The sequence below is a fragment of the Ralstonia condita genome (assembly GCF_958405655.1).
Taxonomy (GTDB): Bacteria; Pseudomonadota; Gammaproteobacteria; order Burkholderiales; family Burkholderiaceae; genus Ralstonia; species Ralstonia condita.
On sequence record NZ_CATYWO010000002.1, the window covers coordinates 285,299 to 397,830 of the forward strand.

Annotated in this window: 105 protein-coding genes and 1 pseudogene (2 of these 106 running past the window's edge); 59 read left to right on the forward strand and 47 right to left on the reverse strand. The window is 65.2% G+C overall.

The features are described 5' to 3' along the window. Nucleotides 1-308 carry the end of a Crp/Fnr family transcriptional regulator gene (locus R2N03_RS07860; RefSeq protein ID WP_012430620.1) on the forward strand. Its footprint begins 370 nt before the window's first position, so 308 of the gene's 678 nt are visible here — the last part of the coding sequence; its start codon lies beyond the left edge, outside the window; it ends in the stop codon at nucleotides 306-308. 96 nt (nucleotides 309-404) lie between these two features. Here the strand turns inward: R2N03_RS07860 and R2N03_RS07865 are convergent, their stop codons facing one another. From R2N03_RS07865 to R2N03_RS07885, 5 genes are read right to left on the reverse strand one after another with little or no spacing between them, the layout of a single operon-like run. Then, nucleotides 405-830 (reverse strand): putative zinc-binding protein, encoded by a 426-nt coding sequence (locus tag R2N03_RS07865; protein ID WP_012430621.1) that lies wholly within the window; start codon nucleotides 828-830, stop codon nucleotides 405-407. A gap of 32 nt (nucleotides 831-862) precedes the next feature. Next, the gene (gene ubiT, locus R2N03_RS07870) at nucleotides 863-1,279 is read right to left on the reverse strand and encodes a ubiquinone anaerobic biosynthesis accessory factor UbiT (protein ID WP_012430622.1); all 417 of its coding nucleotides are present in this window, start codon (nucleotides 1,277-1,279) and stop codon (nucleotides 863-865) included. Beyond that, a complete protein-coding gene (locus R2N03_RS07875) occupies nucleotides 1,276-2,160 on the reverse strand; it encodes a U32 family peptidase (protein ID WP_012430623.1) in 885 nt (294 codons plus the stop codon). Before R2N03_RS07875 ends, ubiT begins: the two co-directional genes overlap by 4 nt. A 10-nt stretch (nucleotides 2,161-2,170) precedes the next feature. Beyond that, a complete protein-coding gene (gene ubiU, locus R2N03_RS07880; RefSeq protein ID WP_182557804.1) occupies nucleotides 2,171-3,187 on the reverse strand; it encodes a ubiquinone anaerobic biosynthesis protein UbiU in 1,017 nt (338 codons plus the stop codon). Nucleotides 3,188-3,231: 44 nt separating this feature from the next. Further along, the gene (locus R2N03_RS07885; RefSeq protein ID WP_012430625.1) at nucleotides 3,232-4,515 is read right to left on the reverse strand and encodes a hypothetical protein; all 1,284 of its coding nucleotides are present in this window, start codon (nucleotides 4,513-4,515) and stop codon (nucleotides 3,232-3,234) included. A gap of 235 nt (nucleotides 4,516-4,750) precedes the next feature. On the opposite strand from R2N03_RS07885, the gene R2N03_RS07890 reads away from it, so the two are divergent. After that, on the forward strand, nucleotides 4,751-6,067 hold the full coding sequence (locus tag R2N03_RS07890) for an MFS transporter (protein ID WP_316657104.1): 1,317 nt from the start codon (nucleotides 4,751-4,753) through the stop codon (nucleotides 6,065-6,067). A 49-nt stretch (nucleotides 6,068-6,116) separates the two neighbouring features. Continuing rightward, on the forward strand, nucleotides 6,117-7,502 hold the full coding sequence (locus R2N03_RS07895; protein ID WP_012430627.1) for a NarK family nitrate/nitrite MFS transporter: 1,386 nt from the start codon (nucleotides 6,117-6,119) through the stop codon (nucleotides 7,500-7,502). Between the two features lie 12 nt (nucleotides 7,503-7,514). On the opposite strand, the gene R2N03_RS07900 is transcribed toward R2N03_RS07895, so the two are convergent. Then, the gene (locus R2N03_RS07900) at nucleotides 7,515-8,183 is read right to left on the reverse strand and encodes a YitT family protein (protein ID WP_316657107.1); all 669 of its coding nucleotides are present in this window, start codon (nucleotides 8,181-8,183) and stop codon (nucleotides 7,515-7,517) included. A 284-nt stretch (nucleotides 8,184-8,467) separates the two neighbouring features. Between R2N03_RS07900 and R2N03_RS07905 the strand changes: the two genes are divergently transcribed. From R2N03_RS07905 to R2N03_RS07940, 8 genes are all read left to right on the forward strand, one after another. Next, nucleotides 8,468-12,205: a nitrate reductase subunit alpha gene (locus R2N03_RS07905; RefSeq protein WP_012430629.1), complete on the forward strand. Its 3,738-nt coding sequence runs from the start codon at nucleotides 8,468-8,470 to the stop codon at nucleotides 12,203-12,205. Beyond that, a complete protein-coding gene (gene narH, locus R2N03_RS07910; protein ID WP_012430630.1) occupies nucleotides 12,202-13,746 on the forward strand; it encodes a nitrate reductase subunit beta in 1,545 nt (514 codons plus the stop codon). Before R2N03_RS07905 ends, narH begins: the two co-directional genes overlap by 4 nt. Next, nucleotides 13,746-14,465: a nitrate reductase molybdenum cofactor assembly chaperone gene (gene narJ, locus R2N03_RS07915; RefSeq protein ID WP_428984372.1), complete on the forward strand. Its 720-nt coding sequence runs from the start codon at nucleotides 13,746-13,748 to the stop codon at nucleotides 14,463-14,465. Before narH ends, narJ begins: the two co-directional genes overlap by 1 nt. After that, the gene (narI, locus tag R2N03_RS07920) at nucleotides 14,462-15,145 is read left to right on the forward strand and encodes a respiratory nitrate reductase subunit gamma (protein WP_012430632.1); all 684 of its coding nucleotides are present in this window, start codon (nucleotides 14,462-14,464) and stop codon (nucleotides 15,143-15,145) included. The genes narJ and narI overlap by 4 nt, the downstream gene beginning before the upstream one ends. Before the next feature lies 1 nt (nucleotide 15,146). Beyond that, the gene (gene mobB, locus R2N03_RS07925) at nucleotides 15,147-15,668 is read left to right on the forward strand and encodes a molybdopterin-guanine dinucleotide biosynthesis protein B (RefSeq protein WP_316657113.1); all 522 of its coding nucleotides are present in this window, start codon (nucleotides 15,147-15,149) and stop codon (nucleotides 15,666-15,668) included. Nucleotides 15,669-15,729: 61 nt separating this feature from the next. Continuing rightward, entirely contained in the window at nucleotides 15,730-17,685 is a 1,956-nt protein-coding gene (locus R2N03_RS07930) for a type IV pili methyl-accepting chemotaxis transducer N-terminal domain-containing protein (RefSeq protein WP_316657114.1), read from the forward strand. A gap of 27 nt (nucleotides 17,686-17,712) precedes the next feature. Further along, nucleotides 17,713-18,369, forward strand: a complete 657-nt coding sequence (locus R2N03_RS07935) for a response regulator (RefSeq protein WP_012430635.1) — start codon at nucleotides 17,713-17,715, stop codon at nucleotides 18,367-18,369. Between the two features lie 209 nt (nucleotides 18,370-18,578). Beyond that, entirely contained in the window at nucleotides 18,579-19,721 is a 1,143-nt protein-coding gene (locus R2N03_RS07940; RefSeq protein WP_316657119.1) for a methyltransferase, read from the forward strand. On the opposite strand, the gene R2N03_RS07945 is transcribed toward R2N03_RS07940, so the two are convergent. Continuing rightward, nucleotides 19,708-20,976: a TIGR03862 family flavoprotein gene (locus R2N03_RS07945; protein WP_012430637.1), complete on the reverse strand. Its 1,269-nt coding sequence runs from the start codon at nucleotides 20,974-20,976 to the stop codon at nucleotides 19,708-19,710. The two genes, R2N03_RS07940 and R2N03_RS07945, sit on opposite strands and share 14 nt — an antisense overlap. 219 nt (nucleotides 20,977-21,195) lie before the next feature. On the opposite strand from R2N03_RS07945, the gene R2N03_RS07950 reads away from it, so the two are divergent. After that, nucleotides 21,196-22,032, forward strand: a complete 837-nt coding sequence (locus R2N03_RS07950; protein WP_316657122.1) for a class I SAM-dependent methyltransferase — start codon at nucleotides 21,196-21,198, stop codon at nucleotides 22,030-22,032. Between the two features lie 48 nt (nucleotides 22,033-22,080). On the opposite strand, the gene R2N03_RS07955 is transcribed toward R2N03_RS07950, so the two are convergent. Then, nucleotides 22,081-23,553 carry a sensor domain-containing diguanylate cyclase gene (locus R2N03_RS07955; protein ID WP_316657124.1) on the reverse strand — a complete coding sequence of 491 codons (1,473 nt, stop codon included), beginning with the start codon at nucleotides 23,551-23,553 and terminating at the stop codon, nucleotides 22,081-22,083. Nucleotides 23,554-24,115: 562 nt separating this feature from the next. Between R2N03_RS07955 and R2N03_RS07960 the strand changes: the two genes are divergently transcribed. Beyond that, nucleotides 24,116-26,332: a M1 family metallopeptidase gene (locus tag R2N03_RS07960; protein ID WP_316657126.1), complete on the forward strand. Its 2,217-nt coding sequence runs from the start codon at nucleotides 24,116-24,118 to the stop codon at nucleotides 26,330-26,332. Between the two features lie 116 nt (nucleotides 26,333-26,448). Here R2N03_RS07960 and R2N03_RS07965 read toward each other — a convergent pair whose 3' ends face one another. From R2N03_RS07965 to R2N03_RS07995, 7 genes are all read right to left on the reverse strand, one after another. Then, complete coding sequence (locus tag R2N03_RS07965; RefSeq protein ID WP_182557788.1) at nucleotides 26,449-26,772, reverse strand: P-II family nitrogen regulator; 324 nt, start codon at nucleotides 26,770-26,772, stop codon at nucleotides 26,449-26,451. After that, a complete protein-coding gene (locus R2N03_RS07970) occupies nucleotides 26,769-29,918 on the reverse strand; it encodes an efflux RND transporter permease subunit (protein WP_316657129.1) in 3,150 nt (1,049 codons plus the stop codon). Before R2N03_RS07970 ends, R2N03_RS07965 begins: the two co-directional genes overlap by 4 nt. After that, a complete protein-coding gene (locus tag R2N03_RS07975) occupies nucleotides 29,915-31,135 on the reverse strand; it encodes an efflux RND transporter periplasmic adaptor subunit (RefSeq protein WP_316657131.1) in 1,221 nt (406 codons plus the stop codon). Before R2N03_RS07975 ends, R2N03_RS07970 begins: the two co-directional genes overlap by 4 nt. Further along, the gene (locus tag R2N03_RS07980) at nucleotides 31,132-32,478 is read right to left on the reverse strand and encodes a TolC family protein (protein WP_012430644.1); all 1,347 of its coding nucleotides are present in this window, start codon (nucleotides 32,476-32,478) and stop codon (nucleotides 31,132-31,134) included. Before R2N03_RS07980 ends, R2N03_RS07975 begins: the two co-directional genes overlap by 4 nt. A 113-nt stretch (nucleotides 32,479-32,591) precedes the next feature. Then, the gene (locus tag R2N03_RS07985) at nucleotides 32,592-33,119 is read right to left on the reverse strand and encodes a hypothetical protein (protein WP_012430645.1); all 528 of its coding nucleotides are present in this window, start codon (nucleotides 33,117-33,119) and stop codon (nucleotides 32,592-32,594) included. A 51-nt stretch (nucleotides 33,120-33,170) separates the two neighbouring features. Then, entirely contained in the window at nucleotides 33,171-34,667 is a 1,497-nt protein-coding gene (locus R2N03_RS07990) for an ATP-binding protein (protein ID WP_012430646.1), read from the reverse strand. Then, on the reverse strand, nucleotides 34,664-35,329 hold the full coding sequence (locus tag R2N03_RS07995; RefSeq protein ID WP_012430647.1) for a response regulator: 666 nt from the start codon (nucleotides 35,327-35,329) through the stop codon (nucleotides 34,664-34,666). The genes R2N03_RS07990 and R2N03_RS07995 overlap by 4 nt, the downstream gene beginning before the upstream one ends. Before the next feature lie 503 nt (nucleotides 35,330-35,832). On the opposite strand from R2N03_RS07995, the gene R2N03_RS08000 reads away from it, so the two are divergent. Both R2N03_RS08000 and R2N03_RS08005 read left to right on the forward strand, forming a co-directional pair. Continuing rightward, on the forward strand, nucleotides 35,833-36,933 hold the full coding sequence (locus R2N03_RS08000) for a GGDEF domain-containing protein (RefSeq protein WP_316657136.1): 1,101 nt from the start codon (nucleotides 35,833-35,835) through the stop codon (nucleotides 36,931-36,933). Between the two features lie 53 nt (nucleotides 36,934-36,986). After that, nucleotides 36,987-38,111 (forward strand): mechanosensitive ion channel family protein, encoded by a 1,125-nt coding sequence (locus R2N03_RS08005; protein ID WP_012430649.1) that lies wholly within the window; start codon nucleotides 36,987-36,989, stop codon nucleotides 38,109-38,111. Here R2N03_RS08005 and R2N03_RS08010 read toward each other — a convergent pair. From R2N03_RS08010 to R2N03_RS08045, 8 genes are all read right to left on the reverse strand, one after another. Then, on the reverse strand, nucleotides 38,108-38,992 hold the full coding sequence (locus R2N03_RS08010; RefSeq protein WP_182557782.1) for a hypothetical protein: 885 nt from the start codon (nucleotides 38,990-38,992) through the stop codon (nucleotides 38,108-38,110). The two genes, R2N03_RS08005 and R2N03_RS08010, sit on opposite strands and share 4 nt — an antisense overlap. 2 nt (nucleotides 38,993-38,994) lie before the next feature. Then, nucleotides 38,995-40,713, reverse strand: a complete 1,719-nt coding sequence (locus R2N03_RS08015; RefSeq protein ID WP_012430651.1) for a DUF2334 domain-containing protein — start codon at nucleotides 40,711-40,713, stop codon at nucleotides 38,995-38,997. Between the two features lie 14 nt (nucleotides 40,714-40,727). Then, entirely contained in the window at nucleotides 40,728-40,952 is a 225-nt protein-coding gene (locus R2N03_RS08020) for a hypothetical protein (protein WP_012430652.1), read from the reverse strand. Nucleotides 40,953-41,185: 233 nt separating this feature from the next. Continuing rightward, a complete protein-coding gene (gene wecB, locus R2N03_RS08025; protein ID WP_316657142.1) occupies nucleotides 41,186-42,448 on the reverse strand; it encodes a non-hydrolyzing UDP-N-acetylglucosamine 2-epimerase in 1,263 nt (420 codons plus the stop codon). Nucleotides 42,449-42,695: 247 nt separating this feature from the next. Next, nucleotides 42,696-44,420 carry a bacteriophage N4 adsorption protein A gene (locus R2N03_RS08030; protein ID WP_316657143.1) on the reverse strand — a complete coding sequence of 575 codons (1,725 nt, stop codon included), beginning with the start codon at nucleotides 44,418-44,420 and terminating at the stop codon, nucleotides 42,696-42,698. Next, nucleotides 44,417-46,528, reverse strand: coding sequence for a glycosyl transferase family protein (locus tag R2N03_RS08035; RefSeq protein WP_316657145.1), 2,112 nt, complete (start codon nucleotides 46,526-46,528; stop codon nucleotides 44,417-44,419). Before R2N03_RS08035 ends, R2N03_RS08030 begins: the two co-directional genes overlap by 4 nt. 723 nt (nucleotides 46,529-47,251) lie before the next feature. Then, on the reverse strand, nucleotides 47,252-49,078 hold the full coding sequence (locus R2N03_RS08040) for a methyl-accepting chemotaxis protein (protein WP_012430656.1): 1,827 nt from the start codon (nucleotides 49,076-49,078) through the stop codon (nucleotides 47,252-47,254). Nucleotides 49,079-49,167: 89 nt separating this feature from the next. Further along, complete coding sequence (locus tag R2N03_RS08045) at nucleotides 49,168-49,878, reverse strand: glycine zipper 2TM domain-containing protein (protein WP_012430657.1); 711 nt, start codon at nucleotides 49,876-49,878, stop codon at nucleotides 49,168-49,170. Between the two features lie 255 nt (nucleotides 49,879-50,133). Here R2N03_RS08045 and R2N03_RS08050 point away from each other — a divergent pair, with 255 nt between their 5' ends. Beyond that, entirely contained in the window at nucleotides 50,134-51,066 is a 933-nt protein-coding gene (locus tag R2N03_RS08050; protein ID WP_316657149.1) for a 2-hydroxyacid dehydrogenase, read from the forward strand. Between the two features lie 41 nt (nucleotides 51,067-51,107). Here R2N03_RS08050 and R2N03_RS08055 read toward each other — a convergent pair whose 3' ends face one another. After that, nucleotides 51,108-52,364, reverse strand: coding sequence for a branched-chain amino acid ABC transporter substrate-binding protein (locus tag R2N03_RS08055; RefSeq protein WP_012430659.1), 1,257 nt, complete (start codon nucleotides 52,362-52,364; stop codon nucleotides 51,108-51,110). 252 nt (nucleotides 52,365-52,616) lie between these two features. Here R2N03_RS08055 and R2N03_RS08060 point away from each other — a divergent pair, with 252 nt between their 5' ends. The 3 genes from R2N03_RS08060 (at nucleotide 52,617) to R2N03_RS08070 (ending at nucleotide 55,264) form a co-directional block, all read left to right on the forward strand. Then, nucleotides 52,617-53,270, forward strand: a complete 654-nt coding sequence (locus R2N03_RS08060) for a TetR/AcrR family transcriptional regulator (RefSeq protein WP_316657150.1) — start codon at nucleotides 52,617-52,619, stop codon at nucleotides 53,268-53,270. Nucleotides 53,271-53,311: 41 nt separating this feature from the next. Next, a complete protein-coding gene (locus R2N03_RS08065; RefSeq protein WP_316657152.1) occupies nucleotides 53,312-54,757 on the forward strand; it encodes an MFS transporter in 1,446 nt (481 codons plus the stop codon). Nucleotides 54,758-54,829: 72 nt separating this feature from the next. Next, nucleotides 54,830-55,264 carry an HIT family protein gene (locus R2N03_RS08070; RefSeq protein ID WP_316657154.1) on the forward strand — a complete coding sequence of 145 codons (435 nt, stop codon included), beginning with the start codon at nucleotides 54,830-54,832 and terminating at the stop codon, nucleotides 55,262-55,264. Between the two features lie 173 nt (nucleotides 55,265-55,437). Here the strand turns inward: R2N03_RS08070 and R2N03_RS08075 are convergent, their stop codons facing one another. Together R2N03_RS08075 and R2N03_RS08080 are read right to left on the reverse strand one after the other, a co-directional pair. Next, entirely contained in the window at nucleotides 55,438-55,800 is a 363-nt protein-coding gene (locus R2N03_RS08075; RefSeq protein ID WP_316657156.1) for a DUF2917 domain-containing protein, read from the reverse strand. Nucleotides 55,801-55,974: 174 nt separating this feature from the next. Beyond that, nucleotides 55,975-57,498 (reverse strand): M20 family peptidase, encoded by a 1,524-nt coding sequence (locus tag R2N03_RS08080; protein WP_316657157.1) that lies wholly within the window; start codon nucleotides 57,496-57,498, stop codon nucleotides 55,975-55,977. A gap of 179 nt (nucleotides 57,499-57,677) precedes the next feature. Here R2N03_RS08080 and R2N03_RS08085 point away from each other — a divergent pair. Continuing rightward, nucleotides 57,678-59,096 (forward strand): annotated as a pseudogene (locus R2N03_RS08085) (aminotransferase-like domain-containing protein). An 82-nt stretch (nucleotides 59,097-59,178) separates the two neighbouring features. Continuing rightward, nucleotides 59,179-59,634, forward strand: a complete 456-nt coding sequence (locus R2N03_RS08090) for a DUF3005 domain-containing protein (RefSeq protein ID WP_012430665.1) — start codon at nucleotides 59,179-59,181, stop codon at nucleotides 59,632-59,634. Nucleotides 59,635-59,738: 104 nt separating this feature from the next. Here the strand turns inward: R2N03_RS08090 and R2N03_RS08095 are convergent, their stop codons facing one another. From R2N03_RS08095 to R2N03_RS08105, 3 genes are read right to left on the reverse strand one after another with little or no spacing between them, the layout of a single operon-like run. Further along, entirely contained in the window at nucleotides 59,739-60,518 is a 780-nt protein-coding gene (locus R2N03_RS08095) for an enoyl-CoA hydratase (RefSeq protein ID WP_012430666.1), read from the reverse strand. Beyond that, nucleotides 60,515-60,949, reverse strand: a complete 435-nt coding sequence (locus R2N03_RS08100; RefSeq protein ID WP_012430667.1) for a MarR family winged helix-turn-helix transcriptional regulator — start codon at nucleotides 60,947-60,949, stop codon at nucleotides 60,515-60,517. The genes R2N03_RS08095 and R2N03_RS08100 overlap by 4 nt, the downstream gene beginning before the upstream one ends. Further along, nucleotides 60,946-61,833 carry an alpha/beta hydrolase family protein gene (locus tag R2N03_RS08105; RefSeq protein ID WP_316657161.1) on the reverse strand — a complete coding sequence of 296 codons (888 nt, stop codon included), beginning with the start codon at nucleotides 61,831-61,833 and terminating at the stop codon, nucleotides 60,946-60,948. Before R2N03_RS08105 ends, R2N03_RS08100 begins: the two co-directional genes overlap by 4 nt. Nucleotides 61,834-61,949: 116 nt before the next feature. Here R2N03_RS08105 and R2N03_RS08110 point away from each other — a divergent pair, with 116 nt between their 5' ends. Beyond that, nucleotides 61,950-62,306, forward strand: coding sequence for an ArsR/SmtB family transcription factor (locus R2N03_RS08110; RefSeq protein WP_012430669.1), 357 nt, complete (start codon nucleotides 61,950-61,952; stop codon nucleotides 62,304-62,306). Next, nucleotides 62,290-63,243, forward strand: a complete 954-nt coding sequence (locus R2N03_RS08115) for an SRPBCC family protein (RefSeq protein ID WP_012430670.1) — start codon at nucleotides 62,290-62,292, stop codon at nucleotides 63,241-63,243. Before R2N03_RS08110 ends, R2N03_RS08115 begins: the two co-directional genes overlap by 17 nt. Nucleotides 63,244-63,379: 136 nt before the next feature. On the opposite strand, the gene R2N03_RS08120 is transcribed toward R2N03_RS08115, so the two are convergent. After that, nucleotides 63,380-64,501: a beta-ketoacyl-ACP synthase III gene (locus tag R2N03_RS08120; RefSeq protein ID WP_012430671.1), complete on the reverse strand. Its 1,122-nt coding sequence runs from the start codon at nucleotides 64,499-64,501 to the stop codon at nucleotides 63,380-63,382. Nucleotides 64,502-64,861: 360 nt separating this feature from the next. Here R2N03_RS08120 and R2N03_RS08125 point away from each other — a divergent pair, with 360 nt between their 5' ends. From R2N03_RS08125 to R2N03_RS08140, 4 genes are all read left to right on the forward strand, one after another. Beyond that, the gene (locus R2N03_RS08125; RefSeq protein ID WP_012430672.1) at nucleotides 64,862-65,536 is read left to right on the forward strand and encodes a histidine phosphatase family protein; all 675 of its coding nucleotides are present in this window, start codon (nucleotides 64,862-64,864) and stop codon (nucleotides 65,534-65,536) included. 63 nt (nucleotides 65,537-65,599) lie between these two features. Next, nucleotides 65,600-66,364: an SDR family oxidoreductase gene (locus tag R2N03_RS08130; protein WP_316657166.1), complete on the forward strand. Its 765-nt coding sequence runs from the start codon at nucleotides 65,600-65,602 to the stop codon at nucleotides 66,362-66,364. Nucleotides 66,365-66,436: 72 nt separating this feature from the next. Beyond that, nucleotides 66,437-67,354 carry an MBL fold metallo-hydrolase gene (locus tag R2N03_RS08135; RefSeq protein ID WP_316657168.1) on the forward strand — a complete coding sequence of 306 codons (918 nt, stop codon included), beginning with the start codon at nucleotides 66,437-66,439 and terminating at the stop codon, nucleotides 67,352-67,354. Nucleotides 67,355-67,466: 112 nt separating this feature from the next. Continuing rightward, complete coding sequence (locus tag R2N03_RS08140; RefSeq protein ID WP_012430675.1) at nucleotides 67,467-67,739, forward strand: CppA family protein; 273 nt, start codon at nucleotides 67,467-67,469, stop codon at nucleotides 67,737-67,739. Nucleotides 67,740-67,959: 220 nt separating this feature from the next. Here R2N03_RS08140 and R2N03_RS08145 read toward each other — a convergent pair whose 3' ends face one another. The 5 genes from R2N03_RS08145 to R2N03_RS08165 all read right to left on the reverse strand — a co-directional run bounded on the left by R2N03_RS08145 (nucleotide 67,960) and on the right by R2N03_RS08165 (nucleotide 72,492). Continuing rightward, nucleotides 67,960-69,192 (reverse strand): MFS transporter, encoded by a 1,233-nt coding sequence (locus R2N03_RS08145; protein WP_316657170.1) that lies wholly within the window; start codon nucleotides 69,190-69,192, stop codon nucleotides 67,960-67,962. Nucleotides 69,193-69,912: 720 nt separating this feature from the next. After that, nucleotides 69,913-70,938, reverse strand: coding sequence for an AI-2E family transporter (locus R2N03_RS08150; protein WP_012430678.1), 1,026 nt, complete (start codon nucleotides 70,936-70,938; stop codon nucleotides 69,913-69,915). Further along, a complete protein-coding gene (locus R2N03_RS08155) occupies nucleotides 70,935-71,600 on the reverse strand; it encodes a DUF1345 domain-containing protein (protein ID WP_316657172.1) in 666 nt (221 codons plus the stop codon). Before R2N03_RS08155 ends, R2N03_RS08150 begins: the two co-directional genes overlap by 4 nt. A 77-nt stretch (nucleotides 71,601-71,677) precedes the next feature. Next, complete coding sequence (locus R2N03_RS08160) at nucleotides 71,678-71,983, reverse strand: hypothetical protein (protein WP_012430680.1); 306 nt, start codon at nucleotides 71,981-71,983, stop codon at nucleotides 71,678-71,680. Between the two features lie 125 nt (nucleotides 71,984-72,108). Further along, a complete protein-coding gene (locus R2N03_RS08165) occupies nucleotides 72,109-72,492 on the reverse strand; it encodes a hypothetical protein (RefSeq protein WP_316657175.1) in 384 nt (127 codons plus the stop codon). A 412-nt stretch (nucleotides 72,493-72,904) separates the two neighbouring features. Here R2N03_RS08165 and R2N03_RS08170 point away from each other — a divergent pair, with 412 nt between their 5' ends. Next, nucleotides 72,905-73,072 (forward strand): DUF6726 family protein, encoded by a 168-nt coding sequence (locus R2N03_RS08170; RefSeq protein ID WP_012430682.1) that lies wholly within the window; start codon nucleotides 72,905-72,907, stop codon nucleotides 73,070-73,072. Between the two features lie 10 nt (nucleotides 73,073-73,082). Here the strand turns inward: R2N03_RS08170 and R2N03_RS08175 are convergent, their stop codons facing one another. Further along, nucleotides 73,083-73,631 (reverse strand): GNAT family N-acetyltransferase, encoded by a 549-nt coding sequence (locus tag R2N03_RS08175; protein WP_316657179.1) that lies wholly within the window; start codon nucleotides 73,629-73,631, stop codon nucleotides 73,083-73,085. Between the two features lie 172 nt (nucleotides 73,632-73,803). Here R2N03_RS08175 and R2N03_RS08180 point away from each other — a divergent pair, with 172 nt between their 5' ends. Next, nucleotides 73,804-74,781, forward strand: coding sequence for a DedA family protein/thiosulfate sulfurtransferase GlpE (locus R2N03_RS08180; protein ID WP_316657181.1), 978 nt, complete (start codon nucleotides 73,804-73,806; stop codon nucleotides 74,779-74,781). Nucleotides 74,782-75,123: 342 nt separating this feature from the next. On the opposite strand, the gene R2N03_RS08185 is transcribed toward R2N03_RS08180, so the two are convergent. From R2N03_RS08185 to fliF, 6 genes are all read right to left on the reverse strand, one after another. Then, the gene (locus tag R2N03_RS08185; protein ID WP_012430685.1) at nucleotides 75,124-76,701 is read right to left on the reverse strand and encodes a flagellar hook-length control protein FliK; all 1,578 of its coding nucleotides are present in this window, start codon (nucleotides 76,699-76,701) and stop codon (nucleotides 75,124-75,126) included. Between the two features lie 35 nt (nucleotides 76,702-76,736). Further along, a complete protein-coding gene (gene fliJ / locus R2N03_RS08190) occupies nucleotides 76,737-77,201 on the reverse strand; it encodes a flagellar export protein FliJ (protein WP_012430686.1) in 465 nt (154 codons plus the stop codon). Between the two features lie 108 nt (nucleotides 77,202-77,309). Then, on the reverse strand, nucleotides 77,310-78,749 hold the full coding sequence (gene fliI, locus R2N03_RS08195; protein ID WP_012430687.1) for a flagellar protein export ATPase FliI: 1,440 nt from the start codon (nucleotides 78,747-78,749) through the stop codon (nucleotides 77,310-77,312). Beyond that, nucleotides 78,739-79,476 carry a flagellar assembly protein FliH gene (gene fliH / locus R2N03_RS08200; protein WP_012430688.1) on the reverse strand — a complete coding sequence of 246 codons (738 nt, stop codon included), beginning with the start codon at nucleotides 79,474-79,476 and terminating at the stop codon, nucleotides 78,739-78,741. The genes fliI and fliH overlap by 11 nt, the downstream gene beginning before the upstream one ends. Nucleotides 79,477-79,508: 32 nt before the next feature. Then, nucleotides 79,509-80,501 carry a flagellar motor switch protein FliG gene (fliG, locus tag R2N03_RS08205; protein WP_012430689.1) on the reverse strand — a complete coding sequence of 331 codons (993 nt, stop codon included), beginning with the start codon at nucleotides 80,499-80,501 and terminating at the stop codon, nucleotides 79,509-79,511. After that, entirely contained in the window at nucleotides 80,498-82,333 is a 1,836-nt protein-coding gene (gene fliF / locus R2N03_RS08210) for a flagellar basal-body MS-ring/collar protein FliF (RefSeq protein ID WP_012430690.1), read from the reverse strand. Before fliF ends, fliG begins: the two co-directional genes overlap by 4 nt. Before the next feature lie 243 nt (nucleotides 82,334-82,576). Here fliF and fliE (R2N03_RS08215) point away from each other — a divergent pair, with 243 nt between their 5' ends. The 15 genes from fliE (R2N03_RS08215) (at nucleotide 82,577) to R2N03_RS08285 (ending at nucleotide 94,687) form a co-directional block, all read left to right on the forward strand. After that, nucleotides 82,577-82,912, forward strand: a complete 336-nt coding sequence (gene fliE / locus R2N03_RS08215) for a flagellar hook-basal body complex protein FliE (protein WP_012430691.1) — start codon at nucleotides 82,577-82,579, stop codon at nucleotides 82,910-82,912. Between the two features lie 63 nt (nucleotides 82,913-82,975). Then, the gene (locus R2N03_RS08220; protein ID WP_316657185.1) at nucleotides 82,976-84,076 is read left to right on the forward strand and encodes a glycosyltransferase family 2 protein; all 1,101 of its coding nucleotides are present in this window, start codon (nucleotides 82,976-82,978) and stop codon (nucleotides 84,074-84,076) included. A 10-nt stretch (nucleotides 84,077-84,086) separates the two neighbouring features. Further along, nucleotides 84,087-84,860 carry a glucose-1-phosphate cytidylyltransferase gene (rfbF, locus tag R2N03_RS08225; protein WP_012430693.1) on the forward strand — a complete coding sequence of 258 codons (774 nt, stop codon included), beginning with the start codon at nucleotides 84,087-84,089 and terminating at the stop codon, nucleotides 84,858-84,860. Next, complete coding sequence (gene rfbG / locus R2N03_RS08230) at nucleotides 84,860-85,951, forward strand: CDP-glucose 4,6-dehydratase (protein ID WP_012430694.1); 1,092 nt, start codon at nucleotides 84,860-84,862, stop codon at nucleotides 85,949-85,951. Before rfbF ends, rfbG begins: the two co-directional genes overlap by 1 nt. Next, entirely contained in the window at nucleotides 85,948-86,541 is a 594-nt protein-coding gene (gene rfbC, locus R2N03_RS08235; protein WP_012430695.1) for a dTDP-4-dehydrorhamnose 3,5-epimerase, read from the forward strand. The genes rfbG and rfbC overlap by 4 nt, the downstream gene beginning before the upstream one ends. Next, complete coding sequence (locus R2N03_RS08240; protein ID WP_012430696.1) at nucleotides 86,538-87,689, forward strand: DegT/DnrJ/EryC1/StrS family aminotransferase; 1,152 nt, start codon at nucleotides 86,538-86,540, stop codon at nucleotides 87,687-87,689. The genes rfbC and R2N03_RS08240 overlap by 4 nt, the downstream gene beginning before the upstream one ends. Beyond that, a complete protein-coding gene (locus tag R2N03_RS08245) occupies nucleotides 87,674-88,516 on the forward strand; it encodes a phytanoyl-CoA dioxygenase family protein (RefSeq protein WP_012430697.1) in 843 nt (280 codons plus the stop codon). The genes R2N03_RS08240 and R2N03_RS08245 overlap by 16 nt, the downstream gene beginning before the upstream one ends. Nucleotides 88,517-88,518: 2 nt before the next feature. Next, a complete protein-coding gene (locus R2N03_RS08250) occupies nucleotides 88,519-89,694 on the forward strand; it encodes a methyltransferase domain-containing protein (RefSeq protein ID WP_012430698.1) in 1,176 nt (391 codons plus the stop codon). Next, the gene (locus R2N03_RS08255) at nucleotides 89,691-90,206 is read left to right on the forward strand and encodes a GNAT family N-acetyltransferase (protein ID WP_012430699.1); all 516 of its coding nucleotides are present in this window, start codon (nucleotides 89,691-89,693) and stop codon (nucleotides 90,204-90,206) included. The genes R2N03_RS08250 and R2N03_RS08255 overlap by 4 nt, the downstream gene beginning before the upstream one ends. Then, nucleotides 90,203-90,916: a WbqC family protein gene (locus R2N03_RS08260; protein ID WP_012430700.1), complete on the forward strand. Its 714-nt coding sequence runs from the start codon at nucleotides 90,203-90,205 to the stop codon at nucleotides 90,914-90,916. Before R2N03_RS08255 ends, R2N03_RS08260 begins: the two co-directional genes overlap by 4 nt. After that, complete coding sequence (locus R2N03_RS08265) at nucleotides 90,913-92,187, forward strand: glycosyltransferase family 2 protein (protein ID WP_012430701.1); 1,275 nt, start codon at nucleotides 90,913-90,915, stop codon at nucleotides 92,185-92,187. The genes R2N03_RS08260 and R2N03_RS08265 overlap by 4 nt, the downstream gene beginning before the upstream one ends. A gap of 18 nt (nucleotides 92,188-92,205) precedes the next feature. Continuing rightward, nucleotides 92,206-92,532, forward strand: a complete 327-nt coding sequence (gene fliE, locus R2N03_RS08270) for a flagellar hook-basal body complex protein FliE (protein ID WP_012430702.1) — start codon at nucleotides 92,206-92,208, stop codon at nucleotides 92,530-92,532. A 142-nt stretch (nucleotides 92,533-92,674) separates the two neighbouring features. Then, a complete protein-coding gene (locus tag R2N03_RS08275; protein ID WP_012430703.1) occupies nucleotides 92,675-93,097 on the forward strand; it encodes an organic hydroperoxide resistance protein in 423 nt (140 codons plus the stop codon). Between the two features lie 65 nt (nucleotides 93,098-93,162). Further along, complete coding sequence (locus R2N03_RS08280; RefSeq protein WP_316657193.1) at nucleotides 93,163-93,606, forward strand: MarR family winged helix-turn-helix transcriptional regulator; 444 nt, start codon at nucleotides 93,163-93,165, stop codon at nucleotides 93,604-93,606. Beyond that, entirely contained in the window at nucleotides 93,593-94,687 is a 1,095-nt protein-coding gene (locus tag R2N03_RS08285; RefSeq protein WP_316657195.1) for a glycosyltransferase, read from the forward strand. Before R2N03_RS08280 ends, R2N03_RS08285 begins: the two co-directional genes overlap by 14 nt. Nucleotides 94,688-94,697: 10 nt before the next feature. Here the strand turns inward: R2N03_RS08285 and R2N03_RS08290 are convergent, their stop codons facing one another. From R2N03_RS08290 to R2N03_RS08305, 4 genes are all read right to left on the reverse strand, one after another. After that, nucleotides 94,698-95,054: a flagellar protein FliT gene (locus R2N03_RS08290; protein ID WP_012430706.1), complete on the reverse strand. Its 357-nt coding sequence runs from the start codon at nucleotides 95,052-95,054 to the stop codon at nucleotides 94,698-94,700. Between the two features lie 55 nt (nucleotides 95,055-95,109). Beyond that, a complete protein-coding gene (gene fliS, locus R2N03_RS08295; RefSeq protein WP_316657197.1) occupies nucleotides 95,110-95,532 on the reverse strand; it encodes a flagellar export chaperone FliS in 423 nt (140 codons plus the stop codon). A 50-nt stretch (nucleotides 95,533-95,582) separates the two neighbouring features. Beyond that, entirely contained in the window at nucleotides 95,583-97,625 is a 2,043-nt protein-coding gene (gene fliD, locus R2N03_RS08300; protein ID WP_316657200.1) for a flagellar filament capping protein FliD, read from the reverse strand. Nucleotides 97,626-97,811: 186 nt separating this feature from the next. Then, on the reverse strand, nucleotides 97,812-98,633 hold the full coding sequence (locus R2N03_RS08305; protein ID WP_012430709.1) for a flagellin N-terminal helical domain-containing protein: 822 nt from the start codon (nucleotides 98,631-98,633) through the stop codon (nucleotides 97,812-97,814). A gap of 398 nt (nucleotides 98,634-99,031) precedes the next feature. Here R2N03_RS08305 and R2N03_RS08310 point away from each other — a divergent pair, with 398 nt between their 5' ends. Next, nucleotides 99,032-99,667, forward strand: a complete 636-nt coding sequence (locus R2N03_RS08310) for a LuxR C-terminal-related transcriptional regulator (RefSeq protein WP_012430710.1) — start codon at nucleotides 99,032-99,034, stop codon at nucleotides 99,665-99,667. Here the strand turns inward: R2N03_RS08310 and R2N03_RS08315 are convergent, their stop codons facing one another. Further along, a complete protein-coding gene (locus tag R2N03_RS08315) occupies nucleotides 99,668-101,404 on the reverse strand; it encodes a sensor domain-containing protein (protein ID WP_316657779.1) in 1,737 nt (578 codons plus the stop codon). Nucleotides 101,405-101,901: 497 nt separating this feature from the next. On the opposite strand from R2N03_RS08315, the gene fliL reads away from it, so the two are divergent. The 14 genes from fliL to R2N03_RS08385 form a co-directional block, all read left to right on the forward strand. After that, nucleotides 101,902-102,396, forward strand: coding sequence for a flagellar basal body-associated protein FliL (gene fliL / locus R2N03_RS08320; protein WP_012430712.1), 495 nt, complete (start codon nucleotides 101,902-101,904; stop codon nucleotides 102,394-102,396). 1 nt (nucleotide 102,397) lies between these two features. Continuing rightward, complete coding sequence (fliM, locus tag R2N03_RS08325) at nucleotides 102,398-103,405, forward strand: flagellar motor switch protein FliM (protein WP_012430713.1); 1,008 nt, start codon at nucleotides 102,398-102,400, stop codon at nucleotides 103,403-103,405. Continuing rightward, a complete protein-coding gene (gene fliN / locus R2N03_RS08330) occupies nucleotides 103,395-103,847 on the forward strand; it encodes a flagellar motor switch protein FliN (protein WP_316657204.1) in 453 nt (150 codons plus the stop codon). Before fliM ends, fliN begins: the two co-directional genes overlap by 11 nt. 59 nt (nucleotides 103,848-103,906) lie before the next feature. Next, nucleotides 103,907-104,290, forward strand: a complete 384-nt coding sequence (gene fliO, locus R2N03_RS08335) for a flagellar biosynthetic protein FliO (protein ID WP_012430715.1) — start codon at nucleotides 103,907-103,909, stop codon at nucleotides 104,288-104,290. Then, a complete protein-coding gene (gene fliP, locus R2N03_RS08340; RefSeq protein WP_316657207.1) occupies nucleotides 104,287-105,036 on the forward strand; it encodes a flagellar type III secretion system pore protein FliP in 750 nt (249 codons plus the stop codon). Before fliO ends, fliP begins: the two co-directional genes overlap by 4 nt. A 9-nt stretch (nucleotides 105,037-105,045) precedes the next feature. Next, a complete protein-coding gene (gene fliQ / locus R2N03_RS08345) occupies nucleotides 105,046-105,315 on the forward strand; it encodes a flagellar biosynthesis protein FliQ (RefSeq protein ID WP_012430717.1) in 270 nt (89 codons plus the stop codon). A gap of 33 nt (nucleotides 105,316-105,348) precedes the next feature. Further along, nucleotides 105,349-106,137, forward strand: coding sequence for a flagellar biosynthetic protein FliR (fliR, locus tag R2N03_RS08350; RefSeq protein ID WP_316657210.1), 789 nt, complete (start codon nucleotides 105,349-105,351; stop codon nucleotides 106,135-106,137). Between the two features lie 414 nt (nucleotides 106,138-106,551). Beyond that, nucleotides 106,552-107,256: a beta-ketoacyl synthase chain length factor gene (locus tag R2N03_RS08355; protein WP_041668684.1), complete on the forward strand. Its 705-nt coding sequence runs from the start codon at nucleotides 106,552-106,554 to the stop codon at nucleotides 107,254-107,256. After that, a complete protein-coding gene (locus tag R2N03_RS08360) occupies nucleotides 107,241-108,047 on the forward strand; it encodes a lysophospholipid acyltransferase family protein (protein WP_012430720.1) in 807 nt (268 codons plus the stop codon). The genes R2N03_RS08355 and R2N03_RS08360 overlap by 16 nt, the downstream gene beginning before the upstream one ends. After that, complete coding sequence (locus R2N03_RS08365; RefSeq protein WP_012430721.1) at nucleotides 108,022-108,279, forward strand: phosphopantetheine-binding protein; 258 nt, start codon at nucleotides 108,022-108,024, stop codon at nucleotides 108,277-108,279. Before R2N03_RS08360 ends, R2N03_RS08365 begins: the two co-directional genes overlap by 26 nt. A 45-nt stretch (nucleotides 108,280-108,324) precedes the next feature. After that, a complete protein-coding gene (locus R2N03_RS08370) occupies nucleotides 108,325-108,570 on the forward strand; it encodes an acyl carrier protein (protein ID WP_316657217.1) in 246 nt (81 codons plus the stop codon). A 4-nt stretch (nucleotides 108,571-108,574) separates the two neighbouring features. Beyond that, nucleotides 108,575-109,213: a COG4648 family protein gene (locus tag R2N03_RS08375; protein ID WP_012430723.1), complete on the forward strand. Its 639-nt coding sequence runs from the start codon at nucleotides 108,575-108,577 to the stop codon at nucleotides 109,211-109,213. Next, nucleotides 109,210-110,883, forward strand: a complete 1,674-nt coding sequence (locus R2N03_RS08380) for an ApeI family dehydratase (RefSeq protein ID WP_316657219.1) — start codon at nucleotides 109,210-109,212, stop codon at nucleotides 110,881-110,883. The genes R2N03_RS08375 and R2N03_RS08380 overlap by 4 nt, the downstream gene beginning before the upstream one ends. Then, a protein-coding gene (locus R2N03_RS08385) for a glycosyltransferase family 2 protein (RefSeq protein WP_316657220.1) crosses the window boundary here: on the forward strand, nucleotides 110,880-112,532 show its 5' portion. Its footprint extends 69 nt past the window's final position; the window shows 1,653 of its 1,722 coding nt (coding positions 1-1,653); the start codon lies at nucleotides 110,880-110,882; its stop codon lies beyond the right edge, outside the window. Before R2N03_RS08380 ends, R2N03_RS08385 begins: the two co-directional genes overlap by 4 nt.

Sequence of the window (112,532 nt, forward strand, 5' to 3'; positions counted from 1 at the left end):
ACCTGGCGCGGCAGATGCTTGCGGGTCTGTCTGCCCGGCTGCACACCCTGATGTGCGACATCGAAACGGTCAAGCTGCAAAGCGCAAACGAACGGCTGGTCGGCTATCTGCTCTCGCTGCCGCGCAAGTTCGACCGGACGCGTTTTCCGTGCAGCAAGAGCCTGGTGGCGTCCAAGCTCGGGCTGGCACCCGCCACGCTCTCGCGCGTGCTGCGTCAATTGATTCAGGACGGACTCATCCTGGTCGAGGGGCGGGATGTCGTCATCCCCAACTCCGTGGCGCTTGAGCGCCAACTGCAGGCCGCATAGGCAAGCCGCATCAGGTGTCGCGCAACCGCAGTTGCCCGACGAGGCGATCGCACGACCCCGCACCGGGGCGGCGAATGGCCCGGCAGGCGTCGAAGCTCAGTCTGTGCCGACGGAAACGGCAGCCGGCATGGCGCACCCTGATGCGGCGTCGATCTGCTGCTGGAGCGCAGTGACGGCTTCGTCCACCAATGCGGTCGCGACGGCCAACTCCTCTTCGCCGCAGTCAGCGTGATAGCGCTTCTTGGCGCCAAGCTGGTTGAGCACCAGGTGCACATCGGCGGTGACACCGGCAGTCGCCAGGCAGGCTTTCACGCAGGCCAGCGCGCAACCATCGAGCGCCAGGATGGGGCGCCCGCTGCGTGCGGTCTTGACGAGCGCCCGCACCCCGCCGCCCACGCCGCTGATGCATGACATCTCTGCCCTGCCAGCGCGGTCGAGGTCGACCGCGAGACGGTTGGCCGCCTGCGCCACGCTCGAGCATCCGGAGCAGGCGTAGACGAGCGGCAAATGATTCGACGACATGGCATCACCTCCCTGTGACGTTGCAACCCGCGCTAGCGCGACTGCCAGCGCGCCAGCCACGCCGGCCGTGCGGCAGCATCGAGCCAGTTCTTGACGATCAGGCCCAGCTCCGTGTCACCGGCAATCTTCAGGCGGCGCTGAAAGAACAGCGTGTCAGCGTCGGCGGTGCCGCGGATGAGCGCGACGAACTCGGCGACACCCGCGTGCAGTTCCAGCTCGGGCACCTGGCCCGACAGCAGATGGAACGCGCCGCCGCGACAGCAGAAGCAGGCGCGCAGCCCAAGATCCTCCACCGTAATGGCAAAGCGCCGCCCCTCGAGTTCGGGCGGCGGCGTCAGCCATGACAGGCGGCGCGCAAGGTCGAGCCCCAGCACGAAGGGCAGCGAGGTCAATGGCGTGGGCAACCGGCGCGCCATGCGCACCAGCGTGGCGGGTGGGCGCAGCATCATCGCGGGGTCTCCAGCCAGTCGATGCCGGATCGGCCATGCCAGTAGCCGTTGCAGCGGCCGATGCCTTCGGGCGGCTGCACCGCGGGCGCGGGCTCGCCACGGCGCTGCGCATCCAGCGCGGCCACCGCGTCGAGTGTGCCGCGCGACTGCGGACTCACGCGCAGGACTTTCACGCCGAGCGCCGACAGCGCGGGCGCCTGGTCGAGCATGTCGAGGCATTGCCCCGATTGCGTCTGGATACCGTTGATGGCGAGAAACTCCTGCCCCTCGCGCGTGCGCACGGCAAGACCGTCGGGGTGCTCGATACAGCGGAAGCCGCAATCGTCCTTGTTGAGACGGAAATGCCGCGCCGTAAAGCAGCGCGCCGAGAAGGCCAAAGGCAACCGGCCCCACACCATCGCTTCAATTTCCAGTGCGTCGGGCTTTTCGCGCATCAGCTCAGCCAGCGTGGCCTGGCTCATTTCCAGCGGCATGACCGCGCGTATCGCTCCCAGCCCAGCCAGCCAGGCAAGCGTGGCGCCGTGGTAAGCGTTGCAGTGCGGCCCGGCCACGAACGGGCGGCCGCCAAGCAGCCTGACGGCACCCAGCTCGCCGGCCTCCACCAGCCAGTCGTCCTGCTGACATTGCTTGCGCAACGCCTGCGCCTCGGCACTGGTTTCAATCAGCGTCCGCGTCGATAGCACCACCGACTTGCCGGCCTCGCGCAGCATGGCCGCGATATCGAGCCAGTCGTCCGCCCGCAGCTCGTGGCGGCGGCTGCAGACCGTCTCGCCCACATAGACGATGTCGACAGGGCTGGCCGCGACCTCTGCGTAGAAGTCGAACGTCTGTAACCGCGGCCAGTAGTACAGCAGCGGACCAAGCGAAATCTCGTAGGACATGATGTGCCTTCTATTTCCAGGGCCGATCAAATGCGCCTTGCGTGACGTGCGCGCCTTCTGCGTGGCGCACGAGCGCAGCCTGCCAGTCAGGCCTGACGGAGAAGCGCGCAGGGTCCGCCTGTGCGGCATCCAAGGCAGCGCGCAATGTGGCCACCACCTGGGCCACATACGCCGGGCTGCGCTGGCGCCCCTCGATCTTGATGGCTGACACGCCCATGGCCAGCAGCCGCGGCAGCAGGCTCAGCGCATTGAGGCTGGTGGGCTCTTCCAGCACGTGGTCGACCTCGTCGTCTACCAGGAAGCGCCCCTTGCACAGCGTCGGATACCCCGCAGCCTCGCCCGGTGCGTATTGATCGATCAGGATGTCATTCAGGCGCGCATCGAGATTGCCGTCACGCTCCATCCAGCGCACGGCATGGGCAGGCGAACACACGCCCTTGTTGTTGGGCGAATCGCCCGTGGCGTATGACGACAGCAGGCAGCGTCCTTCGGCCATCACGCACAGGCTGCCAAAGCCGAACACTTCGATCTGCACCGAGGTCTGCCGGATCACGCGCTCGACCTCGGTCAGCGTCAGCACGCGCGGCAGAACGGCACGGTGGATGCCGAACTGCTCGCGCATCAACTCGATGGCGTCGGCGTGCGTGGCCGAGCCCTGCACCGAGAGATGCAGCCGCAGGTCGGGATACCGGTCGCGCGCATAGGCCATCAGACCCGGGTCGGCAAGGATCACGGCGTCCGCCCCCAGCATGTAGGCGGCGTCGATGGCCATGCGCCATTCGATGCCACGGCCAGCCTGCGGAAACGTGTTGATGGCAAACAGCACCTGGCGCCCTTTCTGGTGCGCCAGCTCGACACCCGTGCGGATATCGGCCTCGGTAAAGTTCAGCCCCGCGAAGTTGCGCGCGTTGGTGGCGTTCTTCAGACCGAGGTAGACGGTATCGGCGCCGGCATCCACGGCTGCCTTGAGTGCTGCCAGGCTGCCGGCCGGTGCCACCAGTTCGATGGTGGAAGAGGTTTGTGTCATGGCGGGAGTCTGCGACTTGTCCGCCAGTGTGGTTTTGCGTTCGGTCAACCGCGCGTGAACGCACGGCGCACGCCGCGAAACGTCCAGAGCGCCCGGCACAGCTGCGCGCCCAGCCACAGCTGCGACACGGCAAACAGCAAGCCGGCCGGCATGGCCATCCACCCCGGGCTGACGGGCAACAGCAGCAGTGCAAGCGCCGCCAAGAGCAGCAACCGGGCATGCCAGTGCTGCTGCCGCTCACCAATCAGGGTCTGCATGGCGGGCAGTCGCACATGGCGTGGCACGAGCCTGCGCAAGTGCATCCACACCATGAACGGGATGATCTTGCCGAGCATGGCATTGATGGGCAGCACACCACCGCCCACGAGGGCCAGCACGCCCATCCACCAGGCAACCGGCCAACCGGCCGGCAGCCAACGCGCAGCGATACCGAGAACGGCGACGGCAAACCACGCGCCTGTCGCGCCCAGCCACAGTGGCCAGCCCGGGTCGTGTCTGCGACGGGCCCGGTAGACCGCGCCCAGCCCGGCCGCGGACAACGCGCCCAGCGCAAGCCAGCCCCACGTCTGCCAGAGCGCCGTGCCGCCGCGCCAGCCGATCAAGCTGCCCAGCAGCAGGGGCGCCCACAGCCATCCTGGCATCCACCGATGCCAGCGCTCCGGCAACCGGGGGGACTGCCAGAACATCGGCAGCACGGTCGAGGCGACACCGGCCAGCAGCGTGGCCAGCCAGCCGCCCAGCCCCCAACCGACATGCAGGTTCAGCAGGACAGGTGCCGGAGAAAACATCCCCAGGGCCAGCACCGTGCCAAGCGTCGCGCCGGTGGCCAGCGTCAACAGCAGCGCCCAGCCAATGCGCCGCAAGGTTCGCACGGTGCCGTGCATGTCCGCAGCCTTGACGACATGCAGCCCCCCCAGGATCAGCAGGACCGCCGGAATGGCCAGCAGCGGCGCGCCAAACCACGCTGCCAGCGCAAAGGCGGTTCGCCCGCCGCCCAGGAATCCGGTCGCGAGCGCAATCGCAGTCGCCACGCAAGTCGCAGCCACGCATGGCGATACCCAGCGGGCACCCGGCACAGGCACGCCCGCCACCACGGGAAACAGCTGGAAGAGCGCGCCCAGCATGGCGGGCAGCAACATCCCCACCGCCAACCCGTGCACGAGCGCAAGTGCAAGCGGCGCAAACCGATCAGGCAATCCGCCCGTCGGCCCGAATGCCAGCAGCAAACCCACGGCCGCTCCCGCCCAGGGCACGGGCAAGAGGCAGCCGAACACCACGCCGGGCGGCGGCATGCGTTCGTAGAAGAGCGTAGGGGCGGTGGCTGACATGGGCGATCAAAGCAAGAGCCTACACCCTAGCCCAAGCCCCCCGTTGCGCGTTTTGACGTGCATTAAGGTGCGAACGGCAGGCCGGTGCGCGCGCGCCTCGACAAGCAGGGTCCCTGTCGAACGAACTAGTCCGACCGACCCGCCTCGCGCACGGCCCTCCTCGTCCAGCGACGAATAGACGCACTCCGGTGCCCCACCTACCCTGACCCTGCCAATTCCACCACGGGGTCACGATATGTCCTCCGCTACTGCCACCTCTCCTGCCATTGCGGCGCAAGCCGCCGTCGCGCCTCGCGCCTATGCGGTGCTCGCGTCCAGTACGTTCGCCTTCACCATCTGCTTTGCGGTGTGGACGATGTTCGCCATTCTCGGCATTCCGCTGCAGAAGCAGCTCGGCCTGTCCGAAACCGAGTTCGGCCTGATAGCGTCCATGCCGGTGCTGACGGGCTCGCTCGTGCGCGTGCCCCTGGGCATGTGGACAGACCGCTTTGGCGGTCGCATCGTGTTCTTCCTGCTGATGCTCGCCACCGTAGCGCCCATCTGGTTTGTCGCCGACGCAACGCAGCTTTGGCAGTTCCTGGCGCTCGGGATGCTGGTGGGCCTGGCCGGCGGCTCCTTCTCCGTAGGCACGCCGTATGTGGCGCGCTGGTTCCCCAAGAAGCGCCAGGGCTTTGCCATGGGCATCTTCGGTGCAGGCAATGCTGGCGCGGCGTTGAACAAGTTTGTCGCGCCGCTGCTGGTGCTGTCCGCCGGCACATGGACCGTCGTGCCACGCGTGTATGCGATGGGCATGCTCGTGACCGCACTGCTGTTCTGGTTCGGCTCCGCGACCGATCCGTCGCACGCCACGGGCAAGTCGGTGTCGCTGCGCGCGCAGCTGCGCGAAATGCGCGACCCCCGCGTCTGGCGCTATGCGCAGTATTACTCGGTAGTCTTCGGCGGTTATGTGGGGCTGTCGCTGTGGCTCACGCGCTACTACGTCGCGGAATACGGCTTCTCGATCAAGACCGCGGCCTTCCTGGCAGCCTGTTTCTCCCTGCCGGGCGGCGTGCTGCGCGCGGTGGGCGGCTGGCTGTCCGACCGTTACGGCGCCTATCGCACGACCTGGGCAGTGATGTGGGTGTGCTGGGTCGCGTTCTTCCTGCTCAGCTATCCGCAGACCCGGTTCACCATCACCGGCACCCACGGCCCGCTGGACTTCCACATCGGGCTGTCGCCCGTGGCGTTCACCTCGCTGATGGGCGTGGTGGGTGTGGCAATGGCCATCGGCAAGGCGTCCGTCTTCAAGTTCATCTCGAATGACTTCACCGACAACATCGGTGCGGTATCGGGTGCGGTGGGCCTTGCCGGTGGTCTGGCGGGGTTCGTCCTGCCGATCCTGTTTGGCGTGCTGGTCGATCTCACGGGCATTCATTCCACCTGCTTCATGTTGCTGTACGGCGCGGTGTGCGTCAGCCTGGTGTGGATGCACTTCAGCTTTCGCGCCGAGGGGCGGGCCACATTGATCGGCAGGTCGTCTTCCACCGCATCCCTCGCGCAACGCCTCTCCTGATCCTTGATTGCGCCGCGCCGATCAAGGCGCGGCATTGCTGGAGCTCATCATGACCTCAAACGTCCTCACCCACTGGGAGCCCGAGAACCCCTCGTTCTGGCGCGTCACCGGCCAATCGGTGGCGTATCGCAACCTGTGGATCTCCATTCCCGCCCTGATGATCGCGTTCGCGGTCTGGTCCTTGTGGAGCGTGGTGGTGGTCAACCTCGACAAGGCAGGCTTTGCGCTGACCAAGAACCAGATGTTCTGGCTCACCGCGCTGCCTGCCCTGTCGGGGGCCACCCTGCGCATCTTCTACTCGTTCCTGGTGCCCATCTTCGGCGGCCGCCGCTGGACGGCGCTGTCCACCGCCAGTCTGTTGATTCCTGCGCTCGGCATGGGCTTCGCGCTGCGCGATCCGCAGACGAGCTATCCGATGCTGCTCGTGCTTGCACTACTGTGCGGCCTGGGCGGCGGCAATTTCAGCTCGTCGATGGCGAACATCAGTTTCTTCTTCCCCAAGCAGAAGAAAGGGCTGGCCACGGGGCTGAACGCCGGCATCGGCAACCTGGGGGTGTCGGTCGTGCAGTTCGTCACGCCGCTGGTGATTTCGGTGGGTGTCTTCGGTGCGCTGGGCGGTGACCCGCAAACCTACACGGCAGGTGGCGTTGAGCGCAGCCTGTGGCTGCAGAACGCGGGCTTCATCTGGGTGCCGTTCATCGTGGTGGCCACGCTGGCCTCGTGGTTCGGCATGCACGACATTGCCGACGCCAAGGCTTCGTTTGCTGATCAGGCCGTCATTTTCAAGCGCACCCACAACTGGCTGATGTGCCTGCTGTATGTCGGCACGTTCGGCTCGTTCATCGGCTTCTCGGCTGGCCTGGCGCTGCTGACCAAATCGCAGTTCCCCAACGTGAACCCGACCACGTATGTCTTCCTCGGTCCGCTGGCCGGTGCGCTCACGCGGCCCGTGGGCGGATGGATCTCCGACAAGGTGGGCGGCGCGCGTGTCACGCTCTGGACGTTTGCCGGCATGATCGCCGCCGTGGTCGGCGTGTTGACCTTCCTGCCGGCAGACGGCTATGCGGGCAGCTTCGTCGGCTTCCTGTCCATGTTCATCGTGCTGTTCGCGCTGACGGGCATCGGCAATGGCTCGACCTTCCGCATGATCCCGATCATCTTCCTCACGCAGCACCAGCGCGCGGCGCGCGGCAAGGATGAAGCCGCCCAACGGCAGGCCGTGCAGGATGCCGGCAAGGAATCGGCGGCCGTCCTGGGCTTCACCGGTGCCATCGGCGCGTATGGCGGCTTCTTCATTCCGAAGAGCTTCGGCACCTCGCTGGAACTGACCGGCTCGGTCAACGCCGCGCTGTACTGCTTCATTTCGTTCTACGTGCTGTGCCTGCTGGTGACGTGGGCGGTGTATGCCCGCCGCAATGCGCCGATGCCCTGCTGAACGGCGCCGCACTCACGCCACGGAACGCTTGTGCGGGCCGTGGCGGTCTGCGGGCGCGGCGCCAAGGGCAGCCTGCGCAGCCGGGTAGCGGCCAGGCCGGTGGTTCAGCGCAATGCTCAGGTTCAATGCCACCGCGCCCACCAGCGAGGCCGCCAACGCCATCGGGCTGACCACGAACAGCGAGGTCAGCACGATCCCCACATCCACCGCCATCTGGAACTTGCCTGCGCGAATGCCGTACTTGTCCTGCAGATACAGCGCGACGATGTTGACGCCGCCCAGGCTGGCCTGATGGCGGAACAGCACGATCAGCCCGACGCCCATCAGCGTGCCGCCAATGGCGCCGGCGTAAAGCGGGTTGAGCGTATCCAGATGCACGAAGTGCGCATGCACCTCGCTGAGCCACGACACCAGTGCCACCGCACAGAACGTCTTGCAGGTAAAGCGCCAGCCCATGCGCCGCACCGCCAGATAGTAGAACGGCAGATTGATCGTGAAGAACACGGCGCCGAACGGCAGCGACGTGGCGTAGTGGATCAGGAAGGCCACGCCCGCCGTCCCACCCGAGAGCAGGCCGCCCTGCTTGAACAGCGTGATACCAAGCGACACGAACAGCGTGCCGGTGACGATGGCCAGCACGTCTTCGAGCGTACTGTGCCGGGTGACTTCGAGGGCTTTCATGGGGGCTCCTTTCGGATACCGTGGACACGGCGCCACTATGGATCCGCCCCCCGCGCAGGCTCCTTGATCCAGACCAAGGGAACGCCAATCTGGCCAGCGCGTTGCGCGGGCGCTGCGGCCACTCGGCATAGTTCTTCCGGCGTAGGCGCCCCGCCATTTCCTCCCTCCATTGCCGCGCGCAGGCACGCCAGCCGATGAATGGGCACGCAGGGCACCGATCCATAAGCTGTTCCCATTCCCGCAATCACTGCACGCCGGCCGACCGGCGCGCACGTCACCCCGCCATGAGCCACTTTCTCGATCGCCTGAAGTTCCTCACCCACGTCCGGTCGACCTTTGCCGACGGGCACGGCGCCGTGGTCAATGAAGACCGCCGCTGGGAAGACGGTTACCGCAGCCGCTGGCAGCACGACAAGATCGTGCGCTCGACCCACGGCGTGAACTGCACCGGTTCCTGCTCGTGGAAGGTCTACGTCAAGAACGGCCTCATCACGTGGGAAACGCAGCAGACCGACTACCCGCGCACCCGCCCGGACCTGCCCAACCACGAGCCGCGCGGCTGCCCGCGCGGCGCATCGTATAGCTGGTACGTCTATTCCGCCCAGCGCGTGAAGACGCCGCTGATTCGCGGCCGGTTGATGGCGATGTGGCGCGAAGCACGCAAGACCATGGACCCGGTTGCCGCCTGGGAATCCATCAGCCAGGATCCCGAGAAGGCGCGGCGCTACAAGAGCGTGCGCGGCCAGGGCGGCTTCGTGCGCGCCGACTGGGACACCGCCACCGAGATCATCGCCGCCGCCAATGCGTACACCATCAAGCGCTACGGACCCGACCGCGTCGTCGGCTTCTCGCCCATCCCTGCCATGTCGATGGTGAGCTACGCGGCCGGCGCGCGCTACCTGAGCCTGATCGGCGGCGTGTGCCTGTCGTTCTATGACTGGTATTGCGACCTGCCGCCCGCCAGCCCGCAGGTCTGGGGCGAGCAGACCGACGTGCCGGAATCGGCCGACTGGTACAACTCCACCTACCTGATGGTGTGGGGCTCCAACGTGCCGCAGACGCGCACGCCGGACGCGCACTTCTACACCGAGGTCCGCTACAAGGGCACCAAGACGGTGGCGATCTCGTCCGACTACGGCGAGATGGTCAAGTTTGGCGACATCTGGCTCGCCCCCAAGCAGGGCACCGACGCCGCGCTGGCCATGGCGATGGGCCACGTGGTGCTCAAGGAATTCCACACCACGGGCAAGTCCGCCTACTTCCGCAGCTACGTCAAGCAGTACACCGACATGCCGATGCTGGTGCTGCTGCGGGCAACCGAAGACGGCAGCTACGCGGCCGACCACTTCCTGCGCGCCTCGCACCTGGCGGGCAACCACGGCGAGGCCAACAACCCCGACTGGAAGACGCTGCTGATCGACGCACCCACGGGCCGGCTGGTGGTCCCCAACGGCGCCATCGGCCTGCGCTGGAACGAAGCCCAGCACGACGGTGGCGCCAAGGTCGGCCGCTGGAACCTCGAACTGAAGGATTCCGCTGACGGCTCGGAGATCGACCCGCTGCTCTCGCTGGTCGCCACGCATGACGACGTGGTGGACGTCAGCTTCCCGTACTTTGGCGGCGAGCACGAGGCGATGTTGAAACGCCGCGTGCCCGTCAAGCGCGTCACGCTGGCCGATGGCACCACGGCGTGCGTTGCCACCGTGTACGACCTGCAATTGGCGAACTACGGTGTCGACCAGGGCCTGGGTGGGCCCAACGTGGCCGCCAGCTTCGACGACGACGTGCCCTACACCCCGGCCTGGCAGGAGAAGCACACAGGCGTGCCGCGCAAGCAGGTGATCCAGGTGGCGCGCGAGTTTGCCGACAATGCCGATCGCACACACGGCAAGAGCATGGTCATCGTCGGTGCGGCGCTGAACCACTGGTATCACAACGACATGATCTACCGCGGCATCATCAACCTGCTGATGATGTGCGGCTGCATCGGCCAGAGCGGCGGCGGCTGGGCGCACTACGTGGGCCAGGAGAAGCTGCGCCCGCAGTTCGGCTGGGCACCGCTGGCCTTCGGGCTGGACTGGTCACGCCCGCCGCGCCAGATGAACGGCACCTCGTTCTTCTACAGCCACACCAGCCAGTGGCGCCACGAGAAGCTGTCGTTGGACGAGATCCTCTGTCCCACGGCGGACCGGGCACGCTATGCCGGCCAGTCACTGCTGGACCTGAACACCAAGAGCGAGCGCATGGGCTGGCTGCCCTCCGCGCCGCAGCTCAATGCCAATCCGTTGGATGTAACGGACGCGGCAAAGGCTGCGGGCCAGGACCCTGTCGCCTACACCGTCGATCAACTCAAGCGCGGCAAGCTGCGCTTCGCCTGCGAAGACCCGGACCATCCGGACAACTTCCCGCGCAACATGTTCGTCTGGCGCTCGAACATTCTCGGCAGTTCAGGCAAGGGGCACGAGTACTTCCTCAAATATCTGCTCGGCACGCAGAACGCGCTGTTCAGCGACGAAGCGGCCGCCATCAAGCCGTCGGAAGTGGAGGTGCGCGAGGCCGCCGAAGGCAAGCTCGACCTGCTGACGGTACTCGACTTCCGCATGAGCACGACCTGCCTGTACGGCGACATCGTGCTGCCCACGGCCACCTGGTACGAGAAGGACGACCTGAACACGTCCGACATGCACCCGTTCATCCATCCGCTGTCGGAAGCGGTGCACCCGCTGTGGGAATCCAAGACAGATTGGGAAATCTACAAAACCATCGCCAAGAAGTTCACGGAAATTGCCGGCCCGTTGCTCGGCACGCGCCACGACCTGGTGTGCACGCCGCTGATGCACGACACCCCGGGCGAACTGGGCCAGCCGTTTGCACCGAAGGATTGGAAATACGGCGAGTGCGATCTCATCCCGGGCAAGACCGCACCGGCGATGACCGTGGTCGAGCGCAACTACGCCGACATCTATCGCAAGTTCACGTCGGTCGGCCCGCTGCTCGACAAGCTGGGCAATGGCGGCAAGGGCATCAACTGGAACACCGAACACGAGGTGCACGAGTTGGCCGGCCTGACCCACAAGGTCACGGCGCCGGGCGTGAGCCAGGGCCGCCCTCGCCTGGAAACCGCTACGGACGCGGCAGAGATGATCCTCACCTTTGCGCCGGAAACCAACGGCCACGTGGCCGTCAAGGCGTGGGAGGCACTGTCCAGGATTACCGGGCGCGACCATACGCACCTGGCCGTCGGGCGCGAGCACGACAAGATCCGCTTCCGCGACGTGCAGGCGCAGCCGCGCAAGATCATCTCGGCGCCGACGTGGTCGGGGCTGGAATCGGAAGAGGTCAGCTACAACGCCGGCTACACCAACGTGCACGAGCTGATTCCATGGCGCACCCTCACCGGCCGCCAGCAGTTCTACCAGGATCACCGCTGGATGATCGACTTTGGTGAAGGCGCGTGCCTGTACAAGCCGCCCATCGACACCAAGACCGTGCAGCCGATGCTCGGCAAGCACAGCAACGGCCATCCGGAACTGGTGCTGAACTGGATCACGCCGCACCAGAAGTGGGGCATCCACTCCACGTATTCCGACAACCTGCGCATGCTCACGCTCTCGCGCGGCGGCCCGCACGTGTGGATATCGGAGGCCGAAGCCAAGGCTGCCGGCCTGCGCGACAACGACTGGGTGGAGGTCTTCAACGTCAATGGCACGCTGACAGCGCGGCTGGTGGTGAGCCAGCGTGTGCCGCGCGGCATGTGCCTGATGTACCACGCCCAGGAAAAGATCGTGAACGTGCCGGGCGCCGAAACCAGCGGCATGCGCGGCGGTATCCACAACTCCGTCACGCGCACCGTGACCAAGCCCACGCACATGATCGGCGGCTATGCGCAGCAGGCCTACGGCTTCAACTACTACGGCACGGTCGGCAGCAACCGCGATGAATACGTGATCGTGCGCAAGATGCAGCGCGTCGATTGGATGGAAGAACAACTGGCCGAGAGCCATTCGGGAGTCTCGCAATGAAGATCCGTGCCCAGGTGGCCATGGTCCTGAATCTGGACAAGTGCATTGGCTGCCATACCTGCTCCGTGACGTGCAAGAACGTCTGGACCTCGCGCGACGGCGTGGAATACGCCTGGTTCAACAACGTCGAGACCAAACCCGGCGTCGGCTACCCCAAGCAATGGGAGAACCAGGACAAGTGGCAAGGCGGCTGGCAACGCCACGCCGACGGCAAGCTCACCCCGCGCCAGGGCGGAAAGCTGAAGATCCTCGCCAACCTGTTCGCCAACCCGAACCTGCCGCAGATCGACGACTACTACGAGCCCTTCACCTACGACTACGCGCGCCTGCAGAACGCGCCGCTGTCGCAGACGCCGCCCACCGCGCGCCCGGTCTCGGCCATCACCGGCAAGACCATGGAGAAGATCGAGTGGGGTCCGAACTGGGAGGACGACCTGGGCGGCGAGTTCGAATCGCGCAGCCGTGACCAGCTCTTTGAAGACATCCAGAAGGAGATGTACTCGACCTTCGAGAACACCTTCATGATGTATCTGCCGCGCCTGTGCGAGCACTGCCTGAACCCGACCTGCGTGGCATCGTGCCCGTCGGGCTCGGTCTACAAGCGCGAGGAGGACGGCATCGTGCTGGTCGACCAGGACAAGTGCCGCGGCTGGCGCATGTGCGTGTCGGGCTGCCCGTACAAGAAGATCTACTTCAACTGGCAGAGTGGCAAGGCCGAGAAGTGCACCTTCTGCTTCCCGCGCATCGAAAGCGGCCAACCGACCGTGTGCTCGGAGACTTGCGTGGGCCGCATCCGCTACCTCGGCGTGATGCTGTACGACGCGGATCGCATTGAAGCCGCCGCCAGCGTGGAAGACACGAAGGACCTCTACAACGCGCAGCTCGACGTGTTCCTTGACCCCCACGACCCCGCCATCCAGGCAGAGGCGCTGCGTCAGGGCATCCCGCAAAGCTGGATCGACTCGGCCGTGAAATCGCCGGTCTACAAGATGGCCTGCGACTGGAAGGTGGCCTTCCCGCTGCACCCTGAGTACCGCACGCTGCCGATGGTCTGGTACATCCCGCCGCTGTCGCCGATCCAGTCGGCTGCGGAATCCGGCGTGATGGGCATGGACGGGATGATTCCCGATGTGAAGAGCCTGCGCATTCCGGTGCGCTACCTCGCCAACCTGCTGGCTGCCGGTGACGAGGTGCCTGTTGTGAGCGCGCTGGAACGCATGCTGGCCATGCGCGCCTACAAGCGCGCACAGACCGTGCATGGCGTGCAGGATCTCGACGTGCTCCATCGCGTCGGCCTCACCCCCACGCAGGTGGAGGACATGTACCAGATCATGGCCATCGCCAACTACGAGGACCGCTTCGTCATCCCCGCCTCGCACAAGGAGATGGCGCAGGACAGCTTCGATGAAAAAGGCGCGTGCGGCTTCAGCTTCGGCAACGGCTGCTCGGGCGGCGTATCCGAAGGCACGTTCTTCGGGCGCAAGAAGGCCAGCGTATCGACCATCAGCATGCCGGTCTCGCGCAAGAAGAGCGCAGCCTGATGCCACCGGAGCACAACATGACTACGCCCTCGATGTACCACCTGCTCTCGGTCCTGCTCACCTACCCCGAGCCGGAACTGCTGGATGCCCTGCCCGAACTCGATCAGGCGCTGGGCGCCACGCCCGCCGCCCGCGCGCGGTTGGCCCCGCTGCTGGCCACGCTGCGCGATACCGACCTCATCACGCTGCAGGAACACTACGTTGCCACCTTCGACCGCAACCCCTCGCACGCACTGCATCTGTTCGAGCACGTGCACGGCGAGAGCCGCGACCGCGGCCAGGCCATGGTCGACCTGATCGACGAATACCGCAAATACGGTGTCGAACCGGCCGACAGCGAGCTGCCCGACTACGTGCCGCTGTTCCTGGAAGTGCTGGGGCATCTGGAATCGACCGGACACCGCGCCCAGGCCACGGCCTTGCTGGGCGACGCCATTCACGTGCTGGCGGCCATTGGCGAGCGCCTGACGCGTGACGGCACCCACTACGCCGGCATCTTCGACGTCTTGCTGACGCTCTCCGACGTGCAGCCGCAGCCATTGACCGAGCCGCCCATCCGCGACATGGACGAAGCCATGGAGCACTTCGGCCCCGGCGCGGACGGTGTGGAGCCGCTGCTGCGCCCGGCGCTGTCGGCCGAGCAGCCCGTGCAGTTCCACCCGCGCAAGGCTGTGCATCCGACGCCGCCGCAACCCTCTACCCATGCGAGTCTGACATGACGATGCTCAACACCCTGCTCTTCGGCATCTACCCCTACATCGCTGGCACGATCTTCCTGCTGGGCAGCCTGCTGCGTTTCGAGCGCGAACAATACACGTGGAAGAGCGACAGCTCGCAGTTGCTGCACACGGGCACGCTGCGTGTGGGCAACCTGCTGTTCCACGTGGGCATCCTTGGCCTGTTCTTCGGCCACCTTGCTGGCCTGCTCACGCCCGTGGCGGTGTGGGACGCACTGGGCGTGCCGCACAGCGTCAAGCAACTGGTGGCCATGACGGCCGGTGGCATCCTGGGCAGCCTGTGCCTGGTCGGGCTGCTCCTGCTGATCTATCGGCGCCTGTCGAGCCCACGCATCCGCGCCGTCACGCGCCCTGGCGACAAAGTCCTGCTGGCCTGGCTGCTCGTCACGCTGCTGCTCGGCCTCACGACCATCCTCACCTCCGCCGGCCACCTCGACGGGCACGTGATGGTGCTGCTGATGACCTGGGCCCAGCACATCGTCACGCTGCAAGCCGATGCCTCCAGCTACGTGGCCGCGGTGCCGCTGATCTTCAAGCTGCATCTGTTCATGGGGATGACGCTGTTCCTGATCTTCCCGTTCACGCGGCTGGTGCACGTCTGGAGCGGACTGGCCTCGGTCACCTACGTGGGCCGGGCATGGCAACTGGTGCGGGGGCGCTGACATGCCGACCTGCCAACGCGCCGTCTTCGGCATCACCGGCCGCTCGGGCAGCGGCAAGACCACGCTGATCGAGGCTGTGCTGCCGCTGCTGCGCGCACAGGGGCTGCGCGTGAACGTGATCAAACACAGCCACCATGTGCTCGCGCTGGAGCCCCCGGGCAAGGACAGCGCCCGCGTGCGTGCCGCCGGCGCCAGCGAGGTCATGGTGGCCTCGCCCTACCACTACGCCATCGTCCACACGCTGCACGATACGCCGGAACCCACGCTTGCCGAACTGCTGGCCCGCATGAGCCCGGCCGACATCACGCTGGTCGAGGGCTTCCGGCGCGAATCGATTCCGCGCATCGAGGTGCACCGCCCGGCACTCGGCAAGCCGCCGATGTATCCCGACGACGACAGCATTCTCGCCGTCGCAACCGATGCGCCGCTGGCGTTGGACCGCCCGTGCCTGTTTCTTGATCAGCCGCAAGGCGTGGCGGACTTCATCTGCCAGATACTCGAACACGACCTCCAGCCCGCATAGGGCCACCCCGACACGGCACCAAGCTGGCGGAGGATGGCCGGGCTCCCATCGCGCCCCGATCATGAACGCTCTCGCCACCTCGCACCTAGCCATGCAGCCGCCCGTGCGGCAACGCTTGTCGACGCGCATCGTGGCGGTATCGCTGACTGCGCTCGCCCTGGTGCTGGCGATGATCGGCGGAACGCTATGGCTGTCCTGGCAGCTCGAGGGCGCCGGCGCAGCCATCAACGACACCGGCAGCCTGCGCATGCGCGCCAGCCAGATCGGCGTGGCCGTGCTGGAGGCGCGCAATGGCCACACCGGCATGCTCGCGCCCCAGGTCGATCACCTGGACGCAACGCTCGCTTCCCTGAAAAAGGGCGATGCAAAGCGGCCGCTCTTTCTGCCCGCCGACACCGAGATCCGCCGCCAGTTTGACGCCGTCGGCACCGCCTGGCAGACACGGCTCAAACCCAGCATCGCCGCCGACATCGCCCAGCCGCCGGGCGCGCCTTCCATCTACCTCACCCACCTGCCGCATTTCATCGCCCAGGCAGACCAGCTCGTGCGCATGATCGAGCAGAGCAACGCGCACAAGACGACGCTGCTGAGGCTGTCGCAGTTCGCGTTGGCCGTGATGGCATGCGTGGGCACGCTGGCCATGATCTATCTGCTGTTCCTGTGGATCATCCTGCCCGTGATGCGTCTGCAGGAAGGGCTGCAGCGCATGGCCGCACATGAATTCGCGACGCGCCTGTCGGTGGACACCCGAGACGAGTTCGGCCTGCTGGCGCGCGGCTTCAATCGCATGGCCGAGGAGCTGCAGGGCCTGTACGCCGACCTCGCCTCGCGCGTCGCGCAGAAGACCCAGCAGCTTGCGGCCCAGAACCGCGAGTTGTCTGCGCTGTACGACATCACCGCCTTTCTCAACGTGTCGTCCGACATCGACGCGCTGTGCCAGGGCTTCCTGCAGCGGGTAGCCGATCAGTTCGGTGCTGCAGGGGGCAGCATTCGGGTCATGGACCCGGACGGCGAGCGCCTGCACCTGGTCGCCACCGTGGGGCTGCCCGCCGATCTGGAGGAGGCGGAGCAATGCATGCGGGCCGATACCTGCCTCTGCGGCCAGGCCACGCAGCAGGACGTCGTGGTGGTGCATGACTTCCGCCGCATGCGGCGCGAAGGGCCGACCGCCGCGCCCACGGCGCTGCCCTGCCAGCGCGAGGGCTACACGACCGTGGCCGTGTTCCGCATCATGACGCAGCAGGCCGTGCTCGGCACCTTCTCGCTGCATCTGCGCGACAACCGGCAATTGCCGCCGAACGATCTGCGCCTGCTGGAAACGCTGGGGCAACATCTCGGCATCGCCCTGGAGAACCTGCGCCTGCAGGCCAAGGCCACGCAGCTGGCGGTGGTGGAAGAACGCAACCTCGTCGCGCAGGGGCTGCACGACAGCATTGCGCAGGGGCTCAACTTCCTGAACCTGCAGGTGCAGATGCTGGACGCCGCCATGCGCGATGCCAATCTTGACGAAGCGCGCGAGATCGTTCCGCTCCTGCGCTGCGGTGTGGAAGAGAGCTACCAGGACGTGCGCGAACTGCTGTTGAACTTTCGCTCCAAGCTGGAGAGCGGCGAACTGCGCCCGGCGGTGGAACAGACGCTGGCCCGCTTTGCGCAGCAAAGTGGCATCGTCCCCTCGCTGCACTACCACGAGGCCGGCGGCGCGCCACTGCCTGCCGACCAGCAGTTGCAAGTCCTGTTCATCCTGCAGGAGGCGCTGTCCAACGTGCGCAAGCACGCCATGGCCAGCCGCGTCGATGTCACCATCACCAATGGCCGCGACTTTGAGCTGCGCGTGCAGGACAACGGCCGCGGCTATGACGCCCGCGAAGTGGCCGAACGCACCCAGGCCCACGTCGGCCTGAACATCATGCGCGAGCGCGCCGCCTACCTGCTGGCGCAATTGCAACTGGAGGGCCGCCCCGGCCAGGGCGCCTCCGTCACCTTGCGGCTGCTCGAGCCACAGCGCCAAGCCGCCTGACCCGCTCATGCCTCCGGCCCCAGCATCATGACCATTCGCATCCTGCTCATCGACGACCACACCCTGTTCCGCTCGGGTATCCGGCTCCTGCTGCAGCGCCAGTCCGACTTCGAGGTGGTGGACGAGGCCGCCGACGGCCTGGAAGGCATCAAGCTCGCCAAGCGGCATCAGCCCGACGTGATCCTGCTGGACCTGAACATGCCGGGCCTGTCGGGGCTGGAAACGCTTCAGCTACTGGTGCAGGACCTGCCCCTCGCGGCCGTCGTGGTGCTGACCGTTTCGGAAGAGGCAGACGAACTGAAAGCCGCGTTGCGCGATGGCGCGCGCGGCTACCTGCTCAAGAACATCGAGGCCGAGACGCTGGTGGCCGGCATACGCCGCGCCGCAGCCGGTGAGCCCGTGATCTCCGACCGCATGACGGCCAAGCTCGTCGCGCATTTCCGTGCCCCGGAAAAGGCGCCGCCCGCCGCCACCACGCCGATGCCCGACAGGCTGACACCGCGCGAGCGCGAGATCGTCAAGGGCCTGGCGCGTGGCGAAAGCAACAAGGAGATCGCGCGTACCCTCGACGTTGCCGAGAGCACCGTGAAGATCCACGTGCAGAACGTCCTCAAGAAGCTGAACCTGACGAGCCGGGTGCAAGTGGCTGTCTATGCGGTCGAGCACGGACTCAACGGCGGCTAGTCAACGTCATCGCCTTCCACGCCAGGTGCGCAGAATCCACGCCCCGCAGCGACCACCGGAGCGGGTCGCGTGCGGCAAGCCATGGCGATGTGTGCGGCGCGGCACACCGGGGCCGTTGTGTGTTGATGCGACGGGCGGTATCGTGTCGCGGTTTCCCGTGCGCCTGACATCGGTCAGCACGCCGGCTCTCCGCATTCCCCTATCCGCCCGTGACCCATCTCCCCACTCTCAGTTGGACCGACGCCGGCTCCGAAACCGACGCCGAAACCCACCACACCGCGTTGTGGCGCTCGGAAGCCGGCAACCCGCCGCCCAAACGCGTCGTCATTGCGGATGACCGCACCGCCGCCGATACCGCCTATCGCCTGGCATGCGAAGGCACCGCGCTGCTGTGGCATGGCGACTTCCAGAACGCACGCCAGCTGCTGCAAGCGATGTCGCGCCGCGCCGATCGCAAGCCACGCAAGACAGCCGAATCGGCCATCGACGCCTTCAACCTGCACCGCCAGGCGCAATCGCAGCGCGCGCGCACGCTGGGCATGCTGCTGATACCGCTCGATGCCGACTACACGGTCCCACTGCGTCGCGCCCCCGACGTGCGCGCAGCCTGCCGTGAGGCATATGGACCCAGCGATGCGGCTTCGGTGGTCTCGCTGCGGGAACTCCTCGGTCTGATCGGCGCGCACGAATGGCGCAAGAAAGGCGTTGAAATCCCCGCCCTGGGTGGCGGGCGCATCCACCCGCATTACGGCGTGTTCTCGCCCGTGCGCGGCGAATACATCGACCTGGTGGCGAACGCGCCGTTGCCGTCGACAGCGCTGGCATTTGATATCGGTACCGGCACCGGCGTGCTCGCAGCCGTGCTCGCGAAACGGGGCGTCAAGCATATTGTCGCCACCGACCAGGACCCGCGCGCACTGGCGTGTGCCCGCGACAATCTTGCACACCTCGGGCTCCAGTCGCAGGTGGAGGTGATCGAAGCCGATCTGTTTCCCGAAGGCCGCGCGCCTCTCATTGTCTGCAACCCGCCTTGGCTGCCAGCCCGGCCCAGCTCACCCATCGAACGCGCCGTCTATGATCCGGACAACCGCATGCTGCGCGGCTTTCTCGATGGCCTTGCCGCGCATCTGGAGCCTGCTGGCGAAGGTTGGCTGATCCTGTCGGACTTCGCCGAGCATCTCGGCTTGCGCACACGTGATGCACTGATGGCGATGATCGAGGCTGCAGGTCTGCAGGTCGTTGGCCGCGAAGACATCAAGCCGAAGCACCCGAAGGCGTCGGACCCGAACGATCCGCTCCACCAGGCCCGCGCTGCCGAGGTGACCTCGCTGTGGCGGCTCAAGGCACGCTAATGCCTTGCTGCCCCAGATAATCGAGCACGCCCTGTCCGGCGGCGGCGCCGCTTGCGAAACATGCAGTCAACAGATAGCCACCGGTCGGCGCTTCCCAGTCGAGCATCTCGCCCGCGCAGAACACGCCAGGCAATCGCTCGATCATCAGCCTGGCATCCAGCGCCTCGAACGCGACTCCGCCCGCCGTGCTGATCGCTTCGTCGATGGGCCGGGGGCGCAGCAGCGTCAGCGGTAGCGCCTTGATGGCCCGAGCAAGCTGCGCAAGATCGGCAAACGCCTCTTTTGACAGGCACTCGCGCAGCAGCCCCAGCTTGACGCCGGTGATGTTCAGCTTGCTCTGCAGGTGGCTCGACATGGACCGCGCGCCGCGCGGCCGCATCAATTCGGTGGCCACGCGCTGCGCGCTCCAACCGGGCGCCAGGTCCAGCCAGACCGTGACGGTGCCCGCCGCCGCCAGCGCATCGCGGATGGGCGCAGACAGCGCATAGATGAGGCTGCCCTCAATGCCCGTCTGCGTGACAACGCATTCGCCCTGGCGGAATTGCAGTGGGCCACCCTCGGCAGAAGGCAGGGCGATCGCCACGGACTTGACCGGCTGCCCCGCAAAGCGCTCCTGAAAATGCGCACTCCACGATGCGTCGAACCCGCAGTTGGCCGGCTGAAGTGGCGCCACCTGAACCCCGCGCGCTTCGAGCAATGGCACCCACGCACCGTTGGAGCCCAGGCGCGGCCAACTGGCGCCGCCCATCGCCAGCACCACGGCATCGGCCTGCATGTATCGCTCGCCGTCGGGCGTTTCAAAGCGCAGCGCGCTGGCGTTCTGCGCGTCGCCCCAGCCAATCCATCGATGCCGCATATGCAGCTTCACGCCCGCTTCGCGCAGCCGGTGCAGCCATGCGCGCAACAACGGCGCCGCTTTCATTTCCGTGGGAAACACACGGCCCGAACTGCCGACGAACGTCTCGATGCCGAGCCCATGAATCCATGCGCGCAATGCGTCGGGGCTGAAGTGTTCAATGAGCGGCGCCAGCGCATCGCGTCGCGTGCGATAGCGCCCGAGAAACGCATCGATCGGCTCCGCATGCGTGATGTTCATGCCGCCAATACCGGCCAGCAGGAACTTTCGCCCGGCCGACGGCATGGCATCAAACACTTCGACACGGACCCCGTTGCGGGACAGGACTTCCGCAGCCATCAAGCCGGCGGGGCCAGCGCCGATCACGGCAACCACGGGGGCGTTACGGGGTTCAGACATACAAGAGTGGGAAGACGTCGCGCGGGCCAGACAGGCGGGCCGCTATTGTTACATTGCCGCCTGGTGCGAGCAAACGAGGCGGGCCATGCAGCTGGCAGGCGGGTGACCCCGCCGTCGCCCGATCGGCTTTTCGGTAAACTGACGCGCTCATTCCCGATTTCCCTTGCGCTGCCGCACCTCGCGCTACCGGTGCGACACGCTGCCCAGGCTGTCCTGACGATGTCCAACAAGACCCACGAAATCCGCCCCAACCAGTCGATCGAGCTGCTCAAGGAACTGCACATCCTGACGCGCGACGGCAAGATGAACCAGGACAGCCGCCGCAAGCTCAAGCAGGTCTATCACCTGTTCCAGTTCATCGAGCCGCTGATGGCCGACGTGCAGCAGACCAAGGGGCATGTCACGCTGGTCGACCACGGCGCGGGCAAGTCGTACCTCGGCTTCATCCTGTACGACCTGTTCTGCAAGGAACAGCCCGGCGATGGCACCTCGCACATCTACGGCATTGAAACGCGCGAAGAGCTGGTCGAAAAGTCCACCGAACTCGCGGCGCGGCTGGGCTTCAGGGGGATGTCGTTCCTGAACCTGTCGGTGGCGGAGTCCATCACCTCGGATCGTCTCCCGCCCACCATCGACATCGTGACCGCGCTGCATGCCTGCAACACGGCCACCGACGATGCGATCCGTTTCGCGCTAGAAAAGCACGCGCAGTACATCGTACTGGTGCCTTGCTGTCAGGCGGAGGTGGCGGGCGTCCTGCGCAAGAACAAAAGCAAGTCGCTAGGCAATGCGCTGACGGAGATCTGGCGCCATCCACTACACACACGTGAGTTCGGTAGCCAGGTCACGAACGTGCTGCGCTGCCTGCAGCTCGAGGCCCACGGCTATCAGGTCAGCGTGACCGAGCTGGTCGGGTGGGAACACTCGATGAAGAACGAGCTGATCATCGCCCAGTACAAGGACCTGCCCCGCCGGCGCGCGACGGAGCGGCTGAACGAGGTCATCAATACGCTCGGCCTGGAAGAGCTGCACGAACGCTTCTTTGCGCCGGCCTGAAGGCGAGCCTGCACAGGCGGCAGCATCCGGGCGGATGGGCCAGCGCGCCTATGCCGCGCGCACACCGTCCTGTTGCGTGCGCTTGTCTTCGTACATGGCGACGTCGGCCTCGCGCAATGCCTCTTCAAGACGCTCGCCTTCCTGGCATGTGGCGCAACCCATCGCGAAGCCGAGCGACGGCCCCGAATAGAACTGGTTATTGAGTTCCACCAGCTTGCGCAGGCTTTCCATCAGCGCTTCGCCATCCTGCGCATCGGCGCCCGGCATCAGCACGGCAAATTCGTCACCACCGATGCGGGCGGCATGGGCAGGCTTGTCGATGGCCTTGGCGAGCACTTCACCCGCGCGCCGCAGCAGCGCATCCCCCGCCGCGTGGCCCAGTTGGTCGTTGACGGTTTTCAGATCATTCAGGTCGATCATGATCACCGTGACCGGGAACGGCCCCTTGCGCTCGAGCCGGTTGACTTCGTCCACGTAGAAAGACCGGTTCTTCAGCTTTGTCAGCACGTCATGCTTGCCGAGATATTCCAGGTAGGACTCGGCCTTCTTGCGCGCGGTGATGTCCGTCAATGCCAGCAGCACCATGTCCCAGTCCTGCTCGCGGCCGGGAAAGACGGAAAACTGCAGGTGGATGTTCAGCGGATTACCGTCCAGTGCGTAGTTGACGACCTCCCGCTGCTGGAACAGCCTGCCGTCCCACAGGTCGATCAGCTGCTCGCGGAAGTGTGAACGCATGTCGTCCCGAAAGACTTCGGACAGGCGGCCGAGCAGATCGCTGCGGCTGCGCGCCTTGAACATCTCCAGCGTGAAGCCGTTGACATCGAGCACCTGGATCTCCTGCATGCAGCGCTCGACAAACTCCGGATGCACGTCAGTGAACGTGCGGAAATCGGAGATGCCCTGCATGCGGACCTCGTCCAGCAGCATCTTGATCGTGCTGAAGTTCTCGACCCACAGCGATACCGGCGCGTGCTCAAACACGCCTCGCGCATAGAGCTGGCTGGCGGCGGCACGACGGCGGGCGTCCTCCAGTTCGGTGATGTCGTCGACGGCCACGAGCACGCGGTCCCACGGCTGGTGATGATCGGGCAGCAGTACGCCCTTGAGCAGGATGTCGAGTCGGCGGCCGTCGAGCGTGTAATTCACGCTGCGGCTTTCAAACGAGGGGCTGCCCGACCAGAGCTGTACAAGCTCGCCCACGTGGGCTTCGAGCATGTCGTCGCGCAGCACGTCGGCCAGACGCGCAGTGAGGGTTTCGGCATCCTGGGCGGCATACATGGCCAGCGTGCGACGGTTGACGCGCAGGACCTTGATGCAGGCCGAGCACGCCGCCACACGTGATACGTCCTCTTCCAGAAAGCGCTGCAGGTCGGTCACCCCTGCCGCGCGCCATTGGGCGAACAGTCGGTGCAGGTCGCTGTAATCCTCCAGCCAAAGCGAGGTGGGGGTGACATCGAAGAAGTCGATCAGGTCGACTCCCACGGCAGCAGGGCTGCTGACGCTATCGGACGCGGATTGCATGAATCGCTCAAGAAAAAAACACTTCGTAACCCTGCGAGCGTACCGGCTTTGTGCAACGCCGCGCACCACACAACCCTCATCCGGAAGGATTACCCCTAAGCCAAGGAAGCCGAGGCCGCCATTGCGCCGCAATACGTCGAAAAACACTGCAAAAGTTCCCGGGCTCGATTTTGCGCAAGCACCGCGCATTTAGCTTTGCTTTATACGGCATTGTAATTTCGCCCAACCGATTATTAAGAGATTTTCACTCACCAGATTTTGCATTGCATTTTTTCAATACTCATTGAAGAAAGCGGCAGCTCGCCTGGAAAATGCACGGAAACTGGCCGGCGTAACGTCCAAAAACTCCAAAGACACCTCGAAAATCAGCCGCGCGCGAATTAAAAAACTTCGTCTCGATTCATCGGCCATTTCCTCCAGAATCCGTCCATCCCGTGCGTGGGCTGTGATTTGCACCGCGCAACAAGCGGGGTATTCCTTATCTCGATTCTGCGGCCTGCCCCCTGATGTTTTTATTTTGAACTTCGGGCCGCCGATTCGTTTCCACCTCAGGAGAAATGCAATGCGGGATTCGACAACCCACCGTCGTACGGCCACGACACGCGCCACAAACCTCCGCTCGCGCCGGGGGTTCAAGCTGGCACTCGTCGCGCAGGCTGCCGCCGCAATGATTCTGGCCGCATGCGGCGGCGGCGGCGATGAAGCGCTCACACCGGCTGGCGGCAAGGTCGATGCCAACGGCTCGCAGCAGCAGGGCAATACCAATGCGCAGGCGCCGGCCGTCGATGCATCGGTGCCCCCGGTTGAACTGCCGGACACCATCAAGCCCGTCAACTACAAGCTGTGGTTCCGCCCGAGCGCAGACCTGAACAGCTTCTCGGGCCGCGCCGACGTGGAGATCAAGGTCACCAAGCAGACCGGCGCGGTGACGCTGGCCGTGCGTGACCTGAAGCTCGACGCCTCACGCCTGACGCTCACGCCCACCTCGGGCGGCGGTGCATCGCGCGTGCTGGTGCCGATTCCGCAATCGCAAGGGGCCTTCTACGACCTGCGCGACCCGACTGGAGACATCAAGCCCGGCAACTACGTGCTGCACATGGAATGGACGGGCACGATCAACTTCACCAAGGCCGAAGGCATCTTCAAGCTGGGCCTGCAGGCGGCAACGGGTGAGAGTTCAGACGCCATCGTCACGCAGGGCGAATCGAACTTTGCGCGCGAGTGGTTCCCGAGCTGGGATGAGCCGGCCTTCCGCAACACCTTCGAGGTGACGGCGGAAATTCCGGGCGACTGGAAGGCCGTGGCCAACGGCAGGCAGACGGGCGCCACCAAGCTGCCGGATGGCTATCAACAGGTGTCGTTTGCCAAGACACCGTCGATGCCGGCGTACCTGCTGTTCTTCGGCGGCGGCAAGTTCGACATCCTGGAAGACCAGTTCACCAACCCGCTCGATGGCAGCAGCATGCGCCTGCGCTGGTGGGTGCCGCCTGGCGAGGCGCACTCGGCAGTGGCCGGCATGCAGTTCACGAAGGAAGCGCTGAACCACTACTACAACTACTTCCAGATCCCGCTGCCGTTCGACAAGATGGACACCATCGTCGCCAACGACAGCTACGACAACAAGAACGCCGGCTTTGGCGGCATGGAGAACTGGGGCGCCATCTTCGAGTTTGCCGACCAGGTGCTGGTGCCGCCCGATGGCGCACCGACGACCGTCCACTCGATGGGCAAGGCACGCTCGTTCGTTGTGGTGTCGCATGAACTGGCGCACCAATGGTTTGGCGACCTCGTCACGCTGGACTGGTGGGACGACATCTGGTTGAACGAATCCTTTGCCAACTGGTTCGAGAACGTCACCAAGATCGCACTGCACCCGGAGTTCCAGGGCAACACGTGGGCCGACTATGCGGCCGTCAAGCAGCGCGTCTACACGCTCGACCTGCAGCCGACCTCGGTGCCGGTGCAGCACAACTTGAGTGATGCCGGCTCGATGGACTTCCTCGACCGCTTTGCCTACAACAAGGGCGGCCATGTCCTGCAGATGATCGAGAACTACGTCGGCAAGGACGCCATGCGCAAGGGGCTGCAGAGCTACCTGAACAAGTACAAGTTCGGCAACGGCACACCGCCGCGCCTGTGGGCAGAGTTGGAAGCCGCCAGCGGCAAGCCTGTCGGCAAGGTGGGCGACAGCTTTGTGCGCCAGACGGGCGTGCCGCTCGTCAGCATCGACGCGCAGTGCAACCCGGCCACCAACCAGAACGTACTGACGATCACGCAGAAGGCGTTCCCGAACAAGAACGTCTATTCCGGCTATCAGTGGAATATTCCGCTCACGATCGCCTACGGCGATGGGCTGGCGCAGACGCAGACGGTGGTGCTGGATCAGCAGACCGCACAGGTCACGCTGCCGACCTGCTCGGCCGTGCTGGCGAACCCCACGGGCCTGGACTACTACGTGACCAACTACAGCCCGACGCTGTGGAGCGCGCTGCTGGCGCAGGCCGGTTCCATCACCAACAAGGCGACGACGACCAACATCGCCGGCGATGCAACGCAGCTGTACAACGCGCAGATCATCGACAAGGCGCTGTATGACCAGATCGTTGGCATCCAGAACATGCAGCCGGCCGTCGCAACGCTGCGTGCACAGGCTGTGACGCCGACAGGCTCGCTGCGTCCGCAAGCGGTGCAGCTGCAACAGATGCAGAACATGGATCGCCCGATCCACAAGTTCCGCTACGAAGGTCTCATGAAGCATCTGACCGACATCAAGCGGTAAGCGCCAAAGCAAGCGGGCCGCTTCCCGTGTGTCTTGGGAAGCAGCCCGCTGCAACGTTGGCTCCTGATTTTCGGCGGACATGGTCCGCCGTTTTTCATGTGCGCATCACACGATCTTCAACCCGTGCGATGCAGGAAGGTGGCCTGAATCACATCGGTCATCCAGATGGCGCTGTCGCCGGTCTGGCCGTGCTCCAGCACCTTGACGGCGCTTTCGAACAGCACGCTGGCCAAGGCATCGGAGGCCACGATCTCGATGCGTACGCGCGGCACAAACTCCGTCAGGTCTTCCTTGATGGAATGCGCGCCGGCCTGCGAAGCCGTTGGCGGATAGGCATTCACTTCGGCCACCGTCATACCGGGAAACCCCGGGCAACTGCGCAGCGCTTCATGCATGCGTTCCAGCAGTTGCGGGCGCACTACGATGCGGATTTCCTTCATGCCTTCGACTCCTCATCAAACCATTTGTACAGCGTGGGCAGCATCACCAGCGTGAGCAGCGTGCAGGTCAACAGACCGCCGATCACCACGATGGCCAACGGCCGTTGCACCTCTGAACCCGGCCCCGTGGCAAACAGGAACGGGATCAAGCCCAGCATGGCCACCGTGGCCGTCATCATCACGGGCCGGAAACGCATGCGCGAGCCCAGCCGCACCGATTCCTCCACCGACATGCCCTGCTCGCGCAGACTGCGGATCGTGCTGACCAGCACCACGCCGTTGAGCACCGCGATGCCCCATAGCGCCACAAAACCCACCGATGCCGGCACAGACAGGTACTCACCCGTGACAAACAGGCCGATGATCCCGCCCACCGAAGCGAACGGCAGCACCAGAATGATCAGCGTGGCGTAGCGCACCGAGTTGAAGAGCAGGAACAGCAGGAAGAAGATGGCGGCCACCGTAATCGGCACGATCACCTTCAGGTGGCCCATGGCGCGTTCCATGTTCTGGAACTGGCCGCCCCATTCCAGGTAGTAGCCCTCGGGCAACTTGACCTTCTGCGCAACCGCCGCCTGCAACTCCGCCACGAAGCCGCCCAAGTCGCGGTCGCGCACATTCACGCCCACCACCACGCGGCGCTTGCCCAGTTCGCGGCTGATCTGCGCGGGGCCGTCGGTCACATCGATGCGGGCGATGCTTTCCATCCGCACTTGCGCGCCGTTGGGTGCGGCCACGATCAGGTTGCGGATGGCCTCCACGCTGCCGCGATATGCGTTCGGCAGGCGCACCACCGCGCTGAAGCGACGCTCGCCTTCGAAGATCTCCGTGGCCTCCTTGCCGCCGATGGCGGTTTCGATCACGTTGTGCACGTCGGCCGCGTTCAGACCATGGCGCGCAATGGCCTGGCGGTCGATCGCGATCTGCAGATACTGCTGACCGGTGATCCGCTCCACGCGCATGTCCTGTGCACCCTGGATGCCCTGCGCCACCTTGGCAATCGCTTCGGCCTTCTCGCGCAGCGTGTTCAGGTCATCGCCGAACACCTTGATGGCCACGTCGGAACGTACGCCGGTCACCATCTCGTCCACGCGGTCGGAAATCGGCTGCGCCATGACGATCTGCACGCCGGGCAGCACCTGTAGCGCCTTGCGCATCGCTTCGGCAATGTCGTCCTGGTTCCAGCCCTTGGGCCATTCGTCGCGCGGTTTCAGCGACACGATCGGCGTCGACTCGTTCTGGCCCTGCGGATCGGCTGGAGACTCACCTCGGCCCACGCCAGAGACGGCCGACTTCACACCCGGCACCTGCATCACCAGGCGCATGGCTTCCATCTCCATGCGGATCGACTCTTCCAGCGAGATGTTCGGCGCGCGGTTGATGCCTGGCACCACCGAACCTTCCTTCATCTCGGGAATGAACGCCGTGCCCAGGAACGGCATCAGCGCACCGGTGGCGAGAAACACCGCCACAGCCACGATCACGGTCTTGCGGCCGTTGTTCAGGCTCAGCTCCAGCAAGCGCAGATACGGCTTCTTCATCTTGCGGATCAGCCACGTGTCGTGCGCGTCGTGCTCGGCATGTGGGTCGTCGCTGTGCTCACCCTCAACGTGCTTGTGCGCCTTGGGCTTGAGCAGATACGACGACAACACCGGCGTCAACGTGAGCGACAGCACCAGCGAGAAGAACAGTGCAATCGCAATCGTGAAGGCCAGCGGCGCAAACATCTTGCCCTCCATGCCCTCCAGCGTCATCAGCGGCAGGAACACCAGGATGATGATGCCCACGCCAAAGATCACGGGCGTCGCCACCTCCGTCACGGCATGCAGGATCACACGCGCGCGGCTCTCGTTCGGATCGCGCGGCTTGGCCAGATGCGCAAAGGCGTTCTCCACCACAACCACCGAGCCATCGACCATCAAGCCGATGGCAATGGCCAAGCCTCCCAATGACATCAGATTGGCCGAGATGCCGAGCTTGTTCATCGCCATGAACGTCAGCAACGGCGTGAGGATCAGCGTGCCGACCACGATGAGCGATGAACGGATGTCACCCAGGAACAGCAGCAGCACGATCACCACCAGCACCACGCCTTCGGCCAGCACCTTGATGACGGTCTGCAAGGCCGAATCCACCAGCTCCGAACGCTCGTAATACGGCACGATCTTCAGGCTATCGGGCAGCATGCCGTCGTTGTTGATGGCCTTGACGCGATCCTGGATGCGGGCGACGACTTCCTTGGCATTGCCGCCGCGCATCATCATCACCACACCGCCAACGGATTCCGTCACGCCGTTCTTGACCACCGCCCCCGCGCGCACCGCCGTGCCGATCTTCACCTCAGCCACGTCGCGGATCGTGAGCGGCGTGCCGTTGACCTCCTTGAGCACGATGGCGCCAATGTCGTTGGTGTCGCGCACCAAACCCACGCCGCGAATCAGGTATTGCTCCGCAAAGTGCGGCAGCACACCGCCGCCCGAGTTGGCGTTGTTGGCGGCCAGCGCCTCGAACACCTGCTTGACCGTCACGTTGTGGTGGCGCAGGCGTTCCGGGTTGACGAGCACCTGATACTGCTTCTCGTAACCACCCTGCGAGTTGATCTCGGCCACGCCCGGAATGGAGCGCAGCAGCGGACGCACCACCCAGTCCTGCGCAATGCGGCGCTGCGTAAGTTCCTCCACCGAAAGCTCCTTGTCGCCGTCATCGGGCTTGTCGAGTGTGTACTGATACACCTCGCCCAGGCCCGTCGATACGGGGCCCAGCACCGGCGTCACACCCGCCGGCATGCGGGACTGCACCTCGATCAACCGCTCCATCACAAGCTGGCGCGCGAAGTACACGTCGGTCTCATCAGTAAAGACGAGCGTGATGAGCGACAGGCCCGGCTTGTTGAGCGAGCGCATCTCGGTCAGCGCCGGCAGGCCGGTCATCGCCATTTCCACCGGCACGGTCACAAAGCGCTCGACCTCTTCGGGTGAGCGGCCCGGTGCCTCCGTGGCGATCTGCACCTGCACGTTGGTCACATCCGGAAACGCATCAAGCGAGAGCTTGCGGGCGGCATCAAACCCGAAGAACAGCAGCACGGCGGCGATCACCGCCACCACGAGCCGTTGCTTGAGCGCGCCGCGAATCAATGCGTCGATCATGCGCCCTCCATCTCGGCGCGCTTGCGCTCATTGTTCAGATGGAAGCCGCCTTCAACGACGATCGGCTGCCCGGCCTGCACGCCGGAGACCACCGGGCGCACACCGTTCGATTCATCGCCGAGCTTGACCGGCGTGAGCTGGTAGTTCGTCTCGCTGGCGCGCACGAACACGTAGTCGCGGTTGTCTTCACGCACCACGGCGGAGGTTGGCACCACCACCCGCTCTTCCGGGCGCGACTGGATGAGCAGCGTGGCCAGCATCGACGGCTTGAGCGTGCGCTCTGCGTTGTCCACCTCGGTGCGCACCGTGACCGTCCGCGTTTGCGGGTCGACAATGTCCGACACCCAGATCAGCTTGCCGACAATGCGGTCGCCGGCGCCGGTGTCGATCTCCACGGCTTGGCCAGCGCGCACGCCGGCAGCGGCGTTTTCGGGCACTTCGCCCACCACCCACACGCGCGACAGATCGGCCACGGTGAACAGCTCGTCGGCCGGCTGCACCACCTGGCCGCGCGTTACCTTGCGCTCCACCACCGTGCCGCTGATGCTTGCCACCACGGGTGAGATCGATGACATGCCGCCGGTGCGCATCTTCGCCAGCGTGCCGGGCGATACGCCCATCACGCGCAACTGGTCGATGGCCGCGCGCACTTCGGCATCGGCCATTGCGAGTTCGCTCTGGCGCTTCTGGAGTTCGGCCGAGCCGATCACGTCGGCGGCCAGCAACAGCTTGGCGCGTCCCAGCGCACGCGCCTGCAAATCACGCTGCGCAGCAGCCTTCTGGTAGGCGAGCTGCGCGGCGCCAAGCTCGGTGCTGTGCAGTTGCGCGAGGATGTCGCCCGCCTTGACGCTCTGCCCCGGCGTGGCGACCAGCTCCGTCACACGACCCGTGACGGTGGCACCGATACGCGCCACGCGCTGTTCGTCAAACGCGATCTGCCCCGGCACGCGCAAGCGCTCGGCAATCGGCTGCTTGCCCACCGGCGCCACTTTCAGGCGCTGCACCAGCGTGGGCTGTGCAACCACGAGATTCGGGTCGACGGCCTGTTGCGCGGCCTTGGCATCGTTGGCGGCATCTTTGCCGCAGGCGCCAAGCAACAACATCGCTGCAAGGGCAACGCCGGCCAGCCGGATCGAAGAAGAGAAGGAAGCAGGTGCGTTCATGGTGAGGCTGGATTCATGGGTTCGGGAGGCAACGCGATGGCTCGGGCGTGTCATTGGGCCTCCGGGCGCAGGCGGTCGAGTTCAACGGCGGCGGTGCGCAGGTCTGCGCGTGCGGCAATCAGGTCGTTGCGTGCCTGGCGGAAGACGCGCTGGGCATCGAGGTAGTCGAGAATCCCGCGCTCGCCGTGGCGGTATGCGGCTTCGGCCACGCGCAGCGCCGATTCGGCCTGCTTGATGACGCCGGATTCGAGCGCGCTGACTTGCGACTCTGCGATCTCGTATTGGCGATAGGCGGACTCCACCGCCTGCCGCACACGCAACTCGCGGTCGCGCAACAGGGCGCGGGCGCGTTCGCGGGCAGCCACGGCTTCGCCCACCGGGCCTTCACGTCGGTCGAACAGCGGAATCGACATCACCAGGCCCACGCGGCTGTCCTGCAGATCGGGCTGGCGATCGACCGATCCGCGCAGCGCGAGCGACGGCCAGCGTTGGCTGCGCTCGTGCGCGAGACGCGCTTCGGCCTCGCGCACGGCGGCGCGATCGGCTTCCAATTCGGGATGGGTGGCGACGACCGTACTGACCAGATCGGCCAGGGGCGGCAGATGCGCCACGGATGGCGTCTCGGTGCCGGCATCGACGTCGAACGTGAGCGGTAGATCGGCGCCCACGGCACGGCGCAGTTCAGCCAGCGCCTGTTGCACGCGCAGTGCGGCGGCCTGCTCGTTGCGCTGCGCATTGAGCAGCTCTGCGTCGCCACGGATGAGTTCGTAGCGCGGGGCCTCGCCGGTTTCCACGCGCACGGCCACGCCACGGCGGATCTGCTCGACCAGCGTCACGTCTTCGCGCGCGTTGCGCTGCTCGGCCTCGCGGCGTACCACGTCGTAGAAACGCAGCTTCAAATCGGCCTCTACGTCACGTGCCTGCGACCGGGCAGTCGCCTGCGACGCCTCGTACGCGGCATCGGCGGCTTGCGTGCGGGCCGCGCGCTGCCACGGCAAGTCGAGCTTTTGCGTGATCGACACGCTATTGGTGCGGCCTTCCGCCGCACCCGGCATGCGGGCACGCTGGCGGCCGGCCATGGCTTCCACCTCGGGGTTGGGCCAGGCGCGCGCGGTGGCAGTGCCCGCCTGCGCGGCCTGCACCTGCGCCTGCGAAGCGGCGAGCGCCGGGTGGTTGGCGCGGGCCAACTCCAGCAACTGCGGCAAGGTGTAGCGCGGCTGCGGAAGAGCCTCGTCAGCGCGGGCAGTGGCGGTCTGGGCACCACGCGGTGAAGGCACTGGCGGCGCGGCATTGGTGTGGACGGCCATTGCGGCCAGCACAGCGAAAAGAACAGCACGTCGCGACGCGCGCGCACCGGCTGCGGGGCGCGGAGTGGCCGCATCCTGATTGGACAACATCCGAAATCATCCTGAAAAAGAAGAACAGGCAAGCGCGAGCGCGCAGCCGGTCAACAGACCAGTTGGCGCAGCACTAGCAACTCAAGGGGATGGTTTCCGGCGCATGCCGGAAGTCAGACGCGTGCGGGAGGACGCAGCATGGGGGCCGGCGTGGGGCCAGCCTGGAACGGAGGAAGAGAGACGCGGACGCGCGCGACACGCAAGCCGGGCATCAACGCCATGGGAGGCGGCGGCAGCCAGAGTTCTGGTGCGTCGCTGGGGTGATCGGGGGACGCTGCGCTGGTGGGCGGCGCGTCGGGCGCATCCTGAGCCTGTGCAACCCAATGCTGGATGTTGAAGCACTGGCTCGAAGCCTTGGCCGCCTTGCCGAGCACCGCATTCACGGCACGCTCGAAACGCGGGTTGGACACCGTTACCGGTTGGGCAGCGTCGAACGCATCATCCATGATGGCGTCAACGGCCTCCAATGCTTCGTCTGCGGCCTGGCCATCCGGAAAGTGGGTGGCCGAAAATACCGAAACGGTGAACAACAGGCACCAGACGGAGACGAGCCACCGCACGCTGCGCAGGCGCGAGCGCACGCCACGCGTGTTGGCGCGTGCCAGCGTGGGCGGGGATGACAGAAAGCTCGTCACAGACATTGGGCGCGGATACTAACAGGAAAATGGCAGCCTCTACGTATCCGGCAAGGCTCATTGTGCAGGCGAGTCGGTCATGCCGGGCGGCGCGTCATCGGGCTCGATCGGCTCGGGCGTGCTGTCCAGCGCAGGCAGGCGGATCACGATCGCGCAGCCCCTGCCGTGCGCATGTGCAAGGCCATCCTCGATCGCCACGGAACCATTGCCGAGCTCGACAATCCGCCGCACGATCGCGAGTCCCAGGCCACTGCCCTGCGATTGGCTCTCGCGCGGCCGATAGAAGCGTTCGAACACGCGCTCGCGCTCGTCGGGCGGGATACCAGGGCCGGTATCCTCGACGCGAAGCTCGACCATGGGTGCACCACCCGGCCCACCCCGCTCGATGCGCCTGACGGCTACGCGCACCTCACCGCCCTCGGGCGTTTCACGCACGGCATTGTCAAGGACGTTCTCGACCAGCGTGGCGGCGTCTTCGTGCGACACCGCGACCCAGGCCTGGCTGGCGCCCTCGTAGGACAACGTGATGTTGCGCCGCTCGGCGCGTGAGGCCTGCTGGATGACGCCGCTGCGGGCGCACCCCGCGAGATCGGACAGCGCGCCCTGCGCCAGTTGCGCCTCGACGCGTCGCGCATCGAGCCGCGCGATGGCAAGCAGCTTGGCCAGCGACTGGGTCGCGCGCGAGATGCCGCGATCGAACTCGCGCAGCGCCGTAGACCGGTCGTCTTCGCTATCCGAGTGCGATACCACATACGCCTGCGCCTGGATCGCAGCCAGCGGCGTGCGCAACTCATGCGCGGCATCGGCAAAGAACCGTCGGTCGGCTTCGATGCCGCGGCGCACCCGGGCGAAGAGCCCGTTGAGGGCATCTACCAGCGGTTTCAGTTCGGCATGTTCGACGCTCTGCACGGGGTCGAGATCGGCCGAGTCGCGCGACTCGACTTGCCGTGTCAGGGTACGCAGCGGCTTGAGGCCCTGATGGGCCGCCCACCCCACCATCACCATCAGCGCGCTGGCCAGGATGGCCAGTGCAATCGCCACTTCCTGAAAGAGGTCGCGAATGGCGCGCTCATAGGCGGACAGCGGCTGCGCCACCGTGGCGGTGATCTTGCCGTCGATGCTCTCGACCGTGTAGCTGCGCCACGGTTTGCCTTCCAGCATGACCTCGACCACCGCGCCCTGCACCTTGCCGCACGGCATGGTCGGTGCGCCGGGGAAGGCCGTGACGACGTTACCGGCGCGGTCGCACAGCACGTAGCGGAATTCGCCCGGGAGGATGTTGGGTAGTGACAAGCCCAGCTTGATGTTGGTGAGGCGGCGCAGGAATTCTTCGCGGCGCGGCACGTCGTCCATGTTGAGCGTGGTCAGGTCTGCATAGGCCTGGGCCGACATGCGCAGATCGCTCACCACTTGTCGGCTGTTGGTGCGCGAAATCTCCAGGTGTGCGATCACCAGTTGCACCAGCAGCATCAGCACGAGCGCCAACAGGATCAGCACATAGAGCCGGAACGATAACGACCGGACCCGCAGGATCGCCGGAACGGCAAGCTTCACCGGTTGCCCCCGATCATGTAGCCGACGCCACGGATGGTCTGGATGGTCTCGTTGCCGAGCTTGCGCCGCAGGTGGTGGATCACGACCTCGAGCGCGTTGGCGCTCACGCTGTCACCCTCGCGATAGAGCGCATCCATGAGCGTTTCGCGCGGCACCCAGCGATGGGCGCGGCGCACCAGCTCCAGCAGGAGCTGGTATTCGCGTGGCGTCAGCTCGATGACCTGGCCGTCCTGCGTGACCCGCTTCTGCGAGGGCTCGACGACCAGGTTGCCAACGCTCCACTGGTTGGTGCTTTGCCCCGCATGGCGACGCAGCACGGCGCGCAGGCGGGCGATCAGTTCGTCCACCGGAAATGGCTTGACGAGGAAATCGTCCGCCCCGGCATCCAGGCCCTTCAGGCGTTCTGACAGCGCATCGCGCGCGCTGGCGATGATGACGGGCACGTCGCGGTGCGCGGCACGCAGCTCCTCCAGAAAGACGTGGCCCTCGCCGTCGGGCAGGCCCAGGTCGAGCACGATCGCCTCGAAGGTGTTGGTGGTGATCCATTTCTGCGCGTCAACCAGGCGGCGCACCCAGGTCGCGTTGTAGCCGGCCTGACGCAGCGCCCGGGCCAGAGCAGTGCCCAGCGGCAAGTCGTCTTCGATGAGGAGGATGGCGTTCATGCGCGGAATCTCGGCAGATGGGCGGTAAACGGACAGCCGGCACCGGGGACACCGGCGCCGGCAAAGTCCGGAATCTACCGCAACGGACTGAGCTTTACCTTAAATGTGTGGCGCAATGTGACGATAAACCGTCTCGGCACGGGGCCTGGCTGGGCGCCTGCACGTCACATGCCTGCCCTGGGTAGGGTGACATCGCTTCCGTGGGTCGGCTCTGCGGTTGCCGTGTGCGATGTTGCCGCGGATCCGCATGACGGGCGATCGACACCTGATGCGGGACTTGGCGACAACCGCTTCACTTCGATGGCGGCCTGAACCATTTTTGGTGTCATCGGCAGGGCCAGCGTCTGGCACGTGTTCCAGGTGCCGGGGATCCCAGGACCTCACCCCCCCTAAAAATCCGCGCACGGCGGCGCGTGACCCCATTAAAATGCGCGCTTTGTTGCGCATTCCGGCCCCGCCCGCGCCCGCATCATCCATCGCGCCAGGAGGCCTGCTGCCCTGCCTTGAGCGCGAACCCGCCCACCCTCTCTCATCTGCCCGACGCGCGTGCGCCTTCACGCGACTATCAGGCGCGCCATTTCGTGCCGATGATCCTCGCGCTGAGCAAGTGCGGCGTGCTGGGGTATGCCTTCGCCATCCTGCTCGGCTGGGCGACCGGCATGCTGCAGACGTTGACGCCGCTGGTCGCCGCACTGGGCGTGATGCTGGTGATCGTGCTGACGGCGCAACGTCAGCGGCACACGGGCCTGTGGGCGCCACTGGCATTGGCACATCTGCTGACCGAGGAGGTCGCCATCGTGCTGTTCGGCCACCAGGCCGGGCTCGCGTGGGTGCTGCCCGCGTTCCACCTGATGCCGCTGGCCACCAGCCCCGCATGGCTGACCCGGCGCGATTTCGTCATTGCCATGATGCTATGCGCCGCAGGACCGCTGGCGGCCATCTTCACGACCAGCGCGCCAAAAGCGGACATCCACAAGGCGTGGCTCGGCCTGTTGCTGTACCAGCCCATCTGCATTGCAGCCGCTGCGGTCATTCACCACTACCTGCTGCGCGCGATGGCGCGCCACTTCGCCGCTGAACGCTCGTTGGCCGACCGCGCAAATACGGACCACCTGACCGGCATGCTCGCGCGCCAGCGCTTCTTCGAGCTGGGCGGCTTTGCCGTGGAGCGCGCCCAGCATCATGCCGAGCCGCTGTGCGCGCTCTACCTCGATGTCGATCACTTCAAGACCATCAACGACACGTGGGGCCACGCCGCCGGCGACGAGGCGTTGGTCGCGCTGTCGGAAGCGCTCGCGCGGGTGCTGCGCCCAAAGGACTTGTTCGGCCGTCTGGGCGGGGACGAATTTGCCATGCTGTTGCCGGGCTGCGGACTCGACGACACACTCGCCGTGGTCGACAGAATCAAGGCAGCCGTGGCGGCCAGCGAATCGCCCGTTGGCCCACTGACGATCAGCGTGGGGGCCGCACCCTTGCGCCGCGGTCAAGACCTTGCCCGCCTGCTGGCCGATGCCGACGTTGGTCTGATGGAAGCAAAGCGGCAGGGGCGCAACCGCGTCTGCGTACCAAGCGATCTGCTGCACAGCCCCGAGCTGGCGCAGTGACGCGGGCACGTTTTGTGCGGCGCCGCATCCCGTGACCTTGCACGGAGATGCCCATGGAGTGGCTCAACGCCCACACCTTCCTGCGCGTTCCCGCCCGCGACTGGGCTGCGGCCGCGCTCACCGTCGTGGCGGCTTATGCCCTGCTGTCGAGCATCCTGCGGCTGATCTGCAATCGGCTTGAAGCACACGCCCGCGACACCGGCCACCGCTTCGACGCCCTGACCGCCGCGGTACTGCGCGACACGCATCCGCTGTTCATCGGGCTCGCAGCATTGCTGGCGGGGTCCTACTTCATCGATCTGCCGAACCGGATTGCCAACAAGCTCGATCACGTGTGGTTCGTCATCATTGGCTTCCAGATTGCGCTGTGGCTCAATCGTGGCGTGAAGCTCTGGGCGCGGGAGCGGCTGTCCGCGCAGAGCAACGCCACCCGCAATCCGGTCATCACGTCAATGGTGGCCTGGGTCCTGCGCTTTGCGCTGTGGTCGATGCTGATGCTCGGCATCCTGGCCAATGTGGGCGTGAACATCACGGCCTTTGTCGCCAGCCTGGGCGTGGGCGGTGTCGCCGTTGCGCTCGCGGTGCAGAACGTGCTGAGCGACCTCTTTGCCTCGCTGGCCATCGGGCTCGACAAGCCCTTCGAAATTGGCGACTTCATCGTGGTCGAATCGATTGCCGGCACGGTACAGCACGTCGGTCTCAAGACCACGCGCATTCGCAGCCTGTCGGGCGAGGAAATCGTCACGTCCAACACGGCGCTGCTCAAGAGCACGATCCACAATTACAAGCGAATGTCGGAACGGCGCATCGTCTTCACCTTCGGGGTGACGTACGACGCGCGTGCGGCACAGCTGCAGAAGATTCCAGAGATCGTGCGCCGCGCCGTAGAGGCCGCCGGCAACACGCGCTTCGATCGCGCGCATTTCAAGGAGTTTGGTGAGAATGCGCTGAACTTCGAAGTGGTCTATTTCGTGACCGATCCGGATTTCAATCTTTACATGGACATCCAGCAGCGCATCAACCTGTCCATCCTAGAAGGCCTGGAGAACCTGGGCACTGCGTTCGCGCTGCCCACGCGCACCATCCAGCTCGTGCGCCGGGATGGTGAACCCGTGGAGCCCGAAGACCTGGGCGGCCATGCAGCTTCAGGCGGTGCGCCGCGCATGCGCACGCGTTAGCGCTTGACCGGCATGGCCTGGAACGCCGCATCGATGTTGCGCCACAAAGGCCGCGAGCGCGGCACCATGTCCTGCCGGAAATACCACCAGAAGTAGCCGCCCGCAAAGCGCGGATGCGAGATGGTCAAGCCGTAGTAGTGGGCAATCAATGCAGCCTTGCGCGCCGCATGCCGCGTACCGACCTCGCCGAAGCCAAGCACGGCGTGCGGAAACAGCCTGCCCAGGCGTCCAAACACGACATTCCAGTCGGGCGACGGGACCCTGCAGTCGTCTTCGTAGAAACTGATGAACACGTAATCGACGCCGTTGCGCAGGCTTGCCGGCACGCGGCTTTCGGTCCAGCGGAACATGGCGTGCGAGGGCTCTTCCGCACAGCCTTCGTTGTAATAGAGCGTGAGTGCGGTGCGGCCGCCATGCTGGGTGACGACGTCGTACGCGGCCACGGTCTTGTCGACCACGTCGCGGGGGCGTCCGGTCCACTCGCCGTTGATCTCGTTACCGATTTCCCAAACGTCGACATTGCTGCCCAGCGCCCCGACGTAGGCGTCGGCGCGCTCGCGCATCTGTCGGACGGAGTACTGCCTGAGCGTGGAGGAATCGGCCAGCTCGCCCATCACATAGGCCACGCGTCGAATGGCCGCCACCGGGGCAGCGTAGTCGGCCGCGCGCATCCCCTCGTCGAAGACGAGGCGCACGGTGGGTATGCGCGAGAGATGCGCCAGCGCATCGACCACGGCGGGCACATCGTCGACGGCGTCGACCGTCACGCCATACAGCGGCACAGGGCCGGCCGGCAGCGTACCGACTGGCTCCGCGCCCAACGTGCATGAGGATGCGCCCGACACCAGCAACGCCGCTGTCATCGCGCGCACCCTATGCATGGCTACTGCACCTTGCTGGCGTCGGCCCAGGTGAACCCAAGGCTGGTGATGCCGCTGATGATGGTCTGGAAGTCGGTAAAGCCTGGCGTGCCAAGATCCGGCTCCAGCCAGAACGGGTGGAAGAAGAACGACGCAAATCCATCGCGCACGGCCAGCGCGTAGTTCGCGTTGGTCAGGATGTCCTGCGCCGTGTAGGTCAGGCAGGACGACGGATCGATATTGCAGATGTTGTATTCCACGTTGCCGAGGTTTTCAGGCAGCACGCGCTGGTTGTAGTAGTCCTTCTGAATGATGTAGGGGAAGAACTGGCCCACCGAGAAGTCATGCCCGGCCGTGGTCGAGTTCAGCGTCTGCGGGTTGTCCGACGTGTAGTACACCACGCGCTGATAGGTCGTCTTGAAATACTGCGGCACCGCCTTGATGGACAGCGGGGACGACTGGTAGTGAGGCGCTTCCCAGGCAAACGGGAAGTAGCCGTTGAGCTGGAATTCCAGCAGCCCCGCGGAGAGCCGCCCTGCCGCCCATTGCGTCGAATCCTCATTCACCGGCCGGTTCTCCGTGGCGAGCCAGAACTCGAAGTCATTCGCGCTGACCGCGTTGATGAGGTTCGGGATGTTGCTGTACTGGTGCGTGTAACCGTGCATGAGCACCCGGCCGCCACGATTCTGGGCATAGTTCAGGGCCTGCTTCAAACCCGTTGCATTGACCAGGTGGATGGTCTGCGCCACGCCGCCGTTGTACACACCATTCGGATCGGTATACAGCGGAATGGTCGCAATGGAGAACGGGATCTTCTTGCTGTACAGGTAATCCGTGAGCGTCTTCATGGAAGACACGGTGGTGGTGGCGTTCACGTCTTCCAGCCGGACCATGGCACGGTGCAGGGTCGCCTGGTTCGTGCCGAGAATGTCGTGCAGCAGGTCGCACATGGCCAGGTATCGGTCGCGTGGGCCGATATAGGAGAACGGCATGTCGGCGAAGTACCAGAAGTTGCCGGAGCGCATGACATAAGGTGCGGTCTCCTGGGTGACCGAGTTGGTGATGGTCACCAGGCTCGTCGCCTTGGTGGCGTCCGCCACCGAGGTCACGCCGATATCCGGATCCGCGCTGATGGCACCGGTCGTGGCGTTGTAGGCGTAGTACTTGGTCATCGTCAGGTTCTTGTACGACACCGTGTCGAAGAATCCCGGATTCGGCGCGCTTGCCGAAGGTGCCGCGTTCAGGCCCCGCAGGCCGACAAAGTTGATGCCGTAGCGCGAAGTGAACGGATACGCCGTATTCCAGGCCAGTTCCCACAGGTTGTACTTGAACCAGACCACGGTCTTCTGCGTGGTCGTCACGTCCGACAGGAAAGCCGCCGGGATCGGGTTGTTGTAGTAACTCCCCATGTAGAACGTGGCGGCATACTGCTCGGTCATGCCTGCCGTGTAGTTCTGCACGGGCAGCAGCGTGATCGTCGTGTTGAAGTGCGCGAGCAGGTTGTACAGCATGATGGCGTAGGCCTTGCCCAGATTGGTGTACTGGTCGTTGGGCGGCGCGTCGTACAGCACCAGCATCTTGGCTGGCGTGGTTTGAGCCGATGCCGTTGCACCCACCGTCACGCACACAGGTCCGATACCGATGGTGCATGCAGAAGTCTGCGCCGTTCCGCCCACCGAGACGCCAAGCAGGCTGCCAGCAAACACCAGCACGCAGAGAAACTTACCAAGCAATGTCTTCATGATGACGCTCCGACTCATGGTCGATACACCGAGCCATCCGCTTGGCGGTAGAGCCCGAGGTTGAAGTTGGGGCCACGATCGTGGCCGCGTTCCGTGCCGGCGACTTCTGTCTCCGGCATGCCCGGCCGGACTTCCGTGATGACGGCTGGCCGGGGCGGGGGGACCACCTGACCGTTCTCGTCCATGACACCGTAGCCATAGGCGCGGGGCCCTCCTGTCACAGCCTTGGGTGTAGCCATCGCCAGAACGGCCGGCTGTACGGGCTGGGCGACCTTGACCGTTCCTTGCGAAGCGGATGCCGTCGGTTTTGGATCAGCATCGCTGCCGGGGGATCGCAGTTGGGAGGCGCCGACGACAACCGCCGGCGCCCCCGCATTGCCGGCCCAGGGGGGGCTACGATGAGCCAGCCGGCAACCAGTGCGGAGGCGAGCAACACGCCACCCCCGATTCGTTTCGCTTTCATCAATACCTCCTAGCGACGTGAGCGCTGATGCACGGACGACGGCCCCTGCGCAATGGCACGAGCCGCTTCCAGATGGATGATCTCGGCCTCGCTGGCCGGCTTGCGAACGAGTTGTGGCCCGCGCACTGCGCTCTGCGGTTGTGCGCCCAGGGCAGTCTTCAGCGCAGCCACGATGCGCCGGCACGCCTGCCCGTCGCCATACGGGTTGTGGGCGTGGGCCATCCGCTCGTATTCAGCCGTGTTGCCGAGCAGCAGCTCAGCCTCGTCGACGATGCGCTGTGTGCTGGTACCCACCACGCGTGCGGTGCCAGAGGCCACGGCTTCTGGCCGCTCGGTGGTGTCGCGCGTGACGAGCACCGGCTTGCCGAGCGCGGGCGCTTCTTCCTGGATGCCCCCTGAATCGGTGACGATCAGGTAGGCGCGCGCCATCAGGTACACAAACGGCAGGTAGTCCTGCGGTGCAATGAGGTAGACGTTGTCGTGACCGGAGAGGATGGCGTTGACAGGCTGCTGCACATTCGGGTTCAGGTGCACCGGATACACGATCTGCACGTCCGGATGCCGTGCGGCCAGCACCCGCAGCGCCACGCAGAAGTTCTCGAACGGCTCGCCGAAGTTCTCGCGGCGATGCCCCGTGACGAGAATCATCCGCCGCCGCGGATCGAGAAACGGATAACGCGCCGCCATCTCGGCCGACAGCGCGGTATCGTCGTCCAGCCGTGCCTTGACGGCGAGCAACGCATCGATGACGGTGTTGCCGGTGAGCGTGACCTGGTCGGGATCAACGCCCTCGTCCAGCAGATTCTGGCGTGACTCGGCGGTGGGTGCAAAGTGCCACGTGGTGACGGCATCGGTCACGCGGCGGTTCAATTCTTCAGGCCACGGTGACCAGATGTTTCCGGTGCGCAACCCCGCCTCGACATGCCCCACCGGAATGCGCCGGTAAAACGCGGCGAGGCTTGCTGCCAGCGTGGTGGTCGTATCGCCGTGCACGAGCACGGCGTCGGGCTGGTACACGTCGAGCACGCCGTCGATGCCACCCAGCACGCTGGACGTGATGTCCGACAGCGTCTGGCCCGGCCGCATGAGGTTCAGGTCGAACTCCGGCACGATGCCGAACAGCTCGAGCACCTGATCAAGCATCTGCCGATGCTGAGCGCTCACGCACACTGCCGATGTCAAGCCTGCCTCGGCCTGCAACGCCTTGACCAACGGCGCCATCTTGATGGCCTCCGGGCGTGTGCCGAACACGGTCAAGATCTTCCCTGTCATGATTTCCCCTGTCGTCTGCTCCGCCGCATCGAAAGTGCGACGACGGATGCGTCGCTTCCGACGCCGGCACAGACTCCGCTGTTGAGCGAAGGCCATGCCATGCGTCCCGCTTTGACTCACCATGGCGCCGCGACGCCGCCATGCGGACGCCGCTGCGATCTCTGCTCGTTACCCGTTTTCCCTCGGTGGTCAAAAACGTTTCATCTGCGACACCTCTGACTGGGGTCTGCCAAGAATCACGGTTGCCTTAGAACCAAAGAATGGCGCGTGCCACGATCCCCTTTGCCCGGTCCGCGTGCGTGAGCGGCAGGCGATATTGAACGGTCAGGTCCAGCCAGCTGGCTGGTGCTGCGTAGTGCGACTCGCGAAACCAGTAACGCAGGTTGATGCCTGGGCCAACACCCAGCGCAAGTTGCTCGCCGGCGGCCTTGTTGTCGTGATCGCCCGCCAGCACGACGTGCGGATACACCGTCAGGTGGTCGCTGATGGAGCTCACCCGCCAGGTGTGTCCGTAGCGCGCCTCCGTGCTGACGATCATGCGACCCTGATTGACGAAATACGCGCCCTCGGCATACACCTGCCAGGTCTGCCAGCGCGGCTTGGTCACCTGCAGGTCAATGCCCTGATCGGTCGAGAAGCCAATGCGCAACAGCGTGTCATTGCTGGTGAGGCTGCCGATGCGGATCAGGCGCTCGGCGGTGAACACCAGGTTCATATCCTTGAGCGGCTTGTAGCGTGCCCCGACCGAACCCTGTGCCGTCGGCAGGCCGGTAATGCCATTGCGGTCGTACAGGCTGTCATAGCCGCGCGCGAATAGCTGGAAGATGCTGCCGTCGCGGTAACCGATGCCCGGCGGTTGCCAATACACCTCGGCGCCGCCCTGCGCGACGCTGACGGTATTGGGCAAGCCGAACGCCGACGTCTGATACGCGCCCGACAGCACCATGCCGAACGTGCGCTGCATCTGCTCGACTTCGCGGCGATATCCGAATCGGCGGTCGGCAGGGAGCCTGTCATCGTCATTGCCGCCGCTGTCGCCCTTGGCGTCGGCGTCAGCGTGGTCAAGGCTCTCGCGAAACAACTGGATCGCGGTCGGGTTGTCGCCCAGGCGTTTGGCTGCATAGGCAGCGTCGGCGTAATGGCTCCAGTTGCCCTGGCCGGTGGCAAAGCCGCGCTGGAAGGCTGCCAGGGCTGCGCGGTCATCGCGCGCGCGCAGATGCCCATAGGCTTCGTTCAACGCGCGCTGCCCGACCACGCGCGGATCATCCGGTGACGTGGCTTCGCCGCGCGCCTGCGGCGCACTCGCCTGGGCAAGCAACGCCTGGGCGTAGCGCTGGCGGGCCGGATCGGTCGTGTGTTCCCCTGCCAGCGTGGCGGCACGGGCGGCGCCATCACGATCGCCGAGCTGCAGCCGCGATTGCGCGAGGCGCAGTTGCACGTCGGCATCCGGTTGATCCTGCATGCCACTGAGCGCATCCAGTGCCGCCTGCGGGTGCTTGGCGGAATAGGCGCTGTCGGACCACGCCAGATGCAGATTGTGCTGCTCCTGCGGCGTCCAGTCGGTACCCTGCACCGCGCGCGCAAAGTCTTGTTCCGCGACGGCAGGATCGTTCGCCTTTTGCGCGAGAAAGCCGTGCTGTGCGTACACCCGTGGCTCATCCGGGTACTTCCGCACCAGGGCATCGGCCTGTGCGCGCGCCGCATCCAATTGGCCCTTGCGGGTAAGCACATCCAGCAATAGCAGGTTCAATTGCAGGCTGTCCGGCTGCACGGCCAGCGCTGCGCGCGTCGCTGCCTCGGCATCGTCCAGCTGGTTGGCCTCGATGGCGTGGTAGGCACGGTCCGCCCGAAAGTAGGCATCCGGTTGCAGCGGCTGCGCCACGGATGCCCCGTGACCGAGTGCCCAGACGGCCGCAGCGATCGGCCAGCGCAGACGGCGGAGGGGAAAGCGCTGCTCTCTCTTCGGTTTCATGCCACACCTCCCGCGACTGATGGATTGGGACGTGCGTCCGGTCCGGGTGTCAGATCGGGCGGCACAGGCATCGGGGGGATGGTGGAAGCCTCGGGTGCGGGTGCCGTGCCAGGAACGGTGTCCGGGCCGGCGCTCGTCATGGATTCGACGGCCAGGATGGCCGAATGTGCTGAAGGGCCGAACACGACTGTGGCGCGGCGATGGGGGTCGGCCATCTGCGCCAGCTCGGCCGACATCTCGTGGTCACAGGCCATGAAGCACGCGACCTTGCGGCCTGCCGCGCGGGCAAGTTCTTGCAGTGCTTCGCCATCGGGCAGCTCCGACACGGCGATGTTGAGCGAGCCGTCCTCGCCGATGGAGAACGGCACCACGTGGTGGCGCACCGCCAGATCGCGCGGCAGACAGTCAGCCAGTGCGCCGAGCACCACGTTGGTCAGGCTCACGCGGGGCAGGTCTGCCTGCTCGGCCAGCGCATCGGCGAGCGTATCGGGCGTCACCAGCCCCTGCTGCACCAGTACCTGCCCAAGCCGGCGCCCGGTCTGCTGCTGGATTGCCAGAGCCGCATCGAGCTGTTCCTGCGTGATTACCTCCCACTTGAGAAGCGTCTCGCCCAGCTTGCAGCGCGTGCGGCCCAGCGCGTCGTTCGACAGATAGGTGTGCTGCGTCTTGTCCCAGGCGATCGGCTTGCCGGTGAAGCAGTAGATCAGGAAGATCTTCCACGCCCGGCAGACCGAGAAGAAGTTGATGAAGTTGTTGACCACCAGCCTGGGCAGACACAGCACTGCCTGCAGCGGGCCATTGAGACGCCCGACGAAGTACACGCGCTGCGCCAGCCGATTGATGAGCAGCGTGGCATTGATGGCCAGCAGATCCTGCATCCAGATCGTGCCGACCACGAAGGCGCCTTCCGACGCCGTCACCCAGCCCTTGTCCAGGAGCACGGCCACCAACAGGTAATTGAGCGACAGGGCGTAGGCCAGGATGGAGAACAGCGCCGTCAGCACGCCCTTGCGGTCACGGAAGAACATGTACTTGGTGATGAGGTTGCCTTTCCACCCCATCTGCAACCAACCCTGGAACGCAATGCCGAGGACCCAGCGGGCGCGCTGCCGGTAGGCGGTGCGGAACGTGCTCGGGAAGTACTCGCGCGTGGCCAGCAACTGCGGGCGCGCCTCGCGACGCCGGTTGGTCCACCAGTGCGTGGGCTGCCTGCCGGTGCCATCGGCAACCGGCGCCGTGTTCTCGCAGACCGGGAAGTGCACGAACGCTTCGCGCATGCCCAGCTCGCGCAGGCGGAAGCTGAAATCGTAGTCTTCGGTCAGCGTGCTGGTATTGAAGGGGGCGTCCCCTCGCACCTTCATCACCGCCTCGATCGCACGGCGGCTGTAGCACAGCGCCACGCCAGCGCCCGGCACCGTGCCAGTCAGCGCCTGGCGCGCAACGAGGTCTTTCTGATGCGTTTCAGAAAAATCATCCATGTAGGTGCCGGCCACCCACTCGTACCACTTGCGCTCGAGCGACAGCACCGGCAATTGCACGAGATCCTGGTCGCTGATGAAGTAATTGAAATACTTCAGCTCCAGCGGGTGGATCACGTCTTCGCAGTCATGCATGATCACCCCCGCAAACCGGATACCGTGGCCGGCTTCGTAGCGGATGATGGTCTGGATGATGGTGTTCAGGCAGTCGGCCTTGCAGGTGGGGCCGTCATGTGTGACCGCGGCGCGCACGACGCGTCCAGGGTACCGGCGCACCATGCGCTCGACCTCGGTGGTGGTCTCGGCATCATTTCGATAGGCACCGGCAAAGATGATGAAGCGCGTGTACTCCATCGTCGCCAACGTGTTCTCCACCATCTTGGCGATGACGTCGTATTCCTTCCAGGCGGGCACCATGATCGCGAGCCATTGCTCTTCGCGATCGCGCAGCGCCTGTGCCGAGATCGTGACGGGCGTACGCCCGCGCTGCGGCCAGAGCCAGAGTTCTCTCACCCAGTAGAAGGCGTCGAGGAAGAAATCGTCGGCGGTGCTGATGAGAATGACGAGCGTGGTCGCCACCGTCAGCGTATTGAGCAACGCCACGTAGATGTCCCATGGCAGGTCGCTCATGACCCCTCCCCGGTGCCGGCTCGTTGCCAGTGGCAGGCATACCCGCCGCTGTGCCCCTCGTTACGCACTATGGCGCCCATCGCTTCCCCATGCTTTTTTATGAACCCGACGCAATCCATGTCTGCGTCGTTACTTCGTTCTTGATTGGCTTCGGCGTGAGGTAACGCGAGGACCATACCAACGGCCGCGAGGGCGCGCCGTTATGCGGCCCTGCCCGCTCATCGGGGCTCATGGCAACGGTTGGACCTTCAGGGTTGTTGCATGGGTGAACGCAAAAGGGGGCGCGCCACGGCTCGACGAGCATCGCCATGGCATGCGTTGCGCATGGCCGGCCGGCAACGCTCATCCGTGCCGCGTAGATGACAGCCCTACGAATGACCGATGCGCTGCGGGGTGGGGCGCAGGGTGTTCGGGTGAGGCGCGCGATGCCTGTCCCGGGGGGCGTTTGCAGACCAATCTAGGAGTGAATGTCGCACGACCGCGCGTCTCGAGAACAAAGCCTTGCCGGACAAGGCTGCGCGCAGCACGGCGCAGCCGACGCACGATCCACATTGGTATCGGACTGCGATTCGCAGACAACGCCTTCGGCTTCGCTCGCGACCGTTGGCGCAGGACGACTGCGCCGGCAATCTTGACCGGCCTGCGCGAGCGAATCGGTTGCAACGCTGAAACACAAAGCCGCGCTCTAGGCGCGGCTTTCATGGGCTGGCGTGCGCGTATGCGTCAGAACTGTTCCCAGTCGTCGGCATCGTTGGAGGTGGTTGCCGGGGCGAGCTTGCCTGACCTGGGCACAACGGCAGAAACAGCAACGGCCGGGGCGACAGCCGGCTCCGTTCGCGGTTGCGCCGGCATCTTCAAGGCGGGCGGCGCGGCAACGCGCTTGCGCACAGCGCGTCCCGTCGACGTCGTTGCTGCGGCAGGCTTGCGCTGAAGCGGTTTTGCGGCAGACGCTGATGCAGCCCCGGGTGCGGCAGCCGATGCGACCGGCGCGGCGTGCGTGCCCGCCGGCGGCAGGCGGAACGAAGCCACGGTCTCGCGCAATACACCCGCCTGCTCTTCGAGCGATTGCGCCGCGGCTGCGGCTTCTTCCACCAGCGCCGCATTCTGCTGCGTCACCTCATCCATCTGCGTCACGGCCTGGTTGACCTGCTCGATACCGGCACTCTGCTCGTCCGATGCCGCGCTGATCTCGCCCATGATGTCGGTCACGCGCTTGACGGCCACCACCACTTCGTCGATTACCGCGCCGGCTTCGGTCACGAGCGTCGAGCCATTCTCGACGCGGCCGACCGAATCATTGATGAGCTCCTTGATTTCCTTGGCAGCCGTGGCCGAGCGTTGCGCGAGGCTGCGCACCTCTCCGGCCACCACGGCAAAGCCACGACCCTGCTCGCCCGCGCGCGCGGCTTCCACCGCCGCATTCAACGCGAGGATGTTGGTCTGGAAGGCAATCCCTTCGATCACGCCGATGATGTCGGCAATCTTCTTGCTGCTGTCATTGATACCGGACATCGTCTCGATGACGCGGCCGACCACCTCGCCGCCCTTGACCGCGATGTCGGATGCATTGCCTGCCAGCTGACTCGCCTGGCGCGCGTTGTCGGCGTTCTGCTTCACGATGCTGGTGAGCTCTTCCATGCTGGAGGCTGTCTCTTCGAGCGAAGAGGCCTGCTCTTCCGTCCGCTGCGAGAGGTCCATGTTGCCCGCTGCGATCTGCTTGGTCGCGCTGGCGATGGATTCGCTGCCGCCACGCATGGTCTCGATCGTGCGGATCAGGCCGCGCTGCATATCGATCAGGCCGCGGGTGAGCGCACCCATCTCGTCGTGGCTGGTGACCGTGATGTGCTCCGTCAGGTTGCCCCGCGAGATCTCGCCAAAGTGGCCCAGCATGCGCGACAGCGGCACCGAAATCGCACGATGCAGGCCGAACGCACAACCGAGCGCGGCGGCAATGCCCACCGCAATGGCGCTGACGATCAGCAAAAGGAAGGCGTGCGAGCGCGCCGACGCGCCGTCATAGGCAGCCTTGGCCTGTTCCGCCTGGCTGCGGTCCAGCGCATCCGCCGCGGACGTCAGGGCCACGGACAGCGGCGGGATGGTGTTCATCACGACCTTGTCGGCAGCGGCGGCATCGCGTGCGCGCAGGGCGCTCATCAGCGGCTCGATGCCGTCGCGGAAGAGCGCATTGCGCCTGGCTTCAACCTCTGCTGCAAGACGCGATTCATCGGCAGACATGGGCAGCGCCTTGTACTGCTTCCAGGCGTCGTCGGACTTGGCGCGGTAGCCGTTGGCCTTGTCGATGATGGCCGGTACATCGGCCGCATCCGGATGAAAGACAGCGCGATCGAGCGTCGTTCGGACGATCGCCGCGTTCAGTTGCGCCTTGCCCAGGAGGGACGCCGAGACAAGCTGGTTGGTGTAGATCTCGTTGATGTTCGCATCGGACGCGCGCATGCCGATCACACCGACGATGCCGGTGGTCAACAGCAGCACCGCCAGCAGCGACAGCGCCGCGTTGAGTCGGAAACGGATGGACAGTCGATTGAGCATGGGAGTCGAAGCTGGGTGATTGCTTCGGCTATATCGGCCGGTCCGCTGCGTTTCTGAAGCAGAACCGGCACCCATGCGAACAGATGTGGCTAGTACGGCACCGCCGTGTTGTTTTCAATGCGGGCGCGGTCACCCGGGCGCAGACCATTGGGATTGTTCTGCGTGAGCGTGACGCGGGAGTTATCGTTCAGGCGCAGCGTCACCTGATAGGTCTGCCCAGCCACAGTATTGCCTTCCACCGCATTGCCGGCCATCGCCCCGGCCACGGCGCCGCCGATGGTAGCCACGGTGTTGCCACGCCCGCCGCCAACCTGGTGACCAAGGAGGCCGCCCACGACGCCGCCGAGCACGGCCCCCACGCCAGTGGGCTGGCCACGCACCGGCACGACGTCGATACGCTCGACTACGCCGTAGCGGTTATCCGCCGGTGTCTGGTAGGCAGGCGCGCCATTGGCGGGATACGGTGAATAGTTCGGCTGCGAATACGCGGGCGCCGGCTGCTGCGACGGGTAAGGCTGCTGCGGGTAAGGCTGCGGCGCATTCTGATCGTAACTGCCGTAGCCATTGTTGTAGCGGCTGTCATACCCGTTGGCGTACGGAGTGGTGCTGTACGTCGTGCTGCCATCACTGTTGCCGTATGCACTGCTGCCCGCGGCATAGCCGGCGCCGTAACCGGCGCCATATCCCGGATAGGGCGCGGTCATGCAGCCAGTCAGACCCGCCGTCACGGCGGCCAACGCCGCCACTGCCACCCACCGCCCAGCGCGGCCGGCGCGTGCCGGCCTGTTCGTTGCTTGCATGATGAATCCCGTCTTGTGAGCGAAGCGTCTGGCCCGGGCCGGGTCGGTCCCGGCCTGGGGCTATGCGCCTCTTGCCGCGAAGTCTATGCCCCCGTCTGCCTGGCCCGTGAAACCAAACCCGCTCATTGGTAACGGTGTGTAACCGCACCGCCGCAATGGCTTCCGGGGCAGCCCTTTGGGCCACGCTATCATCGCCGCTCGCTGTGCATCGCACCTCCCAACGACACGTCGCGGCCCCGCCCTCACCTCCTGACCATGCAACCGACGCTGCTGATCCTCATTGCGATGACGCCCGACAACGTGGCGCAGATCGCTCAACATTTCCACGTCATCCACGCGCCCACCCGGGCTGAGCGCGACGCCGCCATCGCCCACGAAGGCCATGCCGTGCGCATCGTCCTCACGAATGGCTCCACGGGTCTGACGGCCGCTGAAATCGCCGCCATGCCCAGGCTCGAACTCGCATGTGCACTGGGCGCCGGCTACGAGAACATCGACGTGGCAGCGGCGCGTGCGCGCGGTGTAGCGGTCGCCAATGGCGCAGGCACCAACAATGCCTGCGTGGCCGACCATGCCATCGGCCTGCTGCTCGCCACGGTGCGCGGCATCCCGAAACTCGACCGCGCCACGCGTCACGGTATCTGGCGCGACGACCTTCCACTGCAGCCAGGGGTGTGGGGCAAACGCCTGGGCATCGTTGGGCTGGGCACCATCGGCCTGCAGATCGCGCGCCGCGCTGCGGGCTTCGACATGCAGATCGGCTACCACAACCGCAAGCCGCGCGAAGGTGTGCCGTACCGCTACTTCGATGCGCTCAAGGACATGGCCGAATGGGCGGATTTCCTGATCGTTGCCACGCCAGGCGGCGCGCAGACCCGGCATCTCGTCAATCAGACGATCCTCGAAGCGCTTGGGCCGGGTGGCTACGTGGTGAACATCGCGCGCGGCAGCGTGGTGGACACGGCGGCGCTGGAAGCGGCCATCCGCGCAGGCAAGCTGGGCGGCGCCGGGCTGGATGTCTATGAAAGCGAACCGGCACCGCCGGCCGGGTTACTCGACCTCGAGCAGGTCGTGCTGACGCCGCACATTGCGGGCTGGTCACCGGAATCGGTGCAGGCTACGGTGGATCGTTTTCTGGAAAACGCCCGCGGGCATCTCGCCGGGACGGGCGTGGTGTCCCCGGTCTGAAACCGGGGACGGTACAACGACAACGACAGCGCGTCAGAGGATCACGACGCCGGGCGCTTCATCTGGCACGACGTCGGCTGCGCGCCCAGATGCGGCTCGAGCGTGACATCGGTACGCCAGCCGTAGCCAGTGTTTTCCTGGTCGTACTTGATCTTCTTGCCATCGGCCTTGACCCAGGTGGTGACGTAGAGCGTCTGCTGGGCCTGATGGTCGGTCTTGCGCATCTCGACCGGACCGTTCAGGCTTTCGACCGTCATGCCCTCCATGGCCTTGGCGACCTTGGCGGGATCGGCGGAACCCGTCGTCTTGACAGCCTTGGCCAGGAAGGCGATACCGGTGTAGACGTCGGCATTGAAGAAGTCGTCGTTGTACTTCTTCTTGAAGCCGTCGAGCACGGCGCTGGTCTTCGGATTGCCATCATTGGGCGCGAAATAGCTGATGACCTTCACGCGGTCCGCGCCCGATGCGCCCATTGCCGTCGGCACGCCCGTGGTGCCGGCGTAGTACGTGTAGAAGTTCGTGTTCAGGCCCGCGTCCTTGGCTGCACGGATCAGCAACGCGAGGTCGCTTCCCCAGTTGCCGGTGATGACCGTATCGGCGCCCGACGCGCGGATCTTCGCAACGTATGGCGAGAAGTCCTTCACCTGCGCCAGCGGGTGCAGATCTTCGCCCACGACCTGGATGTCCGGGCGCTTGCGCTTCAGGTATTCCTTGGCCGCGCGCGCCACCTGGTGGCCGAACGAATAGTTCTGGTTCAGCAGATAGACCTTCTTGATGTTCTGGTCCTTGGCGAGATAGCTCGTCAGGGCCTCCATCTTCATGTCGGAGTTGGCATCCAGGCGGAAGTGCCAGTAGTTGCACTTGCTGTTCGTCATGTCCGGATCGACGGCCGCGTAGTTCAGATAGACGATTTCCTTGCCCGGGTTGCGGTCGTTGTACTTGGCGACGGCGTCCTGCAGCGCCATGCCCACGCTGGAGCCATCCCCCTGCGCGATGTAGCGGATGCCCTGGTCGGTAATCTGCCGGAGGATCGTCAGGCTTTCCTGCGGCGACACCTTGTTGTCGAACCCGACGACTTCAAATTTGGTGCCGTTGCCGCTCCAGTTCTGCTGATTGGCCAGCTCGGCCGCGTATTGCCAGCTGCGCAACTGGTTCTGGCCCAGCGCGCCCATCAGCCCCGACAGCGGATCGATCCAGGCAATCTTGACGGTCTCGGCGTGAACATTGCCCACGCAGAATGCGCCCGCTACCGCGCCTGCCACGGCCGCCGCGCGCAGCGCAACTCGAAATGCCTTCATGCAAATGTCTCCTGATGTCTTATCGTTTGACGCCGTGCAGAGGGCATCGTCGAGCATGGTTCCTGCACAAAGCCGAAAACCGAGGCTTGCGGCAACTCGATCCTTCCATACACAAACGTATGTGCATGGTAGGAGTGCGTTGTTTGCCGTGTCAACCCGCGCAAACCTGGGGGCCCGAGGGCGGCTTGTGCACTGGACAGCGGTGTCAGCGCGGCTAGAATCCGCCTCATCTCCACGCCGCACGAGGTGCGCATGCCCTCTCCGTTGGTCGACGAACACAAGGGTCCAGTCGACGCCGAAACCCTCTCCGCCGCGGCGCCGCGCACGCAGCTCACGCCCAACGACTGGGTACGCGCAGCCACCGACCTGCTCGTCACCAAGAGCATCGATGCCGTGCGCGTGGATGTGCTCGCCAAGCAATTGGACGTCACGCGCGGCAGCTTCTACTGGCACTTCAAGAACCGCGACGATCTGCTCAACCAGGTGTTGCAGGACTGGAGCGAACGCACGCGCGTCGGCCCCAAGCTGGAGCAGCAGAACCCGTCGGTACAAGGCCTGGTGCGCGACCTGCTCGCGCTGCCGTTTCGCGGACGCAGCGCCCGCCGCACCGCCATGATCGAATTCGCCATCCGGGCCTGGGCGCGGCGCGACCCGATGGCGCAAGAGGCGGTCGAAGCCGTCGACGAACACCGCATGGATTACTACATCCAGCACTTCCAGGCGATCGGCTTTGCGCGCAAGGATGCCAAGGTGCGCGCGTTCATGCTCTACGCGTACCAGCTCTCCGAGGCAAGCCTGTGGCATCAGGGCAGCAAGCCCGACAAGGACGCGCGCCGCCGCTTCTTTGAAGACACGCTGCTCGCTGGCGCGCCTGCTGACGGCTCAAAGCGCACCGCGCAGGAATAAATCGTGCTGCACGAGGCGCATCGGATTGCACGTGCGCCGCGATGCCCGAATCCCCTGCCTTTCACACATCGGACCTCCCCAGCCGGCTCGACCGCCTGCCCTGGAGCCGATTCCACACGCGCGTGGTGGTGGCGCTGGGCATTACCTGGCTGCTCGACGGGCTCGAGGTCACGCTGGCAGGGGCTGTGGCCGGCGCGCTCAAGCAAAGCCCCGCCCTGCAACTGACCAACGCGCAGATCGGCATGGCCAGCAGCGCATACCTGGTGGGCGCCGTGCTCGGCGCGCTGGTCTTCGGATGGCTGACGGATCGGCTCGGGCGGCGCAAGCTGTTCTTCATCACGCTGGGTGTGTACATCTGCGCCACGCTGGCCACGGCGTTCTCCTGGAATTTCGCCAGCCTCGTGCTCTTTCGCGTGCTGACGGGCGCGGGCATCGGCGGCGAATACGCGGCCATCAACTCGACCATCCAGGAGCTGACACCGGCGCGCGTGCGCGGCTGGACGGACCTCGCCATCAACGGCACGTTCTGGATCGGTGCGGCACTGGGCGCCGGAGCATCGCTGTGGCTGCTCGACCCCGCACACGTGAGCGCCGATACGGGCTGGCGGCTGTGCTTTTTGATCGGCGCGGCGCTCGGGCTCATCATTCTCGTCATGCGCTTCTGGATTCCGGAAAGCCCGCGCTGGCTGCTCACGCGTGGCCGGCATGAGGAGGCGCGCGCCATCGTCCGCGACATCGAAGAGGAGATCACCGCGTGCGGTCATCGGTTTGATACCGCACCGCTGGCCACGCTGCGCCTGCGTCACCGCGGCCATCCTGGCCTGGCGGACGTGGCGCGCGTACTGTTCGTGCAGCACCGGCGGCGCGCGCTGGTGGGCCTGGCCCTGATGGCGGCACAGGCCTTTTTCTATAACGCGATCTTTTTCACCTACGCGCTGGTACTGACCGATTTCTACGACGTGCCCGCAACACGGGTCGGCACGTATCTGCTGCCATTTGCGCTGGGCAACTTCCTTGGCCCGCTGCTGCTAGGCAGGTTGTTTGACAGACTCGGCCGCCGCACGATGATTGCGGCCACCTACGCGATCAGTGGCGTGCTGCTGCTCGCCAGCGGGGCGCTGTTCAAGGCCGGCGTGCTCGATGGCACCACGCAGACGCTCGCATGGACGGTGGTGTTCTTCTTCGCCTCCGCGGCAGCAAGTTCGGCCTACCTGACGGTGAGCGAGACGTTTCCGCTGGAAGTGCGCGCGCTGGCCATTGCGTTGTTCTACGCAGTGGGCACCGGCCTGGGTGGGGTGGCAGGGCCGGCACTGTTCGGCTGGCTGATCGACACGCATTCGCGTGGCGCCCTTTTTGGCGGCTACGCGTTTGGCGCGGTGCTGATGCTGCTGGCTGCCGCAGTGCAGGCGCGCTGGGGCACCGCAGCGGAGCGCAAGCCGCTCGAACATGTGGCCGCGCCGCTGTCGATGGATGACGGCCGGGCTTGACCAGCGCCAAGTACGCGCCACCTGCGTCGCATATACTGCGCGCTGCCATTTCCTGTTTTGCCGGAGACACTCATGCCTGACGCGACGTACGACAACCAGAACATCTTCGCCAAGATCCTGCGCGGCGAGCTGCCCTGCATCAAGGTGTACGAAGACGAGCACACCATCGCCTTCATGGACATCATGCCGCAGGCCGACGGCCATGTTCTCGTGCTGCCCAAGGAGGGCGCGGCACTGTTGTTCGACCTGTCCGACGAAGCCGCATCGGCCGCCATCCGCACCACGCGCAAGCTGGCCCGCGCGGTGCGCGACGCGTTCGCGCCGCCGGGCGTTGCCGTCTTCCAGCTGAACGGCGCGGCCGCCGGCCAGACCGTGCCGCATGTGCACTTCCACGTGCTGCCCCGCTACAGCGATACTCCGCTGCAACCGCACGCCCGCGTGCAGGCCGATAACGACAAGCTCAAGGCCCACGCCGAGAAGATCATCGCCGCCCTGCAAGCCGAGTAAGCGCGACGGCTACGGCGCAGGGGATGACGTTATCGCATCCACCTGCGCGATCGTTTCTTCTGCGTTCCCCGCATCCGGCACCACGCCGATCCCCCACCTGAACGAGCACCGGCAGCAGCCGCCCGTCGGGTCGGCAACCGAATTCCATCTGATCGTTCCGGCGTGGCCGCCGCTCACGTGCCGATGCGCAGCGCCGACGGAGTGCGCGCCGCATCCTGGCCGTCATCGCGCAGGAGCTGGCGAACGGCAGTCGCCAGCAGCAGGCCGGCGAAGCGCACCAGGCGGCGTGGCGCGTTGATGTCTTCGGTGACCGCAAAACGCGCCGGCATGCCGGCCGCCGGTTCACCGGACAACCAGAACCGCACGCCCGCCGGCACGTCGATCGACTGCCCCGGCCGAAGCCAGACGTCCTGCAGTTGATGTTCCTGCGTGACCCACAGCAGCCCGGCCTGAGCGGCGATGGTTTGGGCCCGTGCCGACCGCCAGCTCACCGGCATGCCCGGCCGATCCAGTTCGAAGATCCTGATTTCGCGCATGATGGAGACTCCTTGTGCCGGGGTTCGTGGTGGATTGTTATGGACAGCAATTCGGCACGACTCCATCTTGCGCGGCGCGTCAGGGCATTGACATGAACACTTACGAACAGTTTGGCTGAACTGTTCAGCATCTTTCACGAACAGTTCAACAGGTAACGCGCTGCCGCGCGGCGATCAGCCCGCCGCCTGCTGCACGAGCCGGTGATAGAAGCGGATCAGCTCCACCAGGTTGGCCTCGGTGATCCGCTCGTTGGTGCCGTGAAAGCGCGGCAGGTCTTCCGGCTTGGCGCGCACGGGCGAAAAGCGGTACACGTGGTCGGCAATGCCAATCATGTGGCGCGAATCGGTGGCACCGATCATCAGGCCGGGGGCCACCACGGTGCCCGGGAACAACTCGCGCACGGTCTTGTTGATGAGTTGGTACGACGCCGATTGCGTGGGCGACACGGGCGACGCCTCGCTCATGCCGGGCAATGTGCTGAGCTCGAACTTGCCTTTCGGTGCGGCCGCCTTGGCGGCGTCCTGCACGTGCGCCGTCACCGAGGCGATGGTGTCGCCGGGCAGCAGCCGGAAGTTGACGGTGGCTTGCGCGCGGCCGGGCAGCACGTTGTCCTTGTTGCCTGCCTGCACGATCGTCAGGGCCGTGGTGGTACGCAGCATGGCATTGGAGCTGCCCGACGCCTCCAGCTGCTTCTGCACCATCGGTCCGAACAGCCACAGGTTGGACAGCGCAACACGGCTGAAACCCTGCATTTCCGGCGCCAGCGTTTCAAACATTTCCTGGGCGACACCACGAATGCCGGCCGGCAGCTGATCGTCGTCCAGGCGCTTGAGCGCCGCGCTCATCATGGCGATCGCACTCTGCCCCGGCGGCGGCGGCATCGACGAATGACCAGGCGTGGCCCCGACCTTCAGCTGCACGGAAAGGAAACCCTTCTCCGCCACGCCAATCAGCGCCGCCGGCTTGGCCAGCCCGGGCAACACGCCTTCCGTGATCAGCAACCCTTCGTCGATGACGAAATCAAGACGTTCACCACGCGACTTGAGCAGCGCAGCGATCTGCTTGGCGCCACGCTCGCCACCGACCTCCTCATCGGCGCCAAAGGCAAGGTGGATCGTGCGGCGCGGCTTGAAACCGCTGGCGGCCAGCAGCTCGATGGCTTCCATCTGCGAGATCAGGTTGCCCTTGTCGTCCCACGCGCCGCGGCCCCAGACAAAGCCGTCCTTCACCACGCCGTCGAAAGGCGGTTCCATCCAGTCGCCTTCCGTGCCGGGGGCGATGGGCACGACGTCCTGGTGTGCCATCAGCATGATCGGCGGCAATGACGGGTCGGAGCCCTTCCACGTGTAGAGCAGCGCAAAGTCACCCACCTGCTCGCGCTGCATGACTGCGTGGGCTTTCGGGTAACGCGCCTCCAGCATGGCGTGCAGCTGGCGGAACTGGTCTGCATTCAACTGCGCATCCGTCGCGCTGGACACCGTGCGGGCACGCACCGCCTCCGCAAGGTGGGCGGCGGCCGCTGGGCCATCCACCGCCACCGGCGTGACGGCCGGCACATCGATCTGGCGCGAGCGATGCCGCCACGTATTGACGGCCACGGCCGCCGCCAGTGCCAGCAGGATGACGACAACCGCCAGCAACAAGCGGCCGACAACGCGGCCGGCCATCCCACTACGTCGCATGAATGAAGCCTTCATTCGTGTCCCCTCTCCTTTGGTATGCGTTGTTGATGAGTCTGGAACGCAAGTATCACTGCAACTCGGTGCATACGCCACCACCGCGGAGGACGGGTTTCCGAGCATTACAATGCACTGAACAGTTGCGAACAGTCCGTGCCGACTGTCCTGCAGCTTTCACCTCCCCCGCCGCCCGCGCCATGAAACTCCAGATCGACCCCGCCACCCGCGTGCCCATCTCCGACCAGATCGTTGCGGGCGTGCAGGCCTGGATTGGCGACAACGACGTCCGGCCGGGCGCCAAGCTGCCGTCCATTCGCCAACTGGCGGCGGAATATGGCATCAGCCGCTTTCCCGTCATCGAGGCATATGACCGGCTCGTTTCGCTTGGGCTGCTGGACTCGCGCCACGGATCGGGCTTCTACGTGGCCGAGAGCGGACTGACCGGACGAGACGGACGGGGCTGGACGGACCCGCGCCGGGCAGAGGCCGAATCCAAGCACATCTTCGAGCAGTTCAGTTACCCCGACGGCATGCTCAAGCTCGGCGGCGGTTTCGTGCCCGCCGACTGGCGCGACATGGATGGCCTCACGCAGGCCATTCGCCAGGTGTCTCGCACGGACACGCACGCCGTGATCGACTACGCGCCGCCGCTGGGCAATCCTGCGCTGCGCTAGCAGATCATGATGCGCGCCCGGCAGCTGGGGGTGCAGGCCGAGCTGCCCAACGTGATGATCACGGCGGGCACCAGCCAGGCCATCGACCTCGTCATTCGCCATCTGCTCAAGCCGGGCGATACGGTGTTCGTCGAAGACCCGGGTTATTACACCGTCTTCGGCCTGCTGCGGCTGCACGGCGTGAAGCTGGTCGGCATTCCGCGCAAGGCCGACGGCCCCGATGTCGATGTGGCCGAGGCCATGTTGCGCGAGCACCGTCCCAAACTGTTCATCATCAATAGCGTGCTGCAGAACCCGACGGGCTCGACCTTGTCGCCGCCGGTCGCGTTCCGCCTGCTGGAGCTGGCACGGCGCCATGGCTTCGTCTTTCTGGAAGACGACATCTTTGCCGACCTGCAGGCCGACCCGACCGCCCGGCTGGCCACGCTGGATCAGATGGAACACGTCATCTACGTTGGCGGCTTTTCCAAGACGGTGTCGGCGTCGTTGCCGGTCGGCTATCTGATTGCCAAGCGCGAGCTCGTGCACGATCTCACCAACGTGAAGATGCTGACCAGCGTGGGCGGCTCGCGCTTTGCCGAGGCCGTGGTGACCACGCTGCTCGAGCGCGGTGCCTATCGGAAGTATGTGGAGCGGCTGCGCCAGCGCATCGGTGATTCGGTCATCGCGTCGCTCGATGTGCTGTCCGATGCCGGGTGGGAGGTCTTCCATCATCCGCCGGGCGGCAACTTCCTGTGGGCCCGCGTGCCGCATGTGGAGGATTCGCGCGACCTGGCCGCCGTCGCGGAAAAGCATGGCGTGACGCTCGCACCGGGGCACTATTTCCGCCCGAACATGGAAGTCTCGCCCTGGGTACGCATCAACAGCGCCTACGTGAATGAGCCGCGTGCGCTGGCATTCCTGAAGGAAGCGGGGCGTCGCCCTGCGCGCAAGCGCGCCTGAAGCGGCCGCATCCTGCGTGCCAGGCACGCACATTGCGGCGGCATGGACGTTCACGCCGCACCCGCGGCCCAGGAGTCCGATCATGCACAACGCTGAACACAATGCCGCCCAGCCACAGCCCGACGAACCCGTGACCCGCCAACCCGAACAGGCCAAGCTGACCGAAGAACCACCGGATACGCCGCACGGCGACCCGGTGGTGCGCGCTGCGCGGCGTATCCGGTCGGTTGACGCGGCCGGCACCGAAGCGTCGGACAACACGATCGACACCGATGGCAAGGGCCTCGAAGCCGCCAAGGATCGGTCGCATTGGCACGACAACGTCATCTATTCCAACGCGTCGCTCGTCAACACCCATCCTGAGCCTGATCCCGAAGCGCCCATTGCGGGCGTGGACAGCCGGCGCAGTCAAGGGCAGCCCACCATCGCCACCGTTGCCGGACACCATGTGGTGCATCGCGGCGTGGTGAACGAGACGGTGCGCAACGGGACACGGGCGGCGCAACGCTTTGCGCTTGAAGATGACGAGTCCGTCTAAGGGGGGAAGGCGCACCGAATGCCGACGCGCACTGGCACCAATCGCGCGATCGGAAATGAAAAAAGGCGGCCGGACCCGGGCCGCCGAAGGAGACACCGCCGCGCTCAGTGCGCCACGGCGTTGAAATCGGGCGGCCGTCGATCCACGAACGCCCGGAACGCTTCGTGCGCCTCAGGCGACTGCAGCCGGCGCGCAAAGCATGCGCTCTCGGCGTCCATCTGCTGCTTGAGCAGCTCTGCATCGCGCATCAGGCGCTTGGTTTCAGTCAATGCACCGAGCGGCTGGCGCGCCAGGCGCTGCGCAATGGCCTGCGCTTCTTCACCGAGCCTGTCGAGTGGCACCACGCGGTTTGCCAATCCCCACATCAGCGCCGATTGCGCGCTCACTGCATCGCCCAGGGCGAACATCTCGAACGCGCGCACATGGCCCAGCCGCGCCGGCATGAGCAGGCTCGATGCCGCCTCCGGCACCAGCGCAAGATTGACGAACGGCGTAGAGAGCTGCGCGTTGTCGGCCAGCAGCACGAAATCGCAATGCAGCAGCATGGTCGTGCCAATACCGACCGCGCGGCCCTGGACTGCCGCCACCAGAGGGCGTGTGGCACGGGCCAGCGCGTGCAGGAAGCGGATGACGTTGCGCTCCCCGCCGCCCTTGCCGCCGGTCATGGCAATCGATGCGAATTCGCCGATGTCGTTGCCGGCCGAGAACATGTCGCCCTCGGCGCGCAGCAGCACCACGCGCACGGCGTTGTCGCGCTCGGCGGCGTCCAGCGCATCGGCCAGTGCGCCGTACATGGCGTCGGTGATGGCGTTCTTCTTGTCGGCGCGCGCGAGGGTCAGGGTCAGCACGCCATTGGCGTGGCGGCTGTGGATGTGGTCACTCATGGTTCGTCTCCGTTGGGGAACTTGGTTTGCAGGCTGGACAGCCAGCGCGCGACGACGTCGATCTCGGCGTCTGTAAAGCCGTCGGTCAGGCGCGTATTCAGTTCGGTGAGGCCGGCACGCGTTTGGACCAGCGCGGCGCGGCCGGCGTCGGTCAGCCAGAGCTGCCAGGCACGGCCATCCCTGGCGTCGGACCGGCGTTCAATCAGGCCGGCGTCTGCGGTGCGGTCAACCAGCCCGCTCATGGCCGAAGGGCCAAGATCGAGCGCGGCACCGGCCTCGCGCATCAGCGCACCGTCGTTCTTTTCCAGAAAGAACAGCAGGCCGGACTGCGCGGCGGTCACGCCTTCGCCGGTACGGGTCTGGATCCAGCGCTGCAGGCGGCGCTGCCCCACGTTGATCAGGTAGACGAGGCGACGCTCGGGCGCGGTCATGCGGCCTCCGCTTCGGCCCGCGTGGCTGCGGTACGCTCGTGCAGCCAACCTGCCAGCCCCGGCCACAGCGTGCTGGCGAACTGCGGCCGGAAGAAGCCCATGTGCCCGACCGGCCCGCCGGCTTGCGCCGGTGCAATCTGCCTGCGCTCAACCCACGTGCTGGTGAAGTGCATCGTCAGTGCGTTGATGGCGGCGGGTGTCGCCCACGGGTCGTCATCAAACCCATAGACGAGCACCGGATGCGTCACGCGGTTGAAGCGCTCGATGGCGCCCAGCGTCGGGTCATCGAAGAAGTAGCGCTGCATGCCGGCCCACGCGCCCCATTCGATGGCAACGCCGCCGGGCAGGTCCTCGCCCAGGCCCATGCGCTTGCCAGGCACGTAGCCGATCAGCCGCGCCATCAAGGGGCCAACGCCGCGCAGGATCAGCTCCACCCGCCAGCGTTCGCCGCGTTGGCGGATGAAGCGCGAATTGCCCGTATGCGACGCCACCTGCACGACACCGGCCACGTCCCAATCCGCGCTGCACAGGCCGATGGCGTGACCGCCCACCGAGTGCCCGACCGCCAGTTGCGGCAGCCCCGGGTAGCGCGCCTTCGCCCATCGCATCACGCCTTCTGCATCGAGCAGCGCCCAATCGCGCATGCGCGCAGCAAACCGGCGCAGGCTCTTGGGCCGGGATGCGCCGATACCGCGATAGTCGTATGTGATGGTGTGGAAGCCGCAGTCGGCCAGGAACTGGGCAAACGCCTGATAGATGCACTGCGGCACGCCGGTCGCCGGATGCACGACCACCACGCCCCGCGGTACGCCCGAGGCGGCCCAGACTGTGGCACCGAGCGGATAGCCGTCAGTCGCCGGAATGGTTCGGGAAACGCTGTTCATGGTGCCAATTTATTTCGCGTGCAAAGTATTTACTTTGTATGCGAAGTAAATCGACGCGTCAATGATAAAAAGATAAAGCACTTGCTTAACTGTTCGGACACGCTATAGTTAATAACATGCTTAACCATGACGTTTCTCTCGATCTCGCCTTCCAGGCACTGGCGGACGCCAATCGGCGCGCGATGCTCGTCCAGCTCGTGCGCGGGCCGGCTTCCGTGAGCGCGCTGGCACAGCCGCTGGGGATCTCGCTGCCCGCCGTGATGCAGCATCTGGCCGTGCTCGAAAGTTCGGGGCTGGTGCGATCGGAAAAGGTGGGGCGCGTACGCACATGCCGCATCGAACCCCAGGCCCTGAGCCTGGCCGAGCAGTGGATCAACCAACGACGCCTGGAGTGGGAGCAGCACTTCGACCGCCTGGGCGCCTATCTGGACACCCTGAAAATCCAAGGAGACCCACATGACGACGACCGTTGACCGCCCCGCCGGCACCACGCTTCATCCGCTCGTGATGTCGCGCACCTTTCCGGTATCGCGCGACTGGGTCTTCCAGGCGTGGAGCACCGCCGAACACATCAAGCGCTGGTTCTGCCCGATGCATTTCACGGTGCCGGACGCGACGGTCGAATTCCGCGTGGGCGGACGCTTTGACGTCTGCATGCGCTCGCCCGAGGGGCAGGATCATTGGACGCGCGGCCACTTTGTCGAGATCGTTCCCAATGCGCGCCTGGTGATCGACATGAACGTGGTGGATGGCGACAACCGCCCGCTGATGAACGCTCACACCGTAGTGACGTTTGCCGAGGAGCCCGGCGGCTGCACGCGCATGGAAGTCTCGCAGACCCACACGCCGCTTGCCCCGCTCGCCGAACAGATGATCAAGGGCGCGGCCGAAGGCTGGAAGCAGACGCTGGACCGGCTGGAGCGCGAAGCCGCGCGCATGCCAGTGCCCGATGGCGTCGCACGCTCGGTCGTGCACGCCACCTTCACGGTGGAGCGCACGTACGACGCGCCACGCTCGCGCGTTTTCCGGGCGCTGACCGACCCGGCCGCCAAAGCCAAATGGTTTGCCGGCGGCAGCGGCTACACACTGATCGTGCGCGAAATGGACGCGCGCCCCGGCGGCCGCGAAATCGTCAAGGGCCGTTGGGACAGTGGTGTCGTCTCGAGCTTCGAGGCCACGTATCACGATGTCATCCCCGATGAACGGGTCGTCTATTCCTACGTGATGCACCTCGACGACCGCAAGATCTCCGCCTCGCTTGCCACATTGGAGCTACACGCGGCAGGCAACGGCACGCATCTTGTGATGACCGAGCAAGGCGCCTTCCTCGACGGTTACGACGATGCCGGCTCGCGCGAGCGTGGCACGCAATTCCTGCTCGATGCGCTGGGCAATGCGCTGAAGGACTGAGGCGCGGCGGGGGCTTCGATCCATGCGCAGCCAGGCTGTGCGCAAGGTAAGGGCCTCGCGGCACCACCGGTCTCGCGACTGCGGGCCCGGTGCGACCGCCGCGCCATCCGCGCGCACCCGCATTGCCCAACAGCGATTACTGCTTCTGCACCGCCACGCTGCCAATTGAATAGCCCGCGCCGAACGAGCAGATGATGCCCACATCGCCGGATTCCAGATCGGCGCGATGGCGATGGAACGCAATGATGGAACCCGCCGACGCCGTATTTGCAAATTCGTCCAGGATGACCGGTGCCTCGTCCGCCGACGCATCGTGGCCGAGCAGACGCTTGCCGATCAGCTGGTTCATCGCCAGATTGGCCTGGTGGAGCCAGAAGCGGCGCACGTCGGCAGGTGTGTGGCCAAGCGATTGCAGATGCGCAGCGATGTGCTCCGCGGCCATCGGGCAGACTTCCTTGAACACCTTGCGGCCCTCCTGGCGGAAGAGCTGGTCGCGGTCGTCGGGATTACGATCTTCGCTGCGCGAGAGGTAGCCGGCGTTGTTGCGGATGTTGTTGGAGAAACTCGTCGCGCACTTCGTGCCGAGCACGCGCCACGCGTCAGGTGAGCGGGTGTCTTCGGCACGCTCGACCAGCACGGCCGTGCACACATCGCCAAAGATGAAGTGGCAGTCGCGGTCTTTCCAGTCGAGGTGGCCAGAGGTCACCTCGGGGCTCACCACGAGCGCCGCGCGCGCGGTGCCGCTGCGCACGGCGTTGATGGCCTGCTCCAGCCCAAACGTGGCCGACGAGCACGCAACGTTCATATCGAACGCGTAGCCGCTGGCGCCGATGCCGTTCTGGATTTCCACCGCCAGCGCCGGATACGGGCGCTGGAAATTCGACGTCGCGCAGATGAGCATGTCCACGTCGCTGGCGTCTCGGCCGGCAGCAGCCAGGGCGTCGCGCGCAGCCGCCACGCCGATCTCGGCCTGCAGCGACAGCGCATCGTCCGGTCGCGGGGCGAGCTTCGGACGCATGCGCGTCGGGTCCAGCACGCCACTCTTCTCCACCACATAACGCTGGCGGATACCGGATGCCTTCTCGATGAACTCCGCCGACGATTCCTGCAACGGCACGAGCTCACCTGCGGCAATCGCGTCCGCATGCTGGACGTTGTAGCGCTGCGCGTAGGCATTGAAGGAGGCAACCAGCTCCTCGTTGGTGATGACCTCCGGCGCGACCCACAGGCCCGTACCGCTGATGACGACGTCGTGCATACCCGGTATGTGTGAAATTTTCGTGGCGGCGACGATAGCACATCGGATGGGCCGAGCGGCCCGTACGGTGTGGTTGTTTACGTTTAGGCCGCCATCGGGCGGCGCACGGGACACGTCCGGCAACGTTGCCACTGCGCACCGACAGACCAGCAACCGAGGGGGTCTTATCGCGCGCGTCGGCCGGCGCGGGTGCCAACGGGGCCCTCCGCGTCACTGCCCGGCGCGATAAGACCGGTCCGCTGGCCCCGCAATGCCGCCGACTATTCATTCAATGCATTACTGGTCATTCAAATAATAAATTTCACAAATAGTGTGTCGGCCGCTAATCTGGGCACCTTCTTGAGATTGGGCGCACAGACGATGGCGGAGCTCTATCTGGTGCGGCACGGACAAGCCTCGTTCGGCGCCGCCAACTACGACCAGCTTTCCGCTCGCGGCGAGCAGCAGAGCGAGTGGCTTGGCGAGTATTTTGCGCGACACGACGTCGTGTTCGATCGGGTTGTATGCGGCACGCTGCGCCGCCACGAGCAGACAGTCGAGGGCATCCTGCGGGGCATGGGCATTGTTGGTGCCACCTATGAACAGCACGCTGGCCTGAACGAATATGACTTTCACGGGTTATTTGCCGCGCTGGGCGATGACTTTCCCGAGCTGACGCGTCTGGCCACGGGCTCCATGCGCGACCATTACCGGGCGCTCAAGCAGGTGCTCCATCTGTGGTCGGAAGACAAGCTCCGCGGGCCGCTACCCGAGACCTGGGCGGCCTTCCAGCAACGCGTGGCCGATGCTCGCGCAGCCATCCAGGGCGGCGGTGGCCAGCGCGTGCTTGCCATCAGCTCGGGCGGCCCGATTGCCGTGACAGCACAGCAGGTGCTGGCCGCCCCCGCCGCAAGCGCCATCGCGCTGAATCTGCAGATTCGCAACAGCAGCGTCTCGCAGTATTTCTTCAACGCAGATGCGTTCCACCTGGCGACGTTCAACAGCATTCCGCATCTGGATACGCCCGAGCGGCGCGACCACCAGACCTACGGCTGAACGCGGCAGCGCATGGTTGACGCACGACCCATTCCAAACAGATATCCGCTAAAGGAGCGAGACATGAGTACCAACCTGTTCGACCTGACCGGCAAGATCGCCCTGGTGACGGGCGCAAGCCGCGGCATCGGCGAGGAAATCGCCAAACTGCTAGCCGAGCAAGGCGCGCACGTCATCGTATCGAGCCGCAAGCTGGCGGACTGCCAGGCCGTGGCCGACAGCATCCGCGAAGCCGGTGGCAAGGCCGAGGCGCTGGCGTGCCACGTCGGCCGCATGGAAGACATCGAGGCCACCTTTGCACATATCCGCAACACGCATGGCCGGCTGGACATTCTGGTCAACAACGCTGCGGCCAATCCGTACTACGGCCATATCCTCGACACCGACCTCGCCGCCTTTGAAAAGACCGTCGACGTGAACATCCGCGGCTATTTCTTCATGTCGGTCGAAGCCGGCAAGATGATGCGGGCGCAGGGGGGCGGCGCCATCGTCAACACTGCATCCGTCAACGCGCTGCAGCCGGGCGACAAGCAAGGCATCTACTCGATCACCAAGGCCGCCGTGGTCAACATGACCCGTGCGTTCGCCAAGGAATGCGGGCCGCTCGGCATCCGCGTGAACGCGCTGCTGCCAGGCCTGACCAAGACCAAGTTCGCAGGCGCACTGTTCGAAGACAAGGCCACCTACGATCGCTGGATCAGCGAGATCCCGCTGCGCCGCCATGCCGAGCCGCGCGAGATGGCCGGCACGGTGCTCTATCTGGTCTCTGATGCCGCGAGCTACACGAACGGCGAGTGCATCGTCGTGGATGGCGGCATCACGATCTGACACCGATTTACCACGATGCACGCCGGCCGCATTGACGAAATGCGCGGCCGGACACGTCGCACAAGACACGCCATGACCGCCACCCACGCCCGCACGAAGATCGAACGCGCAGACTTCGGGCGTGTATCGGTCTTCTTTGGCGAGAAGAACGGCAAGTACCCCGATGGCAACCAGGTGCTCATTCGCGGCGCGGACACTCGCGCCGCCTTTGACACGCCGGTCGTCTCCAACCACATCGGCGCCGAGTTCGACGCCACCGAACTCGTGGTGATGGGCCACGTGCACGAAGACCACATGGCGGGCCTGCACCGCTTGCCGCGCGCGCGCGTGTACGCGCACGAGGCCGACGTGCCGGCACTGCGGAGTTGGGAAGGCATGGTCGACACGTACGGCCTTGATGACGCACTCGCGCCGCGCATGCTGGAGAAACTCCAACGGGAGTTCTTCTATACGCCGCGCCCCGATGCGCACGGGTACGTGGATGGCGCGTCGTGGGATCTTGGCCAGACGCAGGTCCGTGCGCTCCACTTTCCGGGTCACACGGCGGGCCACAGCGTGCTGCTGATCGAGCCAGAGGCAGTGGCATTCATTGGCGACATCGATCTGACAGGCTTTGGCCCCTACTATGGCGATGCCTGTTCGAGCCTGCACGACTTCCGTCGCAGCCTTGCAAGGCTGCACGAGATCCCCGCCAAGGTGTGGGTCACCTCGCACCATCGCGGCATCTACACCGACCGGGAATCCTTCCTGCGCGATCTCGCCGCCTACACCGCCAAGCTGAGCGAGCGTGAAGCGCGCCTGCTGACCATGCTCGAGGAATCGCCCAAGACGCTGGCGCAACTGGTTGAGCAGCGGTTGCTGTATCCGCCGGGCTACCAGAATGTGTGGGTGGAGGGCGCGGAGCGCAGAACGATCTTGCAGCACCTGGCCGAGTTGCTCGCGCAAGGGCGGGTCCTGCAGGACGACCAAGGCGCCTATCGGGTGGCTTGACCCCCGCCGATCGCTACGACGGCCCGGATTGCGGCCGTTCAGCAACACGCCCTTGAAATGCGTGAATAACTGTATATATTCACAGTAACTGTGAATTTATACAGTGCTCACCATGGACGACCTGATCCGAATCGAAAACGAGTACGACCGCCAGACGGTGGCGTGGCTGCGCGAGCGCCTGGGCGAACAGGCCTTGTGCGAGGTTGTGATGCGCATGGAAGGACGTGGCCGACCGTACGCCTCCGCCGTGTGCCGAACGCTGGGGTTGACGCCACCTCCCCGTCAGCGGGTTTCGCGTGCGCGACCGCTCAATCGCGCTGTCGGCGAGGCATATCTTGCCGCCATCCGCGGCATCCTGGGTACGGGACGACACGCAGCGGCCTAAGTCCTCAGGGTTGGCGAGGCTTTGACACGCAGCCAGGCGGGCCATGCCCGGCGGGGCTGCCGGGCTGGGTTGGGGTACGCGCCCGCAGGGCATCTGCACAACCGTCACGTTGGCAGCCATCCCAAGCCCCCGACTTGCAGATCGATGCAGGCACCCGGCTGGATGCGATGGCATCACCCCTGTACCGCCCGTGCGGCCGGGTGGTCCAACCGGCGTTTGCTCAAGCCGTATGCAGGCGCCCCTTGCGCTCGATATCCGGCAGGAAGACCGTCAACAGACCGATCAGCGGGAGGAACGAGCACAGGTGGTAGACGTTGTAGATATCCGTCGCGTCCGCCAGCTTGCCCAGGACTGCGGCGCCGATGCCGCCCAGCCCGAACGCGAATCCGAAGAACAACCCGGACACCATGCCCACCTTGCCGGGAATCAGCTCCTGCGCGTACACGAGGATGGCAGAGAACGCCGAGGCCAGCACCAACCCGATGATCACGGTCAGCACGGCCGTCCAGAACAGGTTGGCATAGGGCAGCATCAGCGTGAACGGTGCCACACCGAGGATGGATACCCAGATCACGATCTTGCGCCCCACGCGATCCCCGATCGGGCCGCCGACGATCGTGCCAACGGCCACTGAAAACAGAAAGAGGAACAGGAACATCTGCGACGCCTGCGCCGACAGGTGGAATTTCGTGATCAGGTAGAACGTGTAGTAGCTGTTCAGGCTGGCCAGATAGAAGTACTTCGAGAACAGCAGCACGACCAGCAGCGTCATCGCAAACGCCACCTGCCGGCCCGGCAGCCTTGCCGTCGCATGTGCGTGCGCGCCGGCCTTGCGAGCATGCCCCGCGGCGCGTTCACGTTGGTACCAGCCTCCCACGTGATAGAGCACGAAGATGGCGACGAGCGCGGCAAGCGAGAACCACGCCAGGCTGTGCTGCCCGTACGGCATGATGATGGCGGCGGCAAGCAGCGGCCCCATCGCGCTGCCCACATTGCCGCCCACCTGGAACAGCGACTGCGCAAGCCCATGCCGGCCGCCCGAAGCCATGCGTGCCACGCGCGAAGACTCCGGATGGAAGATCGACGAGCCGGTGCCAACCAGCGCGGCAGCAAGCAGCAGCGTGCCATAGTTGGGCGCCATCGACAGCAGCACCAGCCCCACCAGCGTGAACCCCATGCCCACCGACAGCGAGTACGGTTTCGGGTGTTTGTCCGTGTAAAGCCCGACCATCGGCTGCAGCAGCGACGCGGTGATCTGGTAGGTGAGCGTGATCAGCCCGATCTGTGAGAAGTCGAGGTGGAAATTGCCCTTGAGCAGCGGATAAATCGCCAGGATCAACGACTGCATCATGTCGTTGAGGAAATGCGCGAAGCTGATGGCGCCGATCACGCCAAAGCCGGTCTTGTCGGCCTGCGTGGGGGCGGCGGCCGGGCCGTTTGCGGTGGTTTGCATGATGGATCTGTCGAACGAGCAGCAATGCAGGAGCGCTCAATCATGCGCCTAAACGGTGCAGGCCGGTTACCGCAAATTCGACAATGATTAGCGTGAACCAGACAATTTGCTGTCCAGGCGAAAGCGTCAGGCGGCGCCACGCCATTCGCCTTCAGACGCCCGTCAATTTCCCGCAAACCCGCGCCCAGCTTGCCCTGGCAGGCAGCCGACCTGCTAGCCGTTTTCGCGCGTGACGCTCGTCCGTTCGGAGCATGGTCGCTCAGGAGACGTTCTCTATACTCGCCAGCATGGATCGCTGCACGACGCATTCGTGCCCGTGTCAGCGGCCTGGCGGAACCCGCGGCTGTGCCATCAATGCCTGCACGTCGCTCCGCAATCCGAACCGATGACGAGCACCCCGCGGTGCCGAACATTGGTCAGCCATGGGAGGGGAGCCATGAAGATCCTGCTAACGGGAACGCATTGCCGCGCGATGGGAGACCTTTTCTACCAGGCCTTGCTCGACGACCGCGTCGTCTGCTGCTTCGTCACCTCCGAAGCCGTGGACCTCACCGGCACCGCCATGCGCCCGTCGCCCGCTTCGTTCCCACGTACCGACCCTCGGCTCGCTGACGTCTCTCGGTCGGCGAGTTATTGCGCGCCCCTCGTCCCGTAGGGCGCGCCCTTTTCTGCCGATGCCGTCAGCGCGGGGGCGCTGGCGGTTCACCCCTGGCCCGGTCGTCAGCCGATCAGGCCTGCATCCGTCAGCTCACGTTTCATGTAGGCGTACAGCACGGGCGCGGCAATCACGCCGCCCACGCCAAACAGCGCTTCCATCAGGATCAGCGCGAGGATCAGCTCCCACGCCCGCGCGTCGATGCGGCTGCCGATGATGCGTGCGTTCACGAAGTACTCGAGCTTGTGCACGATCACCAGGAAGACGAGCGAGGCCACGGCCAGCTCCAGCGAGGCCGTCACGCTCATCACGACGATGGCGGCGTTGGAGATGAGGTTGCCGACCACCGGAATCAGGCCCGCCACGAACGTCAGCAGGATCAGCGACTTCGAGTACGGTACATGCTGCCCGACCACCGGGAGCGCACCCAGGAGGTAGATGGCCGCAAGCGTTGTGTTCAGCGCGGAGATCTTCACCTGCGCGAACACCACCGTCTCGAACGCCGCGGTCAGCCTGCCCAGCCGGTTCAGCAGCGCCGCAGCCAGCGGCTTGTGGCGCGTCGGATCGGGGGCATCCGACCATGCCACCATCGCACCCACGATCAGGCCAATGAGCGCAAGCACGCTGTGGCGCAGCCCGTCGATACCGACTGTCGACACTTGCCGTCCGTGCTCCTTGAGCATCTCGACCAGGCGTATGCGAAGCTCCGTGACAGACGGCGGAATGTAATCGGCCACAGATCCAGGCAGCGAGGCGCGCAGGTTGTCCAGCACGTCGGCGATGCGCGTGAGCATGCCCTCGAGCCCATGCCCATGCTCGACCAGGCGGCCGATGCCCAGCCCGATGCCCGCCAGAATGAGCGCAGCGACGACCGACACGCCGATGACCGCGATGGCCTTGGCATGCGTGACCAACACGGGCCGCCGGCGCAGGCTGGCCTCGAGCCTGCGAGACAGCGTATAGACCAGCAAGCCGGCAATGGCGGCCGGCAAAAGACGCAGCCACAACACGGCAAGAATCATGGCCACCACCAGCACGTAGCTGACCGTCTTGATGGCGCGAGCGTGTGGATCGAGGGGATGCATCGTCATGAAAACAGGCTGGCAGCAATGTTGATGGAAAGCGCGAGGATGCTCGTGTTGAAGAAGAATGACAGCAGCGACTGCCCGAGCACCGCTCTGCGCATCGCACGCGAGCGGATGCTGATATCTGCCGTCTGGCTCGCGACCGCGATCGTGAACGAGAAGTAGAGGAAATCCCAGTAATCGGGCTCGATCTCCCGATCGGGAAACTGCAGGGGCAGCTCGTCGCGCGCCCGGTAGTACAGATGCGCGTAGTGCACCGTAAACATCATCGGCACCATCAGCCACGCGCCCAGCACCGTCACGCCGGCAAAAGCGGTGTGCCATGCCTGCGCATGTCCCGCCGACCTGGCCGTCGCCAGCTCAAAGGCAATCGCAACCATGCTGGCGACCACGCCCAGGCACACCACGGCCAGCACTGCCGAGGCACGCTCGTCTTCGCGGCGGGCCACGGCGCGTATGCGACGCGGATCGGCGCGCAGCATCATCCCGGAAATCAGGACGAGGTACGTCCAGACAGCGGCGTCCCAGCCGAGCAGCGTGCGCGTGAGCCATCCGCGCTCCGCCGGCACCAGCATGCCGACGACAACTCCAAGGCTCAGCGCCACCAACAGGCGTGGCCGGGCGGCCGCGAAGCGGGACAATTCCAGGGGCTCGTCTTGCGTTGTCACATGGCCTCTCGTGCGGTCCAGGCATTGAACGGTGATCGCCGACAGGCGCCGGCTACGGAGGCGACATGGTAGCCGTTTCAGGGCGCTGTCAGCATCGACGCGAATGAACGCTTGCAACGCTCCTGCACGCGCTCGTGCGTTTGCAGCTGCTCGGCGATGACGGTGGCCTCCGGATACACGCGGCACATGCCAATGATCGCAATCTCCAGCGAATCCTGTGACCCGGCCTGAAACTGGAATTGTTCGAGCACCGTGTCATCCGTATCACGCACTGTGATCTGGAAGGGGCCGGGCGTGACGGTGGCGCAAGCCGCCAGCGTTGCAGTCGCCGCGGCAAGCAAGAGACGCCATAGGGTGCAGGTCAAACAGCGGGAGCGGATCATCTTGGCTTCCTGGATGCGATGGCAGTAAGACGCCAGGCTCGCCGTTAAGTTTGCCGCAATCGTGCCCCGACACGCGCAAAAAAAACGCCCGCTTGTGCGGGCGTTCGTGCGGAGCGGGCGAGGCCTCAGACGGCGGCGCCGTCGGTGTAGGGGTTGAACTTGTCACCCACCTTGGCGCCTTCGGTGTACGGATCGAACTTGCCGGCACGGGCCAGTGCACCCTCGGTGTAGGGGTCGAACTTGCTGCCGGCCTTGGCGCCTTCGGTGTACGTATCAAACTTGCCGGTACGGGCCAGCGCGCCTTGCGTGTACGGATCGAACTTGTCGCCGGCCTTGGCGCCTTCGGTGTACGGGTCGAACTTGCTGCCAGCCTTGGCGCCTTGCGTGTAGGCGTCGAATCGTTGGCCAGCCGCAGCGCCTTGGGTGTAGACGTCAAACTTCGCGGCCGCCAGCGCGGGCACGGAAGCCAGTGCAATCAGGGCTGCAATCAGGGTGCGTTGTGCTTTCATGATTCTTCTCCGGTGTGGGCGCAGCGCGTCGGGCAGTGGTCCGTTTTGGGGACCCTTTTTCGCTGCGGCGCCGCATTCGATGAAGCCATCGTAGGCGAGCTCTCGACGACAATAAATGTCGTGACAGACAATTTATTGTTGCGATATGTGAAATTAAGGGAAAACCCGCATTAACAGTGAATTTGCGGCCTGCGGCAAGGAAAGAACGCTCTTTTTACGCAAACAAACAATGTGACTTTTTCGACAAAAGTCAGCTTTGTGCGCGCCGCGAACGATCTAAAGAGCTGCAACGTGGTGCGTTGCATCATCCTCCCGGACGTCGATCGAATGGCCTTGTCAGACGACCAGCACACGCCACCCGGCAGGCCGTCTGTGCCACACTGCGCAACATTCGCTTCCGGCTGACTGCACGATGAAACCTGTCCTGATCGCTGTGTCGCTGTTGTGTGCCGCACTTCTGTCCGGCTGTGGAGTGGCCGCGGCGCCCTGCCGCGTGGCGTCGGCCGGCCTCAAGATGGTGCCGCTCGTGGGCCACGTCGCCGCCGCGCCCACCGACGCCTGCGCCGACATCATTGATTGAATCCGAACCGTCACAACGACCGCTGCATGAGTAGGCAATCCAGCCAGCGATCGAACTTGTAGCCCACATGTTCCAGGACGCCCACCTCGCGGAAGCCGCAGCGCGCGTGCAGCCGCGCGGAGCCAGGGTTCTGATGGCCGCCTCCCACCACCGCCACCATTTGCTTGAAGCCGCGCGCCTGGCAATCCCGGATCAACGCCTGCAGCAATAGCGTGCCGACGCCTCGCCCCTGCGCGGCGGTATCCAGATAGATCGAATCTTCCACCGTGTTTCGATAAGCCGGCCGCGCGCGGTGCGGGCCGGCGTAGGCGTAGCCGAGCAGCGTGCCGTCCGCCTCTGCCACCACGTAGGGCATGCCGGCATCCTGCAACGCCTGGAAGCGGCGCGTCATCTCGGCCAAGTCGGGTGGGTCGGTCTCAAAGCTGGCGGTCCCGGTGCGCACATGGTGCGCGTAGATCGCCACGATGGCCGGCAGGTCAGCCAGTGTGGCCGGACGGACGTCGATGGTTTGGGTGCCGGGCGCGGAGTGGGAATCGACGGAGATCGGTGCGGAAGACATGGCAGCGGGAACGCACAGGGGGCAGGCAGAGGGAAAGCCGCATTGTCACGCCAATTTCATGAGATCGGTGCGTGCACCGGCGCGCGCTGCTGGTATGGCTACCGGACGACGCCGGAATGCGGTAAGTTGACGGACGCATTTTGCCACGTGGCCCCTCGCCTCCACCTCTTTCATGCACGATCTGTTTCCCCTGCTCGCCGAATACGGTGCGTTTGCCGTGTTCCTCAACGTGCTGCTCACGCAGGCAGGCGCGCCGTTGCCCGCAGTACCGACGCTCCTGGTAGGCGGTGCGCTCACCCTGAACGGCCCCCTGTTCTTCATGGAGTTGCTGCCCGCCGCCATCACGGGAGCCCTGCTCGGCGACGGCCTGTGGTATCTGGCGGGCAAGCGGTACGGCCGACATGTGATGGCCCTGCTTTGCCGGGTGTCCCTGTCCCCGGATTCCTGCGTGCGCCGCACGCGCACGCAATTCGAGCGTTGGGGCGCGCCGCTGTTGCTGGTTTCAAAGTTTGTGCCGGGTCTGTCGACGGTGTCGTCGGCGCTGCTGGGCACCATGCGTACGCCGTTCAGTACATTCGTGCTCTACAACCTGGCAGGCTCGGCACTTTGGGCAATCATCTGGCTCATGCTGGGGCGGGTTGCGCACGACAGCATCGACCAGGCCCTGCGGCAGCTCGACCTGCTCGGCGCGCGCGCCATCGTGTTGATCCTGCTGCTGGCAGTCGCCTACGTGACCGTGCGCTGGCTGCAGCGGTGGCGTTTTCGCAAGATGCTGGAAATGGTGCGCATTTCTCCCGACGAACTGCATGCGCTCATCGAGTCAGGCGCGGCGCCGGTCATCGTCGACGTGCGTGCCGACAGTTCGAGGCAACTGCAGCCGCAACGCATTCCCGGGGCGGTCTTGTACGACATGTCGAGCCAGCACAACGCGATCGAGATTGATGGCCCGGACCGCGAGATCGTCATCTACTGTGCCTGCCCCAACGAGGCGTCGGCTGTGGCGGTTGCGCGCACCCTCATGAGCCGCGGCTTCAAGCGCGTGCGCCCGCTGCACGGCGGCATCGATGCGTGGATCGCTCGCGGCTACGGCGTCGAGCACGTCGTTCCGGTAACCCCGGCAACACTGCAAGCTGCCGAAGCCCGCGCCTGAATTACCGCGCCCAAAAACAAAAAGCGCACCTCTCGGTGCGCTCTCCCGTAAGTACGGCAAACATGCGGTGCGCCAGCCCCCCGGCTCGGACACGCCGCATCGGTCCGTTATGCATCCGCCCGAAGGCGGATGTGGCGAAGTGATCCCCGTTTGATCCCGTCTTCGCCGGTCGGACTTGACCCCCTTGTTATCCCTCGCAAGGCTGCCGCTCCATGCTGGCGCGCGGCGCGCTTGCGTTGTGATTTCCCGTCCTTCCTACTGCTTTCATCGCCTTGCGGCCGGCCGTTGTGACGGCACTCCAAGGCCTATACGGCAGGTTTCAGCAAACCTTTAGGCCCAAGATCAGGCAAATGTGTCGACGGCGCCATCGTGGCTCGATACGCGCGACGGCGTGGCCGCTACCGCATCGCCCTCTGCACGATTCTGACCAGCGCCGCCAAACCGGCCACCACCGCCATTGCCTGAGCCGTTGCCTTGTGCGGACGAGCCTTGCCACGCATTCTGCTGCTGGCTGAAGTCGCCCGTACTGACCGAGGTTTGCGCGAGCTGCATGCCGCCTTGCTGCAAGGCATCACGCAGGCGCGGCATGGCGTCCTGCACGAGCTCGGCCACGGCCTGGTGCTGGCAGACAAAGCTGGCGTTGACGGCGCCGTTGTCCACCTCGAGCTTGACGTGCAGACCGCCCAGCTCGGCGGGGTTCAGCTGCAGTTCGGCCGACGACTGGCGATGCACCTGCATGAAGGCAAGCTGGCTGGCCATGCTCTGCGGCCACGCGGCATCGCCGAAGGTGGGCAGTGTGTGGATCTGTGCGGGGCTGATCGATGCGCCGGCCGCCGGGCCCGCTGCACCGGCATTGCCCACGGCGAACGTGGGAGCAGCCATGCTCGCATCGCCATTGGCGCGTGCCAGCATGCCCTGGAACTGGGTGCCCGTGCCTTGGGAATCGGCCTGCGTGCCAGCGTTGCCGCCATCGCGCGACTGACTCGCCGCATCGGAAACGGCGGCCGCGGCAGTCTGCGTGACGTTGCCATGCGCGCTGGCATCGGCGCGGCGCGGCAGGCCGTGCTCGCCGCCGGCGCCCGGCGCTTGCGACGCGGTGCCAAGTTGGCGTACCGCAGACGGCGTGTTGTCGGCGACGGCTCGCGTGCGCGCCAAGGTCTGTGCCAGGGCGGCGCCATCGGGAAGCGGCGTGGCAGGCGGCGTCGGCGTGTTCGGTGCGGTCATTGCCCCGGCTGCCGTGCCTTTGGCGTCCTTGCCATGGCTGGCGGCCTGCAGTGCTGCCTGACCGGCCTGCACTGGGGCGGCAGCGGGGTCGGTGGAGCCTTGCGCGGCTGTGGCTGCGGCATTCAGCGCAGCCAACGCCGCGGCATCGGCTGCGGCCGATTTGCCGCCCGGTTGGGTCGCGCCTGTGACATTGTCATTCGGCTGAGCGCCTGACTGCGACGCCGTTGGGGCAATCACCTGCTGTGCGGCCTGCTGTGCAGCCTGGCGTGCCGCCTCGATCTGTGCAGCCAGCTGCGCGGCTGGGTCAGCAACCGCCTGCGCGGCAGCATCCAGGTCTTTGGTATCCGTTGTCTTGGCCGGCTTGGCGTTCACTGCGTCCTGCGCGCTGGTGGCGGGCGTTGCCGCGGCCTGAGCCGGAGCACTGGCATCTGCCGGCGAGGCATCCGGGTCGTTGCGTGGGGCGTTGGCGTACGCTGCGTCCTTGCGGCCAGCATCGTCGGTGGTGGGCTGGGCGTCGGCCCGGCGGTCTGCCGCTTGTTGCGCGGCCCGGTCCAGTTGCAGCCGATCCGACAACAGGTTGCCGAATGTATCGGTTCCGGACGATGCCCCTTGGCCCTTGTCAGCGGCGGCGTGACCCGCCGAGAACATGGCGCCCAGATCCTTCGTGGCGGCGTTTTGGGTGGCACTCAGACCCACGTTGACTCCGTCTTGCGTATTCAGTTGATTCGGCTTCAATTGCCGCCCTGCGCCGCACGCATGCGGATCAGCTTGGCGGCGTGCTCGTCGTTTTCGCGCTGGGCGCGGCGCTCCTGGTCCAGACGCTGCTCTTCAATATGGCGCTGGCGCAGGATGTCGAACGACTGTTCGCGGCGCTGCTTTTCCAGCCAGTTGGCACGGCTCATTGCGAGCTGCTGCTCCAGCGCATTGATGGTGCCCTTCTGCTGGTGCACGGCATTGCCCAGGCGGTCGATAAAAGCCGCGTAGTTGCGCAGGCGCGTCACGTCCATGCCGCCTTCGGCGCTGCTCAGCATCTGCTGGTGGTAGTTGTTACGGTAGTCGGACAGCAGCGCCAGCTTTTGCGTGGCAGCCTCGCGCGTGTTCATCAGGCGGCCGACTTCCTGCGTGGCTTTTTCGGTGTCCTTCTGGGCCAGTTCCAGCAAGGTTTCGAGGCGGAACGGCTTGTTCATGGTGGTCATCGGTGGACCCTCCAGCTTCCCGTTACATCAACCCATCGGACGCAAACCCGGCGGCTTTAGCCTTCGGCTTGCGCAACGCTTGCGGCTTCACAGTGTCAAGCGGGCACATCAGGCCAGCACTCCCTGCATCTTCTGCAGCGTGTGCTCGCGGCTTTCGTTCTCGAACATGCCTTGCTGCAGGAATGCTTCCATGTCGGGGTAGCGCGCGATGGCCTGGTCGGTCACCGGGTCGCTGCCACGTGCGTAGGCGCCTACGGCAATCAGGTCGCGGTTGCGCTGATAGCGGGCGTAGAGCTGCTTGAAGCGGCGCGCCGTGTCGAGCTGCTCGCGCGGCACGATGGCCGACATCACGCGGCTGATCGACTGTTCGATATCGATGGCCGGGTAGTGGCCCTGCTCCGCCAACTTGCGCGAGAGCACGAAGTGGCCGTCCAGAATGGCGCGCGCTGCATCGGCAATCGGGTCCTGCTGGTCATCGCCTTCGGCCAGCACGGTGTAGAACGCGGTGATGGAGCCTCCGCGCCCGTCGGCATCCACCATGCCGTTGCCGGCACGCTCAACCAGCGCGGGCAGCTTGGCAAACGCCGAGGGCGGATAGCCCTTGGTGGCCGGCGGCTCGCCGATGGCCAGGGCGATTTCGCGCTGTGCCATCGCGTAACGCGTGAGCGAATCGACGATCAGCAGCACGTTGCAGCCGCGGTCGCGGAAGTATTCGGCAATCGTGTGTGCGTAGGCGGCACCCTGCAGGCGCATCAGCGGCGAGGTATCGGCCGGTGCAGCCACCACGGCCGAGCGTGCCAGGCCTTCGTCGCCAAGAATCTCGTCGATGAATTCCTTCACTTCGCGGCCGCGCTCGCCGATCAGGCCCACCACCACCACGTCGGCCTGCGTATAGCGGGCCATCATGCCCAGCAGCACGCTCTTGCCGACGCCGGAGCCGGCGAACAGGCCGAGGCGTTGCCCCTGACCGACAGTGAGCAAGCCGTTGATGGCCCGCACGCCCACGTCCATCACATTCTCGATCGGCTTGCGCTTGAGGGGGTTCAGCGGCGCCGGGGCAAGCGTGCCCCAGGCAAGTTCGTCCGGGTTGCCAAGCGGGCCCTTGCCGTCGAGCGGCTCGCCATTGGCGTCGACCACGCGGCCCAGCAGGCGCGGGCCCACGGGCAAGAACTTGCTGTGCGAGATGGTTGGATCGGCCGCGTCAGCGGGCAGGTGCTGCGCTTCAAGCGGAAACACCCGTGCACCGGGCACCACGCCCACCAGGTCCGTCTGCGGCATCAGGAAGGCGCGCTCTTCGGCAAAGCCCACCACTTCGGCCAACACGTGGCGGCCATGCGGCAGTTCTACCCGGCAGGCGCTACCCACGGGCAGCTTCAGGCCAACGGCCTCCATGACGAGCCCCGCCACGCGGGTGAGCTTGCCGCACGTCACCACCGGGCGCGCGAGGCGAGCACGCTGCGCGGTCTGACGCAGATGCGACTGCCACACGCGCACGTTCGGGTTGCTGCTGGCGCTCTGCGCTGGCGACTGCACGGTCTCAAGCGACATGAAGCGCTCCTCCCGCCACGCGCTCGGCTTCGGAGCGCTCGCTGGCGATCCACGCGGTATCGCGGCCCAGCGCGCGCGTCAGTTCAGCCCAGCGGGTCTGCAGCGTGGCATCGGTTTCCCCAAAGCGGGTCTGCACACGGCAACCGCCGCGCTCGATGGCGGCGTCGACGATGAGCGTCCAGCCTGCGGCAGCCAGTTCGGTCCCCAGCATCTGGCGGATCAGTTCGGCATCGTCGGCATGCACGCGAAGCATGGCGGGCGCGGGCGCCGTGGGCGCGTCGCCCAGGACCTCGCGTACGAGCGGCACGATGCGCTCGGGCTGCGCATGCAGCGCACCGTGCAGGAACTGCTGGGCGAGCTGCAGGGCCAGATCCACCAGTTCGTCGGCAACGCTGCCGTTCAATTGGTCGACCGCATCGCGCACGGACTGCATCAGCGCGGCGATCTGCCTGGAATCGTCTTCCCCCTGGCGGCGGCCTTGCTCAAAACCGTCCTGGAAGCCCTGGGCAAAGCCATCACGGCGGCCTTCGTCACGGGCGTTGGCCAACTCGGCTTCCAGGGCGGCCTGCCATTCCTCTTCGGAAATCGGCGGCTCCTCGGGCTCCGGCGGCGGAGGCGGCGGTGCAGCATCAGCGGCAGCAAGCCGGGCCTCGCGCACAAAGTCGGTGGGCTCCCAGGGCTGGTATTCGACCAGCGTATCGCGGGGGATGATCGGCGGACGCGGCATCTCAGCGCTCCGTCACACGCCGGGCCAGGCGGTCAGACATAGGCGTCCTCCGCCTTGCGGCCGATGGTGATTTCGCCTTCGTCGGCCAGGCGGCGCGCGATCACCAGGATTTCCTTCTGCTGCGCCTCGACTTCCGACACCTTCACGGGGCCGAGCACTTCCAGCTCTTCCTTGAGCATCATGCCGGCGCGCTGCGACATGTTGGCGAACACCTTGTCGCGGAACTCCTGCTTGGCACCCTTGAGCGCCACCACCAGCACCTCCTGGCCGACTTCGCGCAGCAGCGTCTGCAGGCTGCGGTTGTCGAGGTCGATCAGGTTGTCGAACACGAACATCTTCTCGACGATGGCATCGGCCAGTTCCGGGTCACGCGAGCGCACGCCCTCGATGACGGCAGACTCCACCGCGCTCGGCACCAGGTTGAGGATTTCCGCTGCCGTGAGCACGCCACCCATCGCGTTCTTCTTACGGTGGTCGTTGCCTTGCAGCAGCTTGGTCAGCACGTCATTCAGCTCGCGCAGGGCGCTGGGCTGGATGCCGTCGAGGGTGGCAATACGCAGGATGGTGTCGTTGCGCAGGCGCTCGGTGAAGTACGTCAGGATTTCCGATGCCTGGTCGCGGTCCAGGTGCACGAGGATGGTCGCGATGATCTGCGGATGCTCGTTGCGGATCAGTTCCGCCACCGACGACGCGTCCATCCACTTCAGGCCTTCGATGCCGCTGGTGTCGCCACCCGAGAGGATGCGGTCGATGATGTTGGCCGCGCGATCGTCGCCCAGCGCCTTGCGGAAGACGGTGCGGATGTATTCGTTGGAGTCGATGTCCAGCGGCAGGTCTTCGGCTTCGACAAAGAACGCGTCAAAGGCATCGAGCACACGCTCGCGCGAGACGTTCTTCAGCGCGGCCATGGTCGCGCCCAGCTTCTGCACTTCGCGGGGGCCCAGGTGCTTGAGCACTTCGGCGGCTTCGCTTTCGCCCAGCGACATCATGAGGATGGCGCTGCGTTGGAGTCCTTCGGCGCTCATTCGTTACTCACCCATTGCTTGATGACGGCCGCGACGGCACGCGGGTTCTGCTGGGCGACGCGGCGCATCGTCTCCAGCTTGTGCTCGAAGTCTGCGTTCTTGAGCTGCGGCAGGCTGTCGGGTACGTCCTCGCCGCCGGCGCCGATCGCGGATGACGACGGGCCCTCCAGCTCCGGCCCGGCCGACGCCGCAGCGCCGGTGATGATGGGCGCGTTCGGGTCTTCGCCTTCCCGGCCGACGAATGTGGGCGTCGCAGGCGCGTCCTTCTTGTTCAGCGAGCGGATCAGCGGGCGGATCACCGCAAAGACGAGGATCAGGAAGCCGATCGCCAGCGCCAGGTACTTGGCTGCCTGAATGGCGTACTGGATCATCTCCGGCTGCTTCCAGAGCGGCAGGTCGTCCTTTGGCACTGGCAGCGTGCCCGAGAACTGGCTGTTGACCACGTTCACGGAGTCACCACGCTTGGCGTCAAAGCCCACGGCGTCCTTGACCAGCGCGTTGAGCTTGGCCATTTCCGCATCGGACAGCGGCTTCCAGGTCTTGCCGTCGGCACGGTAGTTGACCACCACGGCCACTGAAAGGCGGCGGACCGTCCCCACGGCAGCGCGGGTGCGGCGCACCGTTTTGTCGACTTCGTAGTTGGTGGTGGTATCGCGCGTGCTCGATGTCGCGCCGTTCGTGGTGGTGGCGTTCGTATTTGCCGCCGCCGGTTGCTGCGCCTGGCCGTTGGCGCCATTCGGTCCCGCCGCGGCCGGCTGCGAGGCCGGGGCCGGTGCGGTCGGCAGCATGCGCGGCGCGGTCGGCGGCTGGTTCGACAGCGCTCCCGGCACGCCGCCCTGCGCATCCGCCTTGTTTTGCGTCGATTCTGCGGTGTGCGTGCTGCGCACGGCGGCCGTGGACGGATCCTGGTTCGGACGATACGTCTCGGCCATCTGTTCGGTGTTGTCCAGGTCAACGTCGGCCGTCACCTGGGCGCGCACATTGTCATCGCCCACCACGGGGCCGAGGATGGCCTCGATGCGCTTGATGTAGCCTTGCTCGATCTCGCGCACGTAGTTCAGCTGCGTCGGGTCGAGGCCCGACGCGTTGTCCTGGAACGACGACGACAGCAGGCGGCCCGCTTGATCCACCACCGTCACGTTGGCGAGCGGCAGGTTCGGCACGCTGCTCGACACCAGGTGGCCGATGGCCTGCACCTGCGAGCGATCAAGCATGCGGCCCGGATACAGCGTCAGCAGCACCGAAGCGCTGGGCTTGGCCTGCTCGCGCACGAACACCGACGGCTTGGACAGCGCCAGGTGCACGCGGGCAGACTGCACCTCCTGCATGGCCTGGATCGTGCGGGCAAGCTCGCCCTCCAGGGCGCGCTGGTAATTGACCTGTTCGGCAAACTGGCTGGTGCCGAATTTCTGGTTCTCCATCAGCTCGAAGCCGGCCAGGCCACCTTTGGGCAGCCCTTGCGACGCCAGCTTCAGGCGTGTTTCGTGCACGTTGGCTTCCGGCACCATGATGGCGGTGCCGCCGTCGGCAAAGCGATACGGCACATTCATCTGCTGCAATGCAGCAATGATGGCTCCGCCATCCGCGTCGCTGACATTGCTGAACAGGACGCGGTAGTCGGGCGCGCGGCTCCACAGCATCACAGCGGCGAGCACGGCCACCAGGGCGGCGCCCCCGATCATCATGAGCAGGCGCGGCGACAGACGGCCAAGCGGACCCAGAGCGCCCAGCGCTCCCGCATGCTGGCGCGTCATCGCGCCTTGGCCCACCGCCGGCATATCCACCGTACCGAGCGTGTCGGCGACAGCAACCGAATCGGCTGTCGTTGGCATCCCAAATCTCCTGACTGACTGCGTTGCTGGAGCGGCCCCGAGGCATCGATCACGCGGGCAAGGCTCCGTGGTTGCCATTATCGGCAGGGGGGGCGCAAGCAATTCGGCAAGAAGAGGGCCTTTTCCCTCTCATTTGGGCGCTTGGAACCCGTGGGGCGACTGCTACCTTTGCATCACCGTGGCGCCATGCCGGCCTGAAAAAAGAGGATGGCGCAGCCCGGAACAAAGGGGAGTCTTGATCACATGGATATTACGAACGCCAACTCGGTGGTGTCGCTGATGAACAGCGTGCTGGCGCCGTCCAGCCAGGTCGGCGGCATTGGCGGCAGCACCGGCGGCGCCGATTCGAAGGTCAGCGTCGACTTCGGCTCGGTGCTCAAGTCGTCGCTGGACAGGGTCGATGCCTCGCAACAGAAGGCCGAAGCCGTTTCGCGCAGCTTCGAGATGGGCAACAACGATGTGGACCTCCACGACGTGATGCTGTCGCTGCAGAAGGCCAACATCGACTTACAGACCGCCGTGCAAGTGCGCAACAAGCTGGTCTCGGCCTATCAGAACATCATGAGCATGTCGATCTGACGCCACACGCGATCAGATCGATTCCTTGCCCGTACCAACCGGCTGCGGCCGGTGGGAGCCTGCATGTCCAAACACGCAAAACACCGGGCCAAGCCTGATATCGCCCTGGTGGTCATCGCCCGCGATGAGGCGGCCTGCATCGAGCGCTGCCTGCTGAGCGCCAAGCCCCACGTCGACCGCATGATCGTGCTGGACACCGGCTCGACCGACGACACCGTGGCGATTGCCAAGGCGTGCGGCGCGCAGGTGCGCCATTTCAAGTGGGTGGACGATTTCTCGGCGGCGCGCAACGCTGCGCTGGCAGCGGCCAACGCCGACTGGAACCTCGTGCTCGACGCCGACGAATGGATCGAAAGCGGCGCGGAAGAGCTGCGCAGTGCCTGCACGTTCGGGCCGCTGCTGGGCGTGGTCTGCATCCGCAGCGAGTTCGACGTGTCGGGCCCGGTGGAGCACTCCAATAGCTGGATCGCCCGCCTGCTGCCGCGTGGCGTGCGCTACAAGGGCCGCATCCACGAGCAGCCCGCCGCCAACCTGCAGCGTGTGCGCCTGCCCCTGGTGCTCGGCCACGACGGTTACATGACCGCCAAGCTCGACAAGAAGCGCGGGCGCAACCACACCCTCCTGCAACTGGAACTGGCCGCACACCGGGACGACCCATATGTGCTCTACCAGCTCGGCAAGGACTTCGAGATCAACCAGAAAGACCCGACCCAGGCTGCCGCCCACTACGAGCAGGCGCTCGCCAAGGCTCCAAAGCAAGTGCCCTATCGACACGATCTCTGCATCTGCCTGCTGGCCTGCCTGAGCAAGTCCGGGCAACTCGACCGCGCCATCACCCTGGCAGGCGAGTGGATGGAGGAGTGGTCGGGCTCGCCGGACTACTTCTACATGCTGGGCCATCTGATGTTCGAAGCCGCGGCCAAGGACCCGGCACAGGCCGAAAAGCAATGGCTGCCGATGGCGGAGAACGCCTTCCTGAAGTGCCTGGAGATTGGCGAGCAGCCCAAGCTGGACGCCGCCGTGTTCGGGCGCGGCAGCTTTGCCGCCGCAAAGTACCTGGCGCTGACCTATCGCGCCCTGGCCGACACACTGGCCATCAAGTCGAACCAATATTCCGACCTCGCGCGGCAGATGCAGGAACGCAGCGCGGTCGCCGCCGCATGAGCACGCAATCATGAAGACAGTGATCCTGGCCGGGGGCCTCGGCACACGCATCAGCGAGGAATCGCACCTGCGGCCCAAGCCGATGATCGAAATTGGTGGCCGCCCGATCCTGTGGCACATCATGAAGATCTATGCCGCGCACGGTATCAACGACTTCATCATCTGCCTCGGTTACAAGGGCTACGTCATCAAGGAGTACTTCGCCAATTACTTCCTGCACATGTCGGACGTGACGTTCGATATGTCGAAGAACGAAGTGACCGTGCACGAGCGCCATGCCGAGCCCTGGCGCGTCACGCTGGTCGACACGGGCGAGCAATCGCAGACCGGCGGGCGCCTGAAGCGCGTGGCCGCCTATCTGGACCCGAACGAACCGTTCTGCTTCACCTACGGCGACGGCGTGTCCGACATCGACATCACCAGCAAGATCGCCTTCCACCGCGAGCACGGCAAGATGGCGACCGTGACGGCCGTGCAGCCGCCGGGCCGCTACGGCATGCTCCAGCGCGACGGCGCCCGCGTGACCGGCTTTACCGAAAAGCCGCCCGGCGACGGCGGCAGCTGGATCAACGGCGGCTTCTTCGTGCTCAATCCGGCGGTGATCGAATACATCGCGAGCGAAGACACCCCGTGGGAAGGCGCGCCCATGGCACGCCTGGCCGAGATGGGCGAACTGAACACGTTCGAGCACCACGGTTTCTGGCAGCCGATGGACACGCTGCGCGACAAGAACAGTCTGGAAGCCCTTTGGCAAGCGGGGAGTGCACCGTGGAAAAAGTGGTGATGCTCGACCCGCGTGCGTGGGCCGGCAAGCGCGTCTTCCTGACCGGGCATACCGGTTTCAAGGGCAGTTGGCTTGCGCTCTGGCTGCGCCAGCTTGGCGCCGAGGTGTACGGCTACAGCCTGGCACCGGAAACAACGCCGAATCTGTTCACCGCTGCTGACGTGGAACCCGCATTGGCCGGTCATACGCTGGCGGATATCCGCGATGCGGAGGCCCTGCGTATCGCGATGACAGCGGCGCGGCCCGATGTGGTGTTCCATCTCGCGGCGCAACCGCTGGTGCGTGCGTCGTACAACGACCCGGTTGGCACCTACGCCACCAATGTGATGGGCACCGTGAACGTGCTGGAAGCCGCGCGCGGCTGCACGAACCTGGCTGCCATCGTGGTGGCTACCACCGACAAGTGCTACGACAACCGCGAGTGGGCCTGGGGCTATCGCGAGACCGATGCACTCGGCGGCCATGACCCGTACAGCGCATCCAAGGCCTGTGCCGAACTCGTCGTCGCAAGCTACCGGCGCGCCTTTTTCGCCAACGGCCCGCTGCTGGCCACGGGCCGCGCAGGCAATGTGATCGGCGGCGGCGACTGGTCAGAAGACCGGCTCATCCCCGATGCCGAGCGCGCGATGCGTGCCGGTGCGCCGCTAGTCATCCGTTCACCTCACGCTACGCGGCCCTGGCAGCACGTTCTGGATTGCCTGCATGGGTACCTGTTGCTCGCGCAACGGCTGCTGGCCGGTGACGCAGCTTGCGCAACCGCCTGGAACTTTGGCCCGGACAGCGCCGCCACCCGCACGGTCGAACAGGTCTTGCAAGGCTTGCAACACCATTGGCCCACGCTGATCTGGCAACTGGACGCCAACTCCGCCACCGGCAAGCACGAAGCCGGCATGTTGCATCTGGACGCCAGCCGGGCACGCCAGCAGCTAGGCTGGCAGACAGCGTGGCCGTTCGAGACCGCGCTGGAACAGACCGCCGCGTGGTATCGGCATCTGCATGAAAAGACCGCGGGCGCACGCGCGCTCTGTGACCAGCAGATCGACCGCTTCACCGCCGTCGCGTCTGCCGCCACATCCTGGAGCGCCGCATGAGCCGCTTCACCATCCAACCGACACCGCTGGCCGGCGTGGTCGAGATCAGCCGCAAGGTCATCGGTGACCATCGCGGCTACTTCACGCGCTTCTTCTGCGCAGACGAACTCGCCGCCGCCGGCTTTGACAGCCCGATCGCGCAAATCAATCACTCGTATTCCGCCAAGCGCGGCACCGTGCGCGGGCTGCATTTTCAGTACCCCCCGCATGCCGAGATCAAGCTCGTGAGCTGCGTGCGTGGCCGTGTCTTTGATGTGGCCGTTGACCTGCGTGCAGGCTCGCCGACGTTCCTGCAATGGCATGCGGTGGAGTTGTCCGCCGAACGTCACAACAGCCTGCTGGTGCCGCGCGGGTTTGCCCACGGCTTCCAGGCGCTGGAAGACGATTGCGAGCTGCTGTACCTGACCTCGACGCCGTACGCGCAAGCCGCTGAAGACGGGATCAACCCGACCGACAGCCGCCTAGGCATCGCCTGGCCGCTCGACATTACCGAATGCTCCGACCGGGACCGCAACCATCCGCCGCTGACGAACGCGTTTGCGGGCATTGCGCTGCGAGCCCTGAATCCTGAACTGCAGGAACAGCCATGACCCAGAAGATTCTGTACTCCAAGCCGTCGATCACCGAGCTGGAAGTCGAATACGCCACCGACGCCGCACGCAACGGCTGGGGCGACCAGTGCTACGCCTACATCAATCGCTTCGAAAAGCAGTTTGCGGAATTTGTCGGCACGCAGTACGCCATTGCCACATCAAGCTGCACCGGTGCCATGCACATGGGCCTGGCCGCGCTCGGCATCGGCGCCGGCGATGAGGTGATCCTGGCCGACACGAACTGGATCGCCACGGCATCGCCCATCACTTACGTGGGCGCCACGCCGGTGTTTGTCGACATCCTGCCGGACACGTGGTGCCTGGACCCGGCACTCGTGGAAGCGGCCATCACGCCGCGCACAAAAGCGATCATCGCCACGCACCTCTACGGCAACCTGTGCGAGATGGACCGCCTGCTGGACATCGGCAAGCGCCACGGCATTCCTGTCATCGAAGACGCGGCCGAGGCTGTGGGCTCTCGCTGGCACGGCCACGCAACGGGGTCGCAAGGCATCTTCGGCACGTTCTCGTTCCATGGCACCAAGACCATGACGACGGGCGAAGGCGGCATGTTCGTCACCAACGACCGTGCGCTGTACGACCGCGTGATGACGCTGAACAACCATGGCCGCGTGCCGGGCGGCAAGCAGTTCTGGTCCGACTTCATCGGCTTCAAGTACCGGATTTCCAACGTGCAGGCCGCGATCGGCTGCGCGCAGCTTGAGCGTATCGACGCGCTGGTGGCGCGCAAGCGCGAGATCTTTGCCGAATATCAGGCGCACCTTGGCGGCGTTGCAGGCTTGGCGCTCAACCCCGAGGCGCCCGGCACGCTCAACAGCTACTGGATGCCCACCGTCGTGTTTGACGAAGCGCTGGGCATTACGCGTGACGGGCTGCTGGCCGCGTTCTCGCGCCGCGGCATCGATGCACGCGTGTTCTTTTATCCGCTAAGCCAGACGGAGTTGTTCGGCACGTCCGAGGCCACCGCGCGCCACAACGCGCCCAACAGCTACGCAATTGCCGAGCGCGCCATCAACTTGCCCTCGTACCACGACATGTCGAGCGAGAACATCGCAACGGTATGCAACGTGGTGCTCGATCTCGTGAAAGCCCACCAGGAGACGCTGACATGCCTGGCATCCTGAGCCCCGATCAGGTCGAGACCTTCCAGCGCGACGGCCTGCTGATCCTGCGCGACTTCTACGCGCCGTCGCAGGTCGAGCCGATCCAGCGCGCCATCTACGACATCATCGGTCTGGTGATCGACAAGTATCGTCTCGACATCGAGCGCGCGCCGTTTGCGCCGGAGCGGTTCGACGACGGTTATCAGGCCGTCATCAAGGCCAATCGCAAATACGGCGCCGAGGTGTACGACGCCGTGAAGCAGATCCCCGCGTTTGTCCGCCTGCTGGGCGACGAACGCCATGAGCAGCTGGTTCGCTGCGTGCGCCCCGGCGCGCTGCCGGGCATTGCGCACGCCGGCTCCGGCATCCGCATCGACAACCCGCGCGAAGAGAAATTTCGCGCCAACTGGCATCAGGAGTATCCGGCCCAGTTGCGGAGCCTGGACGGCGTGGTGTTCTGGAGCCCGCTCGTCGAAATCACGCCCGAGATCGGGCCCGTGGAGTTCTGCCCGGGCTCGCACGTCGAAGGACCGCTGCCCGTCTTCAGCGCCGACCCGGACAACGCCGGCAAGCAAGGAGCCTACGCATTGCTGATCAAGGACGAGGCGAGCTACCTCGCGCGCTATCCGCACGTGCAGCCGCTCACCAAGCCCGGCGATCTGGTGATGGTCGACTTCCTGGTGCTGCATGCCTCGGGCCACAACACGAGCCAGCGATCGCGCTGGTCGATGCAGTTCCGCTACTTCAATTTCTGCGAGCCGACCGGGCGCTCGCACGGCTGGAAGGGCTCGTACGCCAACGGCGTCGACTTCCGTACCGTCCACCCAGAACTCTCCGTGGAAGCCTGACCATGACCCAAGGTGCACTGCCCTGCAATGTCTGCCAGCAACCGCTGGCCGAACCGATTTACCGCGCGGCGCCGCAAAGCTCGCTGTCTTCCCTGCGTCGTGCCATGGACGGCACGCTGGAAGTCTTCTGCTGTGCCGCGTGCGGCCATATCCAGACCGCCGAGCTGTGTGACAACGGCAGCTTCTACGACACGGAGTACGACATCCTCGTGGGCAGCGAGGAAGAAGACCAGATCTACGCGGTTGAGAACGGCCAGAAGATCTTCCGTGCCGACCACCAGGTCGCCACGTTCCAACGCAAGCTGGCCCTGCCGGAAGGCGCTCGGGTGGTCGACTTCGGCTGCGCAAAAAGCGCCACCATGCGCCTGCTGAAACAGCAGCGCCCCGACGTAAACGTCCACCTGTTCGATATCAGCGACCGCTACGTCGGTTTCTGGGAAAAATTCCTGAGCCCCGAACAATGGGCCACGTACACGATCCCGCCGGCATGGCAGCGTTCGTTCGATGTCGTCAGCTCGTTCTTCTCGCTCGAACACATCCCTGACCTGACGACCGCGCTGCGCAACATTCACAGCCTGCTGCGCGACGGCGGCCGCCTGTACGCCATCGTGCCAAACACGTTCACCAACTCGGTGGACTTTCTGGTGGCGGATCACGTCAACCATTTCACGCACACGTCGCTGCAGACGCTGCTTGCCAACCACGGGTTTGACCTGCTCGAGGCCGATGCGCACAGCCACCGTGGCGCGTTCGTCGTGACCGCCGCGCGCCGGCCTGGCGACAGCAAAGTCGCGCCAGTAATCGATGCACAGGAATTGGCCGACACACAACGCGCAGCCAACAAGCTGGCCAACTTCTGGCAGCAAGCCTCCAGCCACTTGACGGACTTTGAAACGCAGCATGGCAGCGCGCCCGCCGTCATTTACGGCGCGGGTTTCTACGGCGCCTACACCGCCAGCAATCTGCAACAGCCGCATGCCCTGCGCGCGTTTGTCGATCAGAACCCGTACCTGCAAGGGTCGTCCCTGGCCGGCAAGCCGGTGGTGGCGCTCGACAGCATTCCTGACGAAGTTGAAGTGGTGTACCTGGCCGTGAACCCGGTCATTGCCGATGAAGTGCGGCACACCGTGGAAGCCGCGTATCCGAACCGCTTCCGCTATTTCCGCTTCCAGCCATGATCGCGCGCGGTTCACTCGTCCTTCGGGAATGGCGCGAGAGCGACATCCCTCAACTGCTGCCGCTGCGCAACGATGTGCCGACGCAGTTGCAGCTCATGACCCGCCCGCGACCGAACTCCGCCGCGAGCGTGCGCGACTGGCTGATCGCGAAATCGAAGCAGAGTGACCTGGTGCTCTTCGTCATTGCCAGCCAGGCGGATGACAGCGTGCTGGGCTACCTGCAGCTGAACCACATCGATGCGGTCAACCGACACGCTTCGCTGGGCATCTGCCTGGCGTCGTCTGCGCAAGGCAAGGGCCACGGGCGTGCGGCGTGCGAAGCCGCGTTTGCCTACGCCAGCGAAACGCTGTGCCTGCGCAAGATCACGCTGGAGGTGTTGGCCGAAAACACGCGCGCCATCGCGCTGTACGAGAAGCTCGACTTCCGGACCATCGGCACGTTGGCTGGCCACTACTTGCAAGACAACCGCTGGCATGACGTTGTCCTGATGGAACGGATGTTGTCGTCATGAAGGTCGTGATCACACAGCCGATGCTGTTCCCGTGGGTCGGTCTGCTCGAGCAGATCCTGCTGGCCGACGTGCTCGTCAATTACGCCGATGTGCAGTTCTCCAAGGGCAGCTTCACCAACCGCGTGCAGATCAAGGAGCCGGCCGGCACGCGCTGGATGACGGTGCCGCTGGAGAAGTTCCACCTCGGTGCGCGCATAGATGAAGTCAAACCCGCTACCAACGTTGACTGGCGAGCGCAGCATCTGCGCATGCTGGAGCAGGCCTACGAGGCCGCGCCGCATGCAAGCGACATGCTGGCGCTCGTGCGCTCCGTGTACGACGCCGACTACGCCAACATGGGCGCACTGGCACTGGCGTCCATGCGCGCGGTGTGCCGCTACCTGGGCATCGACCTGGACAGCAAGTTTGTCGACTCGCCTGAGCTGGACATTCCCGGCCGCAACAGCGACCGCGTACTCGCCATCGTGAAGAAGCTGCAAGGCGACACCTACATCACTGGACACGGCGCCAAGAACTACCTGGCCCACGCCGAGTTCGAGCAGCAAGGCGTTGCAGTCGAATACATGAATTACGCCATGCGGCCGTATCCGCAACTGCATGGCGCGTTCACCCCGTTTGTCAGCAGCCTGGACCTGATTGCCAACCACGGCCCGGCCGGCAAGCAGTACATGTGCCCTCAGACCCTCAACTGGCGCGAGTTCATCCAATGAGTGAGATCGAAGCAATCCAAACCGAAGCGCTGCAGGACATCGCGCCCGTGAAGCACGACGCGGTCATCCAGCAGGTTGCGCTGAGCGTCTGCATCCCGACCTACAACCGCGCCCGCTATCTCGAGAATCTGCTTGCAGAACTCGTCTCGCAGATTGGCGAGCTGAAGTTCAGCTACGAATTGCTGATCGGCGACAACTGCTCGACCGACGCCACCGAAGAGGTCGTGGGCCGCTACCAGGACAAGCTGAACATCCGGTATTTCCGCCGCCCGTCGAACCTCGGCTCGGCAGAAAACCTGAACCAGCTCTATCGCAGCGCGCAGGGCAAGTACGTGCTCTACCACGCCGATGACGACCTCCCGATCCTGGCCGAAATCAACAACAACATCGACATCTTCGAGCGCAACCCGGGCGTGGATGTCATCTTTGCGCCGTGGTTCATTCACGACTTGCCGACGCGGCAGGACGTCACCGCGTTCTATCGCCAGGACGACAACTACCTGATCGAGCAGCACGACTACGCCAAGCTGCTGGCACTGGTGTTGTCGCACCACCTCTTTCCGGAGATCTACCTGGCGCGCCGCGAGGTGATGGACCGCATCTACTTCAGCGCGCCGGAACCTGCGTTCTACGCCTTCGTGCACGCGGCCGAAATGCTCGGCTCCAGCGCGGTGTACTTCAGCAAGACGCCGTTCTATCGTTCGGTCTCGCGCTACTTTGCCGACGAGACCCGCGCCCAGGCCGGCAACGAAGAAGTGAAACACGCGTGGGACCGCTATCGCGGTGGTCTCGAATATCTGTTCGGCAAGTTCTCGCACACGCTGCCGGCCGCCGAGCGCCCCGAATGGCTGAACGCCATCAACCAGTTCGTGCTGGCACGCATGAAGGTTGCGCTGCGCCTGCGCACGCATGAAGGCGGCAACTGGATCGACAACTACTACATCGCCAACCGCGTCCGCGCGCTGGGTGAAGTGTCCGATCTTCCCGCACCGTATGACCTGTACCGTGTCAACGCGGCGTTCGAATACGTGACCAAGCTCGACCCGTTCAAGCCCGAGCCGCCCAAGTACGCCACGCTGCGCCGCGCGCCGCTGCAGGTCTTCCACCACGCGCACGGCTTTGCCGACACGGAGTTCCTGGTGCTCGACGACGATGACGCCATTCCGCATCACACCATCGTCGTCACGCCGATCCCGATGGACATTGCGGTGCCTGCCGGCCGCGAAGTCCGTTTCGTGTCGGAACTCGAAACGCTCGCCAAATTCCCCTGAGTCACTGGTCACACCCACATGGATCTCTCCAACGCCCATTCCGTGGTCTCGCTGATGAACAGCGTGCTGGCGCCGTCCACTGTCGGCGGCAGCACAGCCAGTGGCGAAACCGGCAAACCCAGCGTCGACTTCGGCTCCGTGCTGAAGTCGTCGCTGGACCGTGTTGACGCCTCGCAGCAGAAGGCCGAGGCCATTTCGCGCAGCTTTGAGATGAGCAACAACGATGTCGACCTGCATGACGTGATGCTTTCGCTGCAGAAGGCCAATATCGACTTTCAGACTGCCGTGCAGGTGCGCAACAAGCTGGTGTCGGCGTACCAGAGCATCATGAGCATGTCGGTCTGACGCCATTCCTTTTCCCGGTCAGCAAAAAGGTCTCCTCCTCCAGGTTGCTATTTGTATTGCACACAATATAATTGCACAATCGATTTTATCGATTCCCGGCCGACATGCCGCCGACCGGCTTCCTGAAAAAGAGGACCTGACCATGAAGACGCTCTACCAAACCCAAGTCACCGCTGAAGGCGGCCGCGCCGGCCATGTACGCAGCGCCGATGGCGTGCTCGATCTGCCGCTGTCGTTGCCGCGTGAGCTCGGCGGCGCGGGCGGTGCAGCCACCAACCCCGAGCAGCTGTTTGCCGCAGGCTATGCCGCATGCTTTGAAAACGCCGTACTGCACGTCGCGCGCCTGAAGCAGATCAAGCTGGCCTCGACAGCCGTCACGGCCACCGTGGGCATCGGTCCGCGTGAGGACGGCGGATTTGCGCTCACGGTCTCGCTGGCTGCGACACTCGGCGGCGTGGACCAGGCGACGGCGGAAGCGCTTGTCATGGCTGCACATGGCGTCTGCCCCTATTCGCATGCTGTCCGTGGCAATATTGACGTCCAATTGACCACGGTCACGCGCTGAGCCCACCTCGGGCCGCCGCGGCATCCGCCGCGCGAGCGCCAAGACCGTCCCCCCGGGAGTGTTCCGTGAACGACGTGCTGGCGCTCGATCAGCAGCTTTGTTTTCCTTTGTACGCCGCAGGCCACTTGCTGACGCGGCTGTACCGTCCGTTGCTCGACGAGCTCGGGCTGACCTATCCCCAGTATCTCGTGATGATGGCCTGCTGGCAGCAGGCGCCGTGCGCCGTGGGCGACCTCGGCCGCGCGCTGTATCTGGACACTGGCACGCTCACGCCGCTGCTTAAGCGACTCGAAGAACAGGGCCTGCTCACCCGCACGCGAGATCGCGAAGACCAGCGCCGCGTGGTGATCGAACTGACCGACGCAGGTTGGGCGCTGCGTGAACGCGCGACCAGGGTGCCGGAAGCGCTGGCGTGCAAGATCCCGCTGAAACTCAGCGAGATTGGCGCCACGCGCGACGTGTTGCGCAAGCTGCTCGACGCGCTCGCGACGGCCGATGAGCGAGGCTAGTGTGCAATTGACGTCTCCCGACCTTGCGCTCGTCGTCATCGCCCGCAACGAAGCCGCCAGCATTGAACGATGCCTGCTCAGCGCCAAGCCCTTCGTCAGCCGGATGGTGGTGCTCGATACCGGCTCCACCGACGACACGGTCGCCATTGCCGAGGCCTGTGGCGCCCGGGTGAGCCACTTCGCCTGGACGGATGATTTCTCCGCGGCCCGCAATGCGGCGCTCGCGGCGGCCAATGCCGACTGGAACCTGGTCCTCGACGCCGACGAGTGGCTGGAAAGCGGCGGCGAACATCTCCGCATGCTGGGTAGCACGCCGCCTTCACTCGGCGTGGTCTGCGTCAAGAACGATACCGATGCGGGCGAATCGAGCCACCTGATTGCATGGATTCCGCGCCTGTTGCCACGCGGCGTGCGCTATGTGGGGCGCATCCACGAGCAACCCGTGTCGTCCTTGCCCGCTGCGCGAGTGCCGGTTGTGATCCGTCACGATGGCTACACCCCCGCGAAGATGCAGCACAAGGGCGAACGCAACACCCGCCTGCTGCTGGCCGAACTCGAACATCGGCCGGATGATCCGTATGTGCTGTACCAGCTCGGCAAGGAAACCGAGCTCCATCGGGAAGACCACGCAACGGCCGCGCAATACTACGCCCGTGCCTATGACCTGGCACCGCCGGACGCGCCCTATCGCCGCAATCTGGCGCTACGGTATCTGTATTGCCTCGGCAAGGCGGACCGGATGGAAGATGCCATGGCGCATGCGGATGTCAGCATCCGCGCGTGGCCGGATTTTCCCGATCTGTGTTTTGCGTTGGGTCTCGTGCTGGTGGACGCCGCGGTCAGGCACCCCGAAGACGCCGATACCCGCTGGCTGCCGCTGGCGGAACAGGTCTTCAACCGGTGCCTGGAAATCGGGGACCGCGCAGACATGGATGGCAGCGTGACCGGTCGAGGCAGCTTCCTGGCCGCCCAGCAACTCGCCATCGTGTATCAGATGCAGAGCCGTGCGCTGGCCCGTAAGTCAGAGCAGTATCTTGCGATGTCGAAACGGCTGCAGGACGCCCCGCAGCCGCTCGCCTAGCGGTGACGCCTCAGAAACGCGCCATGCTGCCGTAGGCGTTGCTCGCGGTGCTGGCGCGGCGTGCCGTGTCGATGCGCTTTTGCAGGCGCTCCAGGCGCGGATACACCATCGCCCTCACCCGCGCATCGTCCTCGAGGATGCGCACCAGCAGCGTGCGCTTGCGCTCGATGTCGGCATGCGAGAGCGGCGGATGCGGTTCGGAACGGCGCAGTGCGTCCACGTAGATGGCGCTTTCGCGCTCGAGCGTGCTGACCACCTCCCAGTTGCCCACTTCGGCCGCGCCGACCATCTCGGCAGTCAGGCGCGCGATGGCTTCGTAGCAGGCGAACAGACTTTCGCTGTCCTTGATCGGGATGTTGCGGTGCATATTGGCTCCAGGTTGGGCCGAATTCATCAGAAATGGGGCTGCGCGGCCGGCCGCGTCAGCTCACAACGCTCAAGTGGCTGTTGACCGCGCCGGGCTGGCCAATCGCGGCCCAGGCCTCTTGCAGCGGCACCAGCAAGCCGTCGACCTCGGCGAGGACGCCAACGTCATTGGTGGCGTTGGCCAGCAGCAGGCGCCGGAGCATGTAGTCGTACAAGCCATTCAGCTGCGCGGCAATCTCGCCGCCACGCTGATGGTCGAGGCTGGCCTGCAGGCCCTGGCCGATGATCGAAATGGCCTTGTCGACCGCGCGCAGCTTGGCAGGCACGTCGCTGCGCTGGATGGCTGCGCTCGCCATGCTGATGGCGGCGCGCGCGCCCTCGAACAGCATGGCGATCAGACGGTGTGGATTGGCGTCCACCACGGACGTCTCGATGCCGACTTGCGCGTAGGCACCGATGGCGCGGCGAGCTGCGTACATGGGAAAAGTCCTCGCTGTGATCTTGTTATGGGTGGTGCGTCGATCCTGGCTTAGCCGCTCTTCGTCTGGTTCTGGATAGCCGCGAGCTGCGTGGTCAGGTAGGTACTGGTATTCGTCATGCTGGCCACCAGGGCCGACAGTGCATTGAACTGCGCGTAGTACAGGGCCTGCTTGTTGTCCAGGCGCGTCTGCATGACGCTGATCTGGTTGGCCAGCGAGCTGAGCGAGCTGTTGATCGCGTCCGTCTCGTTCTGCACCATGCCGCTGGACGACAGCAGGTTCGTCGTCACGGTATTGAGCTGGGCGGCATAGCCGCGCTGCACGGTCACGGTACCGCGGCTGCCCACCGCGCCACCGGCAACCTGCACGGTCAGGCCATCGACCGCCGTCCCCGTGGCGCCATACAGGTTCTGGCCCGAACTCGTGGCGGCCACGCCGTTGATGGTGCCCTGCACGTCCAGGCCCGCGACTGCGGTGGGGCTCGAGCCCATCAGCGATGCCGCGCCGTTGCCCGACACCGACACCGCCGAGACCGAACCGAACTGGCTGTCGGTGATCGTCATGACGCCGCTGGCATTGGCCGATACCGAGGCAGTGACCTTGGCGGTCTGCAGCGTGGTCGAAGCGTTGATCTGGCTCTGAATCTGCGCAGCCAGGCTGGATGCGCTGTAGCTGCCGGCCGGCACGGTCACGTTGACGGCCATGCCGCTGATGTTGAACGCCAGCGTGTCGTTCACGCCCGCCGTGATGGTGGTGTTGGCCGCAGCGGAGCCCGTGAGCGAACCCTGTGTCGCCAACTGCGTGACGCTGACGGCGTAGGTGCCCGCCTGGGTGGTGTCCGTGAAGGACGGCACGCTCACCAGCGAATCGGTGGCCGTACCCGTTCCCGCAAACAGGCCCGCGACCTGGCTGGGTGAAGCCGCAATGGCGGCGGACAGCTTTGTGTTGTCCACCGACAGCGTACCGTCGGCATTCATCGTCACGCCCACGCTGCCCAGCGATTGATACGTGCCCGTACCAATCGCCTGCCCCAGCACGTCGGTAATCTGGTTGATCAGCGTCTTGGTGCTGACATCGCCTGCCAGCGGGCCATTGTTGGCGCTGTTGCTGGTGTCGATGTTGGTCAGCGTATTCAGTTGCGTGCGCAGTGCGTTGTAGCCGTTCACGAAGCTGTTGACGGCATTGGTCGTCGCGGTCGGATCGTTCGCCACCGTCACCGTGGTGCTTCCCGTCTTGGCGAGCGTAAACGACGTGCCCGTCACCACGTTGGACAACGTGTTGGTCGGGCTCTGCACGGCAATGCCGTTGATGGTGGCCAGGGCGTTCTGGCCCGTGGTCACTTCGGTCATGTTCTGCGTGCCGGCCGGGTCCTGCGCAAGCAGCGACTGCAACGTCGAGTCGCCCGAGACAGAGATTTTCATCTCCGAGTTCGAGCCGCCCGCCGTGGAGGTCAGCACCAGGCGATACGGGTTGCCGCTGCCATCATTCACGATGCTGGCAGAGACGCCCAGATTGGCGGAATTGATGGCGTCGCGAATGCCCGCCAGCGTGTTGTTCGACGAGTTGATGGTGATCGAACCGCCCGCCAGGCTGCCGTTCTGCGTGAAGGTGGCGCCCGAGTATTTACCATTGGAAAACGTGCCGCCGGACACCGTGCCAAACGAGAACGACACCGTGGTGGACGTCCCGCTGCCGATTGCCGTGGTGGTCGACGTCTGCCCCTGCGCGGCCAGCACCTGCGATTGCGCAAGCTGCGAGACATTGACTGCGTATGAGCCCGCCGCTGCGGCGCTGGTCACGGAAGCGCTCAGCACCGACGTGTCATAGCCGCTGGCCTTCATCGCGCTGTAGTTCGACGCGGTGGTCAAGTTCGAGAGCGCAGTCTGGAAAGTTGACAGCGCACTTTTGAGCGTCCCCACTGCCGAGAGCTGCGTCTGGTACGAGCTCTGCTGATTCTGCAGCAGCGTCAGGGGCTGACTTTCCACCTTCATCAGGCTGGAGACCAGCGTGTTGACGTCGATGCTCGTCCCGATACCGGGAATCGAGATCGGTGGAACGTAGTTGCTGGTCGTGGAGGTGGTGGTAGTCGCCATGATCGGAACTGGAGAACGTCTGCTTCGGCGGGATTTTCCCTACAGAACGGCAGCGCCCGCCACTTCTTTAGGGCATGTCAGCCGCTCTTCACAATCGGAAGCTGAACACAAGAAAAAGGCCGGCGCCCCTTTGGAACGCCGGCCCTTGCCACGCTGCCAGGCAGCAGGGCTGCATCAGCCTACCGATTAGCCCTTCAGCAGGCTCAGGATGCTGTTCGGTGCCGAGTTGGCTTGCGCCAGCATTGCCGTACCCGCTTGCTGCAGGATGTTCTGGCGGGTCATGTTCGACGTTTCCGCAGCGTAATCCGTGTCGATCATCGACGACTTGGCAGCCGAAAGGGCGGTGTTCGACGAGGTCAGCGTATTGATCGTCGAGTTCAGGCCGCTTTGCTGGGCACCCAGGCTCGCGCGAGCTGCCTTCAGGTTGGTCAGATCGGTGTCGATGGCCGCCTGGGCAGCAGTCGCGTTGGCGGTCGTGCTCACGCTGGTACCAGACAGCGTGCCGAAGCTTGCCAGGTTGGCGTTGGTGACGGTAGTCGTATCGGTCGCCGCATTCTGACCGTACTGGAACGTCGTGGACGTGACCGAACCATCGAACAGCTTGTTGCCGTTGTAGTTAGCGTTGGTCTCGATACTCTTGTTGGCTGCAGCCAGCTGTTGGTATTCCTTGTCCAGGTTGGCCTGGTCAGTGGTCGACAGGCCGCCGTTGTTGGCTTCAACGGCCAGTTGGCGCATGCGCTGCAGGTTGTTTTCCACCTGGCCCAGGTACGAATCGGACGTTTGCAGGTACGCCAGTGCCTGGTTAGAGTTCTGGATACCTTGCGTTTGCGAGTTCAGCTTGGTGGTCAGGCTGCTGGCCACAGCGTAGGCGGCGGCGTCATCCTTGGCGCTGTTCACGCGCAGACCGGTCGACAGGCGCTCCAGCGACGTTTGCAGAGCGGACTGCGATTGCGACAGTGCTTGCTGCGTTTGCAGGGAGGAGATGTTGGTATTGAGGCTGAGGGACATGACGGCTCCTAAGTTTCCCGATGGTTTGTTGCCCGTGTTTGCTAATTCCGGCTAGGCCGGGCAACGTGACCTGCAACTTGAAGGGGATCAGGTCTGCGTTGTACTCAGGTTATCGGTGGCCCCGGCAGAAAGTTTAGGGTCGACTTGACAAATTTGTGCGCGAGGGGCGGTTTGGGCTGGCGGGCTCCGCATTCCGCGCACCTCCGAAGAGTCGGTCGGCCGTCTTCTTGACGGCAAACCGCTCGGCTATACTCGTCCGGGCAGACCAGAAGCGCCCAATGACGCTATATAGAGCGCGCGATCGCACAGATGGGGAGTTGCCAGCCCGCCGGCGCAGCACGCAGCCCGCCGGCGAATAGAAGAGCTCAACGCGAGCCCGTTTGACCGCAACGCCCACCATGCTCAATGTCCTGATTGTCGAACCCCACGATATTGCCCGCGTCGGCCTGCGCCAGATCCTGAAGGATTCACGCCTGGCCCGGCAGATCGAGGCCGTGCCGGACCTGCGCAACGCCAACCACGACCTGCTCGCCCAGCGCGAGTGGGACGTGATGCTGTTCTCGGTGGAGTCGGCCACCGGCGACGAATTCCAGACCATCAAGACCGTGCGCCAGCAGCATGCCCGCCTGGCGGTGCTGGCGCTCGGCCGGCATCCTGAAGCCCTGCTTGCCGTGCGCGCGCTCAAGGCAGGCGCCTCGGGCTACCTGCCGATGGACGCCAGCCAGCCGCAGTTGCTTGCGGCGGTCAACGCGATCTCCAAGGGCAAGAAATACCTGCCCTCCGACCTCGTGGAGGTGTTGGCCGACAACCTGAACGTCGATTGGGACAAGCCCCGCCACGACATCCTCTCCGATCGCGAATTCCAGACCCTGCGCATGCTGGGCTCGGGACGCACGCTCAGTGAGATTGCCGAGGCGCTGCAGATCAGCGCCAAGACGGTCAGCGTATACAGGGGCCGCGTGCTCTCGAAGATGAAGCTGCGCAACAACGCCGAGCTGACCATGTACGTGGTCAGCAACGGCCTGCAGTTCTAGCTACAGGAACCGCGGGATGCGCTCACCGTAGCGGCGGGCGTTCTCGCGCACCAGATTTTGCACCGCGCCGGGCTCCAGCGGCCGCGTGAGCAAGTAGCCCTGGAATTCATCGCAACCAACCTCGCGCAGGAAGTCGAGCTGTCCGGTGCTCTCCACACCCTCGGCCACAGTCCTCATGCCCATCGCCTGCGCCATCATGATGATGGCCCGCGTAATGGCCGCGCGTTCGGCCACGTGCGGCAGGTCCTGCACGAACGAGCGGTCGATCTTGAGCGTATCGATCGGGAAGCGATGCAGGTACGACAGCGACGAATACCCGGTACCGAAGTCATCCAGCGCCAGTGACACACCCATCGCGCGCAACTCGGTCAGCAGGGCATGCAGCGACGGGTCATCCCGAATGAGGATGCCCTCGGTCATCTCCAGTTCGACGGCGTCGCCGGGGAGCCCGCTGGAGGACAGCGCCCTGCGCACCATGTCGCTCAGTTTTCCGGAGCTGAAAGCCTGGCCGGACAGATTGATCGACATGCGCAGGTGGGGCAGCCCGATGCGGCGCCAGCGCGCAAGCTGATCGCAGGCCGCACGCAGGATCCAGCGGTCGATCTCGACGATCAGTCCGGTCTCTTCGGCGTCCTGAATGAACTGGCCGGGCATCATCCGGCCAAAGTCGGCCGAATTCCACCGGATCAGCGCTTCCACCCCGACGATCCGGCCGCTGCGGACGTCCACGCGCGGCTGGTAATCGGCATAGAACTCGTTACGGTCGCTGGCACGGCGCAGGCCGGATTCGATGCGGAAGCGGCGCGAAACGCGATCGTCCAGGTCGCTGGTAAACGTCTGAAAGTTATTTCGGCCGCGCTCCTTGGCCAGATACATGGCGGCGTCGGCCTTGCGCAGCAGCGTGTGGGGGTCATCGCCGTCGCGTGGCGCCACGGCAATGCCGATCGACACGCCCAGATACAGCTCCTGCCCCTCGATATGGAAAGGCGCGCCGATCGCCGACAGGATGCGTTCGGCCACGCGGCGCGTGCCCATGGCGTCCAGCGACTCCAGCATGACGACGAATTCGTCGCCGCCCAGGCGGGCCACGGTGTCGGCCTCACGCGCACAGGCTTGCAGACGCGCGGCCACCTCGCGCAGCAGCATGTCGCCGAACTGATGGCCCAGTGTGTCGTTGACGTTCTTGAAGCGATCCAGGTCCAGGAACATGACGGAGACGCGCGAGCGATTGCGTCGGCCCAGCGCCAGCGCATGCTCCAGCCGGTCTTCGAGCGCCGAGCGGTTGAGCAGGCCCGTGAGCGTGTCGTGCGTTGCCAGATGACGGATGCGCTGCTGCGCTTCGCGGATCTGCGTGATGTCAACCAGCGACACCAGGACCGAATACGGCCGCGCCCCTGGCCGGGCCGCTCCGGGCGCGGCCGTCGTCGAGTGCCCGCCCTCCGTGTAGAGCGGCGTCCAATTGCTGGACACCCACACGGTGCGGCCGTCCAGGCAGTGCAGCCCGAAGATCTGGTTCAACTGCGGCTGGCCCTCCGCCAGCACATCGAGGTCGGGCCAGTCGGTCTCATGGATGGAGGTCTCGAACTCGTCCACAGCCGCGTGGACAACGGTCGGCAAGGGTCGTCCAACCAGTTCGTCTAGCGGCAGCCCCAGCAGCCGGGCCGCGCTTGGGTTGGCATAGCTGACGCACCGGTCTGCACCACACACCAGGATGCCCTCGGTCAGCGCGTTGACCATCGACAGCAGATCCAGCTTCGGGCAGAAACCCGGTGGCTCGCCACGCGCCGGACAATCGGCCGGCAGGCCGTCGGCAACGATCGACAACCCGGCACCACGGGTGGGAAAAGGCAAGGAATTCAAAGCGGCTTCCAGCAAGGCATGTCTGCGGGCCGGACCCAGCCGGCGCCTTCTGGTCAGATACAACGGCAGCGGCGCGCAAATCTTTCGGGGGAGCGCCATGTTCACCGCGAAAACACGCCGTGACCAACCGGAATGTCACGTCTCGCCCCGGCTTCACGTTTTATTGTGCTTTTTGAGTCACTTTATTCGATGCCGATACCGCGCCCGTGACGCCGCAAACCCCCGAGATAGGCCGGATTGACCGCGTTTCTTGCTGGAATGAGCTGGACAGAGCTGCGGAAGAATGCCATCCGAGAACCCGACTTTGCGTTTGCCGCACCGCAAGCCGGGAAGGCTCTCCCCCCATTTCTGTCCCTTAGCCCCGAGTGATCCCCATGGCCGAAGCTGCTGCCGCAACCACTGCCCCCGCGCCCGCCAAGGGCGGCTCCACCAAGCTGCTGCTGATCATCCTGATCGTGCTCGTGCTCGTCGGCATGGGCGGCGCGGCGGCCTGGTTCTTCCTCGGCGGGGCCAACCACACCGCGTCCGCTTCTGCGCCGGCCAAGCCGAAGGAGCCGATTTTTGTGGCGATGGAAACCCTGACCGTGAACCTCCAGCCCGAGGAGGGCAACGATCGCTACCTCCAGGTCGGCATCACCTTCAAGAGCTTCAACAAGCATGCAGAAGACGAGATCAAGACCTACACGCCGGAGCTGCGCAGCCGGATCCTGACCCTGCTGGCCAGCAAGACGCCGACCGAGCTGTACCCGGCCGTCGGCAAGGCCAAGCTGGCCAAGGAAATCGTCGAACAATGCGAGCAGGTCTACAAGGCCGTCGGCAAGGAATCGCCCGTGGCCGACGTCCTGTTCACCAACTTTGTGATCCAGTGACATGCTCAAGGAAGAGTTTCTTTCCCAGGAGGAGATCGATGCGCTCCTCAAGGGCGTCAGCGACGAGGCGGACGAGGAACCTGTCGAGGCCGACCCTTCAGGCATCCGCACGTACAACCTCGGGTCGCAGGAGCGCATCGTCCGTGGGCGCATGCCCACGCTGGAAATCATCAACGAGCGGTTCGCGCGCAACTGGCGCATCGGACTGTTCAACTTCATGCGGCGCAACGCGGAGATCTCCGTCGGTCCGGTGAAGGTGCAGAAGTACAGCGAGTTCATCCGCAACCTGGTGGTGCCGACCTCGCTCAACCTCGTGCACGTCAAGCCGCTGCGCGGTACGGCGCTGTTCGTGTTCGACCCCAACCTGATCTTCCTGGTGGTCGACAACCTGTTCGGCGGTGACGGGCGTTTCCACATGCGCGTGGAAGGCCGGGACTTTACCGACGTGGAGCAGCGCATCATCCAGCGCATGCTGCAGCTTGTCTTCGAGCATTACGCCAGGGCATGGCAGCCGGTCTACCCGATCGACTTCGAATTCCTGCGCATGGAGATGCACACCGAGTTCGCCAACGTGGCCACGCCCAATGAAGTGGTGGTCACCACCACCTTCAGCCTGGAGCTTGGCAACAATGGCGGCGATGTGCACATCTGCATGCCGTACACCATGATCGAGCCGATCCGCGACCGGCTGACCTCCGCCATCCAGGGTGAAGCACTGGAAGTCGACAAGCGCTGGCTGCGGCTGCTGTCGCAGCAGGTGCAGACGGCTGAAGTGGAACTGATCGCCGACCTGGCAACGGCCAACGTGCAGGTCTCCGACATTCTGAACATGAAGGTGGGCGACGTCATTCCGCTGGAACTGGACGATGTCGTGACCGCCAAGGTAGACGGCGTGCCCGTCATGGAATGCAACTACGGCACCTTCAACGGCCAATACGCGCTGCGGGTCAACCGCATGCTGAACATGAGCGGCAGCGAGCCTGCCACGGAGTCTGACGATGACAACTGAACCGACCATGAACCCCGGAGCCAGCGCCGACGACATCGACGTCGAGATGACGATGGAAGAGGCCATGGCCCTGGAAGCGGCGCAGCGTGCTGCGGCCAACCCGCCGGCTGCCACGCCCGCCGCCGAATCGAGCCCGGTGTTCAAGCCCCTGACCGCCGACGGCCTGGGCGGTACCCAGCGCAACGACATCGATATGATCCTGGACATCCCCGTGCAGTTGACGGTGGAGCTGGGGCGCACCAAGGTGCCCATCAAGAACCTGCTGCAGCTCGCGCAGGGTTCGGTGGTGGAACTCGACGCGCTGGCCGGTGAGCCGATGGACGTCCTCGTCAACGGCTACCTGATTGCCCAAGGTGAAGTGGTGGTGGTCAACGAGAAGTTCGGCATCCGCCTGACCGACATCATCACGCCGTCCGAACGCATCCGTAAGCTGAACCGCTAAGCCGTCAACCGGCACGCACCCTGACAGCGACCACTGCTCCCCCCGGGCAAGGTGTTGACATGAACCATGCAGTTGATTGGGCCCGCACCTTTGGCGGGCTGTTTGTAGTCCTGGCGATGATCGTCGCGGCCGGCTGGCTGCTGCGCCGCCTGCAGCAGCGCGCGGGCATGGGCCCCGGCGGACGCCGCAGCCAGGTGATCACCGTGGTCGCGCAGCAGATGCTGGGCGCTCGCGAGAAAGTGGTCGTCGTGGACGTGGAAGGCACGTGGCTCGTGCTGGGCGTCACGCAGCAGCACGTGCAGACGCTGCACACGCTGCCGCGCCCGGCCGATGCGGCGCCCACCGCGGGCAGCGACGGTACGCTGGCGACAGGCAAGCCGCCCCGCTTTGCCGATGCGCTGTCCGTCCAACTCAAGCGCCACCTGACGGGGAAATCGGAATGAGCACGCGCGCTGTCTTCCGTTGCCTGGTCACGCTAGCCCTGCTTGGCGCGGCACCCGCCGTGTTTGCGCAGGCCCAGCCGGGTCTGCCGCTGCTGACGGGAACCGCTGGCGGGCAAAGCTACACGCTGCCGGTCCAGACGCTGATCTTCCTCACGTCACTGGGCTTCCTGCCGGCCATCATCCTGATGATGAGCAGCTTCACGCGCATCATCATCGTGCTGTCGCTGCTGCGTCACGCGCTGGGCACGCAAACCACGCCGCCCAACCAGGTGCTGATCGGGCTGGCGCTGTTCCTGACGTTCTTCGTGATGTCGCCGGTGCTCGACAAGGTCTACACCGACGCCTACGTGCCGCTGCGCGACAACAAGATCACCGTGGAGCAGGCCATGGACACCGCCGCCACGCCGCTGCGCCAGTTCATGCTCAAGCAGACCCGCGAGCCGGACCTCGCCCTGTTCGTCAAGATGGGCAACATGCCGGCCATCGCCTCGCCCGATCAAACGCCGATGCGCGCGCTCATCCCTGCCTTCGTCACGAGCGAGCTGAAAAGCGCGTTCCAGATCGGGTTTGCCATCTTCATCCCGTTCCTGGTGATCGACATCGTGGTGGCGGCGGTGCTGATGTCGATGGGGATGATGATGGTCACGCCGTCGATCTTCTCGCTGCCGTTCAAGATCATGCTGTTCGTGCTGGTGGATGGCTGGCACCTTCTTCTGGGCTCGCTGGCCCAGAGCTTTGTGCAATAAGGAGACGCCATGACACCCGAGTACGTTTTGGACATGGCTCGCCAGGCGATGCAGGTCGCCATGATGGTTGGCGCGCCGATGTTGCTGGTTTCGCTCATCGTCGGCCTCCTGGTGGCGGTGTTCCAGGCCGCCACGCAGTTGAACGAGCAATCGCTGTCGTTCATCCCCAAGCTGCTGGCGGTGGCGGCCACCATGGTGTTGGCGGGCCCGTGGATCCTCAGCGTCATTGTGGATTACACGCGCAATCTGCTGACGAATATCCCCAGCTACGTCAACTGACGTAGCCGCGCCCGCGCCTCGCTGCCCCTTGCCATGATCCAGTTCACCGCCGCCCAGCTCAACGGCTGGATTGCCATGTACTGGTGGCCGCTGGTACGCGTGCTGGCGTTCATCGCCATGGCGCCGCCGTTTGCCAACACCGAAGTGCCGACCTCGATCAAGGTCGCCCTGGGCGTGATCATCACGGTGGCGCTGGCGCCCATGCTGCCTGTGCCGGTGGGCGTTTCGGTGGGTTCCTACGAAGGGCTGTGGATCACGCTGCTGCAGGGGGTGATCGGGCTGTCGCTGGGCTTCTGCGTGCAGCTCGTGTTCTCGGCCATCAGCGGCGCGGGTGAAGTGATGTCGGTGCAGATGGGCCTCGGTTTCGCCTCGCTGCTCGACCCGCAGCAGACAGAAAGCAGCATGCTGCTGGGCCGCTTCATCAGCCTCACGGCCATCACCGCATTCATCGCCGGCGACGGTCACCTCGTGTTGTTGCACGCGTTGTTCGACAGCTTCACCGCCCTGCCCGTCTCAGCCGCGCCCCTGGCCAATCCCGGCTGGCAGACGCTGGCCGGCGGCGGCACGATGGTCTTTGCGCTGGCCGTGCGGATCGCCCTGCCGATCATTGCCATCATGCTGGTCGTCAACCTCGGGTTTGCGGTGCTCTCACGCACCGCGCAGGCGCTGAACCCGTTTGCCGTGGGCATTGCCGCCACGCTGGTGGTGGGTCTGATGCTGGTCATGGTGATGATGACCTCGCTTGCACCCGTGGTGGAGCGCTCCGTCATGGATGCGCTGGAACTCGGTGGGCGGGCATTCGGGCAGTTCGGGGCGCAATGAGCCGCGAGCCCCACGGCAAGGCCGGCGTGATTAAAACGGCTGTTTCATCCTCGCCGGCTGCCACGCGTCGTTCTCCCCGCGGCTGCGCGCAATAACCCCGACGATTTTACCCACGCCGGTTTTCCATACTGTTTCTGCATTGTTACCTACGTCGCGCATCTGACACGAAGTGACGCAAGTGGTTGTTTTCCGGCAGAAGTTTTCAGTATGATTCGGCCCGGGGTTGGGGAATGACAAGCGTATTGAAAGAGAAAATCGGCCGGGATTAACGGTCCACGCATTCACCCAGATCAATCGAAAACAAGAAGAGCAAATTGGGTGAAGGCAAATGCGCTGGTTTGCGCAGTTGTCACTCCCGCGCCGGTTCCGCTCCACGCTGCGGCAACCGGCGGTGCTCCTTATGCGAACACCGAAATGCCCGATTTGCACTGGACAATCCCGGTTGCTCGCTGGTCCTGCTGGCCTGCCATTGGTTCCGATACAGCATCGTCTCCCGACATCGGTTTTATTGAACCGATGGTCAGGCGCCGCCTGAGCACGCTGTCCAAGCGCGCGCTCAAAGTCGCACACGATTGCGTGGCAGACCTGCCGCGCGCGCGCGTCGTCTTTGCGTCCCGCCACGGAGAGTTACGCCGTACCGCTGGCATTCTGGCTGACATCGAACATGCGCAGCCGGTCTCCCCCACCGCATTCAGCCTGTCGGTGCTGAACGCCATGAGCGGCGTCTTCGGCATCGCGCGCGGCGACACCTCCCCCGCCATCGCGGTCTCCGCGGGCCCTGCCACGCTGGGCCTTGCGCTGCTCGAAGCCCACGCACAGTACACCTTGGACCCTGCATCGCCCGTATTGCTCGTGTATGCGGATGAGCCGGTCGAGAGCCGCTTCGGTGCCGTGACCGACGAGGTGGACGAGCGCGCGCTGGCGATTCTGCTCGACGCCTCGGCGCAGGGCGGCCTCACGTGTTCGCACCGCCCAGCCGCCGCATCGGGCACGGCGGGCATGACAACGCAAAGCCAAGCGGTGCTGCACTGCCTGGCATCCCGCACATCCGGTGCCTGGCAACACGCGGGCGGCACGTGGACATGGCAATGGCGCGAGGGCTCATGGCAAGCACACTGAGCGCTCGCATCAACCAGGCGTGGCGCTTGGCTGCGACCGGCCTCGCCTTCACGGTCTTCGGCATCTGCGGGCTGCTGTTTTCCATCATCGTCTTTCCACTGGCCTGGCTGTGGCCGCACCGCGCCACGCGCCAGCGCACCGTCACCTTCGTCATCCACTGGTTCTTCCGTGCGCTCGTGCGGGCACTGCAATGGCTGGGGGTGATGCGAGTGGACGTTCAGGGGGCCGAGCTGTTGCGCCAGGGCGGGCCCGCCATCGTGGTGGCCAACCACCCCACGTATCTGGACGTGATGGTGCTGCTGGCGCTCACGCCATCCGCCTGCTGCGTGGTCAAGAACGCGCACTGGAGCAACCCGTGCTTCTGGGGCATCGTGCGGGCGGCCGAATACATCAGTAACGCCGACCCCACACAACTGGTCGAAGCAGGCGCGCGCCAACTGGCTTCGGGCTACACCATGATCATCTTCCCCGAGGGCACGCGCAGCCCCGCCAGGCACCGGCTGCACCCGTTCTCGCGCGGTTTTGCCCATATGGCACTGAACGTCGGGGCGCCCATCCTGCCCGTGCTGATGGATTGCAACCCGCCCGCCTTCACCAAGACCATGCGCTGGTACGACGTGCCCCCGCAGGCGTTTTGCATGAAGGTCGCCGTGCTCGCACCGGTCAGTGTCGCGCAGTATGTGCCCGAGGGCTCGCCTGCCACGCTGGCGGCGCGTGCGCTGACCACCGGTATCGAAACCCACATTACCGACCACCTTCTGCAATATGGATTCCTTGAAGCTCGAAATTAAGCAACTCCTGATCGAGGCACTCGATCTGGAAGATATGACGCCGGCGGATATCGACGACGATGCACCGCTCTTTGACACCAACGGCATCGGCCTGGATTCGATCGACGCGCTGGAAATCGGGATCATGCTGCGCAAGCGTTATCAATTGACGATTGCCGCGAATGACGAACACACCCGCGAGCATTTCCGCACGGTGAATACGCTCGCGGCTCTGGTGAAGAGCCAACAATAATCTCGCCGGCATTCGCTACGGTAGAAACAGGGAGAGAACAAGACCATGACGGACACCGAGATCCTCGAACGCATTCGCGCCATTTTCAAAGAGAACTTCGCTATCGAACCGGAGCGTGTCACGCTCGAGGCGCATCTGTTCGAAGACCTGGACCTGGACAGCATCGACGCCGTCGACCTCGCCATCAAGTTGCAGGAAATGACCGGGCGCCGCATCAAACCCGAAGAGTTCAAGACGGTGCGCACGGTCAACGACGTCGTTGGCGCGGTTGAATCTCTGCTGGCGGCGTAACCGGATGCAGGCGCAATCCGTCGATCCGACCCGCCCGTCCACTTCGCAGCCCCGTTGGCTGCGTGGTGCCGCGCAAACGATGCTGAAGATCGCGTACCCGCTGGTATTGATCGGTGCCTGGCATGTCGGCGCGCCGCGCTATGCGGGCATGGCCCTGCTGGCTTTGCTGTGGATACAGCGGTGGATCGGGGCCGGCAGCGTGTCTTCGCTGCTGCGCCAGCTCACCCCGCTGGATTGGCTGATCGCAGGGGTGCTGACGTGCACGTCGGCGGCTGTCGTCATCACAAACAGCGAGCTGGTTCTGCGCCTGTATCCGGCGCTGGTCAATGCCGGGTTGCTGCTGAGCTTCGCGGCCACCTTGCGTTCAGGCCCGACCATGATCGAAAAATTCGCGCGCATGCGCATGCCTGATCTGCAACCCCGTGCCGTGCGCTACACGCGGCAGGTCACGCAGGTCTGGTGTGTTTTCTTTGCGCTCAACGGCGCGACGGCCGTGATTGCAGCGTTGTACTGGTCGCGCGGTGCCTGGGCGCTTTACAACGGCGTGATCGCCTATGTGCTGGTCGGCGCGCTGATCGTCGCGGAGGCGGCCTACCGCCATTGGGTCATCCGTCCGCACGCACGGCAACCGGAGTCGGCATGATTGCCCTGCGTGCACAGCTGCATGAGGCGCGGCCCGATGATGCCGTGGTTTGCCTCGACGGTGCGGCAACGATGACGTACGGGATGTTCCACGCTCGCGTGGCGGCCTACGCCGGAGCCTTTACAACGCAGGCAACGACGCACTACGCGCTGTGCATCGAGGATCCGTTCGATTTCGCCTGCGCGCTCTTTGCACTGTTTGCGAGCGGCAAGCACGTCGTGATTCCCGCCAGCGCGGCTCCGGCGTATCTGGAATCGCTGGGTACCGCCTTTGACGCGCTCGTGACCGACGCCAGCCTCCGCTCGATCGATCAGCACGCCGAAGCGGTCGTCGGGCCGATTCAACCGCTTGCGCCCATCACCCTGTACACCTCGGGCAGTACCGGCACACCGAAGCCCATCCATAAGACGCTCGCGCAGTTCGATGCGGAAGTCGTGACCCTGGAGCAGCAATGGGGCAGGCAGATCGGCGCTGGCGCCATGCTGGCCAGCGTGCCGCATCACCATATCTACGGGCTGCTTTTCCGCGTGTTCTGGCCGCTGGCAGCCGGGCGTCCCTTCTGCCGTCAGACGCACGCGGAGCCCGCCGCCTTACAGCAAGCGCTTGCGCAACATCCGGTAGCGGCGTTGGTATCGAGCCCGGCGCAACTGGCGCGCTGGCCGGTGCTGCCGCGCTTCGATGTGCTGCCGGCACTGCCGGCGGTGTTCTCATCTGGCGGCCCACTGGATGCAACGGCCGCTGCCGCGTTTGCGGCCACCCACGGCAGCGCGCCGATCGAAGTCTTCGGCAGCACTGAAACAGGTGGTATCGCCTGGCGCCGCCAGGACAGGACGCCTGCATGGCAGCCCTTTGCACGCGTGCAGATCCGCCAGGAAGATGACGGTGCACTGGCAGTGCGCTCGCCGCACCTGCCGCATGACAACTGGCATCGCACCGACGACGCCATCGCGTTCGACGACAGCGGGCGCTTCCTCCTGCGCGGCCGGCTGGACCGCGTCGTCAAGGTGGACGGCAAGCGCATCGCCTTGCCTGAGGTCGAAGACTGGTTGGCCTCTCACCCGTTTGTCGCCCGCGCGGCCGTCACGCTGCTGGCGGGTGCATCGCGAGAAAGGCTCGGCGCGCTGGTTGCGCTCACGCCGGCCGGCGTTGAAGGCTTGCGCACACTGGGCCGCGTATCAGTGGCAAAGACACTGCGCCGGCATCTGTCGACCTATACCGACCCCACGCTGATCCCCCGCCGCTGGCGCTTCTGCATGACGATGCCGGTGGACGCGCGGGGCAAGCTGCCGGCGTCGGTGATTGCCGCCGCCTTCCGGCCCGGCGTGGAAGGTTTCGAAACCCTGTCGCATGCCAGCGATGCCGAGGGCGACCATTACGAACTGCGCGTCAGCCCTGACTTGATCCACTTCAAGGGGCACTTCCCCGGCCTGCCGATCCTTCCCGGCGTGGTGCTGATCGACTGGATCGTTCGCCTCGCTGCGACACGCGATCGCGCGGTGCGCGCAATGACCTCCATCGATCAGCTCAAGTTCATGGCCCCGGTACCGCCGGGCGCGGTGGTGTCGCTGCGCATCGTGCATGAGTCGGAGCGTCGCCGCGTGCGCTTCACTGCCCGGACGGGCGCGCGCGACTGCGCTTCTGGCACGCTGGTCTATCAGGAGGCTGCGTGAAGCTGCGCACTGCCATCGTCATCCCGATCTACAACCACAAGGACGCCATCGGCGATACGGTCGCGCGTCTGGCGGTGCACGGGCTGCCCATCCTCATCGTCGACGATGGCAGCGACGCGCCAACGCAAGCCGTGCTGGCTACGCTGGCCCAGCAATATGCGGGGCAGATCTCGCTGCTGCGTCTGCCCGTCAATGGCGGCAAGGGCGCCGCCGTGATGGCTGGCCTGCGCGCGGCCAGCGCCGCCGGCTATACACACGCCCTGCAGATCGACGCTGACGGCCAGCACGACGCGACCGATGTGCCGCGCTTCCTGGCCGCCGCCACGGCTTCACCCGATGCGATCATCCTTGGCCGGCCCGTCTACGATGAGAGCGTGCCCAAGGCGCGCCTGTACGGCCGTTACGTCACGCACGTGTGGGTGTGGATCGAGACACTCTCATTCGACATCCGCGATGCGATGTGCGGCTTCCGGGTGTACCCGCTCGCGCTCGCGTGCAAGCTGATCGATGACGTTACCCTGCCCACGCGCATGGATTTCGACATCGAGATCCTGGTACGCCTGCACTGGCGGCGGGCGCGCTTCGTGACCCTGCCAACACGCGTGACCTATGCGCCGGATGGCCTGTCGCATTTCGACGTCCTGTGGGACAACATCCGCATCAGCAAGAGCCATACGCGCCTGGTGGCGGGCATGCTGATGCGTCTGCCATTGCTGCTGGCGGGCAGGTGCATGCCGCGCTGGCGTCATCCCTCCGCTCCGGGTGCTGCGGGGGGTTGGTGGCGCATGGCTGAACGCGGCAGCCTGTTCGGCATGCAGTGCCTGGCATTGAGTTGCCGCCTGTTCGGCACGCGTTTCACTTCGTTGTGGCTCTACCCGATCGTCGCGTACTTCCTGCTGACCGGGCGGGCCGCACGGGAGGCCTCGCAGCAATACTTCGCGCGGTTGCATGCCGTCTCGCCAGGAACGGGCACGCCCCGGCCGGGCTGGCTGAGCGCCTACCGCCACATGATCGCCTTCGCGCAATCGGGCCTGGACAAACTGGCAGCCTGGTCGGGCCAGGTGAAGAGCGAGCGCGTCCGTTTCGATGACCCATCCGCGTTTGAAGCGCTCATCGCCAGCGGCCGTGGCGCGCTGGTCATCGGCGCCCACCTGGGTAATCTCGAAATGACGCGTGCGCTTGCTGCACGCAACGGCCACGCCAAGGTGACGGCGGTCGTGTACACCGAGCATGCACAGCGCTTCAACCACGTGCTGGCGCAAGCGCACCCCGACGTCGTCTCGCACCTCATGCAAGTGCAGGATTTCGGCCCCGCCACCGCCATGCTGATGCAGGAGCGGATCGACGCAGGCGAGCTGCTGGTGATCGTGGGCGATCGCGTACCCGCCCATGAATCCGGCCGTACGGTGCAAGCACGCTTTCTCGGTAGCCCCGCACAGTTTGCGCAAGGGCCCTACGTGCTCGCCCACGCGCTAGGCTGCCCGGTCTACCTGTTCTTCTGCCTGAAGACCGGCCAGCAACACACCCTCTATTTCGAGCCGTTCGCCGAGCGCATCGAGTTACCGCGGGCCGAACGCACCCGCCACCTGGGCGCGCTGGCCCAGCGATACGCCGAACGGCTGGAACACTACTGCCGCAAGGCGCCATTC

Excerpts from the sequence above, each read along its gene's own strand:
- ubiT (WP_012430622.1), bottom strand. The coding sequence starts at position 1,279 with ATGATGCTGCGCCCACCCGCCACGCTGGTGCGCATGGCGCGCCGGTTG.
- R2N03_RS08110 (WP_012430669.1), top strand. The coding sequence starts at position 61,950 with ATGCTTAACCATGACGTTTCTCTCGATCTCGCCTTCCAGGCACTGGCG.
- R2N03_RS08355 (WP_041668684.1), top strand. The coding sequence starts at position 106,552 with ATGCCCGATTTGCACTGGACAATCCCGGTTGCTCGCTGGTCCTGCTGG.
- R2N03_RS08050 (WP_316657149.1), top strand. The coding sequence starts at position 50,134 with ATGCAACCGACGCTGCTGATCCTCATTGCGATGACGCCCGACAACGTG.
- R2N03_RS08310 (WP_012430710.1), top strand. The coding sequence starts at position 99,032 with ATGCTCAATGTCCTGATTGTCGAACCCCACGATATTGCCCGCGTCGGC.
- R2N03_RS08290 (WP_012430706.1), bottom strand. The coding sequence starts at position 95,054 with ATGCACCGCAACATCCCGATCAAGGACAGCGAAAGTCTGTTCGCCTGC.
- R2N03_RS08045 (WP_012430657.1), bottom strand. The coding sequence starts at position 49,878 with ATGCAAGCAACGAACAGGCCGGCACGCGCCGGCCGCGCTGGGCGGTGG.
- R2N03_RS08115 (WP_012430670.1), top strand. The coding sequence starts at position 62,290 with ATGACGACGACCGTTGACCGCCCCGCCGGCACCACGCTTCATCCGCTC.
- R2N03_RS08080 (WP_316657157.1), bottom strand. The coding sequence starts at position 57,498 with ATGAAGGCTTCATTCATGCGACGTAGTGGGATGGCCGGCCGCGTTGTC.
- R2N03_RS08165 (WP_316657175.1), bottom strand. The coding sequence starts at position 72,492 with ATGAAAGCACAACGCACCCTGATTGCAGCCCTGATTGCACTGGCTTCC.
- fliH (WP_012430688.1), bottom strand. The coding sequence starts at position 79,476 with ATGCCGCGTCCGCCGATCATCCCCCGCGATACGCTGGTCGAATACCAG.
- R2N03_RS07895 (WP_012430627.1), top strand. The coding sequence starts at position 6,117 with ATGACCTCAAACGTCCTCACCCACTGGGAGCCCGAGAACCCCTCGTTC.
- R2N03_RS08245 (WP_012430697.1), top strand. The coding sequence starts at position 87,674 with ATGCCTGGCATCCTGAGCCCCGATCAGGTCGAGACCTTCCAGCGCGAC.
- R2N03_RS07985 (WP_012430645.1), bottom strand. The coding sequence starts at position 33,119 with ATGTCTGTGACGAGCTTTCTGTCATCCCCGCCCACGCTGGCACGCGCC.
- R2N03_RS08380 (WP_316657219.1), top strand. The coding sequence starts at position 109,210 with ATGATTGCCCTGCGTGCACAGCTGCATGAGGCGCGGCCCGATGATGCC.
- R2N03_RS08065 (WP_316657152.1), top strand. The coding sequence starts at position 53,312 with ATGCCCGAATCCCCTGCCTTTCACACATCGGACCTCCCCAGCCGGCTC.
- R2N03_RS08055 (WP_012430659.1), bottom strand. The coding sequence starts at position 52,364 with ATGAAGGCATTTCGAGTTGCGCTGCGCGCGGCGGCCGTGGCAGGCGCG.
- R2N03_RS08175 (WP_316657179.1), bottom strand. The coding sequence starts at position 73,631 with ATGTCTTCCGCACCGATCTCCGTCGATTCCCACTCCGCGCCCGGCACC.
- R2N03_RS08305 (WP_012430709.1), bottom strand. The coding sequence starts at position 98,633 with ATGTCCCTCAGCCTCAATACCAACATCTCCTCCCTGCAAACGCAGCAA.
- R2N03_RS08095 (WP_012430666.1), bottom strand. The coding sequence starts at position 60,518 with ATGAGTGACCACATCCACAGCCGCCACGCCAATGGCGTGCTGACCCTG.
- R2N03_RS08315 (WP_316657779.1), bottom strand. The coding sequence starts at position 101,404 with ATGGTCAACGCGCTGACCGAGGGCATCCTGGTGTGTGGTGCAGACCGG.
- fliQ (WP_012430717.1), top strand. The coding sequence starts at position 105,046 with ATGACACCCGAGTACGTTTTGGACATGGCTCGCCAGGCGATGCAGGTC.
- R2N03_RS07875 (WP_012430623.1), bottom strand. The coding sequence starts at position 2,160 with ATGTCCTACGAGATTTCGCTTGGTCCGCTGCTGTACTACTGGCCGCGG.
- fliE (WP_012430702.1), top strand. The coding sequence starts at position 92,206 with ATGGATCTCTCCAACGCCCATTCCGTGGTCTCGCTGATGAACAGCGTG.
- rfbC (WP_012430695.1), top strand. The coding sequence starts at position 85,948 with ATGAGCCGCTTCACCATCCAACCGACACCGCTGGCCGGCGTGGTCGAG.
- R2N03_RS08275 (WP_012430703.1), top strand. The coding sequence starts at position 92,675 with ATGAAGACGCTCTACCAAACCCAAGTCACCGCTGAAGGCGGCCGCGCC.
- fliM (WP_012430713.1), top strand. The coding sequence starts at position 102,398 with ATGCTCAAGGAAGAGTTTCTTTCCCAGGAGGAGATCGATGCGCTCCTC.
- R2N03_RS08370 (WP_316657217.1), top strand. The coding sequence starts at position 108,325 with ATGACGGACACCGAGATCCTCGAACGCATTCGCGCCATTTTCAAAGAG.
- R2N03_RS07885 (WP_012430625.1), bottom strand. The coding sequence starts at position 4,515 with ATGTCAGCCACCGCCCCTACGCTCTTCTACGAACGCATGCCGCCGCCC.
- R2N03_RS08145 (WP_316657170.1), bottom strand. The coding sequence starts at position 69,192 with ATGCAAACCACCGCAAACGGCCCGGCCGCCGCCCCCACGCAGGCCGAC.
- R2N03_RS08105 (WP_316657161.1), bottom strand. The coding sequence starts at position 61,833 with ATGAACAGCGTTTCCCGAACCATTCCGGCGACTGACGGCTATCCGCTC.
- R2N03_RS08040 (WP_012430656.1), bottom strand. The coding sequence starts at position 49,078 with ATGCTCAATCGACTGTCCATCCGTTTCCGACTCAACGCGGCGCTGTCG.
- R2N03_RS08060 (WP_316657150.1), top strand. The coding sequence starts at position 52,617 with ATGCCCTCTCCGTTGGTCGACGAACACAAGGGTCCAGTCGACGCCGAA.
- fliS (WP_316657197.1), bottom strand. The coding sequence starts at position 95,532 with ATGTACGCAGCTCGCCGCGCCATCGGTGCCTACGCGCAAGTCGGCATC.
- rfbG (WP_012430694.1), top strand. The coding sequence starts at position 84,860 with ATGCTCGACCCGCGTGCGTGGGCCGGCAAGCGCGTCTTCCTGACCGGG.
- R2N03_RS08125 (WP_012430672.1), top strand. The coding sequence starts at position 64,862 with ATGGCGGAGCTCTATCTGGTGCGGCACGGACAAGCCTCGTTCGGCGCC.
- R2N03_RS07905 (WP_012430629.1), top strand. The coding sequence starts at position 8,468 with ATGAGCCACTTTCTCGATCGCCTGAAGTTCCTCACCCACGTCCGGTCG.
- R2N03_RS08285 (WP_316657195.1), top strand. The coding sequence starts at position 93,593 with ATGAGCGAGGCTAGTGTGCAATTGACGTCTCCCGACCTTGCGCTCGTC.
- fliL (WP_012430712.1), top strand. The coding sequence starts at position 101,902 with ATGGCCGAAGCTGCTGCCGCAACCACTGCCCCCGCGCCCGCCAAGGGC.
- fliO (WP_012430715.1), top strand. The coding sequence starts at position 103,907 with ATGAACCATGCAGTTGATTGGGCCCGCACCTTTGGCGGGCTGTTTGTA.
- wecB (WP_316657142.1), bottom strand. The coding sequence starts at position 42,448 with ATGACAGGGAAGATCTTGACCGTGTTCGGCACACGCCCGGAGGCCATC.
- R2N03_RS08260 (WP_012430700.1), top strand. The coding sequence starts at position 90,203 with ATGAAGGTCGTGATCACACAGCCGATGCTGTTCCCGTGGGTCGGTCTG.
- R2N03_RS08160 (WP_012430680.1), bottom strand. The coding sequence starts at position 71,983 with ATGATCCGCTCCCGCTGTTTGACCTGCACCCTATGGCGTCTCTTGCTT.
- R2N03_RS07960 (WP_316657126.1), top strand. The coding sequence starts at position 24,116 with ATGCGGGATTCGACAACCCACCGTCGTACGGCCACGACACGCGCCACA.
- R2N03_RS08090 (WP_012430665.1), top strand. The coding sequence starts at position 59,179 with ATGCACAACGCTGAACACAATGCCGCCCAGCCACAGCCCGACGAACCC.
- R2N03_RS08240 (WP_012430696.1), top strand. The coding sequence starts at position 86,538 with ATGACCCAGAAGATTCTGTACTCCAAGCCGTCGATCACCGAGCTGGAA.
- R2N03_RS08070 (WP_316657154.1), top strand. The coding sequence starts at position 54,830 with ATGCCTGACGCGACGTACGACAACCAGAACATCTTCGCCAAGATCCTG.
- R2N03_RS07980 (WP_012430644.1), bottom strand. The coding sequence starts at position 32,478 with ATGTTGTCCAATCAGGATGCGGCCACTCCGCGCCCCGCAGCCGGTGCG.
- R2N03_RS08120 (WP_012430671.1), bottom strand. The coding sequence starts at position 64,501 with ATGCACGACGTCGTCATCAGCGGTACGGGCCTGTGGGTCGCGCCGGAG.
- R2N03_RS08150 (WP_012430678.1), bottom strand. The coding sequence starts at position 70,938 with ATGACGATGCATCCCCTCGATCCACACGCTCGCGCCATCAAGACGGTC.
- narH (WP_012430630.1), top strand. The coding sequence starts at position 12,202 with ATGAAGATCCGTGCCCAGGTGGCCATGGTCCTGAATCTGGACAAGTGC.
- R2N03_RS08020 (WP_012430652.1), bottom strand. The coding sequence starts at position 40,952 with ATGGCTACACCCAAGGCTGTGACAGGAGGGCCCCGCGCCTATGGCTAC.
- fliF (WP_012430690.1), bottom strand. The coding sequence starts at position 82,333 with ATGCCAACGACAGCCGATTCGGTTGCTGTCGCCGACACGCTCGGTACG.
- R2N03_RS08360 (WP_012430720.1), top strand. The coding sequence starts at position 107,241 with ATGGCAAGCACACTGAGCGCTCGCATCAACCAGGCGTGGCGCTTGGCT.
- R2N03_RS08010 (WP_182557782.1), bottom strand. The coding sequence starts at position 38,992 with ATGCATAGGGTGCGCGCGATGACAGCGGCGTTGCTGGTGTCGGGCGCA.
- R2N03_RS08075 (WP_316657156.1), bottom strand. The coding sequence starts at position 55,800 with ATGCGCGAAATCAGGATCTTCGAACTGGATCGGCCGGGCATGCCGGTG.
- R2N03_RS08220 (WP_316657185.1), top strand. The coding sequence starts at position 82,976 with ATGTCCAAACACGCAAAACACCGGGCCAAGCCTGATATCGCCCTGGTG.
- fliP (WP_316657207.1), top strand. The coding sequence starts at position 104,287 with ATGAGCACGCGCGCTGTCTTCCGTTGCCTGGTCACGCTAGCCCTGCTT.
- fliR (WP_316657210.1), top strand. The coding sequence starts at position 105,349 with ATGATCCAGTTCACCGCCGCCCAGCTCAACGGCTGGATTGCCATGTAC.
- R2N03_RS07865 (WP_012430621.1), bottom strand. The coding sequence starts at position 830 with ATGTCGTCGAATCATTTGCCGCTCGTCTACGCCTGCTCCGGATGCTCG.
- R2N03_RS08255 (WP_012430699.1), top strand. The coding sequence starts at position 89,691 with ATGATCGCGCGCGGTTCACTCGTCCTTCGGGAATGGCGCGAGAGCGAC.
- fliJ (WP_012430686.1), bottom strand. The coding sequence starts at position 77,201 with ATGACCACCATGAACAAGCCGTTCCGCCTCGAAACCTTGCTGGAACTG.
- R2N03_RS07995 (WP_012430647.1), bottom strand. The coding sequence starts at position 35,329 with ATGAACGCCATCCTCCTCATCGAAGACGACTTGCCGCTGGGCACTGCT.
- R2N03_RS07950 (WP_316657122.1), top strand. The coding sequence starts at position 21,196 with ATGTCCAACAAGACCCACGAAATCCGCCCCAACCAGTCGATCGAGCTG.
- R2N03_RS08030 (WP_316657143.1), bottom strand. The coding sequence starts at position 44,420 with ATGAAACCGAAGAGAGAGCAGCGCTTTCCCCTCCGCCGTCTGCGCTGG.
- fliG (WP_012430689.1), bottom strand. The coding sequence starts at position 80,501 with ATGAGCGCCGAAGGACTCCAACGCAGCGCCATCCTCATGATGTCGCTG.
- R2N03_RS07945 (WP_012430637.1), bottom strand. The coding sequence starts at position 20,976 with ATGTCTGAACCCCGTAACGCCCCCGTGGTTGCCGTGATCGGCGCTGGC.
- R2N03_RS08100 (WP_012430667.1), bottom strand. The coding sequence starts at position 60,949 with ATGACCGCGCCCGAGCGTCGCCTCGTCTACCTGATCAACGTGGGGCAG.
- narI (WP_012430632.1), top strand. The coding sequence starts at position 14,462 with ATGACGATGCTCAACACCCTGCTCTTCGGCATCTACCCCTACATCGCT.
- fliE (WP_012430691.1), top strand. The coding sequence starts at position 82,577 with ATGGATATTACGAACGCCAACTCGGTGGTGTCGCTGATGAACAGCGTG.
- R2N03_RS08265 (WP_012430701.1), top strand. The coding sequence starts at position 90,913 with ATGAGTGAGATCGAAGCAATCCAAACCGAAGCGCTGCAGGACATCGCG.
- R2N03_RS08170 (WP_012430682.1), top strand. The coding sequence starts at position 72,905 with ATGAAACCTGTCCTGATCGCTGTGTCGCTGTTGTGTGCCGCACTTCTG.
- R2N03_RS07965 (WP_182557788.1), bottom strand. The coding sequence starts at position 26,772 with ATGAAGGAAATCCGCATCGTAGTGCGCCCGCAACTGCTGGAACGCATG.
- R2N03_RS08035 (WP_316657145.1), bottom strand. The coding sequence starts at position 46,528 with ATGAGCGACCTGCCATGGGACATCTACGTGGCGTTGCTCAATACGCTG.
- R2N03_RS07970 (WP_316657129.1), bottom strand. The coding sequence starts at position 29,918 with ATGATCGACGCATTGATTCGCGGCGCGCTCAAGCAACGGCTCGTGGTG.
- R2N03_RS08250 (WP_012430698.1), top strand. The coding sequence starts at position 88,519 with ATGACCCAAGGTGCACTGCCCTGCAATGTCTGCCAGCAACCGCTGGCC.
- ubiU (WP_182557804.1), bottom strand. The coding sequence starts at position 3,187 with ATGACACAAACCTCTTCCACCATCGAACTGGTGGCACCGGCCGGCAGC.
- narJ (WP_428984372.1), top strand. The coding sequence starts at position 13,746 with ATGCCACCGGAGCACAACATGACTACGCCCTCGATGTACCACCTGCTC.
- R2N03_RS08375 (WP_012430723.1), top strand. The coding sequence starts at position 108,575 with ATGCAGGCGCAATCCGTCGATCCGACCCGCCCGTCCACTTCGCAGCCC.
- R2N03_RS07890 (WP_316657104.1), top strand. The coding sequence starts at position 4,751 with ATGTCCTCCGCTACTGCCACCTCTCCTGCCATTGCGGCGCAAGCCGCC.
- R2N03_RS07930 (WP_316657114.1), top strand. The coding sequence starts at position 15,730 with ATGAACGCTCTCGCCACCTCGCACCTAGCCATGCAGCCGCCCGTGCGG.
- fliN (WP_316657204.1), top strand. The coding sequence starts at position 103,395 with ATGACAACTGAACCGACCATGAACCCCGGAGCCAGCGCCGACGACATC.
- R2N03_RS08005 (WP_012430649.1), top strand. The coding sequence starts at position 36,987 with ATGGAGTGGCTCAACGCCCACACCTTCCTGCGCGTTCCCGCCCGCGAC.
- R2N03_RS08135 (WP_316657168.1), top strand. The coding sequence starts at position 66,437 with ATGACCGCCACCCACGCCCGCACGAAGATCGAACGCGCAGACTTCGGG.
- R2N03_RS08140 (WP_012430675.1), top strand. The coding sequence starts at position 67,467 with ATGGACGACCTGATCCGAATCGAAAACGAGTACGACCGCCAGACGGTG.
- fliI (WP_012430687.1), bottom strand. The coding sequence starts at position 78,749 with ATGTCGCTTGAGACCGTGCAGTCGCCAGCGCAGAGCGCCAGCAGCAAC.
- R2N03_RS08365 (WP_012430721.1), top strand. The coding sequence starts at position 108,022 with ATGGATTCCTTGAAGCTCGAAATTAAGCAACTCCTGATCGAGGCACTC.
- rfbF (WP_012430693.1), top strand. The coding sequence starts at position 84,087 with ATGAAGACAGTGATCCTGGCCGGGGGCCTCGGCACACGCATCAGCGAG.
- R2N03_RS07975 (WP_316657131.1), bottom strand. The coding sequence starts at position 31,135 with ATGACACGCCCGAGCCATCGCGTTGCCTCCCGAACCCATGAATCCAGC.
- fliD (WP_316657200.1), bottom strand. The coding sequence starts at position 97,625 with ATGGCGACTACCACCACCTCCACGACCAGCAACTACGTTCCACCGATC.
- R2N03_RS08180 (WP_316657181.1), top strand. The coding sequence starts at position 73,804 with ATGCACGATCTGTTTCCCCTGCTCGCCGAATACGGTGCGTTTGCCGTG.
- mobB (WP_316657113.1), top strand. The coding sequence starts at position 15,147 with ATGCCGACCTGCCAACGCGCCGTCTTCGGCATCACCGGCCGCTCGGGC.
- R2N03_RS08130 (WP_316657166.1), top strand. The coding sequence starts at position 65,600 with ATGAGTACCAACCTGTTCGACCTGACCGGCAAGATCGCCCTGGTGACG.
- R2N03_RS07900 (WP_316657107.1), bottom strand. The coding sequence starts at position 8,183 with ATGAAAGCCCTCGAAGTCACCCGGCACAGTACGCTCGAAGACGTGCTG.
- R2N03_RS07935 (WP_012430635.1), top strand. The coding sequence starts at position 17,713 with ATGACCATTCGCATCCTGCTCATCGACGACCACACCCTGTTCCGCTCG.
- R2N03_RS07955 (WP_316657124.1), bottom strand. The coding sequence starts at position 23,553 with ATGCAATCCGCGTCCGATAGCGTCAGCAGCCCTGCTGCCGTGGGAGTC.
- R2N03_RS08015 (WP_012430651.1), bottom strand. The coding sequence starts at position 40,713 with ATGAAGACATTGCTTGGTAAGTTTCTCTGCGTGCTGGTGTTTGCTGGC.